Annotated in this window: 103 protein-coding genes and 1 tRNA gene; 68 read left to right on the forward strand and 36 right to left on the reverse strand. The window is 49.0% G+C overall.

Annotated features, from left to right (window positions below):
• Positions 1 to 8: 8 nt before the first annotated feature.
• Positions 9 to 860: an IPTL-CTERM sorting domain-containing protein gene (locus RIG61_02165; GenBank protein MEQ9617959.1), complete on the forward strand. Its 852-nt coding sequence runs from the start codon at positions 9 to 11 to the stop codon at positions 858 to 860.
• A gap of 75 nt (positions 861 to 935) precedes the next feature.
• Here RIG61_02165 and RIG61_02170 read toward each other — a convergent pair whose 3' ends face one another.
• Together RIG61_02170 and RIG61_02175 are read right to left on the reverse strand one after the other, a co-directional pair.
• On the reverse strand, positions 936 to 1,505 hold the full coding sequence (locus RIG61_02170; protein ID MEQ9617960.1) for an HAD-IIIA family hydrolase: 570 nt from the start codon (positions 1,503 to 1,505) through the stop codon (positions 936 to 938).
• Positions 1,506 to 1,692: 187 nt separating this feature from the next.
• A complete protein-coding gene (locus RIG61_02175; protein MEQ9617961.1) occupies positions 1,693 to 1,908 on the reverse strand; it encodes a hypothetical protein in 216 nt (71 codons plus the stop codon).
• 295 nt (positions 1,909 to 2,203) lie between these two features.
• On the opposite strand from RIG61_02175, the gene RIG61_02180 reads away from it, so the two are divergent.
• The 3 genes from RIG61_02180 to RIG61_02190 all read left to right on the forward strand — a co-directional run bounded on the left by RIG61_02180 (position 2,204) and on the right by RIG61_02190 (position 6,027).
• Positions 2,204 to 3,301 (forward strand): site-2 protease family protein, encoded by a 1,098-nt coding sequence (locus tag RIG61_02180; GenBank protein MEQ9617962.1) that lies wholly within the window; start codon positions 2,204 to 2,206, stop codon positions 3,299 to 3,301.
• 97 nt (positions 3,302 to 3,398) lie between these two features.
• Positions 3,399 to 5,645, forward strand: a complete 2,247-nt coding sequence (locus RIG61_02185) for a heavy metal translocating P-type ATPase (GenBank protein ID MEQ9617963.1) — start codon at positions 3,399 to 3,401, stop codon at positions 5,643 to 5,645.
• A gap of 16 nt (positions 5,646 to 5,661) precedes the next feature.
• Positions 5,662 to 6,027 carry a cupredoxin domain-containing protein gene (locus RIG61_02190; GenBank protein ID MEQ9617964.1) on the forward strand — a complete coding sequence of 122 codons (366 nt, stop codon included), beginning with the start codon at positions 5,662 to 5,664 and terminating at the stop codon, positions 6,025 to 6,027.
• A 171-nt stretch (positions 6,028 to 6,198) separates the two neighbouring features.
• On the opposite strand, the gene RIG61_02195 is transcribed toward RIG61_02190, so the two are convergent.
• Positions 6,199 to 6,405 (reverse strand): cold-shock protein, encoded by a 207-nt coding sequence (locus tag RIG61_02195; protein MEQ9617965.1) that lies wholly within the window; start codon positions 6,403 to 6,405, stop codon positions 6,199 to 6,201.
• Between the two features lie 178 nt (positions 6,406 to 6,583).
• Between RIG61_02195 and tpx the strand changes: the two genes are divergently transcribed.
• The 12 genes from tpx to gldC all read left to right on the forward strand — a co-directional run bounded on the left by tpx (position 6,584) and on the right by gldC (position 17,594).
• Positions 6,584 to 7,102 (forward strand): thiol peroxidase, encoded by a 519-nt coding sequence (tpx, locus tag RIG61_02200; protein MEQ9617966.1) that lies wholly within the window; start codon positions 6,584 to 6,586, stop codon positions 7,100 to 7,102.
• A 165-nt stretch (positions 7,103 to 7,267) separates the two neighbouring features.
• A complete protein-coding gene (locus RIG61_02205; GenBank protein MEQ9617967.1) occupies positions 7,268 to 7,825 on the forward strand; it encodes an iron-sulfur cluster assembly protein in 558 nt (185 codons plus the stop codon).
• A gap of 47 nt (positions 7,826 to 7,872) precedes the next feature.
• Positions 7,873 to 8,616 (forward strand): dethiobiotin synthase, encoded by a 744-nt coding sequence (gene bioD, locus RIG61_02210; GenBank protein ID MEQ9617968.1) that lies wholly within the window; start codon positions 7,873 to 7,875, stop codon positions 8,614 to 8,616.
• A gap of 191 nt (positions 8,617 to 8,807) precedes the next feature.
• Positions 8,808 to 9,377, forward strand: a complete 570-nt coding sequence (locus RIG61_02215; protein MEQ9617969.1) for a cytochrome c3 family protein — start codon at positions 8,808 to 8,810, stop codon at positions 9,375 to 9,377.
• Between the two features lie 12 nt (positions 9,378 to 9,389).
• Entirely contained in the window at positions 9,390 to 12,323 is a 2,934-nt protein-coding gene (locus tag RIG61_02220; GenBank protein MEQ9617970.1) for a molybdopterin-dependent oxidoreductase, read from the forward strand.
• The gene (gene nrfD / locus RIG61_02225) at positions 12,323 to 13,660 is read left to right on the forward strand and encodes an NrfD/PsrC family molybdoenzyme membrane anchor subunit (GenBank protein ID MEQ9617971.1); all 1,338 of its coding nucleotides are present in this window, start codon (positions 12,323 to 12,325) and stop codon (positions 13,658 to 13,660) included. Before RIG61_02220 ends, nrfD begins: the two co-directional genes overlap by 1 nt.
• The gene (locus RIG61_02230) at positions 13,653 to 14,162 is read left to right on the forward strand and encodes a DUF3341 domain-containing protein (protein ID MEQ9617972.1); all 510 of its coding nucleotides are present in this window, start codon (positions 13,653 to 13,655) and stop codon (positions 14,160 to 14,162) included. Before nrfD ends, RIG61_02230 begins: the two co-directional genes overlap by 8 nt.
• Before the next feature lie 34 nt (positions 14,163 to 14,196).
• Entirely contained in the window at positions 14,197 to 14,784 is a 588-nt protein-coding gene (locus RIG61_02235; protein MEQ9617973.1) for a cytochrome c, read from the forward strand.
• Entirely contained in the window at positions 14,768 to 16,042 is a 1,275-nt protein-coding gene (locus RIG61_02240; protein ID MEQ9617974.1) for a hypothetical protein, read from the forward strand. The genes RIG61_02235 and RIG61_02240 overlap by 17 nt, the downstream gene beginning before the upstream one ends.
• A 20-nt stretch (positions 16,043 to 16,062) precedes the next feature.
• Positions 16,063 to 16,206, forward strand: coding sequence for a hypothetical protein (locus RIG61_02245; protein ID MEQ9617975.1), 144 nt, complete (start codon positions 16,063 to 16,065; stop codon positions 16,204 to 16,206).
• A 165-nt stretch (positions 16,207 to 16,371) separates the two neighbouring features.
• Positions 16,372 to 17,226 carry an enoyl-CoA hydratase-related protein gene (locus RIG61_02250; GenBank protein MEQ9617976.1) on the forward strand — a complete coding sequence of 285 codons (855 nt, stop codon included), beginning with the start codon at positions 16,372 to 16,374 and terminating at the stop codon, positions 17,224 to 17,226.
• A 23-nt stretch (positions 17,227 to 17,249) separates the two neighbouring features.
• Positions 17,250 to 17,594 (forward strand): gliding motility protein GldC, encoded by a 345-nt coding sequence (gldC, locus tag RIG61_02255; protein MEQ9617977.1) that lies wholly within the window; start codon positions 17,250 to 17,252, stop codon positions 17,592 to 17,594.
• Between the two features lie 11 nt (positions 17,595 to 17,605).
• Here gldC and RIG61_02260 read toward each other — a convergent pair whose 3' ends face one another.
• Positions 17,606 to 18,535, reverse strand: coding sequence for a TIGR03560 family F420-dependent LLM class oxidoreductase (locus RIG61_02260; protein ID MEQ9617978.1), 930 nt, complete (start codon positions 18,533 to 18,535; stop codon positions 17,606 to 17,608).
• A gap of 388 nt (positions 18,536 to 18,923) precedes the next feature.
• Between RIG61_02260 and RIG61_02265 the strand changes: the two genes are divergently transcribed.
• Entirely contained in the window at positions 18,924 to 19,409 is a 486-nt protein-coding gene (locus RIG61_02265; protein MEQ9617979.1) for a peptidylprolyl isomerase, read from the forward strand.
• A 29-nt stretch (positions 19,410 to 19,438) separates the two neighbouring features.
• Here RIG61_02265 and RIG61_02270 read toward each other — a convergent pair whose 3' ends face one another.
• The 7 genes from RIG61_02270 to crcB all read right to left on the reverse strand — a co-directional run bounded on the left by RIG61_02270 (position 19,439) and on the right by crcB (position 24,001).
• Positions 19,439 to 20,035 carry a ribonuclease HII gene (locus RIG61_02270; protein MEQ9617980.1) on the reverse strand — a complete coding sequence of 199 codons (597 nt, stop codon included), beginning with the start codon at positions 20,033 to 20,035 and terminating at the stop codon, positions 19,439 to 19,441.
• A gap of 80 nt (positions 20,036 to 20,115) precedes the next feature.
• Complete coding sequence (gene dapA, locus RIG61_02275) at positions 20,116 to 20,994, reverse strand: 4-hydroxy-tetrahydrodipicolinate synthase (protein MEQ9617981.1); 879 nt, start codon at positions 20,992 to 20,994, stop codon at positions 20,116 to 20,118.
• 113 nt (positions 20,995 to 21,107) lie between these two features.
• On the reverse strand, positions 21,108 to 21,653 hold the full coding sequence (locus RIG61_02280; protein MEQ9617982.1) for a PH domain-containing protein: 546 nt from the start codon (positions 21,651 to 21,653) through the stop codon (positions 21,108 to 21,110).
• A 2-nt stretch (positions 21,654 to 21,655) separates the two neighbouring features.
• Positions 21,656 to 22,678: an aspartate-semialdehyde dehydrogenase gene (locus tag RIG61_02285; GenBank protein ID MEQ9617983.1), complete on the reverse strand. Its 1,023-nt coding sequence runs from the start codon at positions 22,676 to 22,678 to the stop codon at positions 21,656 to 21,658.
• A gap of 35 nt (positions 22,679 to 22,713) precedes the next feature.
• A complete protein-coding gene (locus RIG61_02290) occupies positions 22,714 to 23,157 on the reverse strand; it encodes an RpiB/LacA/LacB family sugar-phosphate isomerase (protein MEQ9617984.1) in 444 nt (147 codons plus the stop codon).
• A gap of 118 nt (positions 23,158 to 23,275) precedes the next feature.
• A complete protein-coding gene (locus RIG61_02295; protein ID MEQ9617985.1) occupies positions 23,276 to 23,605 on the reverse strand; it encodes a DUF190 domain-containing protein in 330 nt (109 codons plus the stop codon).
• A 9-nt stretch (positions 23,606 to 23,614) separates the two neighbouring features.
• Complete coding sequence (crcB, locus tag RIG61_02300; GenBank protein MEQ9617986.1) at positions 23,615 to 24,001, reverse strand: fluoride efflux transporter CrcB; 387 nt, start codon at positions 23,999 to 24,001, stop codon at positions 23,615 to 23,617.
• Between the two features lie 122 nt (positions 24,002 to 24,123).
• Here crcB and RIG61_02305 point away from each other — a divergent pair, with 122 nt between their 5' ends.
• The 4 genes from RIG61_02305 (at position 24,124) to RIG61_02320 (ending at position 26,732) form a co-directional block, all read left to right on the forward strand.
• Positions 24,124 to 24,927: a methyltransferase domain-containing protein gene (locus tag RIG61_02305; GenBank protein MEQ9617987.1), complete on the forward strand. Its 804-nt coding sequence runs from the start codon at positions 24,124 to 24,126 to the stop codon at positions 24,925 to 24,927.
• Positions 24,928 to 25,011: 84 nt separating this feature from the next.
• On the forward strand, positions 25,012 to 25,680 hold the full coding sequence (locus tag RIG61_02310; GenBank protein ID MEQ9617988.1) for a hypothetical protein: 669 nt from the start codon (positions 25,012 to 25,014) through the stop codon (positions 25,678 to 25,680).
• Positions 25,681 to 25,750: 70 nt separating this feature from the next.
• On the forward strand, positions 25,751 to 26,152 hold the full coding sequence (locus tag RIG61_02315; protein ID MEQ9617989.1) for a hypothetical protein: 402 nt from the start codon (positions 25,751 to 25,753) through the stop codon (positions 26,150 to 26,152).
• Entirely contained in the window at positions 26,142 to 26,732 is a 591-nt protein-coding gene (locus RIG61_02320; GenBank protein ID MEQ9617990.1) for a GNAT family protein, read from the forward strand. Before RIG61_02315 ends, RIG61_02320 begins: the two co-directional genes overlap by 11 nt.
• A gap of 487 nt (positions 26,733 to 27,219) precedes the next feature.
• Here the strand turns inward: RIG61_02320 and RIG61_02325 are convergent, their stop codons facing one another.
• Positions 27,220 to 27,987 (reverse strand): SDR family oxidoreductase, encoded by a 768-nt coding sequence (locus RIG61_02325; GenBank protein MEQ9617991.1) that lies wholly within the window; start codon positions 27,985 to 27,987, stop codon positions 27,220 to 27,222.
• A 220-nt stretch (positions 27,988 to 28,207) separates the two neighbouring features.
• Between RIG61_02325 and RIG61_02330 the strand changes: the two genes are divergently transcribed.
• The gene (locus RIG61_02330; protein MEQ9617992.1) at positions 28,208 to 33,733 is read left to right on the forward strand and encodes an MG2 domain-containing protein; all 5,526 of its coding nucleotides are present in this window, start codon (positions 28,208 to 28,210) and stop codon (positions 33,731 to 33,733) included.
• 33 nt (positions 33,734 to 33,766) lie between these two features.
• The gene (gene pbpC / locus RIG61_02335) at positions 33,767 to 36,160 is read left to right on the forward strand and encodes a penicillin-binding protein 1C (protein MEQ9617993.1); all 2,394 of its coding nucleotides are present in this window, start codon (positions 33,767 to 33,769) and stop codon (positions 36,158 to 36,160) included.
• Between the two features lie 42 nt (positions 36,161 to 36,202).
• Here the strand turns inward: pbpC and RIG61_02340 are convergent, their stop codons facing one another.
• On the reverse strand, positions 36,203 to 37,570 hold the full coding sequence (locus RIG61_02340) for a cytochrome P450 (protein MEQ9617994.1): 1,368 nt from the start codon (positions 37,568 to 37,570) through the stop codon (positions 36,203 to 36,205).
• Positions 37,571 to 37,773: 203 nt separating this feature from the next.
• On the opposite strand from RIG61_02340, the gene RIG61_02345 reads away from it, so the two are divergent.
• From RIG61_02345 to RIG61_02360, 4 genes are all read left to right on the forward strand, one after another.
• A complete protein-coding gene (locus tag RIG61_02345; GenBank protein MEQ9617995.1) occupies positions 37,774 to 38,232 on the forward strand; it encodes a CoA-binding protein in 459 nt (152 codons plus the stop codon).
• A 97-nt stretch (positions 38,233 to 38,329) separates the two neighbouring features.
• Positions 38,330 to 39,625: an O-acetylhomoserine aminocarboxypropyltransferase/cysteine synthase gene (locus RIG61_02350; GenBank protein ID MEQ9617996.1), complete on the forward strand. Its 1,296-nt coding sequence runs from the start codon at positions 38,330 to 38,332 to the stop codon at positions 39,623 to 39,625.
• Positions 39,622 to 40,788 (forward strand): homoserine O-acetyltransferase, encoded by a 1,167-nt coding sequence (locus tag RIG61_02355; protein ID MEQ9617997.1) that lies wholly within the window; start codon positions 39,622 to 39,624, stop codon positions 40,786 to 40,788. Before RIG61_02350 ends, RIG61_02355 begins: the two co-directional genes overlap by 4 nt.
• Before the next feature lie 52 nt (positions 40,789 to 40,840).
• Entirely contained in the window at positions 40,841 to 41,731 is an 891-nt protein-coding gene (locus tag RIG61_02360; protein ID MEQ9617998.1) for a patatin-like phospholipase family protein, read from the forward strand.
• On the opposite strand, the gene RIG61_02365 is transcribed toward RIG61_02360, so the two are convergent.
• Together RIG61_02365 and trxB are read right to left on the reverse strand one after the other, a co-directional pair.
• Positions 41,728 to 43,176, reverse strand: coding sequence for a glycosyltransferase 87 family protein (locus RIG61_02365; protein ID MEQ9617999.1), 1,449 nt, complete (start codon positions 43,174 to 43,176; stop codon positions 41,728 to 41,730). The two genes, RIG61_02360 and RIG61_02365, sit on opposite strands and share 4 nt — an antisense overlap.
• A 126-nt stretch (positions 43,177 to 43,302) precedes the next feature.
• Positions 43,303 to 44,256 carry a thioredoxin-disulfide reductase gene (gene trxB, locus RIG61_02370; GenBank protein MEQ9618000.1) on the reverse strand — a complete coding sequence of 318 codons (954 nt, stop codon included), beginning with the start codon at positions 44,254 to 44,256 and terminating at the stop codon, positions 43,303 to 43,305.
• Between the two features lie 223 nt (positions 44,257 to 44,479).
• On the opposite strand from trxB, the gene RIG61_02375 reads away from it, so the two are divergent.
• The 6 genes from RIG61_02375 (at position 44,480) to rodA (ending at position 51,069) form a co-directional block, all read left to right on the forward strand.
• Positions 44,480 to 45,586, forward strand: coding sequence for an aminomethyltransferase family protein (locus tag RIG61_02375; GenBank protein MEQ9618001.1), 1,107 nt, complete (start codon positions 44,480 to 44,482; stop codon positions 45,584 to 45,586).
• A gap of 169 nt (positions 45,587 to 45,755) precedes the next feature.
• Positions 45,756 to 46,805, forward strand: coding sequence for a rod shape-determining protein (locus RIG61_02380; protein ID MEQ9618002.1), 1,050 nt, complete (start codon positions 45,756 to 45,758; stop codon positions 46,803 to 46,805).
• Between the two features lie 52 nt (positions 46,806 to 46,857).
• Positions 46,858 to 47,685: a rod shape-determining protein MreC gene (mreC, locus tag RIG61_02385; GenBank protein ID MEQ9618003.1), complete on the forward strand. Its 828-nt coding sequence runs from the start codon at positions 46,858 to 46,860 to the stop codon at positions 47,683 to 47,685.
• Positions 47,678 to 48,169, forward strand: a complete 492-nt coding sequence (gene mreD, locus RIG61_02390) for a rod shape-determining protein MreD (GenBank protein ID MEQ9618004.1) — start codon at positions 47,678 to 47,680, stop codon at positions 48,167 to 48,169. The genes mreC and mreD overlap by 8 nt, the downstream gene beginning before the upstream one ends.
• Positions 48,150 to 49,958: a penicillin-binding protein 2 gene (gene mrdA, locus RIG61_02395; protein MEQ9618005.1), complete on the forward strand. Its 1,809-nt coding sequence runs from the start codon at positions 48,150 to 48,152 to the stop codon at positions 49,956 to 49,958. The genes mreD and mrdA overlap by 20 nt, the downstream gene beginning before the upstream one ends.
• Positions 49,945 to 51,069, forward strand: coding sequence for a rod shape-determining protein RodA (rodA, locus tag RIG61_02400; GenBank protein ID MEQ9618006.1), 1,125 nt, complete (start codon positions 49,945 to 49,947; stop codon positions 51,067 to 51,069). Before mrdA ends, rodA begins: the two co-directional genes overlap by 14 nt.
• A gap of 7 nt (positions 51,070 to 51,076) precedes the next feature.
• Here rodA and RIG61_02405 read toward each other — a convergent pair whose 3' ends face one another.
• On the reverse strand, positions 51,077 to 52,039 hold the full coding sequence (locus tag RIG61_02405; GenBank protein MEQ9618007.1) for a P1 family peptidase: 963 nt from the start codon (positions 52,037 to 52,039) through the stop codon (positions 51,077 to 51,079).
• A 284-nt stretch (positions 52,040 to 52,323) separates the two neighbouring features.
• On the opposite strand from RIG61_02405, the gene RIG61_02410 reads away from it, so the two are divergent.
• From RIG61_02410 to cyoE, 7 genes are read left to right on the forward strand one after another with little or no spacing between them, the layout of a single operon-like run.
• A complete protein-coding gene (locus RIG61_02410; GenBank protein ID MEQ9618008.1) occupies positions 52,324 to 53,127 on the forward strand; it encodes an SCO family protein in 804 nt (267 codons plus the stop codon).
• Between the two features lie 34 nt (positions 53,128 to 53,161).
• Positions 53,162 to 54,100 (forward strand): cytochrome c oxidase subunit II, encoded by a 939-nt coding sequence (gene coxB / locus RIG61_02415; protein MEQ9618009.1) that lies wholly within the window; start codon positions 53,162 to 53,164, stop codon positions 54,098 to 54,100.
• Positions 54,101 to 54,130: 30 nt separating this feature from the next.
• A complete protein-coding gene (gene ctaD / locus RIG61_02420; protein ID MEQ9618010.1) occupies positions 54,131 to 55,744 on the forward strand; it encodes a cytochrome c oxidase subunit I in 1,614 nt (537 codons plus the stop codon).
• 3 nt (positions 55,745 to 55,747) lie between these two features.
• Positions 55,748 to 56,353: a cytochrome c oxidase subunit 3 family protein gene (locus RIG61_02425; GenBank protein ID MEQ9618011.1), complete on the forward strand. Its 606-nt coding sequence runs from the start codon at positions 55,748 to 55,750 to the stop codon at positions 56,351 to 56,353.
• 18 nt (positions 56,354 to 56,371) lie between these two features.
• Positions 56,372 to 56,677, forward strand: coding sequence for a cytochrome C oxidase subunit IV family protein (locus tag RIG61_02430; GenBank protein ID MEQ9618012.1), 306 nt, complete (start codon positions 56,372 to 56,374; stop codon positions 56,675 to 56,677).
• A gap of 17 nt (positions 56,678 to 56,694) precedes the next feature.
• Entirely contained in the window at positions 56,695 to 57,555 is an 861-nt protein-coding gene (locus tag RIG61_02435; GenBank protein ID MEQ9618013.1) for a COX15/CtaA family protein, read from the forward strand.
• 23 nt (positions 57,556 to 57,578) lie between these two features.
• The gene (gene cyoE / locus RIG61_02440) at positions 57,579 to 58,493 is read left to right on the forward strand and encodes a heme o synthase (GenBank protein ID MEQ9618014.1); all 915 of its coding nucleotides are present in this window, start codon (positions 57,579 to 57,581) and stop codon (positions 58,491 to 58,493) included.
• Between the two features lie 73 nt (positions 58,494 to 58,566).
• On the opposite strand, the gene RIG61_02445 is transcribed toward cyoE, so the two are convergent.
• On the reverse strand, positions 58,567 to 60,372 hold the full coding sequence (locus tag RIG61_02445; protein ID MEQ9618015.1) for a M3 family oligoendopeptidase: 1,806 nt from the start codon (positions 60,370 to 60,372) through the stop codon (positions 58,567 to 58,569).
• Positions 60,373 to 60,538: 166 nt separating this feature from the next.
• On the opposite strand from RIG61_02445, the gene RIG61_02450 reads away from it, so the two are divergent.
• Both RIG61_02450 and nrtS read left to right on the forward strand, forming a co-directional pair.
• Positions 60,539 to 61,492, forward strand: coding sequence for a DUF3179 domain-containing protein (locus RIG61_02450; GenBank protein ID MEQ9618016.1), 954 nt, complete (start codon positions 60,539 to 60,541; stop codon positions 61,490 to 61,492).
• Between the two features lie 100 nt (positions 61,493 to 61,592).
• On the forward strand, positions 61,593 to 61,829 hold the full coding sequence (gene nrtS / locus RIG61_02455) for a nitrate/nitrite transporter NrtS (protein MEQ9618017.1): 237 nt from the start codon (positions 61,593 to 61,595) through the stop codon (positions 61,827 to 61,829).
• A 59-nt stretch (positions 61,830 to 61,888) separates the two neighbouring features.
• Here the strand turns inward: nrtS and RIG61_02460 are convergent, their stop codons facing one another.
• Together RIG61_02460 and RIG61_02465 are read right to left on the reverse strand one after the other, a co-directional pair.
• Positions 61,889 to 62,758, reverse strand: coding sequence for a DUF547 domain-containing protein (locus tag RIG61_02460; GenBank protein ID MEQ9618018.1), 870 nt, complete (start codon positions 62,756 to 62,758; stop codon positions 61,889 to 61,891).
• Positions 62,759 to 62,920: 162 nt separating this feature from the next.
• On the reverse strand, positions 62,921 to 63,724 hold the full coding sequence (locus RIG61_02465; protein MEQ9618019.1) for an aldo/keto reductase: 804 nt from the start codon (positions 63,722 to 63,724) through the stop codon (positions 62,921 to 62,923).
• 200 nt (positions 63,725 to 63,924) lie between these two features.
• Here RIG61_02465 and RIG61_02470 point away from each other — a divergent pair, with 200 nt between their 5' ends.
• Positions 63,925 to 64,905 (forward strand): DUF4892 domain-containing protein, encoded by a 981-nt coding sequence (locus RIG61_02470; GenBank protein MEQ9618020.1) that lies wholly within the window; start codon positions 63,925 to 63,927, stop codon positions 64,903 to 64,905.
• A 598-nt stretch (positions 64,906 to 65,503) separates the two neighbouring features.
• Positions 65,504 to 66,328 (forward strand): alpha/beta hydrolase, encoded by an 825-nt coding sequence (locus RIG61_02475; protein MEQ9618021.1) that lies wholly within the window; start codon positions 65,504 to 65,506, stop codon positions 66,326 to 66,328.
• Between the two features lie 128 nt (positions 66,329 to 66,456).
• On the opposite strand, the gene RIG61_02480 is transcribed toward RIG61_02475, so the two are convergent.
• The gene (locus tag RIG61_02480) at positions 66,457 to 68,775 is read right to left on the reverse strand and encodes an alpha/beta hydrolase (GenBank protein ID MEQ9618022.1); all 2,319 of its coding nucleotides are present in this window, start codon (positions 68,773 to 68,775) and stop codon (positions 66,457 to 66,459) included.
• Between the two features lie 380 nt (positions 68,776 to 69,155).
• Here RIG61_02480 and RIG61_02485 point away from each other — a divergent pair, with 380 nt between their 5' ends.
• The 4 genes from RIG61_02485 (at position 69,156) to RIG61_02500 (ending at position 71,464) form a co-directional block, all read left to right on the forward strand.
• A complete protein-coding gene (locus tag RIG61_02485) occupies positions 69,156 to 69,887 on the forward strand; it encodes a methyltransferase domain-containing protein (protein MEQ9618023.1) in 732 nt (243 codons plus the stop codon).
• A gap of 231 nt (positions 69,888 to 70,118) precedes the next feature.
• Complete coding sequence (locus RIG61_02490) at positions 70,119 to 70,823, forward strand: FkbM family methyltransferase (GenBank protein ID MEQ9618024.1); 705 nt, start codon at positions 70,119 to 70,121, stop codon at positions 70,821 to 70,823.
• A gap of 157 nt (positions 70,824 to 70,980) precedes the next feature.
• Entirely contained in the window at positions 70,981 to 71,127 is a 147-nt protein-coding gene (locus tag RIG61_02495; GenBank protein MEQ9618025.1) for a hypothetical protein, read from the forward strand.
• A 259-nt stretch (positions 71,128 to 71,386) separates the two neighbouring features.
• Positions 71,387 to 71,464 (forward strand) — tRNA-Pro (locus RIG61_02500).
• A gap of 169 nt (positions 71,465 to 71,633) precedes the next feature.
• Here RIG61_02500 and RIG61_02505 read toward each other — a convergent pair.
• The gene (locus RIG61_02505; GenBank protein MEQ9618026.1) at positions 71,634 to 73,187 is read right to left on the reverse strand and encodes a PAS domain-containing protein; all 1,554 of its coding nucleotides are present in this window, start codon (positions 73,185 to 73,187) and stop codon (positions 71,634 to 71,636) included.
• 447 nt (positions 73,188 to 73,634) lie between these two features.
• On the opposite strand from RIG61_02505, the gene RIG61_02510 reads away from it, so the two are divergent.
• The 6 genes from RIG61_02510 (at position 73,635) to RIG61_02535 (ending at position 79,918) form a co-directional block, all read left to right on the forward strand.
• Positions 73,635 to 74,147, forward strand: coding sequence for a cupin domain-containing protein (locus RIG61_02510; protein MEQ9618027.1), 513 nt, complete (start codon positions 73,635 to 73,637; stop codon positions 74,145 to 74,147).
• Between the two features lie 387 nt (positions 74,148 to 74,534).
• On the forward strand, positions 74,535 to 75,161 hold the full coding sequence (locus tag RIG61_02515) for a tetratricopeptide repeat protein (protein MEQ9618028.1): 627 nt from the start codon (positions 74,535 to 74,537) through the stop codon (positions 75,159 to 75,161).
• A 29-nt stretch (positions 75,162 to 75,190) separates the two neighbouring features.
• Positions 75,191 to 75,427, forward strand: a complete 237-nt coding sequence (locus RIG61_02520; protein MEQ9618029.1) for a DUF2188 domain-containing protein — start codon at positions 75,191 to 75,193, stop codon at positions 75,425 to 75,427.
• A gap of 654 nt (positions 75,428 to 76,081) precedes the next feature.
• The gene (locus RIG61_02525; GenBank protein MEQ9618030.1) at positions 76,082 to 76,573 is read left to right on the forward strand and encodes a ferritin-like domain-containing protein; all 492 of its coding nucleotides are present in this window, start codon (positions 76,082 to 76,084) and stop codon (positions 76,571 to 76,573) included.
• A gap of 3 nt (positions 76,574 to 76,576) precedes the next feature.
• Positions 76,577 to 77,623 (forward strand): glycosyltransferase family 4 protein, encoded by a 1,047-nt coding sequence (locus tag RIG61_02530; protein ID MEQ9618031.1) that lies wholly within the window; start codon positions 76,577 to 76,579, stop codon positions 77,621 to 77,623.
• 156 nt (positions 77,624 to 77,779) lie between these two features.
• Positions 77,780 to 79,918, forward strand: coding sequence for an amylo-alpha-1,6-glucosidase (locus RIG61_02535; GenBank protein ID MEQ9618032.1), 2,139 nt, complete (start codon positions 77,780 to 77,782; stop codon positions 79,916 to 79,918).
• A gap of 190 nt (positions 79,919 to 80,108) precedes the next feature.
• On the opposite strand, the gene RIG61_02540 is transcribed toward RIG61_02535, so the two are convergent.
• Both RIG61_02540 and RIG61_02545 read right to left on the reverse strand, forming a co-directional pair.
• The gene (locus RIG61_02540) at positions 80,109 to 80,369 is read right to left on the reverse strand and encodes a hypothetical protein (GenBank protein MEQ9618033.1); all 261 of its coding nucleotides are present in this window, start codon (positions 80,367 to 80,369) and stop codon (positions 80,109 to 80,111) included.
• A gap of 226 nt (positions 80,370 to 80,595) precedes the next feature.
• Positions 80,596 to 81,750, reverse strand: coding sequence for a sigma-70 family RNA polymerase sigma factor (locus RIG61_02545; protein ID MEQ9618034.1), 1,155 nt, complete (start codon positions 81,748 to 81,750; stop codon positions 80,596 to 80,598).
• A 560-nt stretch (positions 81,751 to 82,310) separates the two neighbouring features.
• Here RIG61_02545 and recG point away from each other — a divergent pair.
• Both recG and RIG61_02555 read left to right on the forward strand, forming a co-directional pair.
• The gene (recG, locus tag RIG61_02550) at positions 82,311 to 84,842 is read left to right on the forward strand and encodes an ATP-dependent DNA helicase RecG (protein ID MEQ9618035.1); all 2,532 of its coding nucleotides are present in this window, start codon (positions 82,311 to 82,313) and stop codon (positions 84,840 to 84,842) included.
• A 139-nt stretch (positions 84,843 to 84,981) separates the two neighbouring features.
• Entirely contained in the window at positions 84,982 to 85,698 is a 717-nt protein-coding gene (locus RIG61_02555) for a glycosyltransferase family 2 protein (GenBank protein ID MEQ9618036.1), read from the forward strand.
• Positions 85,699 to 85,711: 13 nt separating this feature from the next.
• On the opposite strand, the gene odhB is transcribed toward RIG61_02555, so the two are convergent.
• The 5 genes from odhB to RIG61_02580 all read right to left on the reverse strand — a co-directional run bounded on the left by odhB (position 85,712) and on the right by RIG61_02580 (position 94,091).
• Positions 85,712 to 87,016 carry a 2-oxoglutarate dehydrogenase complex dihydrolipoyllysine-residue succinyltransferase gene (gene odhB / locus RIG61_02560; GenBank protein MEQ9618037.1) on the reverse strand — a complete coding sequence of 435 codons (1,305 nt, stop codon included), beginning with the start codon at positions 87,014 to 87,016 and terminating at the stop codon, positions 85,712 to 85,714.
• A 17-nt stretch (positions 87,017 to 87,033) separates the two neighbouring features.
• Positions 87,034 to 89,847: a 2-oxoglutarate dehydrogenase E1 component gene (locus RIG61_02565; GenBank protein MEQ9618038.1), complete on the reverse strand. Its 2,814-nt coding sequence runs from the start codon at positions 89,845 to 89,847 to the stop codon at positions 87,034 to 87,036.
• Positions 89,848 to 90,133: 286 nt separating this feature from the next.
• Positions 90,134 to 91,012, reverse strand: coding sequence for a thiamine pyrophosphate-dependent enzyme (locus RIG61_02570; GenBank protein MEQ9618039.1), 879 nt, complete (start codon positions 91,010 to 91,012; stop codon positions 90,134 to 90,136).
• The gene (locus tag RIG61_02575; GenBank protein MEQ9618040.1) at positions 91,009 to 92,814 is read right to left on the reverse strand and encodes a 2-oxoacid:acceptor oxidoreductase subunit alpha; all 1,806 of its coding nucleotides are present in this window, start codon (positions 92,812 to 92,814) and stop codon (positions 91,009 to 91,011) included. Before RIG61_02575 ends, RIG61_02570 begins: the two co-directional genes overlap by 4 nt.
• Positions 92,811 to 94,091: a Coenzyme F420 hydrogenase/dehydrogenase, beta subunit C-terminal domain gene (locus RIG61_02580; GenBank protein ID MEQ9618041.1), complete on the reverse strand. Its 1,281-nt coding sequence runs from the start codon at positions 94,089 to 94,091 to the stop codon at positions 92,811 to 92,813. Before RIG61_02580 ends, RIG61_02575 begins: the two co-directional genes overlap by 4 nt.
• Before the next feature lie 411 nt (positions 94,092 to 94,502).
• Between RIG61_02580 and RIG61_02585 the strand changes: the two genes are divergently transcribed.
• The 5 genes from RIG61_02585 (at position 94,503) to RIG61_02605 (ending at position 98,896) form a co-directional block, all read left to right on the forward strand.
• Positions 94,503 to 95,429 carry an ATP-binding cassette domain-containing protein gene (locus RIG61_02585; GenBank protein MEQ9618042.1) on the forward strand — a complete coding sequence of 309 codons (927 nt, stop codon included), beginning with the start codon at positions 94,503 to 94,505 and terminating at the stop codon, positions 95,427 to 95,429.
• A gap of 6 nt (positions 95,430 to 95,435) precedes the next feature.
• On the forward strand, positions 95,436 to 96,182 hold the full coding sequence (locus tag RIG61_02590; GenBank protein MEQ9618043.1) for an ABC transporter permease subunit: 747 nt from the start codon (positions 95,436 to 95,438) through the stop codon (positions 96,180 to 96,182).
• Positions 96,179 to 97,540, forward strand: a complete 1,362-nt coding sequence (locus RIG61_02595) for a GldG family protein (GenBank protein MEQ9618044.1) — start codon at positions 96,179 to 96,181, stop codon at positions 97,538 to 97,540. Before RIG61_02590 ends, RIG61_02595 begins: the two co-directional genes overlap by 4 nt.
• Before the next feature lie 71 nt (positions 97,541 to 97,611).
• Positions 97,612 to 98,547, forward strand: a complete 936-nt coding sequence (locus RIG61_02600; protein ID MEQ9618045.1) for a DUF4340 domain-containing protein — start codon at positions 97,612 to 97,614, stop codon at positions 98,545 to 98,547.
• A gap of 124 nt (positions 98,548 to 98,671) precedes the next feature.
• Positions 98,672 to 98,896 (forward strand): hypothetical protein, encoded by a 225-nt coding sequence (locus RIG61_02605; GenBank protein MEQ9618046.1) that lies wholly within the window; start codon positions 98,672 to 98,674, stop codon positions 98,894 to 98,896.
• Between the two features lie 65 nt (positions 98,897 to 98,961).
• On the opposite strand, the gene aspS is transcribed toward RIG61_02605, so the two are convergent.
• The gene (gene aspS / locus RIG61_02610) at positions 98,962 to 100,764 is read right to left on the reverse strand and encodes an aspartate--tRNA ligase (GenBank protein ID MEQ9618047.1); all 1,803 of its coding nucleotides are present in this window, start codon (positions 100,762 to 100,764) and stop codon (positions 98,962 to 98,964) included.
• 174 nt (positions 100,765 to 100,938) lie between these two features.
• Here aspS and RIG61_02615 point away from each other — a divergent pair, with 174 nt between their 5' ends.
• Together RIG61_02615 and era are read left to right on the forward strand one after the other, a co-directional pair.
• Complete coding sequence (locus RIG61_02615) at positions 100,939 to 102,426, forward strand: glycosyltransferase family 39 protein (GenBank protein MEQ9618048.1); 1,488 nt, start codon at positions 100,939 to 100,941, stop codon at positions 102,424 to 102,426.
• Positions 102,427 to 102,472: 46 nt separating this feature from the next.
• Positions 102,473 to 103,369, forward strand: coding sequence for a GTPase Era (gene era / locus RIG61_02620; protein MEQ9618049.1), 897 nt, complete (start codon positions 102,473 to 102,475; stop codon positions 103,367 to 103,369).
• A 111-nt stretch (positions 103,370 to 103,480) separates the two neighbouring features.
• On the opposite strand, the gene RIG61_02625 is transcribed toward era, so the two are convergent.
• Entirely contained in the window at positions 103,481 to 104,272 is a 792-nt protein-coding gene (locus RIG61_02625) for an enoyl-CoA hydratase-related protein (protein ID MEQ9618050.1), read from the reverse strand.
• Positions 104,273 to 104,424: 152 nt separating this feature from the next.
• On the opposite strand from RIG61_02625, the gene RIG61_02630 reads away from it, so the two are divergent.
• A complete protein-coding gene (locus RIG61_02630; protein MEQ9618051.1) occupies positions 104,425 to 104,928 on the forward strand; it encodes a hypothetical protein in 504 nt (167 codons plus the stop codon).
• 22 nt (positions 104,929 to 104,950) lie between these two features.
• Positions 104,951 to 105,436, forward strand: a complete 486-nt coding sequence (locus tag RIG61_02635; protein ID MEQ9618052.1) for a hypothetical protein — start codon at positions 104,951 to 104,953, stop codon at positions 105,434 to 105,436.
• Between the two features lie 103 nt (positions 105,437 to 105,539).
• On the opposite strand, the gene hisIE is transcribed toward RIG61_02635, so the two are convergent.
• The gene (hisIE, locus tag RIG61_02640; protein MEQ9618053.1) at positions 105,540 to 106,211 is read right to left on the reverse strand and encodes a bifunctional phosphoribosyl-AMP cyclohydrolase/phosphoribosyl-ATP diphosphatase HisIE; all 672 of its coding nucleotides are present in this window, start codon (positions 106,209 to 106,211) and stop codon (positions 105,540 to 105,542) included.
• 136 nt (positions 106,212 to 106,347) lie between these two features.
• Here hisIE and rpoZ point away from each other — a divergent pair, with 136 nt between their 5' ends.
• The 3 genes from rpoZ (at position 106,348) to RIG61_02655 (ending at position 110,259) form a co-directional block, all read left to right on the forward strand.
• Positions 106,348 to 106,557: a DNA-directed RNA polymerase subunit omega gene (rpoZ, locus tag RIG61_02645; protein MEQ9618054.1), complete on the forward strand. Its 210-nt coding sequence runs from the start codon at positions 106,348 to 106,350 to the stop codon at positions 106,555 to 106,557.
• A gap of 288 nt (positions 106,558 to 106,845) precedes the next feature.
• The gene (locus RIG61_02650) at positions 106,846 to 108,807 is read left to right on the forward strand and encodes a hydantoinase/oxoprolinase family protein (GenBank protein MEQ9618055.1); all 1,962 of its coding nucleotides are present in this window, start codon (positions 106,846 to 106,848) and stop codon (positions 108,805 to 108,807) included.
• A gap of 138 nt (positions 108,808 to 108,945) precedes the next feature.
• Positions 108,946 to 110,259 (forward strand): FAD-dependent oxidoreductase, encoded by a 1,314-nt coding sequence (locus RIG61_02655; protein ID MEQ9618056.1) that lies wholly within the window; start codon positions 108,946 to 108,948, stop codon positions 110,257 to 110,259.
• A gap of 62 nt (positions 110,260 to 110,321) precedes the next feature.
• Here RIG61_02655 and RIG61_02660 read toward each other — a convergent pair whose 3' ends face one another.
• From RIG61_02660 to RIG61_02680, 5 genes are all read right to left on the reverse strand, one after another.
• Complete coding sequence (locus RIG61_02660; protein ID MEQ9618057.1) at positions 110,322 to 111,056, reverse strand: CmcI family methyltransferase; 735 nt, start codon at positions 111,054 to 111,056, stop codon at positions 110,322 to 110,324.
• An 88-nt stretch (positions 111,057 to 111,144) separates the two neighbouring features.
• Positions 111,145 to 112,263, reverse strand: coding sequence for a glycosyltransferase family 4 protein (locus RIG61_02665; protein MEQ9618058.1), 1,119 nt, complete (start codon positions 112,261 to 112,263; stop codon positions 111,145 to 111,147).
• Positions 112,248 to 113,399 carry a glycosyltransferase family 2 protein gene (locus tag RIG61_02670; protein ID MEQ9618059.1) on the reverse strand — a complete coding sequence of 384 codons (1,152 nt, stop codon included), beginning with the start codon at positions 113,397 to 113,399 and terminating at the stop codon, positions 112,248 to 112,250. The genes RIG61_02665 and RIG61_02670 overlap by 16 nt, the downstream gene beginning before the upstream one ends.
• Positions 113,400 to 113,553: 154 nt before the next feature.
• Positions 113,554 to 114,444, reverse strand: a complete 891-nt coding sequence (locus tag RIG61_02675; protein ID MEQ9618060.1) for a hypothetical protein — start codon at positions 114,442 to 114,444, stop codon at positions 113,554 to 113,556.
• A 159-nt stretch (positions 114,445 to 114,603) separates the two neighbouring features.
• The coding region (locus tag RIG61_02680; GenBank protein ID MEQ9618061.1) for a hypothetical protein at positions 114,604 to 114,933 on the reverse strand (330 nt) is incomplete at its 5' end.

Consider the following 114,933-nt stretch of genomic DNA (forward strand, 5'->3'; position numbering starts at 1 on the left):
GCACTGATATGGTTAAACTCTCTGATAAAATTTATATTCAATTCCAAAAAGTGATGTTATTGTTGTTGCTATTTTCTGTGACAGTTGTGCCTCTAGCTCAAGGCCAGACAATTTTTGGTTCAGACCTTGATACTGATAATCTCCTCGACATCAGCACGTTATCAGGGGCTGGTGCTATTGTAGGCAGCTTTGGGTTTGAAATCGTAGAAGGACTCGCTTGTGATATTGATACAATTACCCTGTATGGTGTTGATTTCGCAACGGATCAGCTTATAACGATCAACACGGATACAGGAGCGGGTACGGCAGTCGGTGCCATAGGCTTTACCAACGTATTCGGTTTGGCATTCGATCCTGATAGAAACATTCTTTATGGTTCGGAAATTGTCAATGACCAGCTATTAATAATCAACACGGATACAGGGGCGGGCATTATTGTCGGAGCAATAGGGTTTGGAAATGTACGCGCGCTTGCGTTTGATAGCATCACTAATACCCTTTATGGTGTAGATTTGTCCACAGATCAACTCATTACGATCAACACGAATACAGGAGCGGGTACGGCAGTCGGTGCCATAGGTTTCGATGAGGTAGCCGGATTGACTTTTGATGCCGAAACAAACACCCTGTACGGTTCTGATAATGACACAGACCAATTAATAAGCATCAACACCGATACCGGCGAAGGTACCGTAATAGGTGAGATAGGATTTGAAGTCGTCAATGCACTAGCCTCCTGCAATCCTCGAATTATTAGTACTAATATCCCATCCCTTTCCGAGTGGGGCCTTGCAGTCATGACGGTTGTATTGGGGATAATAGGTATACTGGCTTTACGAGGAAGAAAGACAATAGCTTGATCAGAACCCGAACTTAGCGGAAACAGTGCGAATTTAATACATAAAGAGGCGCGGTGTAATTGTCAATACGAACAGCTATTTCTCAGGAGAATTCTGTTCACTTATTATTCGGTCTGTGGCTCCTGTAAGATCTCTTTCGACGAAATCCGCGTGCAGCGAGCGCTCGTCGGAGCCGGTCAGTACCTGAACGGTCCTGAGGCCCGCGTTTTTACCCGCCGCCATATCGACATCGGAATCACCTACCATCCAGGAAAGAGACGTATTTATCTCATAGGAACCGCGGATGAGGTCGATCATGCCGGTTTTGGGTTTTCTGCAGTCGCATACAACATTGTAAGGGTATAGCGTCCCGCGGGGATTGTGCGGGCAGTACTCGTATTTCGTTATGTAAACGCCGTTATACTTCAGTATTAAATCGAGACAGTGATGAAGCTCCTCGACATCATTTTCCGTTAGATGCCCTTTTGCTATTCTCCCCTGGTTGGTTACGACGAAGAGATGAAAGTTATTATTCGACAATTCCCTGAGCGCTGTAATGTAGTCTTCGGGGATATAGAAGTCCTCCACCCTGTAGATATATTTCTCTCCCCCGTGAGGGAGCAGTATGGTTTTGTCTCTGTCCAGAAATACGGCTTTAGAACTCATTCGCGCACCTGTTTGGATTCGGAAAGTTAAACTCTAACCCAAAAGGAGGGTCAGGCCAACACCTGCGCCTGAGATAAGGAAGCTTCTAATCCTGTATTTGGCGTATGAATAATACGGCTTTATTCAGAGTGGTTTTGATCGGGGTTGTCCGGTTTGTTCGTGTTCCGTGCAATGTGCCGGGAAGTTTTTATTTATTCCCCGTTTTGAAGTATTTGTCTCTGGCCTCTTTGGGAAGATGCCTTTTCAAATATTCCACGACGGCTTCTCTCACAATCTGGGCGGGCCTCATATGAAGGTGCCACTGTGAATCGTTTAGCATGTCCACGAATTCCTGGGAAGCCTTGACGTATATTGCTTTCTCCAGCGTTTCTTTCTTCTTCTTTTCTTTCTTCTTGGTAACCATATTTTAAATATATAACATAGTTCAGATATAAAATGAATAGGCATTTTATAAATCGGGTAAACAGCTGTAAAAACTGCCCTGTCTGATCCGTCTGCGGGATACTGTTTTAGTCGTTTACGGGTGCTACAGGTCTTGAAGGCTTGCAATAAAATATTATTATCTTTATATAGGGGGCGGCGTGATGTAAGCCGCGCGGATTGGCGGTTTCAGCCTCGGTATATAAAGAGGCCGTCAGTAATACGGAGACATGAATTCTATCTGGTAGTTGGAAGAAAACAGGCGGGGGAGCGGTTTGATGAAGTGGTCCTGGAAGCTGGGAGAGTTCGCGGGCATAGGCGTTTACATGCACGCGACTTTTATTCTCATTATAGCCTGGGTAGTGCTTATACACTGGAGGCAGGGGCACGGCCTGTCTACTATAATTTCGGCTATTATTTTTGTTCTGGCTATTTTTCTGTGCGTCGTGCTACATGAGTTCGGACATGCCCTTACGGCGAAAAGATACGGAATAAAGACCCGCGATATAACTCTTCTTCCCATAGGCGGGGTCGCCCGCCTCGAGCGCATGCCTGATGACCCGATGCAGGAATTCTGGGTCGCGCTTGCGGGGCCCGCCGTAACCCTGGTTATCGCAGCCCTTTTATATCTCTGGCTTCAGTTGACGAGCGGATTAGTGCCTCTGGACGAGCTTACCGTAACCGAGGGTTCTTTCGCCGAGCGTCTTATGCTGGTTAACATATTCCTTCTTGTATTTAACTTGATTCCGGCTTTTCCCATGGACGGGGGACGGGTGCTGAGAGCGCTTCTCGCGCTTCGCGGGGATTACGTCAGAGCCACTCAGACGGCAGCTGTAATAGGGCAGGGTATAGCTCTTATATTCGGATTTATAGGTCTTTTCACAAACCCGTTCCTGATATTCATCGCGCTTTTCGTGTGGATAGGCGCCGCTCAGGAGGCGAGCATGATAAAGATCAGGTCGGCGCTGGGCGGGATCCCGGTATCGAGAGCGATGCTGACCGATTACAAAACCGTCTCTCCCGGAGACACTCTCAAGCGTCTGGCGGATCTGACAATGGCGGGTTCACAGCAGGACTTCCCCGTTGTCGAGGGCGGCAGGGTGACAGGGATAGTTTCGCACGGAGACCTCATCAAAGGGTTGTCGGAAAAGGGGCATACCGCGACCGCGGGCGAGATAATGCGCCGTGAGTTCCAGGTTGTCGATCCTTCCGAGATGCTTGAGATGGCGTTTGGGCGTCTTCAGGCAGGCGATCTGTTTACTATGCCTGTGGTCCGTAACGGGATGCTGGTCGGTCTCCTGACAATGGACAACGTGGGTGAATTTATGAGGATACAAGGGGCCGTATCGGGCTCCGGGACGCGCGGAAAATCCTGATTCCGCGCTTAAATTTAAATTGCTGATTGTTTTTAACAGCATACTGGTATTATTTATATATAATCCGATATTTTTAATCGGACGGACGGTATAGAAAATGGCAAAAGCTACGGAAAGCACTAAACCCAAATCACAGAAAACACAGCGTCTTCACGTGAGCGACATGAGCTGCGCGGGATGTGTTGAGACCGTGGAAAAAACACTCAAGTCGGTTTCAGGGGTTAATGACGCCCGGGTGAATTTCGCCGAGCGCACCGCGACCGTGACAGGAGATGTATCGCCTGATACCCTAGTCGACGCCGTAGGCAACGCGGGCTATACGGCTTCGGTTATGGATGGCGATATTGCGGAATCGGAAAAGGAGAACATGGAGCTCGGGCATTACAAAGCACTTCTCAAAAAAACGGTGGTATCCGGTGTTATCGGATTAATTATATTCCTGGTAAGCATGCTTAATTTGCTCCCTCCCCTGGAGGCTCTCTCGGGGCAGGTGTCCTGGGGGGTCGTGTCGATTCTGACTTTATTCGTTCTTACCTACGGCGGCGGGCGGTTTTTCACCGGAGCGTGGAAATCCTTTAAAAATCATAACGCGAATATGGATACGCTGATCGCGATCGGTACCGGAGTCGCATGGGTCTATTCGACCTTTATCGTAATCTTCCCCTACTCGGTGTCGGAAATAGCGAGGCATATGTATTTCGAGACCGCGGCGATAATCATCGCTTTTATCAATCTGGGCTCGGCTCTCGAGATGAGGGCGCGCGGCAAAACCTCCCAGGCGATAAAACGTCTGATAGGGTTACAGCCCAAGACCGCGCGCGTGGTGCGGGGAGGAAGCGAAGTCGATATTCCTATCGAAGAGGTTGAGTTCGGCGATATAGTCCGGGTGCGCCCCGGGGAAAAGATTCCGGTGGACGGCGAGCTGACGGAAGGCTCGTCCCATGTGGATGAATCGATGCTCACGGGCGAGCCTATGCCGGTTGAGAAAAAGACCGGAGATGAGGTTGCAGGCGGAACGATAAATAAATCGGGAAGCTTTTTGTTCAGGGCCACGCGTATTGGCAAGGACACGGCTCTCGCGCAGATAATCGACATGGTCAGAAAGGCCCAGAATACCAAGCCCGCCATCGGGCGCCTCGCCGACAGGGTCTCGGGGATATTCGTGCCGACCGTGCTTATCACTGCGGTTGTCACAATGCTGATATGGTTTAATTTCGGTCCCGCCCCCAGGATTACGTACATGCTCGTTACGACCATGGCTGTTCTTATTATCGCCTGCCCCTGCGCGCTCGGTCTCGCAACCCCCATCTCCGTTATGGTTGGTGTCGGAAAAGCCGCCGAATACGGGGTGTTGATACGAAGGGGCGACGCGCTTCAGCAGGCGGGTCAGCTGACTACGATTGTACTAGACAAGACCGGGACCATAACCGAGGGAAAGCCGGAGTTAACCGCGCTTGACGCGGAGGGCATTACAGAAGAAGAGCTGCTGGGGATTTCGGCCGGTGTCGAGGCCAATTCCGAGCATCCACTCGCGGAGGCTGTGGTGGAAGCCGCCAGAAAGAGGGGCATAGAGCTCAAGACTGTCGAGTCTTTCGGCGCGGTATCCGGACACGGAGTCAGGGCCGTTTACGGCGGGAGCGAAGTGCTTATGGGTAACCGAAAGTTCATGCTCGACAACAAAATCGATATAGAAACGGCAGTGTCGAAGTCAGAAGAGCTGTCCGAATCGGGACAGACGGTGATTTTCGTGGCCCTGGGGGGCAGCCTGGCGGGGGTTCTGGGTATATCAGACCCTGTAAAAGCCGATTCCAGGGAGGCGATAAAGAGGCTTCAAGCCGACGGGATAAGGGTAATCATGCTTACCGGGGACAACAGGGTTACCGCCGGGGCCGTGGCGAAGCAGGTAGGCGTGGATGATTTCATAGCCGAGGTCCTGCCGGAAGATAAGGCCCAAGAAGTCTCGAAGTTACAGCGGAAGGGAGAGAAGGTAGGAATGGTCGGCGACGGAATAAACGACGCGCCCGCTCTGGCCGGGGCGGATGTAGGATTCGCTATCGGCACGGGGACCGACGTAGCTATAGAGAGCGCAGACATAACCCTTATGAGGGGCTCCCTCCACGGGGTCGCGGACGCCGTGGGAATATCGAAAGCAACTTTGAGAAATATAAAGGAAAATCTAATCGGAGCGTTCGGATATAATACCCTCGCGATTCCTGTCGCGGCCGGAATTTTGTTTCCATTCATCGGAATACTTTTGAATCCGGTAATAGCGGGGGCCGCGATGGCGCTTTCATCGGTTACGGTCGTCACGAACGCGAACCGCCTCAGGTGGTTCAAGCCGTAAAGCTGCGAGTGTCGAGATGAGCATTCTAATCAACATACTGGGATTAGCCCTGACCGCGTTCATCGTATGGTGGTTCTGGATTTATAAAAGCGGTGCCGCCGCTCACGCGGAAGGGGATGCAGTAAGCATTGTGGTTGATTCGGGAGTGTACGAGCCTTCTGTGATACACGCGCCCGCCGGAGAGCCGCTCACCCTGCGCTTTATACGTAAAGACAGCAGTCCATGCGCTGAAAAGGTCATTTTCAACGACCTTGATATAAGCGCCGACCTCCCTGTCGGAGAGCCCTATGATCTCAGCTTCACGCCTGAGAAGCCCGGCGAATACGAATTCACCTGCCAGATGGCAATGTACCGCGGAAAGTTGATTGTCGAGCCGGAATGAGCGCTGAAACCCCGTACCGCTTCTGCTTTACTCACGGACTCGAGCGAACCCCTCTCCAAACGGACACAGAGCCGTCAATTTTTGAAACAAGAAGTCCTTTTGTGTAAAAATTACCTTCAATTAAGTAAAAGTTACCGTCGGGAACTTCTTGGAATAGAAGCCCGAAAGGGTCTACTCGGAGACCTTGGTAACCTTGCTGGCCTGCAGGCCCTTGGGACCTTCAACTACCTCGAATTCGACTTCGTCTCCCTCGACTAGGGTTTTAAAGCCGCCGCCTTCGATAGCGCTGTAATGCACGAATACATCGTTCCCGCTATCCTGCTCGATAAAACCGAATCCCTTGGATTCATTAAACCATTTAACCTTACCTTTCAAAATCAATTCCTCCGAACAATAATTTGAAAGCAAGAGTACATACTTTATAAAATTTAGTCAATAGAATTAGAAATATGGTCGGGGAATTATGGGGATTTGACATCAAAACTTATTCTATATAGCCTGTAACAAAACATTCATTGAATCGAAAATATTAACAATTCGAGGAGGTATTATCCGTATGTCCGAAGAAAGACCGAACGTGGTTAAAATGAAAGGCAACCCGGTGACCCTCGTGGGTCACGAGGTAAAGATAGGCGAAAAAGCTCCTGATTTTACGGCACTCGAAGCATTGGGCTCGCCCGTCGGGCTGGGTGATTTAAAAGACAAAGTGAAGGTGTTCAACGTTGTGGTATCCGTCGACACGCCGGTGTGCGACGTTCAAACCAAGAGATTTAATCAGGAGGCTGCGAATCTCGGAGAGGGCGTGGAGATTCTGACTATCAGCATGGATCTGCCTTTCGCGCTCAAGAGGTACTGCGCTGCAGAGGGGATTGATAAAGTAAGAGCACTCTCCGATTATCAGAACGCGTCGTTCGGAGAGGCTTACGGAGCGCTGATAAAGGAAAACAGGCTTCTTGCGAGGGCGATATTCGTCGTTGATAAGGATGATAACGTAAAGCACGTTGAATATGTCGGAGAGATAACTGAAGAGCCCGATTACGAATCCGCTCTATCCGCGGTAAGAGAGTCTTTGTAGATTAAAAATATCGAGCTTTGAGAAGGGAATTCTGAGTTCTCGGGATTCCTTTCCCTGTTTTCACGGGGAAATTCACTCTATTATCCCTCACGCTTCCTTTAAAAATCACTTCCGCAAATGTATTCTTATATTTTATGAAGTAAATTCACTCCGGGAGGTTTTGCTATGGGGCTTGGAAAAATGCTTACGGGTCTTTTTAAGAAGGACGGCGACAATTACGATGAAAAAAACAAAATAGAAGATAATTCCTCTGTGAGGATGAATAAAACCGAGTTCGCGGATTCCCCGGTCAGCGGTCAATCCGCTACCGGGACCGGCGGGCATGGTGAGGATCAGGGTCAGGGAGAGAATAAAATCACGGAAGGGGTTTCGGAGCCTGAGTCCGCCGCCGGTAAAGCTTCGGAAAACGACGGAGCGGGCGCAGAGCTTACCGAAGAAAAAATTCTTTCGGTTCTGAGCGAGGTATATGACCCTGAAATCCCGATAGACATCGTAAACCTCGGCCTGATTTACGGGATTGAGATCGAAGGCGGTAACGTACGTATAAATATGACGATGACCGCGCCCGGATGTCCGGCCTCGACTCAGATAGCGGGGGAATCCAAGATTCTGGTGGAGGAAATTCCGGGTGTCGAGTTCTGCGAGATTGAGATTGTCTGGGACCCGCCCTGGGACCCGAGCAAGATGAGCGAGGAGGCCCAGCAGAGTCTCGGAATGTTCTGATTTTATTTCGTTCCCGATTTTTGCTCTCCGGAGAATTCTCAAGCCTAATGAAAGAGTCCCTTCCCCACGGCATTTTTATAACAGGTACGGACACCGGGGTCGGAAAAACCGTCATAACCGCGGCTCTAGCCTGGACGCTCAAACGGGCGGGCAGGGATGTCGCCGCACTAAAACCCGTTCAGACGGGTACGGAGCAGTCAGGCCCGACGGACATAGATTTTGTGCAGAATGTCCTCGGGACGAAATACGGCATTGACGACGTCTGTCCGTACCGCTTCCCAAAACCGCTGGCCCCTCTGGTGGCGTCTGAAATCGCGGGCGAGAAAATAGATACCCGGAAAATCAGGAAAGCCTGCGACAGGCTTGAATCCGTTCATGACATCGTGCTGGTCGAAGGGGCGGGAGGACTCCTTGTTCCGATACTGGAGGATTACCTTATGTCCGATCTCGCCTCTGATCTGGATTTGCCCCTGCTCATAGTAGTGCGTCCGGGGCTTGGGACCCTGAACCATACGCTTCTGACCGTGGAGTCGGCCAGGGCAAGGGGTCTCGAAGTGCTGGGGATTGTGATAAATAATTTTCCGCAGGACCCCGGTATCGCGGAACGCACTAACCCCGGACTGATCACGGCAATGTCCGGCGTACCTCTTCTGGGCGTTTATCCCTCCGACCCGGCCCTTTCGGTCGAGAAGAACAATCCGGGGAATATCAGGGAAACCGCGCCTTCCGCCCTCGCGCCGCTTTTCGGGGGCACTTTTAACAAGACCGAATTTCTTTCCGGGCTGAGTTGAATCCGAAGCTCATGCCTCGAAGCCTCCGAATTCAGTCGGGAACATCGTTTATTTGTTTATTTCAGTCATTTTTAAAAAGTATGGTTGCATGAACTTGACAGATTTCCTCGGTATGATATACATACTAGGCGTTTTTGAGAACTAACTCTTAAATTTCCAAATGGACACACTCCAGAGCTAAGGTAGATAGGATGAGAAAACGGATAAAATTGCTTTCAGTACCGGTTCTTGCTCTAGTTTTTTTTGCCGGCTTTTATTTTTTCGATAACGCTGAAAGCAGCAATAAGGGTCCCGCCCAGCCTGTAAGATTCAGCCACAAAATCCATGCCACCGATGACCAGATTCCATGTCAGTATTGTCACAGCTTTGTGGATGTGTCCCCTAATCCGGGAATACCCTCGGTTAAAAAATGCATGGGCTGCCATCAGCATATTGCGGGACGCGATGTGGAGTACGATTTCGACGGCACAACGATAAATATCATGCAGGAGATAGCCAAGGTGAGGCAGTATTGGGCGAAAAAAGAGCCCATTCCCTGGATAAAGGTTAATTCGATGCCCCAGTATGTGCATTTTACGCACAAAAGACATATTCAGCGCGGTTTCGAATGCGCTCAGTGCCATGGGGACGTTGCGAATATGAATCAGGTTCACAAGGTCGAGAGGCTCAACATGGGTTTTTGCATCACGTGCCATACTGAAAACGCGAAGGATCACGAAGAGCTTACGCACCTTAAAGATTGTCTGACTTGCCATTATTAATTGGAGGAGGAGATGTCTCAAGATAAGAAGGGTGGTTTAAAGAGAAGGGATTTCCTGAAAATTATAGGTGTCGCGGGAGGCACGGCTGCCGTAACAGGAGCCTGTTCCGACCCTGTCGAGCAAATAATCCCTTACGTTATTCCGCCTGAAGGTATCATTCCGGGAATTCCCAACTTCTACGCAAGCACATGCAGAGAATGTCCCGCAGGGTGCGGAATCATAGTCAAAAACCGGGAAGGCAGGGCGATCAAAATCGAGGGAAACCCCGAGAACCCGATAAACGCCGGGGCCACATGCGCGCGCGGGCAGTCGACGCTTCAGGGTCTGTACAACCCGGACCGTATAAGATCGCCGCTCCATAAAAACGACTCTGGCAGACTTCAGCCCGCGGGTTGGGAAAATGCGCAGAAACTGCTCGTTGAAAAAATCGAGGAGATAAGAAAAAGGGGCGACGGAGACAAAATCGTCTTTCTGTCCAACCACGTTTCAGGCACGCTGGGAGAGCTGATAGGAGACTGGATTGAAGGGGTGGGAGGAAAGCACCTTTCCTATGAAACCTTCGCGCACGAGCCTTTAAAAGAGGCTAACCGTATAGTTTTCGGAATAGATAAAATACCGACATACAATATAGACAAAACCGAATACCTGCTTTCCTTCGGAGCGGACTTTCTCGAGACCTGGATTTCTCCCGTTTCTTACACCGGCCAGTTCAGCAAAATGCACGGCGTCAAGGATAAATCCGTGGGGAAATTCGTACATATAGAGCCGAGGGCCTCGCTCACAGGCGCGAACGCAGACGAATGGGTCGCCGTAAAGCCGGGCACTGAGGCTATTCTGGCGCTGGGTATCGCGAACGTTATAGTGAATGAGGGTTTATCCAGGGGAGGCGGCGGTCTTGCCTCGGCCCTGGGGAGATACACCCCGGAAGAAGTGTCCGCGATGACCGATGTTCCCGCGGATACGATAAAACGGATAGCCAGGGAATTCTCGTCCATGCAGCCCAGTCTGGCTATAGGCGGAGGGGCTGCCACGACTTCCACAAACGCGACTGAAACCCTGGTCGCAATAAATATCCTCAATTCTGTCGCCGGTAACGTGGGAGAAACAATCGATTTCGGAAACACCCTTACTCTGTCCGATGTTAGCTCCTTTGAAGACATATCCTCGCTTGTCGATTCCATGAATAACGATGAGATTGAGCTTCTTTTTATATATAATGTAAATCCTGTTTTCACCCTTCCGAAGGCCATGGGTTTTAAAGACGCGCTCAAGAAGGTCCCCTTGGTAGTGAGCTTTTCGAGCTTTATGGATGAGACGACCGAGCTCGCTCAGCTGGTGCTTCCCGATAATACGACACTGGAGTCATGGGGAGATTACGTGCCCAGCCAAAGTGTCCACGGGTTGATACAGCCGATAATGACACCCATTTACAATACGAAGGGGACGGGCGACGTGCTCCTTTCCGTAGCGGGTGAGCTTGAAGGCATGAAGGATAAATTCAAACAGGCGACATATTACGATTATTTAAGGGATTCATGGAAAAAGGTCTGGGGTTCTGTTCCGGGCGGAGGGGATTTCGAGTCCTTCTGGAAAAGCGCCCTGGAAAAGGGCGGCATCTATAAAGATGTAAATCCCGCCGCGGTGTCACAGTCCGGAAATCTGTCCGGTGTCAGATTCTCTGAGCCCGAGTTCAAAGGCGACGGTGAGTATTACCTTATGGCTTATCCTTCTTACAGGTATTACGACGGAAGGGGGGCGAACAAACCCTGGCTTCAGGAGCTTCCCGATGCTCTCACTACCGGAGTCTGGGATTCGTGGGTTGAATTACATCCCGATACGGCCAAGAAACTCGGCGTAAAGCTGGGGGATTTCGTAAAGATAGAGTCTCCCGAGGGAGCGATCGAAACCCAGGTCTATGTTTATGAGGGAATAAGGCCCGATACCCTTGCGGTGATGATCGGACAGGGGCACACGAGTTACGGAAGATACGCTAAAGACAGAGGGGTTAACCCCATCGACCTGCTCCCTGTTGCGACCGACAGATTGTCCGGCGGATTTGCCTGGTTTTCGACAAGGGTAAGCGCGTCTGCGACCGGCAGACACGCTCAATTCGTTCAGACGCAGTACACGACGACGCAGCATGACAGAATGGTCGCGCAGGAGGTCACGCTCAGTGAGCTTGAGCACGGCATACATCACGAAGAGCATCCTGAAGGGGATTTTTATCCCCCCAGGAAATACAGCAGATACCGCTGGGGCATGGCAATCGACCTACAGAAATGCGTAGGCTGCGGAGCCTGCGTTACCGCATGCTACGCTGAGAACAACGTACCGTTCGTCGGTAAGGACCTTGTCGCCAAGAGGCGCGACATGGCATGGATCAGGATTGAAAGGTACTTTGAAAAATCGGACAACAGGGCGGGGTTCGAGACAAGATTCCTGCCCATGCTCTGCCAGCAGTGCGGAAACGCCCCGTGCGAGCCGGTCTGCCCTGTGTACGCGACCTACCACAATCCCGAGGGCCTGAACGGTATGGTTTACAACAGGTGCGTAGGGACGAGGTACTGCTCGAATAACTGCACGTATAAAGTAAGGAAGTTCAACTGGTTCTCATATAAATTGCCGGAGCCCCTTAACTGGCAGCTTAACCCCGATGTGACTGTTAGAGACAAGGGTGTAATGGAAAAATGCACGTTCTGTGTTCAGAGGATAAATTATGCGAAGGATCAGGCCAAGGACAAGGGCCGGGATGTGCTCGACGCGGAGATAAAAACCGCATGCGAGCAGGCCTGTCCGGCGGAGGCGATAGTGTTTGGAAATCTATTGGAGCCGGAAACCAGGGCTTCTAAGCTCTCGCATGACGACAGGGGCTATAAAGTGCTCGAGCCGATTAATACGCAGCCGGCGATTACGTATCTAAAAAAAGTAAAGTGGGATAAGTCATAATGAGTGAGCAAACGTCATTAACCTACGCAAAGGTTAACGAAGATATAATACGCATGCTGGATAAGCCTACCGTAAAGTGGCTGGCCCTGTTCCTGCCCACGCTGGGGCTGGTCGGGTTCGGACTATTCTGTTTTCTCTATCAGGTATATACGGGTCTTGGAGTCGCGGGCTACAGGCACCCGGTGTTTTGGGGCGTTTACATCACCGACTTTGTTTTCTGGGTAGGTATTGCGCACTCGGGCACATTGATTTCTGCAATACTTTTTCTTTTCAGGGCTAATTTCAGGTTGTCCATATATAGAATTGCCGAAGCTATGACCGTTTTTGCGGTACTGACAGCGGGACTGTTCCCGATTATTCACCTTGGAAGACCCTGGTTTTTCTACTGGCTCTTCCCCTATCCGAATCAGAGGGAGCTGTGGGTGAACTTCAAGTCGCCTCTCCTCTGGGACGTCTTCGCCGTGAGCACCTACCTTACGGTGAGCTCTGTGTTCTTCTTCGTGGGTATGATCCCCGATATAGCGGCCATAAGGGACAGGGTTAAGGAGGTCCCCCGCAAGATAGCATACTCGATACTTTCTCTGGGCTGGAAGGGGTCCAACTGGGAATGGCTTCACTATACAAGGGCCTATCTTTTCTTCGCTGCATTCGCTACGCCTCTTGTGCTTTCGGTGCACAGCGTCGTTTCCTGGGACTTCGCAATGTCCAATCTACCCGGATGGCATACCACTATTTTCGCCCCCTATTTCGTGGCCGGGGCCATATTTTCGGGTCTCGCAATGGTTATTACGCTCACCGTGCCGATAAGAAAGATATTCAGGCTCGAGCAGTACATAACTCTCGATAACTACGACGGAATGGCCAAGCTTATTATTCTGACTTCCCTCATAGTGGGCTACGCCTACGGCGTCGAGTTCTTCATGGCCTGGTACAGCGGAAGCCCTTACGAGTGGGGACAGTTTTACTACAGGGCTACCGGCGAATACGCTTTATTTTACTGGATAATGGTTGTATGCAACGTGATTGTGCCGATTCCTCTCTGGTTCAAGAGTGTGCGAAGGAATATCAAGATTCTCTTCATTATGTCCATTTTTATCAACATCGGTATGTGGTTCGAAAGGTTTAATATCATCGTTATTTCTCTTTCCCGCGGTTTCGACCCCGCGGCATGGGGTATTTACAAACCCTCATGGGTGGAGCTGGGTATAACGGTAGGAAGCTTTGCCTGGTTTTTTATGTTCTTCCTTATTTTTATTAAAACTCTTCCCGCGGTTTCGATCGCCGAGATAAAGGAAATTTTGCCGGTGCCAAGGAAGGAGGCAAAAGATAATGGATAATCAGGGAGTACTCGGGATATTTTCATACCTTGACGTTACGGTCAATGCCGTAAAGAAGCTAAAAAACGAAGGCTTCAAGAACCTGCGGGTTTTCTCACCCATGCCTAATCATGAAATCGAGCATGTCATGGACGAGCCTGAGAGCATAGTCCGTTTCTTCACCCTTTTCGGCGCGATGCTGGGCGCGGCGTGCGGCGTGGGTTTTACAGTGCTTACCTCCACCGACTGGCCGATTTCCGTGAGCGCGAAGCCCATAGTTTCCATCCCGCCGTACATAGTAATTATCTTCGAGCTCACTATTCTTATCGGAGCCCTTTCCACGCTGCTGGGTCTTCTGATAAACTCGCGCCTCAGACGGAATACGCCGAAGAGTATGTATGACCCGAGATTCTCGGAGGATAAGTTCGGAGTTATGGTTACATGCGCCAAGGATAAAGTGAAAAAGGTTGAGGAGATTTTCAATTCCGAGGGGGCTGAAGAAATCAAGGTAGACGGTGTCTGAGCACCCACGCAGTCTCTCAGGAGGTAAAACAGGATTGTTCGTTAAGAATATGAAATATTATCTGCTGGTAGTTTTGATGTTCACCTTCTTCGGTGTGTCCGAGGCGGGCGCGTTTCCATGGAACTTCGATATGTGGATACAGCCTTCGATAGTCCCATATGAAGAGCCCGTTATCTACCCGAAGCTCTCCGTATCCACTACGGGTTTTAGAATAGAACCCCTGCCCAGAGAAGACTTTGAGCTGATTACCCGAAATCCCGTTCCCGCGACACCGGAATCGGTTGAAAACGGGCAGGAAGCTTACAATACATACTGCATTGTCTGTCACGGACCGGAGGGGAAGGGAGACGGACCTGTAATCAAAAGGGGATTTTATCCGTTGAACCTGGCATCCCCCGGAGTCATAGGAAGAACGGACGGATACATATACGCATATATAAGATACGGCGGAAAGGTAATGATGCCGAGCTACCGGGAGAGCATAACGGCGGAAGAAGCATGGGACGTAGTCAACTATGTGAGGAAGCTTCAGGGAAACCCTGACCCCAAACCCGAACCGGACCAGGCCGAAGAGAAGGACACAGCAGAGGAGAGCGTTCAGGAAGATGGATCAACAAATTAGAGAAGAAATACTTGCCAAAAGATCCCGTATACCGGTTTTGGGTATATATATTTTTCTTGCGATAGCCGTTATAGGCTTCGGTACTTTCGTGCTCAAAATCCTGGGCTCTGACCCCGCGGGCGCGTGGCAGGCGTTTTTGATTAATTTTCTCTTCTGGACCGGAATAGCTCAAGCCGGAATAGTGTTTTCATGCATACTCCGGATAACCAACGCGAGGTGGGCCAGGCCGCTGCTGCGCGTAAGCGAAGGGCTCGGCTCTTTTATCCCCATATCCTTTATTCTTCTTTTAGTGGTATTCGCGGGAAGGGATTATATTCTGCCCTACGCGACGGAGCACTACCATCATCCCAAAGACGTATGGCTCAACATGCAGTTCGTGTTCGGGCGCAACGTTATCGGCTTCATTATTCTCATTATAGTCAGCATGTTCTATCTTTATTACTCCCTCAGGCAGGACCTCGGAGGCGTCGGCGACAGGTTAACCGGTCTTGCCGGATGGATATCCTCGGGGTGGACTGGCGAGGAAGAGAGAAAGGATATCTGGCTCAAAATCGGCAAATTCGCGCCGGCGGTTATTTTACTGTACGCTGTGGTATTCAGCTTTTTCGCCTGGGATTTTATGATGTCGCTCGATCCCCACTGGTTCAGCACCCTGTTCGGACCCTACTATTTCATGGCCAGCTTTGTAGCGGCCATAGGAACAACTATTATTCTTTCTATTATGCTGAGAAGAAGACTGGGTCTCGAAGAATACCTCGACGATAACAAATACCACGACATGGGAAAACTCCTGCAGGGTTTTTCGTTGTTCTGGGTGTACCTGTTTTTCTCACAGCTGCTTCCGATATGGTACGCGAACATGCCGGAAGAGACGGTTTTCGTCATAAAGAGGGTAAAGGACGAGCCGTTCAGGTCTCTTTCCTGGGCGGTTCTCACCTGCTGTTTTATATTCCCGTTCGTCTCGCTGATACCGAGGACGAACAAGATAATAAAACCGATAGTCGTGTTCATAGCTTCCGTGTCGCTCACGGGGTTTCTGCTTGAAAAGTACGTGCTCGTAGCCCCTTCCTATTCGAACACGATTGACATCGGTATAGTGCAGATACTCATTACGCTCGGATTCCTCGGCGCCTTTATAATGACATTCTTAATGTTTATGAGAGAGTTTCCTTCGATACCCGTGGGTGACCCCTTCTTCGGGGGGAAAGCCGAGGTTCATCATACGACCGGGGATCCTTTCTATGAAGAGCAAGATTAAACCAGGACGGGAGGACGTTAATGGACGAAAGACATCTTGATATGATCATACAGGGAGCGGTTATCGGGCTATGCCTAGGGGTGGCGGGGTTTATCGCCTTGATCGCCACAGTCGCTCTTTTCGGCCCTCACATAGCCCCTCTTATGAACAAGCTCCCCTGGTAATAATTTTTGCATAAATTTTATGCCCCGTACAGGCTTATTAGTTCACTCCCGCTAATTTTATCTTGACGTTAATATTTCCTTCCGGTTCCGGAACCTTTATTTGACATGTCCTCGATTGCAATGTGAAAATTGTGTTGGTCTATAATAATACGAGGAGGAAGCATCATGGCAAAAAAACAAACGGCAAATGTGAAAAAAACTGCGGGCGGGACCGGAACGGGAAGAAAGAAGCCCGGCCTTGAGCTCAAGAACATTCTCTACGAGAAAAAGAGAAAGGTCGCCTATGTAACGATTAACCGCCCGGAGGTACGGAACGCCCTTAACACACAAACGAGGGAAGAGCTCGCTATGGCTATTGAGGACGCCTGGCTCGACGATAAAATAGGGGTCATTGTTCTCACCGGAGCGGGGGGCAAGGCTTTTTCGGCGGGAGGGGACCTGTCTTGGATAGGCGATCCCAAGAAGAAGGTGGACGCGAAGTTCATGCTCGTCCATTACAGGCTTGCTACGGCCATGCGGTGCTGCGGGAAGCCCATTATAGCGAGGGTGGACGGATATTGCGTGGGGGGCGGAAACGAGCTCAATATGCTCTGCGACCTGACAATCGCCTCAGACACCTCCGTATTCGCCCAGGCGGGGCCTCTGGTCGGAAGCGCCCCCATATGGTACGGCCTGCAGCAGCTTCAGCATTCCGTGGGGGATAAAAAAGCGAGGGAGATTGTCTATCTCTGCGACCGTTACACCGCTCAGGAAGCGATGGATATGGGCTGGGTAAACAAGGTCGTGCCCAGGGAGGACCTCGATAGGGAAGTCGGCGCCTGGTGTCAGAGCCTCCTTCAGAAGAGCCGCCAGTCGCTGAGGATTGCCAAGTTTCAGATAAACTTCGCCTCCGACATGGCTCATCCGCAGATCACGCACGGCCTCGAGCTCGCAAGGTTCTTCATGAAGGCTCCCGAGATGGTCGAAGGGGCCAGGGCGTTCATGGAAAAACGCAAGCCCGACTTCTGGGGAGTCGACTAAATAATAGTTATCCGGAGTGTTAAATGTCTAAAGATGCCGAGATCAAATTTCTTATTAAGCTCGATGAAAACGACGTGCCTGACGAAATATACTGGAGCGCGACAGAGGCGGATTTCGAGGGTTTTATGCCCTGCGATTCCCTTATGATTTCGATGTGGGACAGGGGCGAGAAAAACACGATGAGCATCGATCTCTGGACGAACGAGATGGAAGTGGGAGAGATGAACGCGCATTTCTATTTCACCCTGATGAAGATGGCGGATACCTACAAGAGGGCGACGAACAACCAGGAGCTCTCCGATATGATAAGCAGGTTTGCGAACGAGTTCGCGAGTAAAGTGGACGAGTTCGCGAAAAAGGAAGGATGACCTCCCTTTTTTTAAAAAGCGGACATTACCTCTTTCGCGAAGAATGTCAGGGTATCGTGGTTCATGATGTCCGAGAAGAAGATAGTGTATTTTGTAATGCCCTTTTCCTCGTTCTCTTTTATTTTTTTTATGCATTGGTCCGGCGTTCCGACAATGCCTATTTTCTCAATATCCCCGAAGAACCCGTAGCGTCTCTGGGCTTTTGGGAGTTTTTCGCTCAGCTCGGCCTCGTCCCCGGCCAGCACGCATACGGTCTGCTGGGATATTTTAATCTCGTCGGGATTCCTTCCGGCGGCTTCACAGTGGCTCTTCAGCACTTTAAGCTTTCTATCGTAAGCTCCCGCGTGGTTTGCCGGGCAGTTCCACTCGTCGGCGAGCTCCGCCACCACGCGGAGCAGGAGTTTTTCCCCGGCGCCCCCTATTGTAATTGGAGGGTGGGGTTTCTGCGCTGGCTTCGGGTTACAGTACGCGTCTTCTATCCGGTAGTGGACGCCCTCGAAAGAGGGCTTCTCGTCGGTCCACATAGCCCTTATAATTTTTACGGACTCGGCGAGCTGCTCAATTCTTGCTGCGTCATCGGGGAACTCGTAGCCGTATGCCCTGTACTCGGGTTCGAACCATCCCGCGCCGATTGCGAACTCCAGCCTCCCGCCCGAGATAACGTCGAGCGTGGAGGCCATTTTTGCCAGAAGCGCGGGCGGCCTGAATGAATTACACAGCACCATCGTGCCCAGTCTTGTGTTTGACGTAACCGTGGAAAGGGCTGACATCAACGTCCATGCCTCGTATATATCGAGCTCGATACCGCCCATGCCGAGTATGTGGTCGTAGAACCATATCGAGTCGTACCCGAGCTCGTCACAGAGCCCGGCGGTTTCGAGTATCTGTGAGAATTCGATCTTTTGCTGACGCATCATCACGCCGAATTCAATCCTGCTCATTTGGCTCACCTTCGTCCGTCTCTTTAATCAGAGGAATCACTTTAACAGAGGACCCGGCATGATTCAAATCCGGTTTGTATGGATCGCGAATTCGTTTGACACCCGATATGTAATGCTTTAACTTTAGGGGCCGAGAACAAGATCGAGGAGGAGCAAAATTATGGGAGCCAGATTAAAATCCGATTCTTTGTCCAAGGGAGCAGAGGTTCTGAGTTACGCGACAAGAATTTTCCTTATTACGTTTTTAATTCCGGCGATTATGGTCGCTATCGGCTGCAAACAAAACGAGACCGCAAACGTCCAGTCGGACGGCGCGGACACTAAACAGGAGCAATCAAAAGGCGAAAGCAACAAAAATAATACAAGCGAAGCAGAAGGAGGCAACCCTATGGTTATAATGTCGACATCCAAAGGGGATATAAAAATCGAGCTTTATAAGGATAAGGCCCCGATTACGGTCGAGAATTTCCTCGGTTATGTCAATGACGGGTTTTACGACGGGACTGTATTTCACCGTGTCATACCGAATTTCATGATACAGGGCGGAGGTTTTACGCCGGATTTAGATCAGAAATCCACTAAAGCGCCGATTAAAAACGAGGCGGAAAACGGGCTTAAAAACGAACGGGGAACGCTTGCCATGGCGCGTACTCAGGTCGTGGACAGCGCCACTTCGCAGTTTTTTATAAATCTTGCGGACAACAGCTTTCTGGATAACGGTGTAAGGGATTACGGATACGCCGTATTCGCCAGGGTCGTGGACGGGATGGATGTAGTGGACGAGATTGCCGCTGTGGAAACGGGCAATAAGGGAATGATGGGAGATGTCCCTCAGGAAGATGTTGTCATTGAATCCGTAAAAGTAGCGGAGTGATCAAAGCGCCCGGAGCTTTTAGCGGATAGTCAGAGTACGCCCCTGAAGGTTTTCCTGTGGATAGGGCAGGGGCCGTATTTTCTTATAGCCTCAAAGTGTTCCCTTGTCGGATAGCCTTTGTGGCTCCTGAAGTTATATTCGGGGTAAAGATTATCGTACTCCTCCATAATCGAGTCTCTCGTGACCTTGGCCAGTATGGACGCGGCCGCTATGGAGGAGCACCTTGAATCGCCCTTTATTATCGTCTCCTGCGGTATAAGAAGCGAAATCCTCTGGTTCCCGTCTATGAGCAGGAAGTCGGGTTTCGTTACGAGATTATTAACCGCGATTTCCATTGCTATAAGGGAGGCTCTCAGGATATTAATCTCGTCGATTTTCTCAGGCTCCACTATCCCTACGGCTACAGACACAGCCGTTTTGGTAATTTTCTCCAGAACGGCTTTTCTTCTCGGGTGAGATAGTTTTTTGGAATCGTCTATCCCTTCAATCGAGCAGCCCTCGGGCAAAATAACGGCGGCCGCTACAACAGGCCCCGCAAGAGGTCCCCTGCCTGCCTCATCCACTCCTGCAGGTATTTTTCTCTTAGCCCATAATTCTTTTTCTATCAACAGGTCCGGGGGACTCATATCAGCCGATTTATCTAAGTCGCGTTTACGCTGCCTAAAAAACTCAATGCACTATGTCTATTTTAATATACCGCTCAACTCTAGCCTAGCAGGCCGTAATTCTCAACGGCACTCCTGAGCATCTCATAGTTCTCCTCGGACATCCTGCATAGCGGATACCTGTATTCGTAAGCGATTTTATCCATCATGCTAAGCGCGGCCTTAACCGGAATCGGATTGGTTTCCAGAAAGAGCGCCTCGTTCAGGGGAAGAAGTTTGTAGTGAAATTCTTTTGCCTTTTCGAATTCACCTTTTACGAAATGATTGTAGAGGTCGGCGACTTCACGGGGAGCGATGTTTGCTGTTACGGTGATAAAGCCTCTCGCGCCGATTGCGAGCAGGGGAAAGTTTATCGCGTCTTCGCCCGAGAGCAGGAGAAAGTCCGGTCCGCATAGATGAAGGATTTTGCTTGCCTGAGGGAGTGAGCCCGAGGCCTCTTTGACTCCTATTATATTCCTGCACTCGCCTGCCAGTCTCGCTATGGTCTCCGGGCTCATGTTTACCCCCGAGCGTCCGGGGATATTGTAGAGGATTATCGGAATACTCAGCTGTGAGGCGATTTGCTTGAAATGGAGATATAGCCCCTCCTGTGTGGGTTTGTTGTAGTACGGCACTACAAGAAGTGCGGCATCGGCTCCTATCTCTTCGGCAAACCTCGTGAGTCTGATGGCCTCTTTGGTGCTGTTAGAGCCGGTTCCCGCTATCACGGGCACCCTCTTGTTTACGGTCCTGACCGTGAGATCTATGACGTACTCGTGCTCTTCGTGGGACAGGGTAGGGGATTCTCCGGTCGTGCCGCACGGCACTATGCCGTGCGTTCCGTTCTCGATTTGAAACTCGATAAGTTCCTTGAGCGCGTCCTCGTCGATTTTTCCATTTTTAAACGGGGTAACTATTGCAACGAGAGAGCCGTGAATCATTCAAAACCTCCTGAGCTTAATGCATTCTCATTATATTTGAGATGCGGCTTAAATCAAGGAGCATATCCTGTGATTTTAACCGGCGGGGATTATCTGCGCCGGTGAGAGCAGTTTTAATCCGTTTTAAGCCTGGATCCGCACTCCGAGCAGAAATGCCCGGTTTTAAGCGTCCGGCTTCCGCACTTGGGACAGAATATGAAATCCCTGTCAGCCGGTTCCCTGTGGGAACTCTTGGCGTTTTCAATCGCGTCCCGGAGTGATTTCTCCAGTGTCGCGCAGTGTGGGGAAGCCTGCTTAGGAAACTCTATGACGTCCTCGTTCCCGGGCGAGCTAATCGTTATTTTCGGGTCCGTACTGTCAAGCTCGGAATAAATCTGCGTAATGGTATCAAGGGGGATGTCTCTGAACCGCTTAAACCCGGAGGAGTTTCTGGCGATTATAATTCTGTTGTTCGTGAGTATGAACCAGGAGTTAAAGAAAGTGTTGCTTTCGAGAAATGTGGGGGCCTTGTATATGGCTCTGAAGTCAAGCAGAGTAAATAGGATTCTCTCCCCGTTATTTAAATATTTCTCAAGACCCTTCTCTATACTCTGAGGCAGCTCCGTATAGTTCCTGGTCCCGAAAATACCGATGAAGTTCTTTAGCGCATTGACGATCATTTTTATATATAGTCTCTGATTAGAAGCTCCGCAATCTGCACAGCGTTGAGTGCGGCGCCTTTTCTAAGCTGATCCCCTACGACCCAGAAACTAAGTCCCGACGGCACGGTGTAGTCTTCCCTTATCCTTCCGACGAGACACTCATCCTTGCCCGCGGCGTCAATCGGCATCGGATATTTCATGTTCTGCGGCTCGTCAATGACCCTAACTCCGGGAAAGTTGTTGAGGGCCTCTCTCGCGTCTTTTACGGTTATTTTATTTTCGGTCTCAATATTGACCGCGACTGAATGCGCCCTGAAAACCGGAACCCTTACGGTTGTCGCCGTCAAAGTTATCGACTCGTCCTCGAGTATCTTCCTTGTCTCGTGGTGGAGCTTCATCTCCTCTTTTGTGTATCCGTTTTCGAGAAAACTGTCAATGTGCGGGAGAAGGTTAAACGCTATCTGATGGGGAAAGGTGCTTGCGCGCATTTCTTCCGAATTAGCCCACGCGAGGGTCTGGCTCCTTAGCTCCTCGATTGCCTGGGCGCCCGCCCCCGAGACAGCCTGATAGCTCGATGCCACTACCCTTTTTATTTTCCCCAGATCATGAAGGGGCTTAAGGGCCATGACCGTCACAGCCGTCGTACAGTTGGGATTCGCTATTATGCCCCGTTTTTTATAACCTGCCGCCGCGTGCGGGTTTATCTCGGGGATTACCAGTGGTACGTCTTCTTCAAGCCTGAACGCGGAGCTGTTATCGATCACGACCGCCCCGGAGTCAACGGCGGCCGGTGCGAATTCCCTGCTTCTCGCCCCTCCCGCAGAGAGGAGGGCTATATCGATCCCCGAAAACGAATTCTCGTCGAGCTTCCTGATTTCAAGCTTACTGCCGTTGTATTCGACTTCTTTCCCGGCAGACCGCTCGGATGCAAGCAGCCTTAGCTCCTTTACGGGAAAATTCCTTTCCCTCAGTATCTGCATCATCTCCTGTCCGACTGCTCCGGTCGCGCCAGCTATGGCAATGTTATAACCGTCACTTCTCATTCTCTTTCTCCAATTTGTTCTAAAGGGTCAAGGTATTATTTGAAGTATTTCTCTTCAATCCTGCTGACTTTATCGATGTTGGGCTTTTCTTCCTCTTCGGGCTCGGAGCCGAACCACGCGTCCAGTATTTCTTTTGCCACGATCTGGGAAGTCGCCCTTAGACTCATCGCAAGAACGTTGGCGTCGTTCCATTTCCTGGCCCCTTCGGCTGTTTTCGCGTCGGCGCACAGGGCCGCTCTTATCCCCGGCACCTTATTGGCCGCCATGCTTACCCCTGTACCTGTCCAGCAAAATAGTATTCCTTGTTCACACGCCCCTTCCTTTACCCTTTCCGAGACCTCCTCGGCCACATCCGTCCACTGAAGACCCTCGCCCTTGAGGGGTCCGTGAAGCTCCACTTCGACTCCCCTCTCTCTGAGCTCTTCTATTACGAAGTCCGTAAGGTGTGTTCTTTCATCGCTTCCTACAGCAATCTTCATTTAAGTTATCCTTAACCCTGTATACAACAAGTAGTTTAAATAAGTTATATATAGGCATCAAGCCGGGATTTGCAGCGCCGGTGAATATAGCCTTTATTTAAACGGTTTTGGGTCTTGATTACTTTCTGTATTTTATTATTTTGACCTTCTCCATCGTAACAAAGCCGTCATCTATGCTCTCATCCAGGAAAGGCAGTATTTTTTTCAGGTTGCTCTCCGTGTCAATTATCTCGATGATAACCGGCATGTCTTCGGAGAGGCGGAGGATCTTGGCCGTATGAATTTCACTGTCGGCTCCGTATCCCATAATCCCCCTTGTGACTGTTACACCCGCAAGGTGCAGCTCCCTAGCTTTGCGCACAATCTGCTCGTATAGCGCAAGCCCCTTGTAACGGTCGGTTTCCCCTATAAAGATTCTAAGAAGCATTCCTTCGTCAGTATTGTTCATTTTTATCTCCTATCTCAAGACGCTGAACAGGTAGCGGGCCGCGATAAAGCCGGCGAATACCAGTCCCAGTCCCAGAATGTTGCTCGCGGCTATGTTGAGAAGCGCGTATTTTAACTCGCCTTCCCTGAATAGATTGTAGGTTTCGAGACCGTAGGTGGAGAATGTCGTGAATGCGCCCAGGATTCCGACGAATATAAACGCCCTCATGTTCGGTGAGGATGTCAGGAACTCAAACGCCTGCCAGAGAAAGCCGATCGCGAAACAGCCCGCGAGGTTAACGACGAGCGTGCCACAGGGCAGAAGTCCGCCCATATATTTATAAGAGGCTCCCGACACTGAATAGCGGAGCAGCGCTCCCGCCGCTCCGCCCAGGGCTATAAATAGAAATTTGTACATTTATTCTCCGGCTAATAATTATTCTTCTGTTATATATACAGCCCAAGACGGGCAAGAATGATAACATATTATTTTTTATTTGTATTTCGTGGAAGTTGCCGGGTAATTGAAGTATTTTTATTTTGAAAATTCTATCGGTAAATATAAATACCATGTCCTGGGATCCTGAAATTTATCACAAGTTTCAAGAAGAGAGATTCGCTCCTTTCGAAGACCTCATGAAGTTGATCGAGGTTAAAGAGGGGCTTAAGGTAGTCGATTTGGGGTGCGGCACGGGCGAGCTCACGCTCAGGCTCGCGCAAATGCTCCCCGGGAGCGATATCGTGGGTATCGATTCCTCCCCGGAGATGCTTGCGGTGGCAAAAACTAGGGAGAGAAGCGGGGTCCGCTTTGAGCCTGGTTCAATTGAGGCTATCACAGGCAAGTGGGATCTCGTCTTTTCAAACGCGGCGATACAGTGGGTGGATAACCATTCCCGGCTAATTCCGAAACTCTTTTCGATGTTAAATCCGGGCGGCCAGATAGCAGTGCAGCTTCCCTCGAACCATCGTCATCCGACCCAGTCGCTTATACGTGAAATCGCGCGGGAAGAACCGTTTCGTGAGGCGCTCGGCGGCTGGACAAGAGAGTCGCCGGTGCTCTCGATAACCCGCTACGCGGAGCTTCTCCACAAAAGCGGCGGCACCGACATAAACGTTTTCGAGAAGGTATTCGCCCATGTTCTGCCCGATGCCGAAGCCGTAGCGGACTGGCTTTCAGGCACGGCGCTCCTGCCCTACTTCGACCGTTTGCCCGGGCGGCTTCACAGGCCTTTTCTGGATACGTACATTACAAGGCTCGGGGAATTGTATCCTTCTGACCCGGTGTTCTATCCGTTCAAGCGTATTTTTCTGTCGGCTGCAAGGGGCTGCAAAAAAAGATCATAGCGGGTAAATTGTTCGAGGCGGTCTTTAGCATTATACGGGATTAAACATTTGCCTTGCTGTTTCCCAGAGAGGTGAGGAGAGACAATGAGTGTGAAAAGAGTTCCGGTTACAGATTCCATACGCTACGGCTGGGATACGATGAGGGCCAACCTCGGCTTTTTTATCGTATTGTTAATAGTAATTTTTACGGTGAACGCGTTTTTCAGCGTCTTTTCGGGGTTGTTCGAAAACCGCCTCCCGATTTTCTCTCTTGTATTCAGCCTGGGTTCCCTCTTCGCCAGTCTGGTGATAAATCTAGTCGTAATTAAAATCGCATTGAAATTTTGCGATAATGACAGGAGAGGCATTTCAGAGGTTATATCGTTCGACGCTTCGTTATTCTTTAAATTCGCGGCCGGTTATTTCCTGTACGTATTGATTGTTGCAGTCGGGTTTCTGTTATTAATTGTTCCGGGAATTATATGGATAATTAAGTATCAGTATGTCGTTTATCTGATTGTCGATAAGGGACTGGGCCCCGTAGAGTCACTTAAGAGGAGCTCGGAAATCACCCAGGGCATCAAGTGGGAGCTGTTCGGCTTTTTGTTGCTACTGGGCCTGATTAACATCGCGGGCGCGCTGGTTTTCGTAATAGGGTTATTCGCCACCGTACCGACTACCATAGTCGCGATGGCATGGATGTACAGAAAATTATCGGCCCCTGAGGGCGAATTCGGTATAAACCCGTTTCAGTCCCCTGGAAGCGCAGGCTGAAAACATTTTTTTATGAAGGTGGTCTTTTAAATTGTCTGCATATTATAAACACTCGCAAATAGGATATTTAATGTTAATCGTGATAGGGCTCGGGATTTTTATAGTTGCCAACTTTTTATACATACACGGTCTAAACCCGTTTTTTCTCGTGGTTTTAATTCTACTAGTCGTTGGTTTTTTACTGTTTGCCGTTTTACAGGTTGAGGTGGACCGAAAGAATATATCTATCCGGTTCGGCGTCGGTCTCATTCGAAAGCAGTTTCCGATTGAGGAAATTGAGTCGTATGAAGTTGTACGCAACCCCTGGTACTACGGATGGGGGATCAGGAAGACCCCTCACGGCTGGCTCTATAACGTATCGGGCTTGAGCGCGGTCGAGATTCGGATGAAGGACGGCAGGAATTACAGGATCGGCACCAACGATCCCGGGGGTTTGAGCAGGGCTTTAAAGCAGGTCGTTCATGGCGGTTAGGTCCGGGGTGAATATAGATATGAGCGGTCAGTTTATACTGAGGGTCGAAAATTATCTTGAGCTCGAGCTGTTAAACCCGAGCCACGCGGATGAACTCTTCGAATTGATAGAGGACAATAGGGAATATCTTCGTAAGTGGCTCCCGTGGCTCGACAGCAACAAGTACCTTCAGAACACGATCGATTTCATAAAGCACAGCGATATACAGTTTAAACAGAATACGGGCCTGCAGCTCGTTATCCGGCACACGGGCAAGCTCGCGGGTGTAATCGGGCTTCACAAAGTAGACTGGCTGAATCATTCTACATCTATAGGATACTGGCTTGCCGAGTCGTATCAGGGGAAGGGTATAATGACGAAATCCTGCAGGTCGTTAATTGACTATGCCTTCGGAAATCTGGGACTAAACCGTGTCGAGATCAGGTGCGCTGTGGAAAATTCAAGGAGCAGGGCGATTCCGGAGAATCTTGGATTCAGGAAAGAAGGCGTTATCAGAGATGCCGAGTGGCTCTATGACCATTACGTCGATCACCTGGTGTACGGCATGCTGAGTGGGGAATGGAACGGTAGAGCACGCTGAATGCGCCTCCGGGAAATAAGGATCATTATTTGGGGCAAAAAAAACCCTCCTAAATCCCGTAGGGAAGTTAAGAGGGTTTAAGAGAAGCAAAAGGCAAGATGTAGTTAAGCTATGATAACAACGCTACCAGTAGTCCCGCGAACAATGTTGAATATAGTGCCAAATCAGTGAAACCGTATGTCTTGTTCATGTACCCGCCCCCTGCAATTATGTTAGTCTATGTTTCCGTACTCTATCAAGACTTAATTTCTTCCAATATAAAAGGTTTAATTGATATTACGTTATAATACTAAAGTATTAATACTAAAGCATGAAATCCGATTCAAATACCGAGCTAGGGGGATAAAAACTATGAATGGCTTTTTAGATACGAAAAGGTGATCGGCCGTCTTTCCCGGTAATCGGGTTCGGGCAGGTGTCCAAATACTCTCTTTACTCGGCTCCTGATTGGGCTTCCATATTTGAAGACTTTGATTTTAGTTCCAGATTATTTCGCGCTCAGCCCCCCGTCTACGGAAAGCATCGCGCCCGTGATGAATTTAACCCTGTCGTCGCAGAGGTATAAAACGGCGTTTGCTATTTCCTCCGGCTGGGCAAGGCGGCCGATGGGGTGAACCGATATATAGCGTTTTTCGCCCGCCTCCCTGTCCTCCCATTCTTCGAATAGCTTATCTACCATAGGCGTATATATGGTTCCGGGGCAAATGGCGTTTACGCGGATTCCCCTGTCGGCGTACTCGAGCGCCATGCTCCGGGTGAGCTGATTTACCGCGCCCTTTGAGGCGCTGTAGGCCGCGAAACCCGCAGGCGACGCTTTCAGTCCCAGTATGGATGAGTTGTTTACAATACAGCCGGAACCCTCTTCAATCATACGGGGTATCGTGTATTTGGACATGAAATAAACGCCTTTTACGTTAACGTCGAATGTCTCGTCCCAGAGCTCGTTTGTGGTTTCGTGAGTGTTGGCTCTGTAACACACGCCCGCGTTATTAAATAATATATCGATCCGCCCGAATTTATTTACCGTCTTATCGACGGCGCTCTTACAGTCTGCTTCCACCGAGACGTCGCTTACGAGATAGTCTATATACAGTCCGTCGCCGCTCATTTCCCGGACCGCATCATCGAGTGTCTTTTCGGTGCGTCCGGTGATAACCACGTTCGCTCCCTCCTCTGCGAAGAGAAGCGCCGTGGCTTTTCCTATTCCCGTTCCGCCCCCGGTTATTAGCGCGACTTTATTTTTCAGTTTTTTCATAAGAGCGTTTAAAAAATTATTTGTCCTAATATTATGTAGCGGATATATCTTTAATCAATATAAAGGGGTTTGAGTTTTCAGAAGCGCTTTTTGATTTATGTCTTGCCCCGGTTAAACATTATTTAGTTTTCTCAACTATATTTTATAATCTAATATCGGCTTCATGCGTACATGAGACCGCGGTTCGTAATTTATTCAGGCCAAAAGACAGGAGCGAGAAATGGGCGATACATCCGATAAAAACAGAATGCGGGATATAAAAGATCCGAGAAACGCGGCTATTGTTCTACTTGTTGCGATTGCCCTCGTAATGGGATTCATGCTGGTAAAAAACAATTTTACCGGACCCGAATCTGAAAAACCCGCGCAAGCGCCTGAGGGCCGGGGGGTAAGGGTGGTCGAGGTCAAGCTCGACAAGGAGGACAACAGGTTTGTCGATTTCGTATTTAATAAGCCTGTTGGCGAGAATGAGAGCGGCGAGATTCTGGGCCGCGATCCCGGCACTATCAGCCCTCCCGTAAACGGCTCGTGGCTCTGGAAAAGCCCTAATGTTTTGAGATTTGAGGCGTCTTACGGATTCAACATGGCTACGGATTATACGATCTCTCTCATTGCCGGGAATTTCTTGAAGCGCGGGGAGAGGCTGGGGGGCAAAACCGAGTTCGAGATAAGGACGGATAAGTTCAAGCTGGTTCAGTCTACGGTTGAGGAAGAGCCCGTACCGGACAGGAAAAATACCGTAACACTTAACGGCAAACTGGATTTTAACTATCCGGTTGATCCGAAAGTTCTGGCGAGAAAGATAAAGCTTATCGAGCCCGGGGGTGACGAAGACGACGGGGAAAAGGAGATTCCGGTCAAGCTCATAACCGACTACTGGAATTCGTCCGTCAGGTGGAAGAGCGTCCCTGTCGAGAAAACGGCGGGTGAAAGGGAGCTCGAATTGATTATCGTCGGGGATCTCACTCCCGCAGAGGGTAATGTCGGGCTGGGAGAGGACTACATTCAAAAAATACCACTCGGCTCCAAAGACAAGCTTGCCGTAAGGAGCGTCACTCCGAAGGCGGAATATCCCAAATCTTCAATCGTTATCGGATTCTCCTCAGCGGTAAAGCCTGAAATTGCCGCTGACTACATATCGATAGAGCCCGAAGTTAAACATACGGTAAAGAGAGTTCAGAACAATCTGGCGCTGACCGGGGAATTCGTTCCGGGCAAAAAATACCGTCTTTCAATTTCCGGAGGGCTTCCGGCCTACGACGACGCGGTGCTCAGGCATGAATACAAAAAGGAGATTCAATTTTCAGACCTGAAACCCGGGATAGAATTCGAAAGCCCGGGCATGTTTCTCGATTCAAAGGGGTCTCACGCCGTGAAGCTCGACTCCATAAACGTTGAAAAAGTCGATATAACGGTGGACCGGGTGTATCTGAACAACCTCTTTTTTCTGTTTCAATCCTACGGTTATTCGGTCTGGAGGGACGAGTATTATCAGGGAGCCGTCGGGGATTATTTCGGCGACCGTATCGTTGATGAAAAGGGCTTTAAAATCGAGAAGAAGCTAAACCGGCAGGTTTCTACCGTGCTGAACCTTAAAAAGTACGTCCCGGAAAATGAACCCGGGCTGTATCAGGTGGGGATAGTGCCCGAGGGTAAATATGATGGGATTCAGAAATGGGTGCTTATCACCGATATAGGGATAGTGGCCAAAGAGGGCAAAGACGAGTTTTTAGTCTGGGCGACTTCTTTCTCGAGCCTCGATCCGGTGCCTGGAGCCGAGGTTTCGGTAATCAGTGTGCAAAACCAGGTCGTGGCTAAGGGGCTGACCGACGGGAAAGGCATATTCCGCGCGACAGGTATGGGGGAGAAGCTCAAGGAGAGTAAACCCTACATGGTCACGGTTGAGAAGGCCGGGGATTTCAGTTTCCTCCTTCTTGAAAATATGAAAATAGACACCTCCGGGCTCGACGTGGGCGGGGCGGTTCCCTCGGCCGGGGGATATACGGCCTACGTTTACGGGGAAAGGGATATCTACCGTCCCGGAGAAACTGTCGAGGGCATAGCGGTGGTGAGGGAGGCGAATTTAAATACGCCCCGGCCCATGCCTATTATACTCAAGCAGAAAGACGCGAAAGGCCGCCTTGTAAAGACCGTAAAAGAGACAACCGATGAAGATGGAATTCTTTCTTTCGAGCTGCCTCTCCCCGATTTCGCTCCTACGGGGAATAACACGCTTGAGGTAATCGCGGGGGACGAGTTGATAGGTCAGTACCTCTTTCAGGTCGAGGAGTTTATACCCGACCGAATCAAAGTAAGGATAGAGACCGCAGAGGATAATATCCCGCTCGAAGGGGAGCTCGATTACGAGGTAAGAAGCGCGTATCTCTTCGGACCTCCCGCTTCGGGCCTCGCGGTCGAGACCCGGATAGATCTGGTGGAGAATCCGTTTCTGCCCGAGGATTATAAGGGTTTTGTCTTTACGAATCCCGACAGGAAGTTCGATTCCAGGGAGATATTCAAAGAAGAAGGCGCGCTGAGTGAGGACGGTGTCAGGAATTTCTCCATCAAGCTGCCCGGGGGTCTCAGGCCCCCTTCATCCCTTCAGGCGCAGATCACGGCGCGTGTTCAGGAGACGGGCGGACGCGGAGTAAGCGCAATCAGGAAAGTAAACGTTGATCCTTATCCCTACTATCTGGGCCTTAAGCGGAAAGCGCCTGACCGGTACGCGGAGCCGGGTAAGGAGGTTGAGTTCGAATACGTGGCGCTGGCCCGGAAGGATGACCGGACAGAAGAGGTAAAAACGGGCGAGTTAAAGGCCGAGCTTTACAAAGACGTATGGAATACTGCGCTCAGGAAAACCTCTTCCGGAAACTATAAATACGAATCGAAGCGTGATTCCGTTCTGATAAATTCAATGCTGATAGACAGCGGGGCGCCTGAGGGTAGTTTCGTTTTCACGCCCCCCGAGTTCGGGAGCTACCGCGTCGTCCTCTCCGACCCCCGCGGCGGGTCGTCGACGCAGGTGCAGTTCTACGCGAGCGGATGGGGATTTTCCCCCTGGGCCGTGGAGAATCCCGCAAGGATTGAGCTTGACCTCGAGAAAAAAGAATACATGCCCGGCGAGACCGCTAATGTTCAGGTACGGGCACCTTTCTCCGGGAAACTAATGATCACGGTAGAGCGGGATGATATTTACTACACGGAGATTCATAACCTCGACGGAAATACCGCTACGGTATCTGTTCCGGTAAGCGACAAATACCGCCCGAACGCCTACATCACCGCTACTCTCGTGAGGTCGGTTAAAGACCTTGAGCCGGGCTCCGCGGGGAGGGCATTCGGCGCAGTGCCGATAAACGTTGACCGCAGCGAAAACAAAATCGGTATCGAGATAACCGCCCCCGAGGTAATAAGACCGCTCACACAGCTTGAGGTCGGCGTCAAAACCGAACCGGGCGCAGTGGTTACTGTAGCGGCTGTCGACGAAGGAATATTACAGCTTATAGATCAAAAGACAGCTGACCCCTTTATATACTTTTACAGAAAACTTGCGCTCGGAGTCAGTTCTTACGATACGTACTCGCTCCTTCTGCCCGACGTCTCTCTCGGGCTTTCGCCTCCGGGCGGGGGGTTCGCCGCCCGGAAGGAAATGCAGTTCCTTAGCACGCAGGGCATCAGGAGGGTGAAGCCCGTAGCCTTCTGGTCCGGCATTATCGAGGCGGACGAGGAGGGGAATGCGGCGGTTTCATTCGATATCCCTCAGTTCCAGGGCGCGTTGCGCGTAATGGCTGTGGCCGTGAACGGGAAACGGTTCGGCTCAACGGAGGAGTTTACGAGGGTGAAGTCCCCTATTGTTCTCCTTCCGACCGTTCCCAGATTTTTCTCGCTTAAGGAGAGTGTCGTCATTCCTGTCTCCGTGAGGAACGACACCGGGCGGGACGGCGTCATAACGGTGAGCTTATCTCTCGACGGTCCCGCGTCCGTAAGAGAGGCGGGGGGCGGCTCGGGCGATGAGGAACGGCAAAACAAAAAAGAGGCGGGCAGGGATGTCGATATACCGGCGGGCGGGGAGAAAACGGTTTATTTCACTATTGATACTGCGGACGATTCGGGCGCCCTCAGGCTCGGTGTAAGAGCGTCCGGAAACGGCGAGTCCACGGCCTCCGATATCGAGGCGCCGGTGCTCCCCGACCTTCCTCAAAGAAGGGAAGAGAAAATCGGGAGGGTAAGCGGTCTCGAGACCGAATTGAGCATAGAAGGCGAGGATTCATACCGCCGGGGCACCATTAGGCGCGAGCTTTACATAAGCAGGATTCTGCTCATACAATTCTCCGGCAAGCTCGAATATCTGCTTCAGTACCCTTACGGCTGTCTCGAGCAAATTACGTCCCGGGTATTCCCACTCCTGTATCTATCGGAGATAGCGAGCGAAATCGAGCCCGAGCTTTTTGAAAAGTCGGACCCGGCAGCCATGGTCCAGGAAGGCATAAGACGTATCGGGACAATGCAGCTGAACGGGGGCGGGTTCTCTCTGTGGCCGGGCGGGGCGACTGCGGAGCCCTGGGCGAGTATTTACACTGCGCACTTTCTCGTCGAGGCCCGGAAGGCCGGATACCTCGTTCAGGACTCACTCTATTCGGGGGCTATAGGGTATGTGAAGAACGTAGCCAAAGCGAAGGGTGAATACAGCACGGGCGAGCTTGAGCGCGCCGTTTACGCGCTTTATGTCCTGAGCCGCGACGGACAGCCCGATAAGAGCACGATGGATTTTATCAGAGAGCGCCACAGGGACGAGCTCACCGTGGAATCGAGGGCGCTTCTCGGCGGGGCATACGCCGCATCAGGGGACGCGTCCGCGCTCGAGGAGCTGCTCGAGGGATTAAACGATGTTGAAGAGGTTCAAAGAGAGACCGGGGGCAACTTTAATTCGACCATCAGGAACAGGGCGATACTCCTCCTCGCCATACTGGACGTGGATCCGGATGACCCGAGGGTGCCGGAGCTCGTCGAGCGCCTCTCCAGGGACGCGGAGCTCAATCCCTGGTGGACCACTCAGGAGAGCTCCTTCGCTCTCCTCGCCATAGGCCGGTTCGTCAGCCGGCAGATCGACTCCCCCCCGTATAAAGGCTCCGTTTATGCGGGTGACAGAGAGGTCGCCTCCTTCAGCAGTGACGAAACACTGACCCTGACTAATATCGAGGGGGATGAACCCGTAACCATAAAGATGGACGAGGGATTTCAGGACGGAAGCGCCTTTTATTCCCTGACAACGAAAGGTATACCGACAAGGAAAGGGTTCAAGCCGCTTGAGCAGGGCCTCATCGTAGAAAGGGAGTTTCTCACCCGCGGCGGCGCTCCGGTCAGTCCCGGAAGCATCGAGCAGGGGGACCTCATCGTGGTGAGGACAAAGGTGAAGAGCGATGCGGGACGGCTTCAAAATGTGGTGATAGAGAATCTTTTGCCTTCGGGGTTCGAGGTCGAGAACCCGAGGCTCAAAACTACGGAGACGTTGAAATGGGCCACAGGAAAGGGCATCAAGCCCGAATATCTCGACATCAGGGACGACCGCATTCTTATATTCACGAACCTGCCCGACGCGAAGTGGTATAACTATTACGCGTTGCTGCGTGCGGTGAATCCCGGAACCTTTACGGTGCTCCCAGTTCAGGCGGAAGCGATGTATTCGCCCAATATCAGGTTTACGGGAAAGCTTGAGGAGCCGTTTGTGGTCAAGCTCAGGGAATAACCGTCTTATGCCTCGTATCGGAATGGAAGAATTATGAAAATTGCGGGATACGCATCAATAATTGCTTCATCGCGTAAGAGTCTGGCGGCGGCCCTGCTGACGGGCCTACTCTTAATTTTATCAAGCGCATTCCTCCTGTTTTTATTACTGGATTATTTGTTTCCGTTTCCAGTCGAATCTCTTCGAAGGGAATCTGCTGCCGTAATTACGGACAGAGAAGGAAAGCCTCTCCGTTTTTTTCTGCCCGCGGACAATCACTGGAGATTTCACGTCGAGCTCAATGACATTTCCCCAAGACTCGCCCGGGCGGTGATAGCTTCCGAGGACAGGTGGTTCTACCGCCACCCGGGCGTTAACCCGCTTTCATTTCTGAGGGCCGCGTACACGAATCTAAAGTCGGGAAAGGTGGTATCGGGCGCTTCGACTATCCCGATGCAGATTGCCCGCATGGCCGAGCCCAAACCCAGGACCTTCTTTTCAAAAGCGGTGGAAGCCTTCCGCGCCCTCCAGTTAAAACGTTGCTTCGAGGACGAGGAGCTTCTTGAGATTTACCTCAATATAGCTCCCTACGGGGGCAATATTGAGGGCGTAGGCGCAGCCTCCTATTTTTACTTCGGAAAGGGCCCGCGCGCCCTCTCGCCCCACGAAATCGCCCTTCTTACGGTGCTCCCCCGCTCCCCCGTCGCGTATGATCCGACGCGGAATTCCGAGGTTTCGCTGAGAGAGAGGAACAGGGTCTTGAGGCGGCTCGCGCTCATAGGAGTGTTTACAAAGGAGGATGCGGCCAGGGGCATGAAAGAGCCCGTTCCGTACAAGAGGCGGCCCCAGCCGTTTCGAGCCCCGCACTTCGCGGAATACGTCTATTACGGAGTATCGAAAGGGAATAGCTTGAAAACCACTCTCGACAGCTCTATACAGAAAATGGCCGAAGAAGTGGCGAGAAGGCATACAGGCAGGTTAAGGAACGGGGGTATCGATAACCTGGCCATAGTCGTGATCGAGAACGAGAACAGGGATGTAAGGGCTATGGCGGGATCGAGCAATTACTTCGAAAAGGAACATTCGGGGCAGGTAAACCTGGCTCTCTCGAGGCGCTCTCCGGGCTCTGCGTTAAAGCCCTTTCTCTACGCCATGGCGCTCGATAAGGGAATAGTAATTCCCGACTCCTACGTGCTCGATATACCGACCGACTTTTCGGGGTACATAGCCGAGAATTATGACGATAGATACAGGGGACGCGTCACGATGACGCATGCCCTTATACTCTCACTCAACGCCCCCGCGGTGAGGATTCTCTCAAGGGTAGGGCTGAAGGATTTTCACGGTCTCCTTTTAAATGGCGGGCTTTCAACGCTCGACAGGCCGTCGGAAAAATACGGTCTGCCGCTCGTACTGGGGGCGGGAGAGGTAACTCTTCTCGACCTTGCGAACCTCTACGCCACGCTGTCCCAGGCAGGGGTTTATCGCCCTTTTAAAGTGTCGCAGGAGGACGGAAGAGACTATCCGGAAACAAGATTATTTTCCCCCGAGGCTTCCTACCTGATTACGGAAATACTCACCGAGCTGAGACGCCCCGACATGCCTTCAAACACCTGGGCGCTCACCGAAGACGTGCCGGAAGTGGCCTGGAAGACAGGCACGTCCTACGGTCACAGGGACGCGTGGTCAATAGGGTATTCGAGCCGTTATACCGTAGGTGTGTGGGTGGGTAACCCGGACGGGAGGGGGCAGAAGGGCATCTCCGGCTCCGAGCACGCGGCTCCTATTCTGTTCGACATGTTCCGTTCCCTAGAGGGCGACGGAGCGTCCATTGAAATGCCGGACGGGCTTAAACTCGGCTCGGCGGAGGTTTGCAGGGAGAGCCACTTGCTGCCGACCCCTTACTGCGGCGAGACCGACAGCGTTACCTACATTAAAGGGGTATCCGCTATCAGGATGGATGATTATTCCCGCAGAATTTTCGTTGATTCCGAGACGGGAGAACTCCTTCTCGGGGACTGCATCGGCTCCCGCCCTCACGGGACGCGGGTCATAACGACCTATCCGCCGGAGCTCGTCGCATGGTGGATGGCCGAGGGAAAGCCGGTTGAAACGATGCCCCCGCTAAGCCCCTATTGCAACGACGTGCCTTCGGAGCGCGCGCCGAAGATCGTTTCTCCCGACAAGACCACACCTTACCGGGTGCTCAGGGGAATGCCCGCGGAGCATCAGAGGGTCGAGCTCGCCGCCCGGGTGAGCGAGGAGGTCGATACCCTCTACTGGTATCAGGATGGGAAGCTCGCGGCTTCGTCAGGACCTTACAAGAAAGTATTTATTCCTCTTGAGAAGGGAATACACAACCTGGTCGTCGTGGACTCTTCCGGGCGCTCGGACAGCATAACCTACAGGGTGGAAAGCCAAAATAACCACCGGGTGGTTGAAAAATAAAAATACCGGAAGCTATGCGTTTGAAGATAAATAATTCACGGTTTATCTTCTTTCCATAATCATCTTTATACCGTATTTGGGACGTATCGTGATAAGGGGGTCGGGTTCGATACGCTGGTTGGGGACGAGGCGCATTCTCCATCCGGACGCTATAGTGGCGAGCAGTATCGCGCCCTCCATCCATGCGAATGGCTCTCCGATACAGCGCCTCGGCCCTCCGCCGAAGGGAAAGTAGGCGAACTTCGGGAGACCGGACTCGAACCCGGAATTCCACCTGTCGGGATCGTAATTCAGCGGGTTGGTATACAAGCGGGGGTCGCGGTGCACGACGAACTGGCTCATGAAAATATCCGCGCCCGCCGGGATTACGTATCCGTCAACCTCATAATCATTAATGGCGCGCCTTGCGACGGCCCATGCCGGGGGATACAGCCTCATCGCTTCCTTAAAAACCTTGTGAGTGTATGAAAGTTTCCCCAGGTCCTCCACGGAAGCTAAACGGTCTCCCAAAACAGCGCCTGTCTCCCCGTGCAGTTTTCGCTCGACTTCGGGGTGCTGGGAGATAAGGTAGAAAGTCCAGGTAAGGGAGTTGGCCATTGTCTCCTGGCCTGCCAGGAAGAGCGTTATCGCTTCGTCCCTCACCTGACGGTCGCTCATTCCTTCCCCGTCCCCTTCCTCGTCCTGAGCTTCGAGAAGCATGGTCAGGAGGTCTTCTTTCTCTCCCGGGTTTTTGCGCCGCTCTTCAATCAGCCCGAATATGATACTGTCCAGACGCTCAATAGCCTCGCGGCACCTGTTGTTGCCGGGCAGGGGCAGGCTGTCCAGAATTTCGGAGAAAGGAAAAACGAACCTCGGAAACAGGGTTACGATATCGGTCAGTGATTTTACAATCTCATCGGATTCGGATTCGACTTCGGCGTCAAACAGTGTTTTGCTCACGATTGCGAGCGTGAGGCGGGTCATTTCCCGGTGAATATCGAGAGCCTCACCCGTCCGCCAGTTTTCGCCTGTCAGACTGGCGTACTCTGCCATTACGTCGCCGTAGTTCTTTATTCTCCTGTGATGGAATATGGGCTGAATAATCCTTCTTTGCCTCAAATGAGACTCGCCTTCGTTTGTCAGGAGCCCTTCGCCCAGAACCACCTTGGCCCTTTCAAGGGCCCTGCTCTTGGTAAAGTTACGGTTATTAGTCACGAGTACGTCTTTTATATGCTCGGGATTGCTGAGCAGGTACACCTTGCGTGAGCCCGTCTTGTAGTAAACTATATCGCCGTACTCTGCCGCGATTCTTGTAAGAAAACCGAGAGGGTCTCTGAAATAACTCACAAGGGAACCCGCAAACGGCAGCCCCTGGGGACCGGGAGGCAGGAACGGCCTTTTAAATTTGTAACCCCTGTATGCCGCTTCCATATATAATTCTAGAATATGGAATCGGTGTTAAGGTGTCAATCATTTCGTTCTATTATAGTCGAGATAGGTTTCGGTCCCGCATTAGCGGACGGTTCCGGAATAATTCTTGTCCGGGACGTCTTTCCAACCACTCCGGCGCGGGGACAGGCGGTTTGTAAGCGAGGGTAAAATTAGTGTAGTTTATCTATTGACAGGAGCGGGTTATGGAAGACATAAACACTCTAAGAAGAATATTGAGAGAAAACGATACTATCGCAGTAGTAGGCCTTTCCAATAATTGGCACAGACCCAGTTACTTCGCCGCTAAATATCTCCAGGAGCACGGCTACAGAATCATTCCTGTCAATCCGGGGCAGAAGGAAATACTGGGGGAAAAATGCTACCCGAGTCTCCTCGAAATACCGGAGCCCGTGGATGTGGTGGATATATTCAGGCGTCCTCGGGATGTCCCGCCTATCGTGGAGCAGGCGATCGAGATAGGGGCAAAGGTCGTCTGGATGCAGCTCGGCGTGATTAACGGGGAGGCCGCCGGGAAAGCGAGGGAAGCGGGGCTCGAGGTCGTTATGAACAGGTGCATGAAGATAGAGCACGGGCGTCTTTTCGGCGGGATACATTTTATAGGTGTGAACAGGGGGTTCGTGTCTTCCAGAAGACCGAAGTAGCTTCCACGCTGGTAAGGCGGAATTTATGATAGGAGCGCGAATATATATAATCCGTTTTTCATTCACCGTATGAATATTGAGTCCCGGAGGAAGATAAATGCCTGACAGAAAATTTGGTTTTGAAACATTATGCATTCACGCCGGGCAGCTGCCCGACTCGGCTACAGGCTCCCGTGCGGCGCCGATTTACCAGACCAGCGCCTATGTATTCGACAGCGCGGATCACGCGGCGAGCCTCTTTAATCTCCAGACCTTCGGCAATATCTATACGCGTATAATGAACCCCACGAACGCCGCATTCGAAGAGAGGATGGCCGCGCTCGAGGGCGGAAGGGCTGCGGTGGCGGTCTCGTCCGGAATGGCCGCCCAGATGGTGGCGATACTGAATATTCTTAAATCCGGGGACGAGCTCGTGTCTTCGAGCACGCTTTACGGCGGCACATACTCGCAGTTCGACGTTAATTTCAGGGACCTCGGCATCAACGTCACGTTCGTCAATCCCGATCAGCCCGAGAATTTTAAAAACGCGATCACTGACAGGACAAAGGCGCTCTTCGCCGAGACTATCAGCAACCCGCTCGGTAACGTGCTCGACATCGAGGCGGTATCTAAAATAGCCCGCGAAGCGGGAATACCCCTTATCGTCGACAATACCTTCGCCACGCCGTACCTGTGCAGGCCGTTTGAGTTCGGGGCCGATATTATCGTGCACTCTGCCACGAAGTTCATATGCGGTCACGGCACGTCGATCGGCGGAGTGTTGATAGAATCGGGCAAGTTCCCGTGGGATAACGGCAAGTTCCCCGGAATGACGGAGCCGTCCAAGGGTTACCACGGCGTGAGGTTCTACGAAACGTTCGGGGATTTCGGCTATACGATGAAGGCCCGATGCGAGATTTTAAGAACGTTCGGCCCTGCCCTGAGCCCTTTTAACTCGTTTTTATTCCTGCAGGGCCTCGAGACACTGAACCTCAGAATGGAAAGGCACTGCTCGAATGCGCTTTCTGTAGCCGAGTTCCTGAAAGACCATCCCGCAGTCAACTGGGTCAATTATCCGGGCCTTCCTGACAGCCCGTATTACGAACTGTCGAAGAAGTATCTTCCCGGGGGTGCGGGCTCTATCTTCACCTTCGGGATAAAAGGCGGCAAGGAGGCGGGCATCAGGTTCATTGAAAGCCTCGATCTGCTGAGCCACCTTGCCAACGTAGGCGACGCGAAAACCCTTATCATACACCCGGCCTCGACCACTCACCGGCAGTTAAACGAAGAGGAGCAGGAGCTTGCAGGGGTAAACCCGGAGATGATACGCATTTCGGTGGGCATCGAAACGCTTGAAGACATTCTCTGGGATATAGAAAACGCTTTAGAGGAGTCACAGAAGGTAAAGGCATGAGCCAGAAGGAATTCGGGGAATCCCCGGTCGTCATAATTGAGGAGGGTTCCGTAGGGCTTGTAGAGACCGAATATTTCACATTCGCGTACCCTCCGAACAAATTCGTTATGGACAACGGTACGAAGCTCGGCCCTATTACGGTCGCTTTTGAGACCTACGGAGAGCTGAATGAATCACGGGACAATGTAATTATCATCGAGCACGCCCTCACCGCGAGCGCCCATGCCGCCGGAAAACACAAGCCGGACGATAAATATCCGGGCTGGTGGGACGTGATGATCGGCCCCGGGAGGGCATTTGATACGGATAAATACTTCGTCTTATGCTCTAATATACTGGGGAGCTGTTACGGGACGACAGGCCCCTCGTCGATAAATCCCGAGTCCGGCAAGCCTTACGGAATGTCGTTTCCCGTCGTGACCGTAAGAGACATGGTCAATGTTCAGAAGGCGCTTGTGGACCGGCTGGAAATAAAAGGCATTACATCCGTCGTCGGCGGCTCCATGGGCGGGATGCAGGCGGTCGAATGGGCTCTTCAATATCCTGATATCGTGGACTCGATTATTCTCGTGGCGTCAGGGGCCGTTTCCAACCCCCAGTCTATCGCAATTCACAAGGTCGGTATCCGCGCCATTCTGGACGATCCCCAGTGGAGGGGCGGTGATTATTACGGCGCCGGGCCTCCCGCCAAGGGACTCGCGATTGCCAGGATGATAGGTCATATAACCTATCTCAGCCACGGGTGGCTGTGGGAGAAGTTCGGAAGGAATCACCCTGACCCCGGCTCGATGAAGCAAAAGCTCGGCAGCAAATTCGATATAGAGAACTATCTGGAGTATCAGGGCAAGAAGTTCGTCGAGCGGTTTGACGCGAACAGCTATATATACATCATGAGGGCCATCGATATTTACGACGCCGCGGAGGGCTGCGGCAGCCTTGAGGAATCGTTCGAGAGAATTAGGTGCGATAAGGTTCTGGTAACTTCATTCACATCGGACTGGCTCTTTCCGTCATATCAGTCTATAGAAATAGTGGATGCCTTGAAGGCGAACGACATAGAGGTCGAGTACCACGAAATAGAGTCCCCCTACGGTCACGATTCTTTTCTCCTGGAGCATAAAATGCTGACCCGATACATAAAAGAATTCCTGCGCGCTTTATAGCGAAATGAATTTTCTCAAGCCGGGTCGGGACGGATAGATAATTACGCATAATATGAAAAAGAAGATCGGGATTGCGCTTGGAGGGGGAGGGGCAAAGGGGTTCGCGCACATAGGCGTGCTGAGTGCGTTGACCTCAGCCGGTATCAATTTTGATCTGGTGGCGGGGACCAGCATAGGAGCGCTCGTAGGTGCTGCCTACGCGTCCGGCAGCCTCGATAGTCTTGAGAAGATTTCAAAGAAATTGGGCGTAACCGATATCCCCTTCCTTCTCGGTCCCACGTGGCCGTCGAAGGGTCTATTCAGCGGGAATTATATAGAGCGGCTTCTGAATGAGGTCATCCGCGTCGAGAATATAGAAGAGCTGGGAAAGCCTTTCGCCGCCGTCTGTGTGGATTTAAACAGGGCCGAAATCGTTACGTTTACAGAGGGCAGCCTCGTGAGAGCTGTTCGCGCTAGTATGTCGATACCGGGGCTGTTTACCCCTGTTATCCTGGGAGACAAGCTTCTCGTGGACGGCGGAGTGCTCGAGCCCGTGCCCGTAAAGGCGTTGCATGAGCTGGGCGCGGAGCTCGTAGTAGCGGTCGATCTGTTAAGCAACCTGTCTTCATCGGGCGTCCCCGGCGGGAAAGCAGGAGCTTCATTCGCGGATTATATCCGCTCTGTCGCGGAGAAGTTTTATATGGAGGATATGTTTTCCGCGCACGGCGGCGAAAGCAAAACCGGACTGTCGCTCATTGAGATTGTGCAGAAGAGCTCTGTTGCCGCTCAAAGGCGCCTGACCGAATATAACTTCAGGGAAAACCCTCCCGACCTGATAATCGACCCCCCGCTTTCGCACGTAAAGGTATTCGATTTTCATCGTGGCGAGTCTATTATGAAAACCGGCCGGGAGACTGCCGAAAAAGCCGTACCCGCCTTATTGGAGTTAATTGGCGATGGTTAAGCTCGCTCGATGTATTTTTCCCCGTATTTCCATTCTATAAATATCAAAATCCAGACGGGAACAAACTCGAACCAGACCACGACATTGTCGAATATGCCGGTGTAACCCCTCGGCTCCAGATAGTATCTTAGATAGTAGAGGGGGAGCAGAAGCGTCGGGAGCAGCAGTGACAGCCTCGGTCTCAGAGTCAAAAAAGGAACTAGCCACGTGTAGTACCAGGGAAATTGAGCGGGGCTTACCAAGAATACGAATGCTACTATAAACAGGCTCTTCTCAAAGAGGTCTCTGCCGAGGGATTTCTTAAGCGTTACAACGCTTACCCACAGTATTATGAGAAAGGCCATAATCGCCCTTGCCAGTGCGTATTTGTGAAACGCGGCGTAGCCGAGGATTCCCAGAGCATGCTCCGATATGAATACGAGAGCCCTGAATGCGGAATCGTTATTCTGCCACCTCCGGCCGTACGCGATAAAGCCCGAGCTTTCATCAAGGCCGGAAATATAAACCGGAATCAGCAAAAAAATTATCAGGGTGATAAATAAGAGAGCCGCCGGTATTAATTTCCGCGGATTAAAAATGAGGGGCTTGAAAATAACCGGCAGAAGGAACGCGGGCCACAGCTTTACTCCTATCCCTAACGCAATGCTCACGGCAGAGCTTAAGTATCTGTTTCTCCCGGCCAGCATTATCGCGCCCAGCACAAATGGAAAGACGAGGACATCCAGATGACCCGAGTTGAATATCTCCTTTACGAGAAGCGGGTTCCACCAATAGATTATCAGCATGGCGGACGGAAGTCCGATAATCCGCAGTGAATAGAAGAGCAGGCCCAGAGTAGCCAGATCGGATATCAATAAAATCAGTCTCCACGCCGTAAGGCTCCATGGTTTTATCAGGGATGAGGCCGCGAAGAACCCTTGTGCGACAGGCGGGTATATGGAGCGTAAGTAGGGATGATTGACTCGGTTGATTATTTCACCCGATTCGCTCTTTAGACCGGTGAGTTCGGAAGGAATCCGGGGGTTTTCTATCACCTGCTCCGGGGAATATTGATAAGGGTTGAGCCCGTGCGAGGCCACCGAGCCGTCCCACAGGTATCTGTAGAAATCATCTTCCAGCATCGGGGTCGAGACGAGCATCAAAAACCTCAGCGCCAGTCCGACCAGCACGATCCAGATTAACTGTTTCCCCGTGAGCTCTGTTCTGGGCACGATGTAAACTGTAATCAGATACAAAAGGCCCGAGAGAATGAGAACTGAGACGAGAGCGAGTACGGGCTTTTCCGGAGCGGGAATATCGTACTTAAACTCCTTTGATATATAGGCCAGTAGTGCGAAAAGTAGTATGAGGAGAATCCCCGGGAGTCCGATTGTCTTTACGGTATTTGTATTAGAAGAATGGGTGGAGGTTGGAGCTGTCTCCCCGGCTGTAGAGAATTTCTTCATTTCACCGCTAGAGGGTATGCCTCCTTATGATGAATGTCTTTACTCGGGAGGGCCGGGTCTGAATGCGTTCTTCCGGCCTATGCCGACAGAGTGGCCGCAGTCCTGGACGGTAAGGGGAAACACCTCTTACCCGTGTTGCTCTTCGAGAAACCTCTCCGCGTCGATCGCCGCCATACAGCCTGAGCCCGCGGCCGTGATAGCCTGACGGTATTTATTGTCCTGGACGTCCCCCGCGGCAAACACGCCCGGTATGCTCGTTTCCGTCGAGCCGTTTTTGGTGATCAAATAGCCGAGCTCATCCATTTCAAGCGTTCCTTTAAAGATTTCGGTGTTAGGATTGTGTCCGATCGCGATGAAGACGCCCTGAGCTTCTCTTTCTGATGTCTCACCCGTTTTATTGTTTTTTAGAGCGACCCCGCTTACCCCTTTTTCCGTATCGCCGAGTATCTCCAGAACCTCGGTATCCCATATAAAATCAATTTTGGAATTCTTGAATGCCCTTTCCTGTAGTATTTTTGAGGCTCTCAACTCGTCTCTCCGGTGGACTATATTCACCTTTGACGCAAACTTTGTGAGAAATATTGCTTCCTCGGCGGCGCTGTCCCCGCCTCCGACGACGATAAGCTCTTTATCCTTAAAAAAGAATCCGTCGCATGTGGCGCAGGTTGAAACTCCGTGTCCGAGGAGATACTTCTCCGATTCCAGACCCAGCATTTTAGCCGAAGCTCCGGACGCTATAATAAAGCTGTCGGCTTCGATAGTCGTATCGCCTACAACGACTTTGAAAGGCCTTTCTGAAAAGTCGACCGAGGTTATGGTTCTCATCACGAATTTCGCGCCGAACCTCTGCGCCTGTTTTCTCATCGCGTCAATCAGTTCGGGACCGAGGACTCCGTCGGGGAACCCCGGAAAGTTTTCCACGTCCGTTGTCAGGGTAAGCTGTCCTCCGGCTTCCATGCCCTCGAATACAACAGGCTCGAGGTTAGCCCTGGCCGTATACAGAGCGGCGGTCAGCCCCGCAGGGCCCGATCCCATAATTACTACACTCTGCCTTCCTTTTAATTCGGAAATATCCGTCATCTTCACTCCTCTTCACATTACATCTTAAACAATTTCCGCTTTATACTACATTTCGTCTGCGGATTTTCAAGTGGCACACCCTCATCAAAAAGGGGTGATTCCCCGTTAGATAAAGAAAAACAGCGCCGGGATTCAAACAGCGCTTCGATTTATATGAATATTACTTGGGCAGAATCGCGCCCTATGGTTATACTTATGTGCTAGACAGGTAATCGTAAACGTTATGAATAAACTGCACCTCCATCAGTTGCACGAGTCCCTCGGCGCAAGCTTCACCGAACAGGGTGGATGGCTTATACCGGGGAGCTACGCCAACAAATTAGGCGAGTACGAAGCCGTTAGAAAAAATGCGGGGATTACGGATCTCTCGCACAGGGGTAAATTGCGGCTTAGCGGGAAAGAGCATTTGAAGTTCCTTCAGGGCATGCTCACCAATGACGTGGTCAAGCTGCCTGTGGGAAGCGGCATGTACGCTACAATACTCACTGTGAAGGGAAGGGTGCTCTCCGATATGAATGTTTACCGCGGTGAGGATTATGTTTTTCTCGATATGGAGCCGGGACTTAATGAAAAGGTAGGGGATCTGTTGAAAAAATTCAGGTTGTCATATAAGGCCGACATAGAGGATATGACAAAGAGTCTCGGCCTGCTTTCCGTTCACGGGCCCAGAGCGCGGGGCTTGGTTCAGGAGCTTCTCGGAGGCGGAGTAGCGGAAATGTCCGAACGCTCCCATTTCAAAGCGGACGTAGAGGGGATGGAGGTTACGGCGGTAAGGATTAACAGAACCGGGGAAGAAGGCTATGATCTCTACGCCGGCAGTGAGAGCCTGGGCAATCTGTGGGAGCTGCTCTCGGGCAGGGGGGCGGACTCGGGACTCGAGCCCGTCGGCTCCGATGCTCTTGAAATACTCAGGATAGAAGCCGGGATTCCGGTTTACGACAGGGATATGGACGAAAGCACCATTCCTATAGAGGCCGGGCTCTGGCATGCGCTCGACTTCGAGAAGGGCTGTTACGTAGGGCAGGAGGTCGTGGCTCGTATTAAATGGAGAGGCCATGTTAACCGTCATCTTACGGGATTTATTATAGACGGGGACGAATTGCCTCTGAGGGATGACGAAATTTATAACGGCGATAAAAAGGTCGGGCGTGTGACGAGCAGCGTGTTTTCCCCCGTCTTGGGCCGTCCGGTAGCCCTCGGATACATAAGAAGGGAATTCAGGGAGCCGGGCACCAGGGTCTCGATTCATTCTGCCGGAGCGCAAACTCTCAATGCCGGGGTATCGGAGCTCCCCTTTTACAAGGGATCGTCCGGAGAGAAAAAACTTTAAATCGGCTAAAATAAGCTCTTATATTCCTTGATTTTCTTCCGCTCTCTATTATAGTATCAGCTTACGCTTTTTTGTGTTAATATTAAGCTAAGGTTCCGGGTTGGGATTTCTATATAACTCATTAATAACATTTTATTAATTTCTGACTTATAATTTGGGTAGGAGGGTATTGGAAATGATATTCGATACGATTTTAGGATGGTTTTCAAATGATCTCGCTGTCGATCTGGGGACCGCGAACACATTGGTATATGTAAGGGGGAAGGGAATAGTGGCTAACGAGCCCTCTGTAGTCGCGGTACAGGAGGACATGAGAGCGACAAAAAAAATACTCGCTGTGGGTAAAGAAGCGAAGGATATGGTCGGAAGGACGCCCGGTTCGATTAAGGCGATAAGACCTCTCAAGGACGGCGTTATAGCCGATTTCGATGTAGCCCAGAAAATGCTTGAATACTTTATCCGCAAGACCCACAACAACAGAAAAAGTTTTGTAAGGCCGCGTATTATCGTTTCCGTGCCTATAGGTATAACGGAGGTGGAGAAGAGGGCCGTCAGAGAATCGGCCGAGGCCGCGGGGGCGAGGGAAGTCTATTTGATCGAGGAAACGATGTCCGCAGCCATAGGGGCCGGAATGCCCGTCACGGAGCCTACCGGAAACATGGTCGTCGACATAGGGGGTGGAACCACGAGTGTGGCGGTAATTTCGCTTGCCGGTATCGTCGTGAGCAAATCCATCAAAATCGGCGGGGACAAGCTCGACGAAGCTATACTTCAATACGTGAAAAGAAGTTACAACATGCTTATCGGTGAAAGAACGGCGGAAGACGTCAAGAAAAAACTCGGAAAGGTATTGGGCAACGGCGATATAGGTTCAATGAATGTAAAGGGCAGGGACCTGCGCGCCGGAATACCGCGTACTATTGAAATAACATCCGAAGAGGTAAGGGAAGCGCTTACGGAGCCCGTGAGCTTTATTATAGAGGGTATAAAACAGACCCTGGAAAGAACCCCTCCCGAGCTCGCAGCCGACATAGTCGACAGCGGTATCGTGCTTACAGGCGGGGGAGCGCTTCTGGGGAATCTGGATCAGCTGATCAAGGAAGAAACGGGGCTTCCGGTCTCGAGGGCCGATGACCCTCTGACGTGCGTAGTTTACGGTTCGGGAAAAGTGCTGGACGAGCTCGACCTCCTGAGAGAGGTGAGCATCGGATACTCGTAAGAACCCTGCCAATGTCGGTGATTTATTGACTATAAGCTGTTATGATATGTAAATGTTCTTCTTCAAGCGTCGCACATTTATAATAATTCTTATTCTCTTTTTTATTGCCATTCAGCTTTTCTCTCTCGATTTGAGAGAAAGAGAAAGTAATAATCCCGTATCCAGATTCGTTCTTACTTTAACCTACTACCCCCAGAAATTTATTTCCGGTCTGACGAATAAGACAGTCGGCGTCTGGAAAAATTATATCGGTCTGATAAAAATCAGAGAAGAAAACATGAGGCTCAGGGAAGAGCTAAACAGGATTCGCCGTGAGAAATTCGAGCTCGCCGAAGCAGAGGTTCAGAACACGAGGTTGAAAAAACTTCTGGAGTTTAAAGAGGACATATCCTATCCCGTTGTCTCTGCCAACGTCATAGGCGCGAGTCCCTCGATACTGCGTTCTCAGGTTGTCATTGTGGGCAAGGGAACAATGGACGGTGTGTACGAAGGGATGCCCGTGGCGTCTTCTGACGGTATAGTCGGAAGGATACTGCTCGCAGGCGATAAAAGCTCCGAGGTGCTTCTGATTACGGACCCGGTAAGCGCGGTTGACGCCTACATTCACCGGACGCGCGCGAGGGGAATAGTAAAAGGGGCCGGGAACGGATGTCAGATGGAATATATAGAGAAAAAATCCGATGTGAGCACGGGGGACAAGGTTATATCTTCCGGTAAAGACGGATTCTTCCCGAAGGGAGTTATAATCGGCACCGTTACCGCGGTCGATACTAAAGGCAGCTTTATCACTGCCTCGGTTTCTCCCCATGTCGATTTAAACTCACTGGAGGAGGTTGTTATCATCCTCAAATCGGTAAACAATGTGGTACTGAATGAATAGAACAGTCACAATATTCTCGTTAGTAATAATTTCAATCCTGTTTATAACAATTCAAACGACCCTTCTGTCCCCTAGAACTGCGGGGTATCTGTTCCCGGATTTGAATCTGATCTTGATAGTTTTCCTTGCGGTGTACTCCGAGACCAGAGGAAGTTTTTTGCTCGCTGCCGGAAACGGTTACATGATGGATGTCCTTTCGGGCAATCTGCCCGGGACGTTCACCATCTCCCGCTTGAGCGCATATCTTCTTGTCAGGTCCAGCTCTAATCATGTTTATTTGAAAAAAATGATTGTTCAGGGACTGGTTATATTCGTCGCGACAATTTTTACGTGGACTTTTATATTGTCTGTAATTAAAATAAAGGGTGAGGGAGGATTTCATATTTCATTTAATGAGATAATGACCCAGGGGCTCATCAATACCGTTGTAGGGGTTCCACTCTTTTGGGCTGCGAGAAGGGTTCATGCAAGATTTCAGAAGTAGGCTTGTAGTATCGACAATAATACTCGGCATTGCATTCCTCGTGCTTGCTTCAAGACTATGGTTCCTTCAGGTCCTGAAGGGAGACGAGTTCGAGTTATTTTCGCTGGAAAATAGAATACGGGTAGAGAGAATTCCCGCTCCAAGGGGAAGGGTGCTTGACAGGTACGGGAGGGAACTTGTAGTAAACAGGCCCTCTTTTGACATATATGTCCTCCCCAAAGATGTAGATGACGTGGTCAGCCTGAGTAAAAACCTGTCCATGATCCTGGAGCTGGATAATAAAGATATTGCGGAAAAAGTTTCGCAGGCGTCCCGAAAAAACCGTTTTAAGACCATCCTTATAGCTCAAGACATTAACCGCGACCAGCTTGCTTTTATTGAGGCGAGAAGGAGCTCGCTTCCCGGGCTTATTATCGAGGTGAATAATTTAAGACAGTACCCGCACGGTACGCTCGGAGCCTCTTTCCTCGGCTATATAGGCAAAGTAAATGAAAACGACCTTGAGGACAATCCAAAACTAAGCAACAACGCGCTGGTGGGTAAAACGGGGATCGAGAAGAGCTGGGAGTCCTCGCTCCACGGGGAGGACGGATTCGTACAAAAGGTAACGGACGCGCTCGGACGCGAAGTGGATTCGAGTCCCTTTCAGAAGGATCTCAAGAGTAAGAACAGCGTTCCCGGCAAAGATATCTTTCTGGCAATAGACATAGATCTTCAAAAGGCGGCGGAAGAGGCGCTCGGCGAAGAATCCGGGGCAATCGTAGCCGTAAACGTTAAAAACGGCCAGGTGCTTGCCCTTGCGAGCAAGCCTTCTTTTGATCCCGCCGACTTTATAAAAGGCATTGATTCCAAAACGTGGACGAAGCTAATGAACGACAAGACCTTCCCGCTGGTCAACCGCGCGACTCAGGGCCTGTACGCGCCGGGCTCGGTCTTTAAAATGGTTGCGAGCGCGGCCGCAATGAAAGAGGGGATTGTCAACCCCGATAATCGCTTTCACTGCCCCGGATATTACAGGCTGGGGACGCATACCTTCAGGTGCTGGAAGAGGGGAGGGCACGGATGGATGAATATGAGAAATGCTATTGTCCAGTCCTGTGACGTATATTTTTACAAAATCGCCGAGAGGCTCGGGATAGACACTTTCGCGAAATATATGAATAATTTCGGTTTCGGTTCCGTTACCGGAATCGGAATAGAGGAGAGGGCGGGTGTGGCGCCGAGCAGGGAATGGAAATTAAAGAGGTTCAAGAAGCCATGGTACAAGGGTGAGACAATTGTCTCTGCGATCGGACAGGGATATGTGAGCACTACCCCTTTACAAATAGCCGTGATGACGGCGGCGATTGCAAACGGCGGAACCCTTCTCAAGCCAAATCTGGTTTTGAAGGAAGTGACTTTCAGCGGTGATGTAAACGAGATAAAACCGGAACGCGTGGCGCGTGTTCCCGTAGAGGACGAAATTATCTCGATAATCAGAGATGCGATGACGGGAGTGGTGAACGACCCGCGCGGCACCGGACGCCGGGCGCGTCTCGAGAACGTCACGGTTGCCGGAAAGACCGGAACCGCCCAGGTTGTTTCGCTTGATGCGCAAACCGGCAATAAGTCCCACATGGACCACGCATGGTTTACGTCCTTTGCGCCCGCCGAGGCCCCTGAGATTGCGGTGACGGTGCTGGTAGAACACGGGGGCAAGGGCGGGGCTGTTGCGGCGCCGCTGGCCAAAAAAATAATGGAAATCTATTTCAAGCTGAAGGAAGAGAGAAAAGCAAATGATAATGTTTGACAGGAGGCTCTTCTACAGCTTCGGCTGGTCTCTATTCTTGATGATACTGGCGTTTTCCGCTTTGTCTCTGCTGAATCTTTACAGCGCGTCCTATCAAACGGGCCTGGTCTTTTTCAAGAAGCAGATATTATGGGTTGGGCTCGGAGTTCTATGCATGCTTGTAGTTTCTTTCATAAACTACAAGCTTTTAAAGCAGTACTCTCTTTATCTGTATGTTCTTTCTATACTTCTTCTGCTCTTCGTTCTCTATTTCGGAAGGGAGGTTTCGGGCTCCAAAAGCTGGATCAGCATCGGGTCCTTTGCCACTATTCAACCCTCGGAGCTTGTAAAAATTCCCGTAATTCTGGCGCTGGCAAGATTTTACGACAATGACTATCAGGGATACTCCTACGGATTGCTCGATCTCATAAAACCGGCTTTGCTTGTCGCGTTTCCTCTGGTTCTCGTGATGCTTCAGCCTGATCTCGGGACCGCTCTCACCATCATATTGATTTCGGGAAGCATGATATTGTTTATCGGTGTGAGGAAGAGGTCTCTGGCCCTTTTACTCGCTCTGGTCCTGGGGTTTTCATATCCCGCGTGGCATTTCTTTCTCAAGCCTTATCAGAAAGAAAGGATTAAAACATTTGTTGACCCTTCAAGAGACCCGCTCGACTCCGGATATAACGCGATACAGTCCCGGATAGCCGTGGGTTCGGGCGGATTTACGGGCAAGGGTTTTATGGCGGGCTCACAGACGCAGTTGAGGTTTATCCCGGCCCAGCAAACGGATTTCGCCTTCTCCGTTCTCGCCGAGGAGTGGGGGTTTCTGGGCGGTGTTGCCGCGCTCCTGCTTTACTTCATGATTATTCTCTGGATTCTCGATACCGCGAGTCGATCGAAAGATAAATTTTCCGTCCTCGTATGTTTCGGGATCGCCGCGATGTTCTTCTGGCACATCGTTGTAAATGTCGGAATGGTTATCGGCCTTCTGCCGATAACCGGCGTACCCCTTTTGCTTTTGAGCTACGGAGGTTCTTCGACACTTACCGCGATGATAGGGGTGGGGATAGTGCTTGGAATAAGGATGAGGAAATTCCCCGTGCCCGCCACCGCTGTGGAGCTGAGGTGATTTCCTCCTATTCGAGATCGCTCAGTCCCGGTATGCCGCCCAGGCTCGTGGAGCGTTCTACAGCCCTCAATATGGCCTTTTCCGCAAGCTCCGAGGCGATGATGCCGACAAGATTCGCTTCCTCCTCCATCCCTCCGCACGATGCGGCGATTACTACATCTCCGTCCGCGACAGTATGAACGGGGGAAATAACCCTCGCAAGCCCCGTCTGAGCGATGCTGGCTATCCTGTAAAGCTCGGATTTGGAGAATTTAGCGTTTGTCGCGACGACGGCCAGGGTAGTATTTTGAGATTCCTCCGGTCTGAACTTTACTCCGTTTTTGAAGAGGTTTACGGTTCCCGCGAATTTTCCGCTATCGGGGGACTCCCTTACCCCCGCGATGATTTTCCCGCTCTCAGGAGAAACTATGTCTCCGAACGCGTTTACGACGGCCAGGACTCCGACAATCGTACCGTTGTCTAATTTGTAACTGGCAGTACCTATTCCGCCTTTGGTCGCGTGATTTAACCCCAGTAGCTTTCCGATAGTAGCCCCCGTTCCGGCTCCGACGCTGCCTTCTTTCACACCGTCCGCGGCAGCGTTCACGCATGCCTCGTAGCCCATCTCGGCATCGGGCCTTATCTTTCCGTCTCCGATTCCGAGGTCGAATATCACTGCTGTCGGGACCGACGGCACGACCATTCCGTATCCCACACCGAGACCTGTGCCCGATTCTTCGAGGTATCTCATTACCCCGCTTGAAGCGTCAAGGCCGTAAGCACTCCCTCCCGTAAGCAGGATTGCGTGAATTTTGCCGAATGTATTATGTGAGAGCAGAGAGTCGATCTGTCTCGTGCTCGTTCCTCCTCCCCTCAAATCTATTGCGCCCGTCACCGGTTTCTCGAACAGGATAACCGTGCATCCCGTGACGGCCTCAAAATCAGAAGCGTGTCCTACCCTGATACCTTCAATATCCGTAATCGAACTCATTACAGTTATTCTAAAATCAAATTCGATAATTCCAAATTTAAGCGCTTCGCGGGGTGCTTTAATCAACTTGACAGGAAACTATAATCAGCTAAAATCTACCTCGTTTTGAGGTTATAAGGGTCGAGCTTTTACAGTTAGGATAACCCTGCATAGTTTCATTAAAATATCCAATATTCACCCCATAATATGAGGAACATAGCAAATATTATCAGAGTAACGAATAAGCGGTTCCGTGTGATTATTTAGGCCGCGGTATTCAAGGTGAAAAGGTCCGGCTTATAGATATGTCCAAAGTGAAAATTATATTAAGTATTCTGATGCCCCTTCTGTTTTTTTCCATCAACTCCGCCCACGCCATAACGGACTCGAGGGATATAAAGGAAATAGGGATTGATGAAAAACTCGGGGACATTCTCCCGGATAATATAATTCTCAGTGATGAGAATAATTCGAAGGCGGAATTCGGTCAATTGTTAGCGAAAGACAAACCTACGGTTTTAAGTCTTGTTTACTATAGCTGTCCCAGACTCTGCAATTTTGCTTCAGACGGGCTTCTCCAGGTTATTAACGAAATGAACTCGCTCTCTCTGGGAGAGGATTTTAAAGTCCTGACAGTGAGTTTCGATCCTGAGGACAGCACCGACATAGCTAAATCCAAAGCTGTAAAATACCGGTCAAGCACGCAACGCGGGGAAGCATCGGAGGAAAACTGGGAATTCCTCACAGGGGATGCGGAAAATATAAAAAAACTTACCGAATCCGTCGGATTCAGATATAAGAAGGACGGAGAGGAATTCGCCCACGCTTCCGCGCTAATAATTCTCACACCCGAGGGGAAGATTTCCAGATACCTCCACGGCATTCAGCATGAGCCCAGTGATTTCAGACTTTCACTGATCGAGGCATCCGAAGGGCGGGTAGGCTCTTCCAGGGTAATTAACAAGGTTCTGCTTTTTTGCTACGGGTTTGATCCGATCGGAAAAAGATACGCGCTTAAAGCGTTAAATATAGTTAAAGCTGCGGGGGTAGTTACGTTATTCACTCTGTGCGGAGTGCTTGCCTATTTTTGGAGAAAGGAGAGGAAGTAACCTGAATAGGAGAATGGAGGTTTAAAACAGACACATGACTTGGATTCCCGAGGTAGCATCAAATCTGGCCACCAAAGTAGACGGGGTACTGTGGGTTATCACCCTTATGTCTCTGGTTTTCTTTGTGCTGATAACCGTGCTTTTGGTTTATTTCGCGATTAAATACAGACGGAGAAGAGAAGACGAGGAGACGCCTTATATTACCGGAAACGAGCCTCTGGAAATAATATGGACGGTTATTCCCTCGATCCTGCTGATACTCCTGTTTATATACGGCTTTGTCGTTTTCAAGGATATGAAAACACCTCCGGAAGATGCTCTCGAAGTGTCGGTTCTCGGAAAACAGTGGCTCTGGACTTTTGAATACTATAACGGCAAGAAAACGCTTAACGAGCTTTACGTGCAGCAAAACAGGCCTGTGAGGATGGTCATGAGGGCTGATGACGTTCTGCACAGCTTCTTCGTGCCCGCTTTCCGCGTGAAGCAGGACTTGGTTCCGGGAAGATACACCCAGTTATGGTTTACTCCTACTAAAATCGGCACTTTTGATATATTTTGCGCGGAGTACTGCGGTACCGGACACTCCGCTATGCTCGGGAAGGTAATAGTTCTCAGCCCCGAGGCCTACGGCATTTGGGAAAAGGGAATAGAGGTTGACGACGGAGGGGCAGTCGCTGGTCTGCCGCCCGCCGAGCTCGGAGAAAAAATTTATAAGGAGAAGGGATGCAACGCCTGTCACAGCATTGACGGGACCACCCTTGTCGGGCCTACGTTTAAGGGGATTTGGGGCAGGGAGGAAGAGATGCAGGACGGCTCTACGGTAACGGTTGACGAGAACTACATAAGAGAGTCGATTCTGGAGCCTCAAACGCAGGTTGTTAAGGGGTATCAGCCTGTTATGCCCTCTTTCAAGGGGATTTTAAGCGATGATGACATTACCGCGCTAATTGCGTACATGAAGACATTGAATTAAAGTTTTTATTTTCCAAGGAGGCGTATTTTCATGGCAAATCATTCGATTGCCCACAATGTATATGTTCCGTATTTAGAGAAGAAGGGAATATTATCCTGGCTCCTCAGCACTGACCATAAACGAATAGGGATTATGTACCTTGTATCCATCTCGTTTTTCTTTCTGGTTGCCGGTGTGATTGCGCTCCTGATGAGATTGGAACTGCTGACTCCGGCCGCGGATTTCGTACAGCCTCATACCTACAACGTGCTTTTCACCCTTCACGGCTCGCTTATGGTCTTCTTCTTCGTTGTGCCCGGGCTCGCGGCGAGCTTCGGGAACTTCCTGATACCTCTCATGATCGGGGCGCCGGACGTCGCGTTCCCCAAGCTGAACCTGGGCAGTTACTGGATATACCTGCTCGGCACGCTGATAGTGCTTCTGGCGCTTATGAAACCGGCTGATACGGGCTGGACATATTACACCCCCTACAGCGCTACGACCGATACGGATGTTGTATTAATAACTTTGGGTGTTTTCGTGCTCGGATTCTCTTCGATACTCACCGGGCTGAATTTTATTGTGACTATTCACAAGATGAGGGCCCCGGGCATGACCTGGCACCGGCTGCCGCTTTTCATATGGGCCTCGTACGCAACGGCTGTGCTTCAGCTCCTGGCGACCCCGGTTGTCGGTATTACGCTCCTTTTGCTGATAGCGGAAAGGACCTTGGGGGTAGGATTCTTTGACCCCGCCAAGGGCGGCGATCCCATTCTGTTCCAAAACTTCTTCTGGTTCTACTCTCACCCGGCGGTGTATATAATGATAATTCCCGCTATGGGCGTCATTTCGGAGATAATTCCCGTTTTCGCCAGAAAGCCGATTTTCGGCTACAAGGCCATTGCGTATTCGAGTCTCGGTATCGCGTTTATCAGCTTCCTCGTTTGGGCGCACCACATGTTCACAAGCGGTATTTCCTCTCTCGCGGCGACGATCTTTTCATTCCTTACATTCCTGGTTGCGATACCTACGGCGATAAAGGTGTTTAACTGGACCGCGACTCTGTACAAGGGCTCAATCCATTTACATTCGTCCATGCTCTATGCACTGGGTTTTATTTTCCTTTTCACCATAGGGGGCCTGACCGGACTGTTCCTCGGCGCGCTCGCTGCCGATATCCACCTTCACGACACATACTTTGTCGTTGCGCATATGCACTATGTCATGATAGGCGGAACGGTGATGGGATTTTTCGGCGCGCTTCATTTCTGGTATCCGAAATGGTTCGGGAAAATGTTCAATGAAATGGTGGCTAAAATCGCGTGGTTTCTCGTATTCGTCGGGTTCAACGTTACGTTCTTCCCTCAGTTCTTCCTCGGAGTTCAGGGAATGCCAAGGAGGTACGCGACCTATCCGGCGGAGTTCGAGTCCCTGATGTCGCTGTCAACCTACGGCTCCTGGATTTTGGGCCTGGGAGTGCTTATTATGACAGTCAATCTGATCGCGGGTCTCTTTAACGGAGAGAAGGCCCCGCAGAACCCCTATAATTCGCTCTCTCTCGAGTGGCAGGTGCCTTCGCCGCCGCCCCATGAAAACTTTGATGAAATACCCCATGTAACCGACTGGACTTACGGTTACGGAAAAAAGAAGGAACCGGAGGCTTAAAAAATGGAACGCCCCAGCGTTGAACATTCACACGTACATCATATGGACCCGGCAGTAGAGTACAGCTCTTCCAAGTTCGGCATGTGGCTCTTCCTGGGGACGGAAATATTGCTCTTCGGCGGACTATTCGCCGCTTACGCCATATTCCGCGCGAAGTATCCGGAGATGTTTTTCGAGCAGCACAAGGAGCTCAACAGGGAAATGGGAGCCGTCAATACCTGCATACTTATTTTCAGCAGTTTGACGATGGCTATGGGCGTGACAGCTATAAAACGGGGCAAGCAAAAGTTGACTGCCATTCTGCTGCTTGTCACGATTATTTGCGGGCTCGGGTTCGGCGTTGTGAAATATTTTGAGTACGGAGCCAAGTTTGCCCACCACATTTACCCTGACACGAGTATATTTTTCTCTCTGTACTTTATGATGACCGGCCTTCACATGCTGCACGTTTTTATAGGGCTGGTGATTCTTGCGGTAATGCTTGTGCTTACGCTGAAGGGGAAGTTCACATCGAAGTACAATACCCCGATAGAGGTCGGGGGGCTTTACTGGCACCTGGTGGATTTAATCTGGATATATCTTTTCCCGTTATTATATTTAATCGGCTGACCGGAGGTTAATAAAAAAATGGCGACAGATACTCATACTGAAGAACATATAACAGGCAACAGGACATACATTATCGTATGGATAGTTCTCATGATCCTTACGGCGATTACCGTCTATGTGTCGTACATACACTTCGGGATCTTCAATATCGTGGTTGCCATGGGGGTTGCGTCTATAAAGGCTTCCATAGTGGCTCTTTATTTCATGCATTTAAAATTCGAAGATTCCATTACATGGGTATTTGCGCTCTTTCCTCTGAGCCTGCTCGGTCTTTTAATAGGAATGACAATTCTCGATACGTTTACCAGGGTTGTGGTCCCGTAGTCTATAAGAAATAATCAATGATCGGTAAAATCTCTCTCATTCTCCTGTTTCTGCTTTTAGTATGGGGAAATCTGGTTGCGGGTCTTAAAGCGGGACTCGCATGTCCGGATTGGCCTCTGTGTCACGGGTCGGTTCTTCCCCCCCTAAGATGGGATATCTATATGGAATTCATGCACCGTGTCATAGGGGGCGTAGCGTCGATCTTCCTGATTATTCTCTCCTATCAAAGGGTCAGGAGCTACCGGGGCGGCGCCAGAGCGGTTCCAATTCTTGTCGTGCTGCTCCTTCTGATCCAGATAGTCCTCGGGGGCGTTGTCGTCCTCATGGAGCTGCCCGTCGATCTCACCACCTATCATTTCGCCAACGCCATTGTGATATTCTCGCTGGTCCTGTACCTGGTATTTTTCGACGGAATTGAGAATAAGCCGGGGTTCAGTATTGAGGGTTACAAGGGGCTTTTTTTTCTTTTGGGTGTTTTGGTGTTTATTCAGGCCGTTATGGGGGCCTATGTGAGGCATTCCGACTCAGGGCTGGCCTGTCCCGATTTCCCGACGTGTCTCGGTTACTGGATACCTCCCGAACTCTCCGGAATTATCCTCAATCATTTTGCGCACAGAATGATAGCCTATCTTATAACCTTAATCGTTATAGTGCTGCTTGTTTCGTCTTATATGTCTCGGGGCCTGAGGAGTTACAGGAGAGTGCTGTTTATTGCGCTTGGCCTTATAATCGTTCAGATACTTCTTGGTGTCGCGGTGGTTTATACCAGGCTTAACTTCGCGGCCGCGGCGCTTCACCTGCTGGTGGCGCTTTTAATACTATCTCTTGTGCTTTATACTTGGTTCCTGGGAATGACGGGAAGCTTTAAAAAAGTTTGAATTCGGGAATAAGTTATCTGACTATGAATACGATTGAACATGTAGACAGAGCGCCGTCCAGGATAGTTGTTTCAACGATCCTCCTTTCGAAACCGGGCATTATTCTGAGCGTCGCGTTTACGGGATTTGCCGGAATGGTTCTGGCGGCGGGGACGGTACCGGCTTTAGGCCTGACTCTCCTGGCGGTGGTATCTCTTCTTCTGAGCGCTGCCGGCTCCGCCATTCTGAATAATGTGCTCGACAAACAGATCGACGTCCTTATGAGCAGGCTCAGCAAACGCGTGGACGCCCTCGAAGTGGTAGGAGAAAGGACAGCTGTAATAATATCCCTAATTTTCATAGCTATATCCCTTTTTATCTCTTTTTATTATCTGAATGTGGTGAATGCCGCCTTTATAATAGCGGCGATACTGAGTTATACCCTTCTCTATACGCTTTACCTGAAAAGAAGCTCTCCCTACGGGACTATACTCGGCGGTCTTCCGGGCGCGCTACCCGTCCTCATAGGGTACTCGGCTGTAAGACCTTCTATCGGCATTGATGGAATAATCCTGTTCGTCTTCATGATGCTCTGGCAGCCCCCTCATTTCTGGGCGCTTGCCCAGAAGTACAAGCTGGATTATAAAAAGGCCGGTGTGCCCGTGATGCCGGTCGCGATGGGAGCAAAATATACGAATATAATGATACTCCTGTATTCGGTATCCCTCTTTCCCCTCTCCCTTTCGCTCTGGTTCCTGGGCTATGTCTCGGCGTATTACGCGATCTTTGCGGTTATTTCCGGCCTGTATTTCGAGTATATCATTATCCGGAGCGCCGTCACGAATTCGGGTTACGGTAAGGCGTTTGGCGCCTCTATACTGTATATGCTTGTCATAATGGCGTCTTTGATACTGGATTTATCCTTCAATCCGGTTCATGCTTCCATTGCCGGTATGTAATTCTGCGGTAATTTTTTCAAGGTCTGAGCGTCACATTTTCCGTCAAACGTTTTTTACCCCGGCGTCCCGCCCGTCAAATCAATGCTTTTAGTCTCTCCAGGGGTTCTTTGAGCGTGTGGATCGACTCGGCCCAGAACTCGGGCGATTCAAGATCGCGGCCTATGCTCCTTTTTGCTACATTCTCCGCCGTATCGGAGCCTGTAAGGCGTAGAAACTCCTCGTACTTCGGTAAAAATTCCTTCCCTTCTCTTTTAAACATGGAGAATAACCCACGGCTCAGCAGGTAGCCGAAGGTGTACGGGAAATTATAAAACGTAATCCCGGTAATGTAGAAATGAAGCTTGGACGCCCAGAAGTAGGGGTCTTCACCCCCTTCCTCGAGCACATCGCCGAATATTCGTCTCTGGGTTTCCGTCATCAGCCCCTTTAGTCTGCTTACGCTCACCTCTCCCTTCTGTCTCTCCTCGTAAAACGCTTTCTCGAACTCGAACCGTACCGGTATGTCCATCAAATATATAGCCCCGTGATTGATTTCCATATCCAGCATGAGGGCTTTCTCGGCGTCCGTTACCGATTGGTCCTCCATGATTCCTTCGGCGAGTATCATTTCTCCGAAAGTGGAGGCCGATTCGGCCAGTGTCATAGGATAGAAATGAGCGTAAGGGCGGATGTCTCTCATTACGTAGCTGTGAAATGCGTGGCCCGCCTCGTGGGCGAGGGTCAGAACGTCCCCGATTGTCTCATTAAAGGTCATGAAAATTCTTGACTCCTTTGTCAGAAGCGAGCCCGTACAGAAGCCCCCCGGACGCTTGCCCTCACGCGGCTCCCAGTCTATCCAGTTTTTTGAATATGCCTTCTCTATAAAGTTTCCGAGTTCAGGGTATGAGGCGGAGAATGAATTCCCGACAAGGTTCTTCGCTTCATCCCATGATAGTGTCTTTTCAGCGGGCAGTTCGAGCGGGGCGCCAAGATCGAACCAGGCGATGTTATCACGTTTCATTGTCTTTGCCTTGAGCCTGAGTATGCTGCGCGGCACTTCCAGCTCCGAGTATATTGCTTCGAACATAGCGTCCAGCGTCTTCTTGCTCACGGAGGACTGGAACAGGGCTACTTCGAGAAAGTGGTCGATGCCCCTGTATCTGTTCAGAGTAAGCCTCGTGCCTGATATGGCGTTTAACGCAGCCGCGGCAGTGTCCTCAATGCCTCTCCAGGCCCTGTTGCCCCCCTCGAAAGCTGCTTTTCTCACTCGCCTGTCCGGTTTTTCCATCAGCGACCGCCTCTGAGAAATGGGCAGGGTCCGGGTCGTCCCGTCCGGGTATTCCATCTCGAACCTGAGCTTGCTGGAAACCGTATCGTAGAGTCTCCCCCATGCGTTTATACCGTCAACACCGAGGTCAGCCGCCAGAATTTCGTTCTCGGAGTCCATTCTTTTTTGCGATTCCTCGCGCAGCCTCCTCAGGTAATAACCGCCGCTTGCCAGGCTCTCTCTTCCGGCGAACGAGTTAAACGCGGTCTCCGAAGCGTCTTTCACCGATCTCTGGAGTTCCACTTTGAGCTTCGATAACTCCGCCCCGAGCATGGACATTTCGGCCTCTTCCCTCAAATAATCCTCGTTGTTGCCGTCAGCCGCGGAAAGGCAACCTATGTAGGAGCTGAGGTGGGAGTAGCGCGTAACTATATCCTCGTTTTTCAGGAAAACCTCTTCCCATCCGCTCTCGTTCTCCTCATTTAACGGGGTAAGCGAAGCCGCTCTTTCTCTGATCGATTTAATGTCCTGTTTAAGCCGTTCCTTAAACTCTTTCATCCCGGGTCCGTTGAACTCGGGGAAGTAACTCGTCAGGTCCCAGTTCATTTTATCTGTCGAATTATTCTCGGTCATTTTTCCTCCGGTTAATTTAATAGATTCGTGCCGGCCTTGAAATTTTTCTATGAAATATATCATAACACTCCGGCATATGTCTGAGCCCGGCAATATCAGGATGTCGAGATGTTGATATTCGTTATCAGGGAGAAACTTTTTATTCGTTTTATCATCATAATATTTTATGAGAACACTACTTGCGACACTTATAATTTTCTTGACGGCAATCACTTTACTGGCCGAGGGCGGGCTCGCCGCGAATCAGTATAACGGTTTCGACGTATCGAACAGCTTGATACCGAAGGATGAGATATTTTCGGGCGGGCCTCCGAGGGACGGAATTCCCGCGATTCTCAATCCGAAGTTCGAGTCCGCCGAAAAGGCTTCCGGGTGGCTCAATGACTCCGACCTTGTCGCGGGAATTGATGACGGCAGTGTTCAAAAGACTTATCCTCTCAGGATACTGGTATGGCACGAGGCCGTAAACGACACTGTGGGCGGTAGGCCCGTTTTAGTATCCTACTGTCCTCTATGCGGATCAACCCTCATTTTCAGCAGGGAGATAGACGGAAGAACGCTTTCTTTCGGCATTTCCGGCCTTCTTTATCAGTCGGACGTTCTGTTCTACGATCATCAGACCGAAAGCCTCTGGTCGCAGCTCGAGATGAAGGCTGTCAGCGGCAAAATGGCCGGCACGGAATTTGACATTTTACCCTCGACCCTGGCGACCTGGGGGGAATGGAAAGAGAAGCATCCCGGAACCCTGGTTCTTTCGAGGGATACCGGTTTCTCAAGAGACTACGGTAATCAGCCGTATTCGGGGTATGAAAGATCGGCGTCCGTTATGTTCCCCATCAAACACAAGAGCGACAGGTTTCATCCCAAGGAGAAGGTCCTCGTCGTTTTATCGGGCGGCGACGTGAAGGCATATCCCTTCTCCGAGCTTGAAAAAACGGCTACGCCCCTTAAAGACGAGCTCGGCGGGCGGAATATAGTAATAAAGTATGAAGACGGAAAGTACGTAGGGGCGTACGATGAAGCTGACAGGCCCGTTAAGTCCTTCGTTACTTACTGGTTCGCCTGGTACACCTTCAGGCCCGACACGCCTGTTTTCTCTTCGGCTGAGGACGCCGGCTGAGTCTATTTTCCGGTACGAACCCGCCTGCATAAATAGTAATTCTGAATTAAATTGACGATAATAAACAGTGATTTATCAGACTGGCATGCAAGGGAATGATATGAACAGAGACCTCGGAATCTTTATGGAAAATTTTTTCAGAAGGGAGACGGTGCTAAGGGCGATAAGAGTGGCTCTGGTAGTCGCCCCGGTTTTGATATTAATAAACCATTACGACGAAATTATGGTGTTCAGTTTTACGCCCAGATTTTATTTTCAGTGCTTTATGACTTTTTTTGTCCCTTATATGGTATCGGCGTACTCGTCGGCAAAAACCCTGTCTTCTCACGAAGTATAGTTTTAAGGCCGGATATACTACTATTTTTAATTCCTGTGGTGCTTCTTCCGGAATAGCCGTTACTTGTCATCTGTCTCTTGTTCATTCAGATGCCAGTCGTAATCGAGATGTCCGATCTTAAATTTATTTTTCCTGACGTACTCTTTGGAATCTTCGGACTGTAGATAAACGAGCGCGAAATTCAGTACTGCGTTCTCCTCTTCATCCCTTCCCTCGAATTCGTAACCGTCGCCGTAGTTTTGAATAAAATCCTCTCCGAACCAGTGAAATATTTTGGAGTATTTCACTTTTCTCTTTTTCGGGTCTATATAAAAACCCTTCTCAGGGTTATTTACAAAATTTATAGACGCGTCGGTCAGCTGCTCGTCAAGCCTGTCGGCTGTGTATGCCTCGCTCCTCAAGTCGGGACATCCTATCGAAGCGCAGTTGATCGCGGTGTGAATTCTGGGCTCGTTAAATTCCTTCCTCAGTATCTCATGCTCGATATCTCCAAGGGTCAGCTCCCGCCCGACCGCCCTGAACTCAAGCTTGTCCCATACCCCCTTTATTTGCAGTATGCTGTTTGAGGGAACGAAGAGTCCTATGAAGCTGAAGCTTCTCGTTATGGGATAGTGATCGATAATGGCCTTGATGGTGAACGCGTTGTAGGCGTTTATCCAGTACGCGAGCTTTTCCTTGTGGCTCCACTCCTCGTATTCGCTTTGCTTTACATCCCCAAGCGATTGTAAAAATAATTCGAACTCGTTCCTGGAAGCCAGAAAACCGCCGTAATCGACCTTCGCGTCTTTCACGTATTTATTCAAGAGGGCGTTGTAGGACGAATACGAGTGGTCGAATGCGCCCTGAGCGCGGTTTTCAGATGCCTGTGAGCTGTGTGAATAATCAATCGGGGTCGTCAGGAGCGATATCAACACCAGTATCGGAACCATTAGCTTTTCCGCTCTTAAAGTAGCGATTCTCATTGCTCACCGGGGCCGGCTGTGCCTGACATAACCAACCGCCTTAGTGTTTATATTATAAATTATGCAATTTTTGATGAAGATTATATATAAAAGATTCATGGCTTTATAGTTATGTGTGGAGCTTAAGGATTATGAAAATGCCTTATCCAGGCGGAGAATCTGCTCCTCCGACAAACGCCAGCCCGAGGCTCCGCAGTTCTCTTCGGTTCTATGAACGCTGTCCGACTTGGGAATAGCCGCCACGCTCTCCCGGGACGTGCACCAGTTAAGGGCGACTTGAGCGGCTGTCCTGCCCGTTTCTTCCGATATCTCCTCCAGGACTTTCATCCTGTTTGAATTTAAGAAGCGGGGTTTTCCGGCCAGGCTCCCGTCGTCGAGCGGCGTGTAGGCCAGAATCGTTATCCCGTTCCTTTCGCAATAGGGCAGGAGGTCTTTCTCTATCCCCCTGCTGTTTAGATTGTACAGGACCTGATTCGAGACTATAGGGTGATTATTCAGATAGGACTGGGCCTCTTCCATCTCGTCTACATCGAAGTTGCTTACGCCTATAAATCTGATAAGCCCCCTGTCCGCAAGCTTTCCCATCGCCTCCATAGTTCCGCCTATGGGAAAGGACGAGTTCGGCCAGTGCACCTGATAGAGGTCTATATAGTCGGTGCCCAGTTTGTAGAGGCTTTCCTCGCACGAGCGGAGCACGTCGTCATATCCTAGGTGCCTGCCCGAGACCTTCGTTGCGATGAAGACCTCGTCCCTGATTCCCCTTACCGCTTCGCCTACCGTATCCTCCGTGTAGTAACCCTCCGCCGTGTCGATCAAGAAAGCCCCGAGCTCGATGCCTTTTTTAAGAGGCTCGACCCCGCCCCTGTATCTCCAGGTGCCAAGTCCTATCTCGGGGATCATCACCCCTGTCCTCCCGAGCTCCTTTAATTCCATAAATCTCAACTCCTGTTTCTCTTGTCTTTAAAATTAAGATACCTAATTTCCCCTTCGAAAATAATCAGCGCATTTCTGCCCGGTGTCTCGGCAGAACGTTCCGGGAGGAAAGAATTCGGCCTATCGGTGTTAAAATCCCCTTCGTATTTCTTATATTAGGGGTTATTATAGAAATCAATGATATTTATCCGGAGGATGAAATGAACAAGATATTCCATCCAGTATTTGCTCAAATTTTTATATGCTTTCTCCTTATTCCATTTGCGGGCGCATCGGCGGGGGACGTGGAAGGAAGTAAAGACCATCCTGTTGTGTCTAGATATCAGGGCTCGGAAATCAAGGATTACGATTTCCGCGAATTCGATGAATACACGCTTCTCCTGGGCAAGGTTGTCCGCGCTCCGGGCGAACCCGATAACCGCAAGGCAGAAGGGAGTGAAAAGCTGGAGGGAAAAGTAACTAAAATATCCTATTATCTCCCGGAGGACAGGTCCACCCTGGAGGTCTTCAAAAACTATGAGGACGCGCTCGGAGAGGCCGGGTTTGAAATCCTCTATACTTGCGGCAATAAAGAATGCGGCGGGAGGGATTTCAATCACGAAGTGGTCGAGTACAACTCGATGTTCGGGGACAACTATTACGATCAGAGGTACCTCGCGGCAAGGCTCGCCCGCCCGGAAGGGGACGTGTATGTTTCGCTCTATACGGTGAAAAATACCACAGGGGGCGGAAAGGACAGGAACCATATCTATACACAGGTGGACGTTATAGAGGTCGCCCCGATGCAGGAAGACATGGTCACGGTTGACGCGGGCGCTATGGCGGAGGAAATTTTCAAGACCGGCAGCGTATCCATATACGGAATCTATTTTGATTTCGACAAGGCCGACATAAAGCCCGAGTCAGAAGCCACGATCGCTGAAATAGCCACGCTTCTCAAAAACAATCCCGGCCTCAATATTTTCATAGTGGGGCATACGGATAATAAGGGAAGCCTCGACTATAACACCGACCTCTCTCAGCGCAGGGCGGATGCGGTGGCCGCTGTCCTCGCCCTGGAGCACGGGATCGAGGCCTCAAGGGTCACGCCAAAAGGTCTCGGATTTCTGGCCCCTGTCGCTTCCAACAAAACCGAAGAGGGTCGGGCGAAAAACCGAAGAGTAGAGCTTGTGGAGAGGTAAGTTCTTCGAATTACTGCATTGCTACATTGGTTAAATCATTTTCATGAGGGGGGATCAATATAAGAGTAGAATCTATCCTGCGACCAATTGACCTTCTCCCGGAGAACTTAACTGGCTTCCGGGAACCTGATTTGAATTCACTCCTTTAATAAATCTCCAATTTAAACTCCGATAATGTTCATATATGTGCAGTCCTGGCTGTAGTATATCTTGCGTCTAATAAATATCGTAATTTTAGAAGTACGTCTCGAACTGCTAAGTCCCTGTGATGTATGCAAAATTCAAATTCCGGAATATTGGCATATAAGTTGCAAATATTCTAATTAGAATTTAAAGAGGAGGAGAGTATCCGATTAATAAGAAAAATGAAATGAATGAAGATGATTGGTCGGTAGTCAAATTTTTTGTCATTCTCCCAATACTGCTTTTGGCCCTCAGTATATTTGCCGCTAATATGGATATATAAAAGTGGGACCGGGCTTCAGCGGTTCGGGACAAAATAAATAGTCGGATTTGTGAAGCGCGGGTTAGACGCGAGTATTATTTTTAAACGAAGTCTTTGGATTTAAGATGACTTTTCAAAAGGGAGAGAACTCGCATGGATGAACGTCAGCAAAAAACCGTACTTATTGACGATCATAAAATCGCTTATCGCGAACAGGGTGAAGGTAATCCGCTTATTTTGATACACGGTATCCCTACCTCAAGTCTCTTGTGGCGCAAGGTCATGCCGGCGTTATCAAACAATTACCGTGTCATAGCGCCCGATATGCTCAATTACGGGAAATCCGATAAACCGTCCGATGCCAACGTATCCATAGAGGCTCAAAGCCGGTATATTCTGAAATTTATGGATCAGCTGAATATTGACAGGGCCGATATAGCGGCGCACGATATCGGCGGAGGGGTCGCTCAGATCATGGCTGTCAATTATCCCCGAAGGGTGAATAAGCTGGTCCTCATGGATTCCGTATGCTTTGATTCCTGGCCGATACCGGAATTCGAGCCCCTTCAGGAGGAGGGCGCGGAGGATAAGATGAGCCTTGACGAGTTCCTGAAAATGATGAGAGGCTTCATGCCCCGGGGAGTTTATAACGAAGAGGTGATGACGGAAGATGTAATTAATATGTATCTCGAGCCCTGGTCAACTGAAGAAGGTAAAAAATCGTTATTCAGGAATTTTCGCCGCCTGAACCCGGAATACACTCAGGCTATCGCGGGAGAGCTGAAGCATTTGCCTCATGAGACGCTTATTTTGTGGGCGGAGGAAGACGAGTTTCAAAAACCCGAGTATGCTGAGAAGCTGAAAGATACCATCCCCGATGCCGAGCTGATTTTTATAAAGGAGGCCGGGCATTGGCTGTTGGAAGAAAAGCCCGAAGAAATCTATAAGCATATAATAGATTTTCTTGGCCGGGCTTAGTATTCAATCAAATTTCAGTTTTCGAGCTTTGTATATGTCCTATTTACTAAGCTTGACTATAGGTGAGAAGCACGCCGGCTAAAGATCCTACCGAAAGCCAACTATTAACCCCATAACCTTATCGTTTATTACTGGCTGCCCGGTATGCTCCACTGTTTCAAACTGCTCCACATAGAATCTGATATACTCTCCGGATAAAAGCCCAGGCATTTTTTGTATAACGATGGGGTATCAAAAAGAGAATATGTATTCTTGGCGCACGTCAGGCCATAAAAACCGTCGGGCTTTTGGTTATAAAGCGCTGTCCCGATTAATTTGCGGTTCTTGTTTGTGCTTGCGTTATATCCGCTGGTAATGGCTGAGAGGCTTGCGTTGAAGTAATCGAGCTGTGTTGTGCTGTTCGGGTTATTATAGCGCTGGCATTGGGATAAATAATAATCGAGCGGATTTTTCCCGTTCGGCGGGGCGGCAAGAAACTGGTTCAGGATGTTTACAGGCAGACTGCTCATGCTGCACCCGACCGGTGTTTCGCTTAGCATCGGGTCAATGCCATTCGGGAAATTAGTATTATAGACATTCAAGTGTTCCCATAGAGTAGTTGTGGCTGCCGCGGGCGTGACGAATAAAACGGGTATATCCTTCCCAAAACCTCCGAAATAGGCTTCAACCGCATTGTTTGAGGTGTGTTGTTGATATGTGCTGACAGACAACGGCTCATACGGGGCCGAGGGATTCAATCCGTAATCGTATAAGGCAACTAATGCGATAATATTATTGTATTGGGTGCTGATCGGAGCAAGCTGCTGGAGTTTCGGATCAAAAATTGCGATATATTTACCTTCGGCCGATAGTTGCTTGGCAAGCTCTCCGATGAATACCGTTGTTGCGTTCTCCGACAGGGTCGGGCTTTCCAGATCAAATGCAACGCCGTCCGCGTTCGGATCATTGTTGATGGTGTCTGCGATATCGTCGGCCAGCTTGATTAATGTACCCATACTCGCGTTATTAATTTCATCTGCGCTTCCGTTTATCATTGGCAACACAATTCTATTCTCACCGTCTTTAGATTGGTTCTTATAAATGTTTGTAACCGTTGCTCCCGGTAAACAGGTACCAAGCTCGGGGAGACTCAGCACAGACTCTTTAATTAGAGGCAGGGATAAGTAATTAAGCACAGAATTGCCCGGGTCAGAGGGGCAAGCTGTGTCGGCGGTCATCAAGCTGCCGTTAGGCAGATTATTTATGCTGGCGAAATCCGCCAGGATATAGAAATTCTGCCCGCTTGCATCATAGCTTGTTTCCAGCGTCTGCAGTAGTGTTGAGGTGCAGGAGCCTCCGCTGTCGCAGGTGATATCCTGCGCGACGTCATCGACAATAACACCGTTGCCGGTCGGTATTGAATTCGTCACATTCGCGCCTACAAATGAGATTACGTCCTCCGCGCTCACATCGAGGGTCCCGGCGTCATGCTCCCCGCCTTCGGTGATAGATACTTCGTGCGGCACGCCCGCGCTGTTCAGAGCATTGTCCATATCGAGCGTCTGCTGCCAGGGCACGGTGCAATCGGCAGTCCCGCTTGCGAGAAACATGGGAGGGTCCGTAAAATCCACATGTGTCGCGGGGCTCGCTTCGGAGAGGTCCGTCTGGTCGCATCCGCTTAACGGGTCGAAAGGATCATCGGGAAGCGGACAGTCGAGTAAGAACCATACAGGAATTGGGTTAAGCTCAATGCCGCAGCCTGCCGTGGTGAGCGCTTCGATTCCTTGCGCTACTATTGTGTTCAGCTCGTATGGGCCGTAAAACAATACGGCTCCCGCCACATCGCTTGAGACTCCGGGATTAACCGGCCCTTCAAGCCCGGCCATCCCGCTCGATGATGCAATCATCGCTGCAAGGTGCGCCCCCGCCGACTCCCCGGCGACAATTATCAGATTGGGGTCTATTCCCAGCCCGTCGGCATTTAATTTTAGCCACCTTATCGCCGATTTAACTTCATGAATTATTCCCGGCCACGGTTCGGCGTCCGCACCCGCAAGCCTGTATCCAACCGACACAAGGTGAAAGCCCGCCCCCTCTGCTATATCAAAAGCTATCTGAGGTATGTCTTCTTTCTCTCCCGTTACCCACCCCCCGCCGTGAAACCACACCAGCGCGGGTCTGGGAGAAGAACCCCCATCTGTAGATACACGTGACGCGCTTTGGGATGCGGGCTCCTCAATTCTATAGAAATCGAGCATCTGCCGCTCCGTCCCGCCGGCAACGTATGAAAATGTCTCGGGCGCGCTCGCGAGCATCCCGCCCGCCTCCACGATACTCCCGCTCGTAGTATCATCGCTCGAATTCTCGCTGTCACAGCCTGTCGTGCCCGCCGCCATACATAAACCTAATACCAGCATAATAAATAAAGCGGTATCTCTGGTCATCCATCTCGTTGTTCTGTCCTTCATCCGGTTCTCCCTGCGCAGTTATTATAAAGACGATAAACCCATTATACTGCAAGCTCTGGAAATAGGTAAACAGGCGAGATGGGAGCTTCCCGGCAAAATAACGTACTCACGCGGTGCGGAATAAGAAGCCGCGCTTCGACGAATCGCCGATAATTGCGGTATTAAAGTAAGCGGAGAGGATGCGGATGAGTACTACAGTAATCATGCTTCGCATTTAAACGCGTCTTGACATAAAGGGGAGCAGCACAAATCCATAATATCGGAATCCTGCTTCTCCTGTGCCAGTATCTCAAAAAGTCTCCTATACGGGATAAAATTCGATATAGTATTTAACATAGAGATTAAATCTTGTTGCGCATATACTTAGAGAGGACAATATTATGACGAGTACTAAATCTAAACTGGGAGAAGTTGGGCAGGGAATAAAAGCGGACAACGCAAGGTGGTCGTTTAGCGGAAAAACTGCGCAGAATTTTAGTGATCATGTGAGAAAGTCCGTTCCACTTTATGAAATAGGTCATGATCTTGTATGTAAGCTCAGCGACTTTTTCGTGAGGGACGATTCAGTCTGTTATGAGCTCGGCGTATCTGTTGGTGATCTAATAGCAAAATTAGCTCGGCATAACCATAAAAATAAAGCAAAATGGGTCGGCGTCGATTGTGAAAAAAATATGATAAGGGAGGCAGGCAAAAACACCTCCGGGCTCGAAAATGTAATGCTGGACTGCGCAGACATCAATTTATATGAATTCGAAAAATCCGATTTTATCGTATCGTATTATACAATTCAATTTGTACCCCCAAAATTAAGACAAGACCTGCTGAATAAAATATATGAGAGTCTCAATTGGGGAGGAGCGTTCGTCTGGTTTGAAAAGATTCGCGGTAGTGATGCGAGATTTCAGGATATTATGACTACGCTTTACAACGATTACAAACTTGAAAATAATTTCAGCACCGAAGAAATAATATCTAAAACCAGAAGTTTGAAAGGTGTGTTAGAGCCATTTTCGACTCAGGGAAATATCGACCTGCTGAAGAGAGCGGGATTTGTCGATATTCAGACCGTAATGACTTATATGTGCTTCCAGGGGTTTCTCGCGATAAAATAATCCGGTTTTTATATCTCTCTAACTATGCCGCTTGACATTTTAACCAATATTAAACGATCAGCTGCAGTATCAATCCTTGGGATTAGTAAATTAGTAAGAGAAAACCGTTTAATCAATGAAATACTTCAGATTACAGGCACTCGTTCGTTGTTAATCGGTTTAAGAGAAAGACTGATAGATAACATTAATGATATCTACTATGAGACCGATATCTATCAGACTCGCGTCAAAATGATCGACGGGACTGATGGAAACTTTTATTACAGAATAGCTATGAATGGGGATATAAGCGAACCCCCTGTCGTTAGGATGATTAATTCTTTATTAAACGAGTTTGATTCGCCTACCTTTGTTGATATTGGAGCACATATTGGTTACTACACAATATATGTGGGCAATCTGGTGGGCGGTCGTGGCTCGGTAGTTGCGATCGAACCTAACAAAAGATATTTCGCCACTTTAAAAAAGAATATCGAAATTAACGGTATTGAGGGAAGAACAAAAGCTTATAATATGGCGCTTTCCGACAAAATAGGAAAAGCAAACATGGGAGGTGAGGGGGGTAGATATTTCACTCAATCGGACACAGGTAACGTAGAAGTCATATCATTTGATGAATTATGCGAAAACGAGAACATCAAACCCGATATAGTTAAAATCGATGTATATGGCGCGGAGGTCAATGTTCTTTTAGGTATGACCAAAACACTCAGCCGCTATGTAAAACACATGTTTCTTGAGACCCACCGAACCGATTTAATGCACGGGTTCGATATTTATGACGTACTTAAAATCCTGAAAGACTACAACCTGGAAGTTTTCGAAATAACCGACTTTCGTGAAGAGCATGGCGGGAAATTAGTTCCCGTGAGTAATGATACTTTCAGAGATTTTAAAGAGTATTATGACCGAATGTTGTATATCAGGCGCGCATGAAAATCCTATAATCGGCTCACTCACCTTTGAATTAAAAAACATAGGGCGGCTCCATATGAGAAATTCGTCTGACTCTGTAAGTTTCTTAAACCTAGCTTTAGAAAAGGGGGAGCAATACAAGAGAGAATGGTTTATACTTTATAAAGAGGTATGAATAATGTCTGCAAAAAAAGCTTTTCTCACATACCTGGGCAATAGAAAATGGAGAAAGGTTAGAAGTTCAAAGGCTCCTGCGGGAAGAAAATACCTGAAATATGTCGGGAAAAGGAAATGGAAAAAAGTTAGCGCTGCTGTTGGAAAATAGCGGTTTTATCTGCTGTCAACGATAAATTTGTCTTTCTTTGATATAAGCTTAATACTTTCTTGTGAATACAGACGTGCGTTGTATTCCACTCGCATATAACCTCTCTGACGAACTTACGCTCATTATCTATATCTGAAGGGGATGCAATCATAATTTTTATTAAAGTTGCCTGGATTGCCATAATACCTCCTTCCGCATACAAAGCCTCAAGCTGATACACCTTGCATCGGTATAAAAATATAGTAGATTTAATACTCTTCGGGGTGTAGCTCAGATTGGCTAGAGCGTTGCGTTCGGGACGCAGAGGCCGCCGGTTCAAGTCCGGCCACCCCGACCACTTATATCTTTATGCCGTATTCAAACCGAAGGAGAACTACTATATTCTGTAAGGAACTCTATTTTCAGTTCGAACATTTGCTCCGGCCAAGTATTGTAATCGGAAGTTTTTAACTCTTTCGGATTTTCGAGTTATGAATTAAATCTTAATCAGTTATTTGAGTTGAGATTCATAATTTAAACAGTAATTTGAATTTAGTGCCCTTTTTGGTTTTTACAGTTTGAATCGACCCGCCTATCTGCTTAGTAAATATTTCTACAAGATCTAAACCTATACTCGCCGTCTGTTTATTATCTTTTTTATCTATGATACCTATTCCGTTATCATATATTGTGATGTATGCGTACTCTTCGTCTTTTTTCTTCATTGTCAGCTTGATTATTTCCTTGTCTTGTTTCGGGAAAGCATGGCGAAAAGCGTTAGTTAATAGTTCAGTTATGATTAAACCTAAGTATTGGGCTTTTTCGGCGCTAACTTCTAATTTGTCCAGATTAAATATAATATCTATTCTATTATCTTCACCTACAAAACTTTCTGATAGGTTAAGTCCTAAATTCTTGATGTAATCGGAGAGATTAACCTTTTCCTGATTTTCCTGTTGATATAAATTTCGATGTAATTGAGCTATGCTAAATATGCGGTCTTGGCTGTTTTTTAAAATATCCAATGCCGATTCATCGGATATCTCATGCATTTCGTGCTCTATTAAATCGGAAACCATTTGGAGACTGTTTTTAACTCGATGGTGAATTTCCCTAATATAAGATTTATTATCTTCAGCTGAGTCTTTTAATACTTTTTCAGATTTCTTTCGGTCGGAAATATCTGCAGAAATTCCAAATATGCCAATTACTTCGCCATCTTTATCGTATAACGGTCCCTTCGTGGTAGTGAAAGAGTGTTTTTTGCCGTTGATTTTTAAAATCTTTTCTGTTTCTGTTGTTCGGTTAGTATCCATCACTTGCTCATCAGCTTTTTTAATCTCTTTACACTCTTTTTTGGTAAAGTGTTCTTCACACGTAGTGTTCAAAATCTGACTTACTCTTTTCTCTAAAAGTGCGGCTCCAGCTTTGTTGATAAAAACATACTCACCCTTTAAATTCTTTACATAAACTGCTTCTTCCATTCCCTCGATAATATTGTTTGTAAAGTTATTATTTCCATGCCGGCTCGATTGAATATTACTTTTGTCTAAACTATTAATTGGTATGGGTATTTCTTCGGAAGAAGAGACTGTTTCTTTTCTCTTTTGTGCTGTTATATCAATGTGTGAGATAGCGACGCTGCCTTTGCCTGATTTTATGGCATTAGCCTTCATAATAAACCAGCGTTCATGTCTGGGACTATGACAGGCATACTCCAGTTCAAATTTGTCTTTATTGCCTTCTATAATCGATTTAATTCCCCTATGAGCTGTCAATGCGTAATCTTTTTCATCGCCTATAACTTTTTTGCATATTTCCAGATAATTTTTATTCAAATAGTTATAGCTTGCGGGCTGGCCGTTCAGTAATGAGAAATTTTCCCACGCCTTATTGACGAATATAATATTTCCCTTATTGTCTAATACCGCTATATTGACCTGAACAGAATCGAGAATATCGAAATAAATGCTATGGTTTAATTCAGGTGTATAACTGGGATTTGTTATACCGGCGGTTATTTTTTCGTCCTTTTTCGGGAACTTAAGTAAGGCTGCGTTGCTGGTATCATTGCTGTTCATAACTATCCCCTCCCCTTTAGAAGATAATTACTATTATGCAGACGATATATAGAATTAATGTTTGATGTTACGATAATAATAAATCGATATTTGTCAAGACGAAGCAAGTACGAAGCCTATAAAGAATGATCAGTTCATGTTCTGTTAATCATTGCAAATACCACATAAACACTTAGTCCTGATCCTGATCCTTATCAAAACTCACCCTCAGTGTGCTGCTCCCCTTGTGTCAAGCTCTGTTTAAGTTGAAAATCTGGAAATACAGTAACACACACTATGAGGCTTTGAGAAACTTAATCATGCGTTTTGAAGTATAAAGGCTTTCTAATTAAAGGCAGAAATTTGGGATTAAGTATCTTGTTGACAGTAGGATGTTATTTGCGATAATATTGCGTTAGTGCATAAAGTGGTTTAAGGAGTAGCCGGGAGATCAAAGGAGGGAGTCGTATGAAATTCTTATCCAGTAGAGTAGCGTTACTACTTATACTTTGCGTAAGCCTAATTAGCTGGTCTGCTGTACAAGCGGAGCAGGAGAAGGAAATGAAACCTGACTCTAGTCAGCCAGCGATGATCATGACTTTACCATCAGACATCACTTGGACCGATGTTCCACCAGCATTACCGCCGGGCGCAAAGATCGCTGTGTTAGAAGGAGACCCACACAATCCTGGACCATACACACTTCGCCTCAAAATGCCTGCAAATTATAAGATTCCAGCGCATTGGCACACAATGGTTGAGCGTGTATCCGTTATCTCAGGCACTATGAATGCGGGAATGGGAGACAAGCTTGATATTGCGCAAGGAAAGGCGTTTCCTGCCGGAAGTTTCGTTTTCATACCCGCAAAAATGAACCATTTTGCCTGGGCTGATGAGGAAACAATCATTCAGATTAACGGGGATGGTCCATTTGATATAAATTACATTAATCCCGCGGACGACCCAAGAAATACGAAATAGAATAGAAACATACGTCGAAGATTGAATCGCCTAACTCGGTCTTGCTACGCCCCCGGAGTATGAAATGATACTAACTTAACACCGGATCCGGCAAGTCAATCAACAGGCCTAGGTAGCGCTTGTTGTCTTCACTATAGTCTTTAGCCGTACTAAGTCTACTGCTCCCCTCATTAACCTCCAATATATTTTGTATAAATTTGTACAGCCTTAACTGTTCAAAGTATGCATCTGCTCTCTTGCTTCAACCAATCATATCTTCGTACCTGTCTGAAATTATTGCAAATCTATATTTCACAACCAATTGGTACAAATATTGCGCAATGCCATTACGTGTAGTTATTACAGTGAGTAATTGTTTTGAGAGAGATTAAGGGGGTATTAACTGAAATGAGAATTTTATTTAAGACTTTTTTCATAATTCTGTCTCTAGGCCTTGCGGGCTGTATGACCGGCACCTACAGCATGGAAGAGTTACATAAGAATCAGTTCCGAATAGAGGCGAAGGTTGATAAATTAGCGGAGGAGATTGAGGCGTCCGAAGCTCGTGATGACCGGGTACAAGAGCGGATAGCCGGTATCGAGGAGTTGCTTGAACAACATGAGGAGCTGCTTTCCGTACATGGCGGCCCTAAAATCGTAAGTCGCGAGAACGGAGCGCTTTGGGGGTCGCTCAAGAATAGTGATCATCTGAAAGCGCAGGAAAAAAAACAAAGCGCAAAACAGCAGTTTGCTAAAATAGATTCGATTCACTCTCCTGACGAATTGTACTCCGCTGCGGAAAGTTTCTTCGACAGAGGTAATTATAAGTACGCGATCCTGACGTATCAGGAATTCATAAATAAGCACCCGGGCGACTCCCGGGTTCCGAGAGCCAATTTAAAACAGGGTTATGCCCTGATTAAGATCGGCAGGAGGAAAGAGGCGCAATATTTTCTTGAAACGATAGTCGTCAAATTCCCGAAGTCCTCGGAAGCGCAGATAGCAAGTAATAAGCTAACCGAATTAAGGAGATAAGATTCAAGAAATGGTAGTAGGGGGTTTTTATGTCCACACGGAACACTTATCACGTGCTGCTCGATCACTCATCAGGCAAATGGAGGATCGTTCTGGCAAAGTCCCGAAATGCACCTGCAGCTTTGGTTGTCAAAGAAGAGGCTATTCAGAAAGCGCGAGAGCTGGCGGAAACTAACATGCCGAGCCTGGTCATAGTGCATAACACTGATGGGACGGTTCAAACAAAATATATATACGAAGATGATCCGTTTAGTTATGATGGCTGATGCTTTTACGGATAACGAGTTCAATATAGATAAGGAAAAAATTGAAACGAGTGAGGTAACGTTCGGCAGGTAGGACTGGAAATCATAAAAAGTGTGGGAGTCTGCCGCAATTATAAAAAGTTGCGGGAATAAGCAAGAGAAAATAAGGATCGAGTAATGATCGATAAATTACGCGTGTGTCCGAATTGCGAAATGCCGGAAGCTATGTGGAGCGAGCATTAAGCTATGTGGAGCGAGCATTACTATCGGGAGCAAAAGACTTACTGCTGTAAGGAGTGTGCGGAATCTGGCTTCTGTAATTGTTTTGCAGGGGGCGTGGAAGGAGTCGATGAACACTCCTTATTCAGTTGTCCCAAAAATTCCGGGAGCCGGAAAGAATCTGCCGAGCAAGTCTTAAGAAATCTGTTTATAAAGCTTGAATGCCCGCCTCCGCCTGATGCGGATGACAGCAGCGATTAGAAGTAAGTTATTTGTGTTCACCAATTAACATTTCAACTGCATGTATATCAACATGTATTTTTATCGGCAAATATATTGTTTAAAAGATCGTGTGATTTGAATAAATTATGAAACCCCGTTCACTTTAAACTTCTGGCACTAATATTGCTAAAGTAACAAGTAACTATAACTCAAAAGGAGAGTACGACCATGGAAATGGAAACATTAAAAGATTTATTTATAGATCAGTTAGAGGATATATATTACGCGGAAAATCAGATTGTCGATGCGCTGCCCAAAATGATAGAAGCGGCTTCATCATCGGAGCTCAAAGAGGCCTTTGAGAAACACCTGGATGAGACCAAAGGGCAAATTGAGCGTTTAGAAAAGGTATTCGACATTCTCGATTTGGAGCCTGAGAAGAAAAAGTGTGAAGCCATAGAGGGAATAATCGATGAAGGAGAGGAATTGATAGAGATGAAGGATGAAATAGATCCCGATGTATTGGATGCCGGCCTCATCGCGTCCGCCCAGAGAGTTGAGCATTATGAGATTGCGGTATACGGGACGATAAGAAGGTTCGCCAAGAGAATCGGTGAAGAAGAAGCCGCGGATCTGCTCACTCAGAATCTGGATCAGGAATACGACGCGGATCAGAAGTTAACCAGAATTGCCGAAGACACGGTTAATAAAGAGGCAGCGGAATAAGAAATGAAAATAGCTCAGGTTGCGCCTTTGGCTGAAAGCGTGCCGCCTAGACTTTACGGCGGCACGGAGAGAGTCGTTTCATATTTGACAGAAGAACTTATCAAACAGGGCCATGAGGTTACTTTATTCGCCAGCGGCGACTCCGTAACCAGCGCAAGGCTGGTGAGTCCCGTAGATGAGTGTATCAGACTAAGTAAAACCTACCTTAACTCTATTCCGCATGAATATATAATGAACGAGATGATATCGAGAGAGTCGGGTAATTTCGATATCATTCACTTTCATACCGATTATATTCATTTTCCGGTGTCGAGGCGTGAAAAATATGCTCATCTTACGACCCTTCACGGCAGGCTGGACCTTCCCGAGCTAAAAAATATATATAGCGAATTTAATGAGATTCCCGTAGTTTCCATATCTTATGATCAACGAAGCTATTTGCCTCAAGCTAATTGGATAGGTAATGCGTATCATGGTCTACCGACCAAACTATACAATCTCAACGGAGATGAAGGTAAATATCTGGCATTTCTGGGAAGAATTTCACCTGAGAAAAGACCGGACAGGGCAATCAGAATTGCCCGATTAACCGGCATCCCGCTAAAAATAGCGGCCAAAGTGGATAGTGTGGATACAGATTACTATGAAAGTGTAATTGAGCCCATGCTGGACAACCCCCTCGTGGAATTTATCGGGGAGATCGGCGAGGACGAGAAGAATGATTTTTTAGGGAATGCGCTGGCGCTGCTGTTTCCTATTGACTGGCCCGAGCCATTCGGCCTCGCAATGATTGAATCAATGGCCTGCGGGACACCGGTTATTGCCTTTAATTGCGGGTCAGTTCCCGAGGTAGTAGATGACGGTAAAACCGGGTTTATTGTGAATAATATGCGAGAAGCGGTGGAAGCTGTGTATAAAATACAATCGCTCTCAAGGAGTAAAATCAGAGAAACTTTTGAATCCCGCTTTTCAGCCGCTAAAATGGCCGGAGACTATTCACTCTTGTATAAAAAAATATTGAAGAACTCCATGATTCAGGAAGTAGCGTAAAAACTAAATTCCGTCGAGATTAATCCATCACCGTATCCATATTCATAATATGTTGACTTTAAAATCTTAAAGTCTTAAATTTAAGACAGAACCTTATTTTTTCTTCTCTACTCAAAATATAATGTTGATTGGGGGTCAGAACCAATTAATCAGGAAATATATGCTGCTAATGCCTCTCCCTTGCATAATCAAACGCGTACCCTGAAACATGGAGACACTTTTGCCGTTTTTAACTTATGGGGCGACGTATCCAATTACGATCGGAGTTATCAAGGTATCTACCATCAGGGGACAAGATATTTATCGCATCTCGAACTCCAGGTCGAGGACAAAATTCCTCAATTATTAAATTCCACTATAACCTATAACAACGAAAAGTTATTGGTTGATATTACCAACCAGAAATATAAAAAAAATCAAACAGTTATTGAATCCAACAGTTTATATATCTCACGGTCAAAATTCATCTGGAAAGGGGTGTGTCGTGAGCTCATACGCATTACAAATTTCGGATTACATGCCGTTGAATTCAATATGTCGATCAGATTTGAGGCGGACTTCTCCGACATTTTTGAAGTCCGGGGTGCGAGAAGGGACTCCAGAGGCAGGCAGCGCCCGGTAATTAAAAATTCGGATTCTATTTCGTTCGTTTATGAAGGGCTTGACAATAAAACCCGTGCAACCAACATAAAATTATCTCCCGAGCCTAATCACATTCATGACTCAATTGCATTTTACAACTGGAAGCTGGAGCCGGGCCATTCCGAAAATTTATATATAGCTATTTCCTGTAACGGATTATCTAATAATAAAATCGATGATTTGATGTCCGCCCATAGTAATGCCTGGACGGAAACTACTAAAGACCTAGAGTTGTATGAACAGTCGAGGTGTCATTTAACAACTTCCAATGAGCAATTTAACAACCTGCTTAACCGATCTTTTGCGGATCTCCACATTATGTTGACCCCAACAGAGTCCGGTATATACCCATACGCCGGTGTCCCGTGGTATGCGACAGTTTTTGGCAGAGACGGTATTATCACAGCTCTGCAGACTTTGTGGATCAAGCCTGATATAGCAAAGGGCGTACTATCCAAATTAGCTGATACCCAGGCTACCGAGATTGATAGCAAGAAGGATTCACAGCCGGGAAAGATATTACATGAAATGAGAGACGGTGAGATGGCGCAGCTGGGTGAAATCCCTTTCAAGGAATATTACGGTTCCATAGATTCAACCCCTCTCTTTATAATATTGGCGGGTTCTTATTTCGAGCAGACGGGTGATATAGATTTTATCAGAACAATATGGCCGAATATTCAGAACGCGCTTGACTGGATAAATGAATATGGCGATATAGATCGAGACGGTTTTGTGGAATATATGTCAAGCTCGGAGAACGGTCTCAGAAATCAGGGTTGGAAAGACTCCCATGATTCGATTTTTAATGAACACGGCAAGTTGGCGGAAGGTCCGATCGCGCTTAGTGAAGTACAGGGATATGTCTACGATGCCAGGATTAAAGCCGGTAAAATTGCAGAAGCGCTGGGTCATTCAACTTTATCGAAATCTTTAATGCATGAAGCTGAACAACTTAAAATTAAATTCAATAATGTTTTTTGGCAGGATGAGTCCGCAACCTATGCATTGGCGTTGGATGGGAATAAATCACCATGCCGGGTCGTCTCTTCAAATCCGGGTCACTGTCTGTTCACTGAAATCGCCGATAATAATAAGGCTTCGCGGCTGGTTGAAGCGTTAATGAAAGAAGATATGTTTACAAAATGGGGCATAAGAACTCTATCGTCCAATGAAGTACGCTATAACCCGATGTCGTATCATAATGGGTCTATATGGCCGCACGACAACTCCATTATTGCTGGCGGATTCGCAAAATATGGATATAAGGATTACGTTATAGATATATTGACTGCGTTCTTTAGAGCCTCTGCCTTCATGGAGCTCCATAGGCTGCCTGAGCTTTACTGTGGATTTAACAAGAAAATAGAAGAAGGTCCGACTTTGTACCCTGTCGCGTGCTCACCTCAGGCCTGGGCGATTGGCTCGATATTTTTGTTATTGCAGGCCTGCTTGGGTATATCGATTGACGGGGTGAGAAAAGAGCTTAAGTTCTCCAAGCCTGTTTTACCGTCGTTTCTGGATCGGCTTAAGATTCAAAATTTGTCGGTTGGTGACGGTTTTGTTGATTTGGAAATCAGAAAATACTCTACTGACGTGGGAATAAATATTTTGAAAAAACCCGGATCGGTTACCATACTGGTAAATAAGTAATTGCCGCCTGACATAAAGCTAACATTTAATTAATCTATCTAACTTCCCCGTGATTGTTATAAATTTCATAAAACTCTTGGTGTTAGCTTTCGGAATTCCTTTTCAGTTATATAGAGTTTGGAATGAAACTCTTGGATAAAAAAAGGGGAGCGGCTGCTCCCCTCTATAGTTTTAAAACTATAGTGATTTCTTACGGAGTAGGTGCTTCTTCGTCTTCATCTACACCTTCGCCGCCCGGCATTACAGCTGAATCCTCAGCTTCGCCCGTGTCAGCATCCGCTGCATCTTCGTCTCCGGCGGCTTCATCGTCCATATCTCCGCCCGGCATCTCTCCTGCATCTCCTTCCTCATGAGTCTCCGCGATTGCGGACTGGCTGCCGATAAAAGTGCTTCCACCGAATGAAAGCCCCATTACCAACATAAGCGCAAACAAAATAGAAAATACTCTCATGTCTTCAAACCCTCCTGAATATTATTTACCGTCCGGTTTACCCGGTCGGCATGTATTTATAGTGCAATTATTGTACCATTAAGCGTGTTCGGAAATAATTCAATCATATCAATAGGATACGATAAGTATGTGCCGGCAGTAGGTAAAAATTTGTTAAAATTGCGTAATAACACACATTGACGGTTGTGTATTATCACACAATTGCAGGGTTAAAGTAATAAAATTTCTATCTGCGGAAATTTCTCAGGGACTCTTTCATCTTAGAGACGGAAAGCTTCCTCAAGGCCTTTTTCTCAATCTGCCTTATTCTTTCTCTCGTAAGCTTGAATTTCTTCCCTATATCGTCGAGTGTTACGGTATCGCTTCTGTCTATGCCGAATCTCATTCTCAGGACTTCTTCTTCCTTTGCGGATAGCAGGGACAGGGAATTTCGAACGCTTTGCTTTAATTCATGATCTACGACTATGTAATCCGGTGAAATGGAGTCCTCGTTCTCGATGAAATCATAGAGCGTCCTTTTTTCACCGTCTACCGGTGAATCCAGGCTTACGGAGTCGCCGGTGATTTTTAATATTCGTTTAACATATTTAATTGAAACACCCGAGTGCTCGGAAATCTGTTCCGGGGTGGGGTTTTTGCCCGACTCCTTTAATATGACGGACCTGCTTCTGTAAACCCTGTTTGTCACTTCGAGCAAATATACAGGCACTCTGACGGCCCCTCTGTGGACCAGAATCGCCCTGGTTATTGATTGATATATCCACCACGACGCATAGGTCGAAAATCTGTAGCCCTTTGTGTGATCGTATCTTTCAATCGCCCTCATCAGTCCGATGTTGCCCTCCTGGATGAGATCCAGAAACGGGAGGCCATGATTAACATATCGTTTGGCAATGCTTATTACCAGACGGAGGTTGGCGCTTGCAAATCTCTGTTTTAACTTCTTTGCTCTTATCGAATAAGCTCTGAGTGAAGCGTTTAGCCTGTCTTCATTTTTCTTTTGATACGGGTTCCCATTCTTCCGGCTATTTCCGTTTTTTGAATTTGCGTGGAAAGAATCAAGCAAGTCCCTGATTTGCTCCATTTTGTACTCGCATTTCTTGATTTTCGCCGGGATCTCAACCTCTTCCCTCCGGGTCAGTAACTGCTCTTTAGAAATATCTCTGAAGTAATCGTTGAGTATCCGGAACTGTTCATCCGGTATTTTATCATGTCTCGGTTTACGCGAAATCTCCGGTCCCTCATTCGTTAAGTCGGATATATTTTCTTCAAAATCGAAGTCCGTATCGTTTCCTGACTCCTGCGGATCGGCGTTCTCATCGAATTTTTCTGAAAAATTTTTAGCCCCAATCTCCATCGTATCCAGTTCGCTATATTTCATTTTCCCGCTCCTCGCTAATTTTGTATACCGGCAAGTAAGCTTTTAAATAAGAGATTACCGGCGACATGGTGATTTCAGCTCATGGATTCTTGCTCCCGCTTTTCTATAGGATTCTGAATGTGCAATATGTGTGCCATTTGGTTTGCAATTCCTTTTTGTATGTGATAACCGCCTCTTATATTAATTTAACTCTTCGATATATATTAAATACGGCCGCAGGTGTGTAAAAATACACTGTTGGTAGTGTATACATTTCACCCAGGTGGGAGGGCTTTTCGACGATATTCATTAATATGTCCGTTCTCTCGGAGAAGCGTGACGGAATCAAATGAGTCGCCGAGTGCTTCTCTCGGTGTGCGCTTTCAGTGGGGCCGCCTGACTGTACTAAATACGCCAAAATATCCCTGAGCCGGGGAAGAATTGCATTTCATTCTAGTCACGGGTGGATTGGAGTTTCAAACGTGTGCTAATCCGCGTTGACTGAATGAAATTCTTGCCGCCGGTTAAATCCTCAACCTTTAACTTGAATTTCATACCTAAGTCCCTGTAAAATCTTGTTAATGTCAAAAGGGCTGATTCAAATACTGGATGCGCTCGAAAAGCCGCTCAGATTCGCGTCAAAGAAAGACTTCTCGAACATCGATAAGGTGAAATCTTTAGACGAGCTCGTAAACGATCTGGCATTGAAGGCTCTATCGCTCCCTCTCTCCAAACACCAGTTGAGCGTCGTCAAATCTTTGATGGGATATTTCTCCGACTATAACAGCCTCGCAGTGGATGATAAAAAAAAGCTGATTGAGAAGGCGCTGGATATAGTGGAGGAGCTGAAAAGGGATAGTGGAATTGAAACCGGGAATTCGGGCAAGAGCGGGGATTCAGCTCGATATGAGCCGCCCGGGAAGAGTGCCGCAGCATCTCCGCCGATTACCGGACAGGTCCCGACCTCAAAGAGCGGGGACCTGGCAAATACACCCATTCAGTACGTCAGGGGAGTGGGTCCCAGAATAGCCTCGTTGCTGGAGAGGAAAGGAGTCAACGGCATCGAGGACGCGCTGTTTTACTTTCCGCGCAGATACGAGGACAGAAGGACGATAAAAAGTATATCCGGGCTCGCGCCGGGCGGACGTGAGACCGTGATGGGCAAAATTATGCTTGCGGGGAAGATAAGAACCAAGAGGAGCAAACTGTATCAGGTGGTAATCTCCGACGGCACGGGGACGATAACTCTAGTATGGTTCCAGTTTAATGAAAAATATCTCAGAACGGCTTATAGGAAAGGGTCGTCCGTGATATTGACCGGTGAGGTAAGCGTAGGGTACCGTGATGTGCTGCAGATAGTTCACCCTAGGCCCGAGGATATAGAGGTAATCGAGGAGGGGGAAGAAATAGACGAAGACAACGTGCATTTCAACCGCATCGTTCCCGTTTATCCCCTGACCGAGGGGATAAAGCAGAGGCGCATGAGGAGGATAATGAAATCGGTTGTCGACGGCTACAGCTTATCGATCCCTTCGGTGGTCCCGGAAAAATTAAAAAGAAAAAGGAGCGTTATCGATTTAAATGAGGCGGTGTCGAGGGTTCATTTCCCATGGAATGAGGATAAAGTAATAGACCTTGCGGACACACCCTCCGTTTACGAATCTTCCCCCCACAAGACGGTCTCTTACTATGAATTCCTGTTGATGGAGCTCGGTCTTGCGCTTAAGAAGCGGGACGTTTCTCAATCGCCCGGAATTTCATTTACCCCTACCGGCGAGTTGAGCGGGAAGCTCCTATCGAAGCTCTCATTCGATCTGACCCGCGCGCAGAGACGGGTGCTGTCCGAGATTGAGTCCGATATGAGGTCGGGGAGACCTATGAACAGGCTCCTTCAGGGGGATGTGGGGAGCGGAAAAACCATTGTCGCGCTCCTCTCGATACTCAAGGCCGTGGAGAGCGGATACCAGGCGGTCCTCATGGCACCGACTGAGATTCTCGCGGAGCAGCACCTGAATTCGGTGCTTGAGTATGTAAAGGGCATGGGTCTCGGGATGGTATTCCTGAAGAGCGGTCTGGCGAGGAGGGAGAAAAACGCCTACTATAAAGCTATCGCTTCAGGCGAAGCCCGGATCGCCATAGGAACTCACGCCCTTCTTCAGGAAAAGGTTGACTTCAGCAATCTGGGGCTCGTCGTAATAGACGAGCAGCACAGGTTCGGGGTTATGCAGAGGGCGGAGCTCATGAGCAAGGGAACTAACCCGGATGTCCTCGTAATGACCGCTACGCCTATCCCCCGCACGCTCGCCCTTACCGTGTACGGAGACCTTGACGTTTCAGTGCTCGACGAGCTTCCTCCCGGCAGAAAGAAGATAAGTACAAAGGTGTTCTTTGACCGGAAAGGTTCCCGCGAACGGGCCTATGAAATCGTAAGGAAGGAGATTGAAAAGGGCAGGCAGGCATACGTTGTCTACCCGATGATCGAAGAATCCGAAAGTCCTGACTTTAAGGATCTCAAGTACGCGACTCAAATGGCTGAAGAGCTTCAGAACGATGTATTCCCGGAACGCAGGGTCGGGCTTCTGCACGGAAAAATGAAGGCTGAGGAAAAAGATGCGGTTATGAAGAGATTCGTGTCCCGCCATATCGACATACTCGTTTCTACAACCGTGATAGAGGTCGGCGTCGATGTTCCGAACGCGACCGTCATGGTAATCGAGAACGCGGAGAGGTTCGGGCTTACTCAGCTTCATCAGTTGAGGGGGCGTATAGGGAGGGGAGGGCACGATTCTTCCTGTATCCTTATTTCGAGTTTCAGGAGGTCTGATGAAGCGGAGAAGAGGCTCTCAATTATGGAGAATACCACGGACGGTTTTGAGATTGCCGAGGCCGATCTCGCGATCAGGGGGCCGGGGGATTTTCTCGGGACCAAACAATCGGGACTTCCGGAATTCAGATTCGCCGACCTGATACGCGACGGAAAGATATTGAGAGAGGCAAGGGAGGACGCGTTTGAAATTGTGAAAGAAGACCCGGAGCTGAAAAGATATCCCGACCTTCTGGACGAGGTCAGGAAGAGGTTCGGAAGCGTATTCGATATTGCGGGCATTTCTTAGAACCGCCCGATTGCGGTCCCCGCTCAAAACACTTCGATTCCAGCTAAATCCGTAACGGGCCTGCAACTAATTCGGCACGAGTCAATCTAATATTTATATTGTCGCTTCATGTGAAATAATCTCTGCCGGACAGTGCGATATGAAACTCAGTGTGATAATTCCAGCGTTGAATGAAGAGGATTTCCTCCCTGACACTATCCGTATGCTGAGAGAAAATTCTGTAAGCCAAATCGGTAAAGAGATAATCGTTTCCGACTCGGGCTCGGATGACGGCACTCCCGAATTGGCCCTTCGGCTGGGCGCGAGGCTTGTCGAATCTAAGGACCGGGCTCGGGGTAGGGCTGTGGCGCTGAACAGGGGGGCGGGCGCCGCCACCGGAGATGTTTTTCTGTTCCTTGACGCCGATACAACGCCTCCTTACGGCTATGATGCTTGTATAGAGAGGGTTTTAAGCGATCCTGAAACGGTCGGAGGGGCATTCGAGTTCTCGCTAGACGGCGCGGAATTCGGACTTCGCGTCGTAGAGTTTCTCAACCGGATCAGATACAGATTAAGACAGCGGTATTACGGTGATCAGGGGATTTTTGTCCGCGCCGATGTATTCAGAAGGGTCGGAGGCTGTCCCGAAAGGCCCATCCTTGAAGCGGCGTATTTATGCAAGGCGCTCCGGAAGGAAGGGAAACTCAAACTTGTCGGACTCGGGATGAATACCTCCCCCCGCCGCTTCATCGAAGGGGGAATTTACCGGGTACTGGCAAAAGATATAAAAATATGGTTCCTGGACTTAATCGGATTTTCCGTGGACAATTTCGCCGACGACTACTGGAAAGAAAACCGGGTCAGGGCAAAGAAGTAGCGTCCTGATGCGCCTATCCCTCAAGCAGTAATGATTCCGGGTCCTCTATCAGCTCTTTTAGCTTCACAAGGAACTGCACGGCTTCGCGTCCGTCCACAATCCTGTGGTCATAGCTGAGCGCAACGTACATCATGGGGCGTATTTCCAGATCGCCGTTCATTACGACGGGACGTTCTTCGATCTTGTGAAGACCGAGAATACCCACCTGCGGCGGGTTCAGGATAGGCGTGCTCATTAACGAGCCGAAAACCCCCCCGTTCGTAATCGTAAAGGTCCCGCCCATAATCTCCTCAAGCGTGAGAGCGTTGTCTTCCGCTCTCTGGGCGTAGTCCTTGATCGTTTTCTCTATCTCAGCGAACGACATACTGTCCGCGTTTCTCAAAACGGGGACGACAAGCCCTTCGGTGGCTCCGATCGCTACCCCTATGTCGTAGTAGTATTTAACAATCATATCGTCGCCGTCAAGCTCGGCGTTTATCCGCGGGAACTGCTTCAGGGCTCCGATCGAGGCTTTGACGAAGAATGAGTTAAGCCCGAGTCCTACGCCGTATTTTTCCTTGAAGCCTTCCTTCCTGCGCTTCCTGAGCTCCATGACAGCGCTCATGTCAATTTCGTTGAAGGTGGTCAGCATGGCGGTCGACTGAGTGGCTTCCAGCATCCTCCGTGCAATGGTTCTGCGGCGCCTCGACATCTTGGTCCGCTCTTCCCTCGAATCCCTGGATATGTGAATGGTCGGAGCTTCCTCGGTCTTCACGACAGCGGGCGATTTACTCCGGGCGGGCTCGGCTTCAGGGGCTTTGGGCTCGGCGGTGTCCCGGGACTGTTTTTCCATATACAGCTGAACGTCCTCTTTGGTGATTCGGTCGCTTGGGCCCGTGCCTTCTACCTTGCTCAGATCAATCTTGTGTTCTTCGGCGATACGCCTTGCGACAGGCGTTACTTTTTCCTCCGGCGGCTCCGGCTCCGCCTCGGGTTTTTCTTTCACTTCTTCAGTCTCTTTTGCTTGTTTAGCTTCCTCGGTTTTCTCCGGTTTCTCCGCTTCTTCGGGGCTTTTCCCGGGCGCGGCTTTCTCCCCCGCTTCGCCTTCTTCGATCTCGCCAAGCACATCGCCGACTTCTACATCCTCACCGTCGCCCTTTGTTATGCTTGAAAGAGTCCCCTGTTTCTCGGCGGCTACTTCAAAATTCGCCTTTTCCGTCTCAAGCTCGACCAGGGCCTCTCCGATTTTGACCGGATCGCCCTCCGACTTGAACCATTTCACGACGGTTGCTTCGACAACTGATTCACCCAATTCGGGTACTGTTATTTTCGTAGACATATTGTCTCTCCGCTATATTAAACGTTTTTTACCCATGTGATGCCCAGCTCGTCAATGTTGGGCAGTGTTTTCCCTACCATAAATACCTGCTGTACAAGCGCTTCCTGGTTTATTTTGTGCATGGAAGCGGTCCCCTCCGCGGGACTTGAATTCCTGCGCCTGCCCATATAGTGCAGCGAAACCCTTCCCTTGATCAGTTTCCTTAAAAACGGATACACGAACATCCACGCGCCCATGTTTTCCGGTTCTTCCTGAAGCCATACGAATTCCTTGAGCTTGGTGTATCTCTTGAGAATATTATCGAGCATCTTGAAAGGAAACGGATAGATCTGCTCGAGCCTTACTATTGCGATATCTTTTTCGTGCTGTTTTATATGCTCGCTCGAAATGAGGTCAATATAAACTTTACCGCTGCAGAGTATGAGCCGTTTGACGTTTTTAGTGTCCTTTCCATCCCTGTCGTCGTCTATAACCGGCTGCCAGGTTTCCTCGGATAAATTCCTTAATGAGGAGAATACCAGGGGGTTTCGTAAAAGGCTCTTCGGGGTGAGCACGACCAGGGGCAGAGGGTCAACCTCGAGCAGGGCTGCCTGTCTTCTGAGCAAATGGAAGTATTGCGCCGAAGTCGTGCAGTTTGCTATACGCATATTGATTTCCGCGGCCGAGTCCAGGAATCTTCCCAGGCGGGCCGATGAGTGATCGGGTCCCTGTCCTTCATACGCGTGGGGCAGAAGCAGAACAAGCGAGGGGGTCTGTCCCCACTTGGCCCTTGCGGAAACCATATATTCGTCAATTATGGTCTGCGCTCCGTTTATGAAGTCTCCGTACTGCGCTTCCCAAATTACAAGCCGGTTGGGCTCCTGAATGTTGTAGCCGTATTCAAAACCGATGCACGCGTTCTCGGTCAGCGGGCTGTTGTATATTTCGAATGCGGCTTTTGCCTGGGGTATGCTCTGAAGCGGAGTATAGACTTTCCCGTTCTCCGCGTCGTGCAGGACAGCGTGTCTGTGGCTGAATGTTCCGCGCTCCGTGTCCTGCCCGGTAAGTCGTATGGCTATTCCGTCCGCCAGTATGGAGGCGAATGCGAGATCCTCCGCCGTAGCCCAGTCTATTGTCTTGTCGTCCGGATTGTCTAACATCTCTTTCCGGCGCTCCCTTCCTCGTTTCAATTTTGAATTAATCGTAAAATCCTCGGGAAGTGTTATAAGCGCTTCGTTCAACTCTCTAAGGGTTTCAGCAGGTACGGAGGTTACGGCTTTCTGCGCCGCGCCCGCGGGAGGCGGGACTACCTGGGCTTCCTCTGGTATGTCTTCGGGACTGAGCGATTCGAATTCACCGTGCAGCTCCTCGTTGTACTTATCGACCAGTTTTTCGGCCTGGTCCCTGTCTATTATGCCGCGTTCTGTCAGGGTATCGGCCCACAGCTCCCTCACGGTGGGATGGCTGTCTATTATCTCGTACATTCCGGGCTGTGTGAACGCGGGCTCGTCGGCTTCATTGTGACCGTGCCGTCTATAGCCCACAAGATCAATTAGAAAATCTTTATGAAAATGTCTTAGATACGCGAAGGCGAAACGGGCGGCCTCTACGCACGCTTCCGGATCGTCCGCGTTGACGTGAATAATAGGTATCTCAAATCCCTTCGCCAGATCGCTCGCGTAAAGTGTGCTCCTGCTGTCCTCTGGCAGCGCCGTATATCCCAGCTGATTGTTGGTAATAATGTGAATTGTGCCTCCGGTACGGTAGCCGGGGAGTCCGCAGAGGTTGAGTGTCTCCGCCACTATGCCCTGTCCCGGGAACGCTGCGTCTCCGTGAACCAGAATAGGCAGCGACCTGGACGGATCGAATTCCGGCTTTCCGCTTTTATCGACCGATGTTCCGGCCGCCCTCGTCATACCTTCTACTACCGGGTTTACGGATTCCAGATGACTGGGGTTTGGCGCAAGTGTGATAAGCATATCTATGGCTCTTCCGTTTTTAACGGCGTGCCGCGCGCCTTCGTGATATTTCACGTCGCCCGTCCACCCCATGTAGTCCCTGAAGTCTCTTTCGACCCTCGGATCCTTGAATTTGATCAAAGTTCCTCTGTAGCTCTTGCTCATCACATGGTGCATTACGTTTAGGCGCCCTCTATGCGCCATTCCGATTAGTATATGATGAATGCCCGACTCTGCCGAGAGGCCTACTATTTCATTCAGCATGGGCGTGAGCATGTCGACGCCCTCGATCGAAAAACGAAACTTGCCGGGGAATATTCTGTGCAGGAAACGCTCTAATACCTCTACCTGAGTAAGACTTTCAAGAAGAAGCTTTTCGTTTATCGGATCGTTCGGAGGCCGGAATTGACCCGATTCGGCCGCATCCCTCAGCCACTTTCTCTCCTCGAGCGAGTTTATATGGTAGTAATCGTATCCGACCTTGGATGAATAGACGGAGCGGAGAATTTCGATGGCTTCGTATGCGTTTGAAGCCTTTTCGCCATACTCTCTACCGATGAGGCATGACGGCAGCCTGAGCAAGTCGTCTTCTGTAAGGCCGTGAGTTTCCAGTTCGAGCGAAGGGTCGCCGGGCGGCTCGCTTCCCAGAGGGTCCAGCCTGGCGTTCAGGTGGCCGAATGCGCGTATGGCCTGGGCGAGATTGGCAGCGCCGACAATTTTATCTATATCCTGAGGAGCCGCTTCCTCGAGACCTTCCTCATTTATTTCGGGTCTTATTTTGTCAAAAATCTTTCTTGCGGTTGAGTCAACGGAATCGGGATCCTTGAGATAACGCTCATAAAGCTCAAGCACATAACCTGAATTAGGTCCATGAAAAATGTGAGTAATATCCATATCTTATATGTCCTATTGAATCAAGATGTTAATTTTCCGGACGGATTAATTCTAATACATAATTTGCCATAATATATTAGCATAAGAATATATACGCTGCAATCAAAGAGGCCTTGATTATTGGATAAAATTTAGGTTTTCGGGTTGTACGAAATGGCGGGGGAAAGCATATATGAAAGCCCCGTTAAGAGCCGGGCCAGTCAATTAAATATATAACGGCGTTTTCCCGTTGTACCGGAAGACACGCTCCGGCGTGATCGCCGGGCAGGAATTCTAGCGCGCTATTTCAGCCGAGGTATGACTTGATGAATTTTTCGTAATGCTTCCCGTGGCCGTTTTTACCGATTTTTTGCTGCGCCGGAGGAAGCTCGTCCCGGTTCACAATGAGAGATTCGAGTGAAGCGTGCTCGCCTTTATAAATTCGTCCGATTGGAATTCTGCCTTCCTCTCTTAATTCCAGCACTCTGCCGAAGGCAAGCGTCCTGTTGGAGGGGTCGAAACCTTCGTCCTCGTCGAGGTTGTATACCCTGGCGCGCCAATCACGGTGTGTATCGTAGTATGTCACGCATGGCGAGAGGACCTCAAGGAACGCGAATCCCTTTCCGGAGCCGGTATGCTCAAGCGCCGCGTCCATTAGTTTTTCCAGCTGCTCCGGATTGCCGCTGAAGCCCCGGGCGAGAAATGTAGTCGAGGGCAGGCTCAGCCCTAGCATTATTGCATCCATACCCTCTTCGGCGTTGTCACGGTATCCGGTCGGGCTCGTCGGAGACGCCTGCCCTTTGGTTAATCCGTAATTGCTGTTATTCATCACTATGTATGTAATACTGGGGTTGCTCTTGAAGGTATGGACCAGGTGTCCGGCCCCTATAGCGTAGCCATCCCCGTCACCTCCGGCTGCCACAACGGTGAGGTCCGGGTTGGCCAGCTTTGCCCCGATGGCGGCGGGCAGCACCCTGCCGTGAAGTGCGTGATAGCCGTAGCACTCAATATTGTTTTGAATGGTTCCCGAGCACCCGATTCCCGCAAGAAGCATTAGATTGTGAGGGGCTACCCCCATATTTTGCAGAGATTTTTCAAGAACCCCTTTTACCGCGAAATCCCCGCATCCCGCGCACCATATGGGTCTTGAAGGGGTGAATGTCTTTGTATGCGGCTGAGTTGTCATTGAGCTTTCGCCTCCCTCTTTTGATTATCCATGAATCGGCTCTCCTCTTCAAACACTCTTTTGACCAGTTCGCCCGGTCTGAAAGGAATGCCGTCGTATCTCAGAATATTCAGCAGCTTCCCTGAGTCCGCCCCCTGGTGTATTAGCAGATGAGCCAGCTGCGCCTGGGCGTTTAGCTCGACCACATAGACGCGGCTGCACTTGTCTATAAACTCGAGAATGTCTTCGAGGACGGGCCATATTGTCCTCGGCTGCAAATATTGCGCTTTAAGGCCGTCATTGTCCAGTATTTCTATGGCCTCGAGTATTACACCGAATAACATGCCCGTGCCGATGAAGCCTATCTCACCGTCCGGATCGCCGAAATGCCGCGCCCTCGGAAGCTCATTCCTGGCAAGCTCGATTTTATCCATGCGCTTGTTCATCATCCTGATGCGGTTCTCGGGGTCGGTCGAGACAAGCCCCCATTCGTCGTGCTCGTTTCCGGTCACAAGAGACATGCCTCCCGGCGTTCCGGGTGCGGCAAAGGGAGAGATATTATCCTCCGTCAACTCGTAGCGTTTGTAAGCGTCTAATTTCTCCAGGTCCTCTTTCTCAAGCCTCTTTCCGGTCTCGACTGCCAAACCGTCCAGGTCGAACGGCTTGACGGTCGCGATATTTTGCGAGATTGCCTGATCCATAGCTATGTAAACAGGGCATTGATACTTGTCGGCGAGGTTGGTGGCCTGAGCGGCAAGGTAAAAGCAGTCCTCCGGATGACCCGGCGTGAGGACGATGCGCGGAAAATCTCCGTGCCCTCCGAAAACCATAAGGTTCAGGTCGCTTTGTTCAGGCTTGGTCGGCATGCCCGTGCTCGGTCCCGAGCGCTGGCAGTCCACAATTACCATCGGTACTTCGGCTGAGCCTGAGTGCCCGATCCCCTCCTGCATCAGGGAAAAACCCGGCCCGGAAGTAGCGACCATCGTCCTGGTACCAGTGAGAGAAGCCCCGATGGCCATATTTATCGCCGCCAGTTCGTCTTCGGTCTGCCTCGCCACCCCGCCGCAGCGCGGGAGCCATTTCTGCAGGGTTTCGAGTACTTCGGAGGAAGGAGTGATGGGATATCCGGTAAAAAATCTGCCCCCAGCGGCCATAAATCCGAATGCAACCGATTCGTTCCCGATAATCAAAAGACGCTCCTCCGGCGTGGCATGCTCAATTCTGTAAAGTCCTTCGCCCTCATGGATTCCCATCTCATCGGCGAGATGCAGTCCCAGGCCGAGCGCCTCAAGGTTATATTCCAGAATAACCTGTCCCATTCTCTGAAAGCGTTTGGTGAACGTTTCGCGTATGGACTCGTCCTCCAGCCCGAGTAGGCGTCCTACTACTCCGAAAGCGATGCTGTTTTTATAAAGTTCACGGCGCATGGTGCGCATGGCGATTCTGTTGAACGGGGCCGCGTATAAACGAATCCCTTCCGGGAGTAAATCCGGAGGAACGGGGCCGCCCGAGTCGTCGTAAACGACGATGCTTTTCGAGTCCAGCTGCCAGGCGTTTTTTTCAACTGCCTCCTGGTCGAGTGCGAGCAGCAGGGTTATATTGCTGCCTATACAGTATTTCTCCCCCGTAAAAGCCCTCATAGTCGCGGCGGCGTGGCCCCCCCTGATCCGCGATAATACGTCCCTTTCGGTGTAAACATTGAGCCCGCTGTGTCTAAACAGCTCGGCAAGCATGGTTATTACGGTAAGAGAGCCGTCTCCGCCCTGACCGGCTACTATAACGCTCACATCTTCGAGTACGGGTTGATTGTTGTTGGAGCTCATTTAGCTTTTTTCCCTCCGTTGACGGGGTTGTAATCCTTGTAGAAGGTTTTCGGGTTGGTGTTTCCCATCTCAATTCTTTCCTGCAGAGTGGGCATCAAAGCCGGCAGGGGCTTGTTTCGCTTAATATCCGAGAGCTTTATCAGCAGTGACTTCGCCCGCGGTTCATCCTCAAGGGGTCTTGATTCGAAAAGGCCGTCGTCAACCGCGGCCTGGAAAAATTTGTGGCCGGCCTCAGTGCGAACGGCTACAAATGTCCATCCGTCAAGACCTATACCGCCCACTCCGATGTCCGAATGCTCCGCCGCGTAATCGAGACAGTACAGACACGCCGGGCGGGCGAATTTGTGAAAATCCTTTAATTTCATTATTATCTCGCGTCCGTCACGCAGGGTTATTATTACCTTTCCCTTCACATTCACGTTTACAATATCCTTGGGCTCCACGTTTAACTCTTCGGCAATATACGAGATGTGCTCATGGGTAAAGCTTTCCGAGCAGAAGAGACCTATTACGAGAGCTATATTCTTCTGGTACCATTTGGCTACTTCAAGGCGTATGCTGCTGTACTGCTGCTGGCGCACTCCGTCTACCTGGCAGGGCACGCCGACTACGGCTATCGGGCGTATGTCCTTCCGCATAGCTTCCGTAAGCGCCACCGTATTGGGAGAGTACGTATACCTGGAGCCGCTGCACGCGAGTATGTCTTCGGCTGTCGTGGCGAGCTTTTGGATTCCTACCTGGGGGTTTTCCGGAAGCACGTCGCCGAGCACAGCGCCGTTGATCGACCCCTGTTTAAGAGCGTGCACGAGTAGCGCGCTCGTCACCCCTCCGTCCTGACCCCTCTCGAGAAACTCCTGGTCCCTGGCGCGCGCGAGAACTGCGTAGTTGTATGGGCCGAACCCCTCGTCCAGGACCGGTTTTTTGAAACCCAGAAGGGTATGCAGGTCTTTGTCCAGAGGACGAAGCACGGGGCAGACGTCCGCGCACAGTTCGCAGAACACGCAGGCGTCGTTTCTCGTATCTACAGGCTGCTCGTCCTTGTAATCGAAGACATCGGTAGGGCATATAGTGACACACGCGGCACAGCCGACGCACTTTCCGGTATCAACTATCTCGCGCATTAGAAAGTCCACGGCCTTAAATCCGCCGCGATTTATCTCGGACCGCCACGCATAAGCCCATTCATAGGGATCAACGCCCTCCTCGAGCATCTCGTGATACTTTCGCTGAACAGCCCGGATCAACTGCTCGTCCCTACTGATCTCTTCGTTGCTCATAATCTACACTTCCTCCCGGATTAATTAAGCTCAGGTGTAAGGTAACTCCTTCAAATAATTCAATTTTGCTGGTGAAAATACAGGTTCTTTTTTCTGTCCGGCAAGTCTGCTCAAAGCGGGCATTATTTTACATGCACGAAAAATATTAATGTAAAGTGTCCTCTTATGTTTTTCGTTCTAGTATTAATATTATATCAGTTTATTAGCATAGTAAACAGATTAAGTCAATGTTAACCAACCTTTCCGTTTATCGTGGAAGAGCGGGCGGTTTTTCCCGTATGCAGCAAATAGTTTGGATTAGAATAACCGGACGGTTATTCTATCTACTCGGCACCGGCGATATCCCGGTATCGTGGTTAAACGATAGGATTTGGATTATATTTAATTAATTAAGGTATTGGGTATTCCGAAATGGTATATGTGCATAATCTCACTAAGCGGTACGGAAGCCTCGTGGCTGTGGAGAATCTCTCCTTTCAGCTTGAAAAGGGTGACGTCCTGGGTTTTCTGGGACCGAACGGGGCGGGAAAAACGACGACCATGCGTATGATTACGGGCTATATGCCCCCTACGAGAGGGACGGTTCACGTCGAGGGAATCGACATTATGGACGATCCCCTTCGCGCTAAGAAAATGATAGGCTATCTGCCGGAAAATCCGCCTTTATACAATGATATGACCGTAGCTGAGTACCTGGATTTTGCAGCCGATATAAAACAGGTTGATTCGGGTGAAAAAAGAAGCAACATTTTTAACGCGATGGAAAGGTGCGGTCTGACCGAGGTAAGAAAGCGGATAATAGGGCATCTGTCCAAAGGTTACAGACAGAGGGTGGGGATAGCTCAGGCGCTTATTAACAATCCCTCCGTGCTCATTCTCGACGAGCCTACGATAGGCCTCGATCCGAAGCAGATAATAGAAATAAGGGATCTGATAAAAAGTCTTTCCGGAGAACGCACGGTTATATTGAGCACCCACATACTGCCCGAGGTTACGATGATTTGCAGTAAGGTGATAATAATAAACGAGGGGAAAATTGTCTTAGAGGAGTCCCTCCAGAAACTCTCGGAGGATATCGGTAACAAACAGAAGCTGTTCCTCAGGGTCAGGCAGGACTCAAGCGGCGTACGTGAAAAAATTATTGCTTTAAAGGACGTGTCGGATATAAAGCCGGGTCCAGCAGGAGAATATATAATAGAGCCCGTAGACGGGGCTGACATTAGAGAAGAAGTCTCAAGGCTCGTTGTTAAAAACGAATGGGGGCTTCTTGAGCTCAGGCCGATCGCTCACACGCTGGAGGAGATTTTCCTCAGGGTTATTTCTTCCGCGGTTAATTAGATAAAGATGATTTATCCTATATTAAAAAGGGAATTGAGATCATACTTCGCTTCGCCCCTCGCGTACATAATCCTGGTGGTCTTCCAGGTTATTTCGGCGAGGTTCTTTTTCCTCTACCTGCAGGGTTTCCTGCAGTTTCAACTGGATCCGAGCTACCAGATGCAGCTCGGGGAGCTCAATCTGAACAATCTGGTTATTCTGCCCTACTTCGGTACTATCAGCATCGTTCTCCTCCTTATAGTTCCCCTCATAACCATGAGATTGATTGCGGATGAAAAAAAGAACTACACGGCGGAGCTTCTGTTTACGTCCCCGATTACAATCCGTACCATAGTTCTGGGAAAGTTCCTGGCTGCGCTCATTCTGCTTCTTATAATGCTCCTCCTGTCCTCGATTAACATCTTCGTGCTGATGGTTCACGGAAACCCCGATTTCGGTGCTGTTATCTCAGGCTATATCGGACTGTTCTTACTCGGCGCCTCTTTTCTTTCGGTCGGAATTTTTGCCTCCTCCCTCACTGAAAATCAATTGATAGCGGCGGTAATCAGCTTCGGGGTTTTACTTCTCTTATGGCTCGTCGGGGCCCTGTCCGACGCAGAAAGCTCCCTGCTCGGCTATATTTCCGTAATAAATCACTACGAGGATTTCGGCAAGGGGATAATCAAGCTAAACGATATCGTATATTATCTCTCGCTTATATTCCTCGGCGTCTTTTTAACCTATACATCTCTTGAATCGGAGAGGTGGAGATGAAGAAGCGCAGGCTAATCTACGGCACGAATATGCTTGTGTCGGTAATCAGTATTTGCGGAATACTGATCATTCTCAACTATATTGTTCTGAAGACCGATATCAGGGTCGATCTTACGGAGGGAAAACTCTACACCGCTTCTGAAAATACCGTGAGTGTGATCGAAAATCTCAATGACGATGTGGAGGTTCTGGCGTTCTTCAAGGACGTCGGGATGGAAAGGAGCCAGTTTCAGGATCTCATAAAGGAATACTCCAGAAAATCCGGCAGGATTAAAGTCAGTTTCGTGAACCCTGATAAAGAACCGGGTATCGCGAAAAAGTACGACATAAAGGAATACGGAACGGTTGTGCTTGTGAGCGGGAAAAAAACTATTAAAGTAAGAATGGCTGATCACATTTCAGGCGGGATTCTCAAGAATTCGGAAGAGGAGATCACGAACGCTCTCTTCAAGTTAAATAGGAATGTCAGCAAGACCGTTTATTTCCTCTCCGGGCACGGAGAAAGAGACGTCAAGGACGAAATCGAGCCTGAAGGGGTGGGAGTACTGAGAGCGGCGCTTGAAGACGAGGGTTATAACGTCAGGGAATTCATGCTGCTTAGGGAAGATCGTCTGCCCGAAGCCAGTTCCGTGCTTATCGTAGCCGCGCCCAAAAAGTCTTTTTCGCTTAAAGAGATTAACATGATAAAGGATTATCTTGACCGGGGCGGGAAGGCGATTTTTATGATAGAGCCGAGGTCGGGCGCTGAAATCGCTTCTGTATTAAAGGGGTACGGGTTTGAAATCGGCGATGACATTATCATCGATCCTAGCTCGAAGCTCGAAGGCGGAGGCGATATAGCCCCTATTGTTGCGGAATACGCGCATCATGATATCACCGAAGGCTTCAGGTTCGCCACGATTTTCCCCTATTCACGCAGCGTGAATGTAATAAATGAGAATGGTATGAGCTCTACGGTGCTTGCGGAGACGGGCGAGTACAGCTGGTCCGAGACCGATTTCGAGCTTTTCGACGAGGGAGTTGCGCAGCAGGAAGAAGACGACAAGGCGGGGCCTCTCGGGGTCGCCGCGGTAATCGAGAGCGAGCGTGACTCGAGGATAGGCGTTTTCGGAAGCGTGGATTTCGTATCGAATATTTTTATCGATTTTTCGGGAAACAGAGACCTTTTTCTCAATACGGTAAATTGGATCGCTGGGGACGAGAATCTCATCTCTATCAGGCCCAGGACCTTGAGGCAGGGGAAATTAACGATAACCAAGAAGCAGACAAATATAATATTCTTCTTCACGGTTATAATGATACCGGCTGTTATCTTCTTATCCGGGATAGCGATTTGGTGGAAGAGAAAAAGGCTGTGACAGGCTTGAAATCCGATATAATCGATAAGCGGGTTAAAACTTGAATAAATAACGATTCGACCCCTATAAAGTTGAACAACTATTTAAGCAGATTTAAAGGCACAATTATCGCGTTTGTCGTTTTCATTCTACTGCTCGGATCATTGTTCCTTCTTGAAACTGAAAAACCCGCCGATATAGAAGCAGAAAAGGTTTTTCCCGGGTTGAAGCCCGAAGAGATTGATTCCATTCAAATCGTTTACCCCGAATCCGAAATTCTGCTTCAGAGGGAAGAAAACGGCTGGTCGCTTGCGACCGGCTCCGGCAGATACAAAGCCGACAGCGGGGTTGTGCAGAATCTCATCGAGGACGTCACCGGTATGGAGGTTGAAAAAAACCTGTCCGGCGACAATATAGATCTGGGGGAGTACGGGTTCGTGAACTCTGAAGCCGAGTTTACCGTAACAACGCCGGATTCTGATTATCCGGTCATCATAGGGAACGGAAGCCCGGTCGGTACCGGGACTTACCTCTACGACCTGGGCGACGGCAGGATACTGATTGTCAAAGACCATTACCTCTGGGCGTTTTTGGATAAAGAGCCTTTTGATTTCAGGGAGAAGAAACTCGTCGATCTTCCTCACGGAAAGGTAAACCGCGCTCAAATCAAGGTCGGCGATTTTTCGATTGAGCTGAGGAAAGAAAAAGACAGGTGGGTAGCCGCGGACATCCCCGAACCGGGAGCGGTGGATCAAAAAAAGATATATGATCTTATAACTACATATTCTGAGCTGGAGGCGGGTGGTTTTGAAAATGACAATCCTGAAGGGCTCGATGCCTACGGTCTCGACGCCCCTACAGCCGAGATCGGTTTATACACTGACGGACAGGCGTCTGTCATATCATTCGGAAAAAGGAAGGACGAGGATGATTATTATATAAAGGTTTCGTCCGATAACTCTATTTACTCGGTCTCCAAGGATTATTTTAAAAAGCTGCCCAGAAACATCGATCAGATAAGAGACTAATCGGATATGCGCGTTGTTTGCGGCGGATTCCCGCTGGTGTGATTTTTTAGTTACATTTCGTTACGTATAGAAATTTTCAGGAATTGCATCACAATTAGGATATCGAACCCTGGAGGAGGCTCAAATGTTTATCCGGATGAAATCAAAAGAAGGCGACGTATGCTGGGTTAACCTGAAACAGGTATTGGTAATCAGGCTGGGCAGACCGACCGAGGGGTGGGTGTGGGGTTTTTCGTACAGGAACGACACTCTCTGGTCGGAAACTTTCAAGACCAAAGAAGAAGCGGACAGCTGGCTTGACGAGACAATGAATAAATGCAAGATTCCGCAGGCTTCCGAGGATGATTGAGATCAAGTTATCCGGGATACATATTCCGGGGCTGAGAGCCCGGCAAGTATTTTAGGATCGAGCCGTCACTTTTCCTTATCTTTATCTTTTATATCCAGTTTTATACCGAGTTCGAGCAGCTGACTTAAGTCAACGGTCGAAGGGGCCTCGGTAAGAGGGCAGACTCCCTTCTGTGTTTTGGGGAAGGCTATTACGTCCCGAATGGACTGCGCTCCCGTAATAATCATGACTATCCTGTCGAGTCCGAGCGCGATCCCTCCGTGCGGGGGCGCGCCGAATTCAAGCGCTTCTAGGAGGAACCCGAATTTCTCCCCGGCCTCTTCGGCATCGATACCGATTGCGCGGAAGATCTTTTCCTGTATGTCTTTCCGGTAGATTCTGATGCTCCCCCCTCCGATCTCGACGCCGTTCAATACTACGTCGTATGCCCTCGACCTCACCTTCCCGTGCTCCGTATCCAGGAGATCGGCGTCCTCCTCTTTGGGAGAAGTGAAGGGGTGGTGCATGGCCACGTAGCGCTTCTCGTTGTGATCGTAATCGAGAAGCGGAAAGTCCTCTACCCATAGAAAATCGAATCTGCCGTGATCTATCAACCCGAGTTTTTCCCCGAGGTGAAGTCTCAGGTGGGAAAGCACCATGTTTACGATATGAGGTGTGTCGGCCCCGAAAAACACGATATCCCCGTCTTCGAGTCCGAGCGTCTTTCCGAGTTCTTCCTTCTCCTTCTCGCTGAAGAATTTAATTATCGGGGACTGCCATTCGCTTCCGGAGACCCTGATCCATGCAAGCCCCTTGGCGCCGAGGGATTTCGCCGTCTCCCCGAGGTCGTCTATCTCCTTCCGTGAAAGCTCGGCCGCCTTCCCCTTGAGGTTGAGTGCTTTAATTATCCCGCCCTTCTTTATAGCGCCGCTGAATACCTGGAAATCCGAGTCCCTGAAAACTTCCGTTATATCCTCGAGCTCAAGACCGAATCTGGTATCGGGCTTGTCGGTCCCGTATCTGAGCATCGCTTCCTCGTGGCTCATCCTTCTAAAAGGGGTCTCGATGTCGACTCCCTTTGTTTCCCTGAATACGGCTGTGAGGATTCCCTCGACTACTTCCCTTATGTCCTTTTCCCTGACAAACGACATCTCGAGATCGACCTGAGTGAATTCGGGCTGGCGGTCGGCTCTCAGGTCCTCGTCTCGGAAACAGCGGACTATTTGATAGTAACGGTCGAGGCCCGAGACCATCAGCGTCTGTTTAAGGAGCTGCGGAGACTGGGGAAGCGCGTAGAATTCACCTGGGTTAAGCCTGCTCGGGACGAGGAAATCCCTTGCCCCTTCCGGCGTTGAGCGTGTGAGATATGGTGTTTCCACCTCTATGAAACCCTGTAAATTGAGATAATTCCTCGTTGCGGAGACCACCTTGTGCCTTGTTACCATATTCTCCTTCATGAGGGGCCGCCTCAGGTCGAGATACCTGTGTTTCATTCTCAGGAGCTCATCGACGTTGATATCGTTTTCTATCAAAAACGGCAGCACCTTCGAGTTGTTAAGGATTCTCAGCTCACCGGCTATTACTTCGACCTCTCCTGTCGCGAGTCCCGGATTTTTTGTTTCAGGAGAACGGCTCGTCACCGTACCCTTTACAGCGAGCACCCATTCGTCGCGCAGCATCTCCGCTTTTTCATGAACTTCCCTGCTTGTCTGAGGATTGAAAACGACCTGAACGAGGCCTTCCCGGTCTCTTAAATCGACGAATATGACCCCGCCGTGGTCGCGGTTCGACTGCACCCATCCCATAAGCACTACCTCGCGGTCAAGATCGTCTATGCGGAGGTTCCCGCAATAGTCCGTCCTTTCCCAGTCTCCGAAATTCTCAAGCATCCGTGATACTCCTTTTCAAACTCATTATCCGTGGCAAGACCAAAAATCTTAACCTTTGTTTACGATTTGACAAGATGATTCCGGGATTATCTGTTAAGAACAGTTCATATGATATAGAATGATAAATCTAAACGGAGACGTTTAACAGGCGTTTCATAGAAATGATAGCTTGAAATGAGCATGAAAAATTACGTGGAAAAAGAGTCGGTCCTGTGTGCGTTAAAAAATAATTACATGCTATTGCTGATTTTTCTCGCGGGTCTTACTCTGAGGATTTATGACCTGGGCACCGAGAGCATATGGTTTGACGAAGCAATTTCCATTATGGTCTCCAAGCTCGGGATTATAGAGCAGATAAAGTGGAATATTGCTGTAAACGAAAGTAACCCGCCTTTCTACTATTTACTTCTCCATTATTGGATTCCTTATTTCGGAGATTCCGAATTTATTTCAAGACTGCCCTCGGCCATTCTCGGTTCGGTTTCCATACTCGCCATTTATGCTGTCGGCAAGCTCCTCTTCAACAAAAAAGCAGGACTTATTGCGGCGTTAATCCTGGCTACCTCTGTGTTCCATATTAAGTACTCCCAGGAGGCGAGAGGTTACACCTTGATGGTTTTCCTCTCGCTCGTTTCCCTATACTCTCTTCTGAAGCTAACGAGCGGCAGGCGGCGTGTATACAGCGTTGCGTACATCGTCTCAAGCGTTTTCCTGATGTACACACATTACTACGGTTCCCTGATTATTATTGCGCAGAACGTTTTTTGCTTCACTCTTTTTTTGAAAAATAAGAAAGCCGGGGAGCTTAGTTTATGGAGATGGGTAAAACTGCAGGCGGTCCTCGGCTTATTATTCCTGCCCGGTTTTCTTCTTTGGGCGAAAGTTACCTTCTCTATTCAAAAGGGATTCTGGGTGCCAGAGCCTCAGCCGGGCTGGATTCTGGGATTCTTCACTATATACTCCGGTTCCCTGTATCTGTTGATTCTTTTCACCGTATTTTCATTCCTTTCGGTCATCGGCTTCGGAAAAATCAATCGCGCGTGGAAAGTGAAGGAGTTTTTTCGACCGCTAAACGATTATCCCAATAATCTTGGAATAACGTCCGGGAACCTCATCTATTTACTTTTACTGTGGTTATTGATACCTGTTATGGTTCCCTATATAATTTCACTCGCTTCTTCCCCGGTCCTGATATTCCGCTACACTATTTGTGCATCCCTTGCCTTTTATCTTCTGGCTTCAAAGGGAATCAGCAATACGGACAATAAGTGGCTTATTGTTTTTATCTCTGCGGTCATTGTGGTTCTTTCGATGGTGAGTATCGAAAAATATTACTCCGGGGTGGATAAGCATCAGTGGAGAGAAGTCATGAGCGATATTGAAACAAACGCCGGCTACGGTGACGTGATCGTGGTCTATCCGCACTATGAGAAGCAGCCCGCTTATTATTATTCGAAGAGAAAGGATTTGAAAATAATTCCGATGAAGGACAAATTTCCCTCTTTTAATCGTTTGGGGGATAGAAACATATGGTTTGTTGTTCATGCCCATCCTGTAAACAGGAGGCTGCTCAAATCCGGACTAAGGGGGCGGTATGATTTCGTGTCGGAGAAGTACTACAACAGACTGGACTTATTTCGGCTGAAGGAAAAAAGAAAGTGATAATTTAGAATTTATATTAATGCTTTGAATTTTGCGACCTGAGAACATGAACAAAGAAGATAAATTCCGCTCCGGTTTTATAGCGGTTATAGGCAGGCCGAACGTCGGCAAGTCAACGCTTATTAACGTCGTGGTGGGTGAGAAAATCGCAGCTGTCTCCGAAAAGCCGAATACTACACGGAACAGGATCTTGGGAATAAAGAATATGCCCGATGCCCAGCTTGTATTTCTCGACACGCCCGGAATACACAAAGCGCGGGGCAAGCTCGGTAAGGCGATGGTGCATACCGCGATGTCCGCCGTACAGGAGGCGGACGTGATTTTAACGATGGTCGAGGTCAAGGAGCCTTTCGGCAGGGGGGATAGCTTTATAATCGAGAGCCTGCCGAAGCCCTCCATCCTGGTTATAAACAAGATCGATACGGTGAAAAAAGGCGAGATACTGAGGATAATTGACGAATCCGGCAAATTTGAGGGCAAGTTCCTGGAAGTAATCCCTATATCCGCGGTCAATGCCGACGGGATTGACGACCTCCTCAAAACGATAGTGAAATATCTGCCGGAGGGTCCGAAATACTTCCCGGAGGATATGATCACCGACCAGCCGGAGAGATTCCTCGCTGCCGAGCTCATCAGGGAAAAAATATTCAGGTTGACTCACGAGGAGATTCCCTACAAGACCGCCGTAGCGATTGAGGAATTCAAAGACGTCCCGGAGAAAAAACTCGTAAGAATTTCGGCGCTCGTGTACGTGGAGAGAAAAAATCACAAGGGGATTATTATCGGTAAAAAGGGAGAGATGTTAAAGGAGATAGGCACTCAAGCTCGCGCCGATATTGAAAGAATACTCGGCTCCAGGGTGTTTCTTGAAATATGGGTCAAGGTAAGCGAGAAGTGGACCGAGAGGGAAAATCTCATAAGGGATTTCGGGTACGGCAGCTGAATTCGGACAGGAACTTCGACCGGTTCATTGGTTCTAAATGCGGATTGCCGGGCCGTTGAATTAAGATAGATCTGAAGCTCGTTTAATTGGTTTATTTTCCTGCCTAGCTATCTATTTCCCCTTAAAAACGGGCTTCCTCTTCTCGGCGAAAGCCCTCTGACCCTCTTTATAATCCTCGCTGTTCTGTACGTCAAGCGTCAGCTGTTTGATAAGCTCATCGTCATCCTCGCTCACAACGAGGCTTTTTTCCCATACCCCCGCCATTGCTTTAAGCGCCTTTAGCGAGAGAGGGGCATTCTCGGTAATTTCCTCCGCCATATCGCGTGTGAATTTTTCGAGTTTATCCGAATGTACCACGAAGTTGACCAGTCCCATGTCCGCCGCCCTCTCGGAGGATACGGGTTTTCCGGTGAGAAAAAGCTCTTTGGTATATCCGGGCCCTATCAGGTTCAGAAAGCGCCTTACGCCCGAATAGGAATAGACAACCCCGAGCTTCGCGGGAGGCATTCCCAAAAGACAATTATCGGCTGCTATCCTGATGTCGCATGTCGCTGCAATCTCGAGACCCGCGCCGAACGCGTGGCCGTTTATCATGGCGATAACCGGGTAGGGGAAGTTCTCGATTGATTCCACCGCCACCGGAAGGGGGTTATTCCCTTCGTGGTTCCTTATCATATCGTCTTCGCGGATAGCGTTTATGTCGTATCCCGATGAAAATGCCTTATCTCCAGCCCCCCGTATTATTACGCATCTGACGCTCCCCTCTTCCTTTAATCTTTTCAATTCCGAATCCAGCCCCAAAAGCATTTCCGGAGTGACCAGGTTTCTCTTCTCGGGACGGTTTATGGTGAGTGTGCAGACGCGCCCGTTTTCATCTACGATAAGTTCCTTCGGTACCGGCATTAGAACCTCAGAATAAATCAAATGAATTTAACAGACAAGTATCTTCGCGGCGCTCTCTTTGTCAAATACGGAGCTGAGTGAGGCCGTTTAACTAGAGCTATTTGAAAAAGTTGGTTATTATTTATCCTTTATAAAGTCAGGAGAGTGATAATATGCCTTTATTTGAATATGAATGCGACCATTGTATAGAGAGGTATAACAGGGATATAGACGCCCTTGTTGCGAAGCTGAATAAAACAAACGCTTCTAAAATAATGAAGAATAATACCGGTTTTACTCATATTGAAGTAACCGATGACGAGAAGGGTAAATTGCTGTTTTCGCTCGGAGAGAAGAGCGATAGCAGAAGCGCCAGAAGATTTCGTTACAAGCTGGATAAGAACAGAGTGCTTTCCCTCGAGCTTAAGAATTTCAGATTCAGCTCTCTGGTTTACGATAAAGATGATGAAAAGGATATCTCTTGTCCCCTGTGCGGCGGTAATAAAGTGCAGAGGGTTTTTTCAACTTTCAAGGCGATTTTCGAGGACAAGAGCAAGAGAGCGCCCGGCCCCGGAGACGAGCTTAAATGGCACCTGGAGTACAAACAGCAGAAAGACGAGGAAATGAGGAACGACTGGGTCGGACAGGATCATCTAAATCAATATTTCAACAGATAATTCAGCCTACGGGGGTAAATAAATGCCGCTTTATGAGTACGAGTGCACACAATGCAGGAAAAACGTTGAGGATTCCTTAAGAGAGATTGAAAATAAAGTCACCAAGAAGAAGGTCTCAGGCCTGGTGAAAAAATATGACAATATAAACCATATCGGCGTGCTCGATCTGGAGAATGAAAAAGTTCTGGCCGAGCACGGAAAGCGTGACAGGGACTGTGTGGACCTCGATTTCTTTTTGAACGAGGGAGCTCTGCTGGTCTTGTTCAATCTACAGAAGAATTTCCGTTTCTCCGAGCTTATTTACGATGAAGAGGATGAGAAAGATCTGAAATGCCCGTTCTGCAGAACCAGGAAAGTCGAAAAAGTTGTGTCGAGCTTCGCGTTCACGAGTGATCTTTCAACCGATATGCCCAAGCCCGACCTGTCAAACCTGCCGCCGTCGGTAAGGAACAGGACATTCATCGGCGACTATATAGAGGAAAAAGACAGGCCGAAGAAAAACAGGTAACGGATGCCGGACGATCTCGTCCCGCTACGGCTAACTCAAAGTCTTACGGTTTTTACAAGGTTCGATATCGGGGTTTAATTTCCGTATCCGGGAGATTGCAACTTTATTCTGTACCACTACCCCGGTATGTTTCACGGGGTTTTCCGAACCTTTTCCCCAGTTCGTTGTAGATGTCCCCGGGGGTGATTCCAAAATATGAAAGAGCGATCAGGGAATGGAACCAGAGGTCCGCTGTCTCGTATATGATCTCTCCCCTGTCCCCGTTCTTGGCCCCGATAATAGCTTCAGCCGCCTCCTCCCCGACCTTTTTCAATATTTTATCGAGCCCCTTCTCGAATAGTCCGCTTACGTAAGAGTCCTCGCGCGCGTTTTTTCTCCTGTCCTCTATAACGTTGTAAACCTCTTCCAGGGTCTTTCCCGTACTCTCTCCACTGAATGAGGGAGCGCTGGTGTCAGCCCCCTGCTGCGATGTATAGAAGCACGTTCTCTGCCCGGTGTGACACGCTACACCGGTTTGTTCGACCAGCACCAGAACGGTGTCGAGGTCACAGTCGAAAAATATGTCTTTCACGTCCTGAACATTGCCCGATTCCTCCCCCTTCATCCAAAGCTCCTGTCTCGACCTGCTCCAGAAATGGGTTTTTCCCGTATCGAGTGTTTTCTCAAGAGATTCCCTGTTCGCGTAAGCGAGCATCAGCACCTGTCCGTTTTTTATGTCCTGCACGATAACCGGAACGAGCCCTTTGTCATCGTATTTAATTTCGTCTAAATCCATTTGAGTTCCTCCGATTTGTTTATATTAACCCAATAATCAATGAATTCCGAGAGGAGTTATCCCTCCGGCTTTACTTCCGCGCCGATATTACTTATATTTATAATTCGTAAAATTTCTGATCAGGGGGGACGCTCGGATGGCAAGAGTAACCATAGAGGATTGTTTGGAGAAGGTAGTGAACAGATTCGCGCTTTCAGTGGCGGCGATGAAGCGGGCAAGGCTGCTCGTTAAGGGTGCCGCGCCGCTTTCGGAAGAAACGGATAATAAAGAAGTTGTCACGGCGCTCAGGGAAATCGCCGAAGAAAAAGTAAAGGTGATATACCCCGTAGGCCAGGACGAATACTGAGTATCCTTTTCCCGGTCAATCGAGATTCATTTTATTAAACTGTACCCTCCTGCTGTGTTTTGGTTTGCGATATTCCCCCCGGCTTTTCTAATTAAGCTACGCTGTCAATCGTGAGCCGTGGCCGTTTCCCGGTACGCGGGGCAATTTCAATCCAGCCTGCTCCCTTCAATATCCGCTCTCCCGTCAGTAAGCTTGTCGGCTGATTTATGCAGTATATGTTTTCAATCGCTTCCCGAAAGGATATATTTCACGTAACAACTTAACAATATTGCGGAGAACACGCTTCGGATGATTCAGGTTGGTATCGATACGGGCGGGACATTTACTGATTTTGTATTCTTTGACGGAATTAGGCTTTTCACCCATAAAATATCCTCCACTCCCGACGACCCTTCCAGAGCAATAATGGAAGGTTTAAACGAGGCCCTGGGAGCGGTATTAAAAGACGTGGAAATAGTTCACGGCACCACTGTCGCAACCAATGCCCTCCTGGAGCGTAAAGGAGCGCGCATAGCCCTCGTAACGACCGAGGGATTCGAAGATCTAATAGAGATAGGGAGACAAAACCGGGGGGAACTCTACAATATATTCTGGGAAGCCCCCGGACCGCTCGTTGAAAGGGTGTTAAGGCTGGGTATAAGCGAGCGGACAACCTTTGAGGGGAATATAGCCAAGCGTATAAAACTCGGTGACCTTAAAAAACTGCTTGCGAAGTTAAAAAGGCTGAATCCCGAAGGGGTGGCAATATCGTTTCTTCATTCTTATATGAATTCCGAGAATGAGAACCGTGTGGCCGACTATCTGAAAAAGTCCGGACTGCCGCTTTCCGTTTCTTCCCGGATACTGCCGGAGTTCCGGGAGTACGAAAGGACTTCGACCATCGTGGCCAATGCCTATCTTCTGCCTAAAGTGAAGGCGTACATGAGCTCCCTGACCGAGAGTATCTCTGCCCGGGGAGGCTCGAGTGATAAAATCACGATCATGCAGTCGAGCGGAGGAATTATCTCGCCCGGACAGGCCGGCGAGGAGCCCGTTCGTATTCTCACTTCCGGTCCTGCGGGGGGGGTAGTGGGAGGATTTAAAGTAGCTCAAATGACCGGTTATGAGAAAGTCATGACCTATGACATGGGCGGGACATCGACCGATGTCGCGCTCTGTGACGGCAGTCCGAAATTCACAACCGAGACGAATATAGACGGGATACCGATCAAGGTTCCGATGATTGATGTCCATACTATAGGAGCCGGAGGAGGCTCTGTCGCTTATGCGGACACGGGAGGGGCTCTGAAAGTCGGTCCGCGGAGCGCGGGGGCGGACCCCGGACCCGCCTGTTACGGGAAGGGCAGGGAGCCCGCCGTAACAGATGCCAATGTGCTTCTGGGCAGGATAGACCCGGAATGGTTTCTCGGCGGAAGAATGAAGATTTATCCAGGAAAGTCGGAAGCAGCGCTCAGAGCGGTGGCGAAAAAACTAAAATATTCCGTTAAGGGGCTCGCCGAAGGGGTAATAAAGGTCGCCAATGCCAACATGGCGAGGGCGCTCCGTGTTATTTCGATCGGCAGGGGGTATGACCCGAGAGAGTTCGCTTTGCTTTCGTTCGGCGGGGCGGGCGGGCTTCACGCCTGCGAGCTTGCGAGCGATATGGGAATGAAGACGGTAATATTCCCCGTGGACCCGGGGGTTCTCTCCGCGCTCGGAATGCTTGTGGCGGATTCTTTCAAGGATTACGGGCTTACGCTGTTTTTAGGTGAAAACGGCAGCCGGATAAATGAGCTTGAGGAGAATTTCAGGGTTTTGGAGGCCAGATCCGGAGAAGATTTCCCGGGCTCCGCGGTAAAGTTCGAGCGGTACGTTGATGTGCGGTACAAGAGACAGGCTCACGAGGTTACGGTCCCTTACGGTAAAAATTTTGTAAGGTCGTTTCACCGTACGCATAAAAAGATGTACGGATATATGAAGCCCGAGAGCGAAGTTGAAGTCGTAACCTTACGATTGAGAGCCATAGCACAAAAGAAGAAGCTCAAGCTGCCTCTGCTTAAAAATAAAAAGAAAGAGATCAGGCCCGTTAGGAAGAAAGTTCTTTTCGAAGGAAGAGAAATTAAGGTCGATACTTACAGAAGAGAGGATTTTTACCCGGGCTATAAATTCTCGGGACCCTCACTTGTACTCGAGAGTACTTCCACGCTCTTTATTACCCCGGATTATAATTGTGAAATCGACACGTGGGGTAATATAATAGCCCGAAGCTGATTCAGGTGGGGGGAGGTTGCAGGGGGCGTATATTTTTATGACCTCGGCGTGGAAGCAGAAGCACAGCTAGTGTTTATTGAATTTTGGCTTTAATATGTGACTATAAAAGCTGAAAAAACAAGGAGAGTCCGGAGTAAAGTGAGAAAATCCGATAATTTAATCCTGGGAGGCGGCGTAACCGGCCTTGCCGCGGGTTGGGTATCGGGTCTCCCCGTGTTCGAGGCTGCCGAGGTCCCGGGCGGTATCTGCTCGTCGTATTACCTCCCGCCCGGAAGCAAAAAACCCCTCTTCAGGGCCCCTGAGGACGGAGAGGCGTACAGGTTCGAAATCGGGGGAGGACACTGGATTTTCGGAGGCGACCCGGCTGTTCTCAGCTTTATAGAATCTCTGGTCCCATCTAAATCCTACAAGAGGAAGTCCTCGGTTTTCTTCAGCAAACAGGGCCTCTACGTTCCTTACCCCATACAGAATAATCTCGGCTATCTGGGAAAGGACGTTGCCGCAAAGGCGATTAGTGAAATAATAAACGCCCCTGACGGCACGCCGAAGACAATGGGGGACTGGCTCGAAAAGAGTTTCGGGAAAACCCTGATGGAGCTGTTTTTCGCCCCGTTTCACGAGCTCTATACGGCCGGGTTGTGGACCAGGATTGCCCCTCAGGACGCTTATAAATCCCCGGTCAATCTCTCAATCGCCCTTAAGGGCGCAATCGACAAGGCGCCTCCGGCGGTCGGATACAACGTGACCTACGTTTACCCCAGGGAAGGACTCAACACGCTGGCTCAGAGGATGGCGGATAAATGCGATCTCCGCTACGGCAAGCGGGTTACACGCATTAATATTAAGAAGAAGGAGGTTTTATTTTCAGACGGCTCGGGCGCGAAGTATCAGAATTTGATCTCCACTCTGCCGCTTAATAAGGCAATCGGGATGGCGGGCCTCCGGGTGGATGAGGAGCCGGCTGACTATACCTCGGTCCTGGTTCTGAACATCGGCGCGACCAGGGGCGAAAAATGCCCGGACGATCACTGGCTCTATATTCCCGACAGCGAATCCCGGTTTCACAGGGTGGGTTTTTACAGCAACGTGGACGTGTCCTTCATGCCTGAGTCCTCGCGTAAAGATAAGGACAGGGTGAGCATCTATGTGGAAAAGGCGTATCAAAACGGCAAAAAGCCCAATGAAAAGGAAATAAAGAAATACTCCGGCTCCGTCGTAAAAGAGCTTAAATCATGGGGGTTCATCTCGAAAGCCGAAACCGTCGACCCCACGTGGATTGATGTGGCCTACACATGGTCGATGCCCGGCTCCGGGTGGAAGGAGCAGGCGATAGGCGAGCTTCAGAATCACGGCGTATATCAGATAGGCCGCTACGGGCGCTGGGTCTTTCAGGGGATCGCCGAGTCCCTTAAAGACGGCTTCTTCATCGGCGGTGCGCTGGGGCCTTCTTAAAAGGGTTCTATAAAATATCTTTTGTCGAAAATTGGCGTGTCTATAATAATTCAACGCTGCATTTATCTTCTTGAAATGTACTTCATTGCGCTTTTCAGACTTCCCCCTTCCTTTAAATAAACTAAAGCTTTTCTATATTTTTCCAGGATAAAATTGTTCTTGATCTCGATGTTGCCTTCCTTTAGCTTCTTGCAAACAGCTAGACCGTAGCCTTCGGGAGTTTCGATTTCCAATATTTCGTAATTACTTCTAAATAACACACTCTTCAAAGTATCGAGGATAATCCTCGGTCCCCACCATCCGCATTTGTTCGGAAAGATATCATGAAAAATTATCAGCCCTCCTTTTCTTACCTTGCCATTATAAATGTTATAGTCGTTCAGAGTTCCTTTATAGGTGTGATCTCCGTCTATAAACAGGAGATCGATATTCTTGATTTGAGATAACAATTTGGGGGCCACGTCAGTTGAAAATCCTTTGATGAAATTGACTCTATGCATAAGCCCCGCTTTTTCAACATTTGTCTTCGCCAACTCCAGTGGGTTTTCAATATCAATTGGCAGATTGGGGTTGTTGATGTGGGGAAGAAAGTTGTCTATGGCGTACATATTGCCTTGGGTTTGTTTATTGTCTTCGATTGCTTGGGCAATACAAATGGCCGAGTATCCGATAAATGAACCTATCTCCACAGCAACCTTGGGTTTTACGTTTCTGGCCAGAGCGTATAGTACTTCTCCTACCTCGGGATAAATTGATATCGGGTGTGCAAAAGCCGAATTCGACAGCTCATCTAGCACTCTGTTAATCTTGGTTAATATAACTGATTCCTCTTTTGTATTTGCTCGCAGTATGGCTACTCAACAAAAATTCGTTAATCGGGTTATTTCAATTATCGACCGTATTGTAGAATACCGCTTCATATTCCTCGCTCGTTTTGCTAATATCATAATTTTGTTTCACAAATCTTACAGCGGGATCGGTGTTATGTTCATGCTCAAGCAGCTTGATAGAGTTTTTTACAAAAGCGTTTATTTCTTCTTTTTCCGAAGTTACGGGTATGAGTGTGCAGTAGTTCTCAACGTATTCCTTTATTGCTCCGACGTCCGATGCAATTACCCGGACGCCCGCCGATACCGCTTCTAAAATTGTAAGCGGTGCGCCTTCGTAGAGAGAAGGGACAAGCAGCAGATCCGTTGAGGCCAGAACGTTTTCAATATCGTGTCTGTGAGTGAAATTAAATACTTTGCGGGAGAGGTCGTGCTTTTTAATGAATTTCTTTACCCGGTTTCCCAGGTGTCCCGACCCTATCATATAAAAAGCGCATGAATCGTATTGTAGGGAAATCTGTCTTGCAATTTCTAAAAACATGACCGGTCTCTTTTGCTCGGAAAGCCTGCCGATAAATCCTATCAGCTTGCGGCCTTTATCCAGCCCGATTTCTTCTCTGAAGCCGTTATTGTTACTCCGGCTTTTCATATACCTTTTCGTGTCTATGCCGTTTCTGATGACGGAAAGCTTGTCCGCGTCCACTCGATAATTGGCCGGCAGATATTCCCGCAAGTTCTCAGATATCAGGATGCTGCGGTCTATAAAGGGATGGACGTACTTATTTGCGCTGATGTCGGGGTAGCCCCCTCTGAAGCAGTAGGGTTCAAGGACATGCAGCGAATCTACGACCTTTAAATCGGGCAGACTTTGTTTAATGCAGGGAAGATTTTCATAGACCCAGAGAGAATGCGTATTAAATATTATGTCCACTTTGTTTTCCTTGAGATAGTCTATAAAACGCTCCATACGGTCTTTCTTGTTTATGGTGTGCAGGTAAAACGGCTTGTTTATATTGATCTCAAAAATGTAGTCCCACGTCCCACTTGCTTCGGTGGCGATTATATGAACTTCGTTCCCTTTTTCTTTTAACCGATGCAGGATGTCGAAATTAATTTTTGTGACCCCGCTTACATCAAGGAAACACGTTGTATAGGCTATGCTCAGCTTCTTCGGCATTTGGCTCTTTTTGACAGGTAATGGTTGTTGATTTTATCAATAAGTTTCAGACGGGTATCGGGGGGCAATCTCTTGAATAATATCCTGAGTCCCTCTATTGCCGTACCTTTAATCAGGGATAAAAAAGCGGAAATGACATAAGTTACATTCTTGACCGCCAGTCGCGCCAGGGTTTCTGTCCATAACATGTAAGGCCTTTCGCCCGCGTTCTTTTTTAAATTCTCGATGTATTCAAGGTCTTCAAACTTCCCGAATCTCTTGTCGAAGAAGTCGATTACGGATTTAAGTGTGAGAATGGAATGAAAGTAATCCCCGGATACCAGTAGTTTGAGAGATAACAGCAATATAGATAGCTCCTTGTATAGAAGGCCCAATGCCCTTTTCGGGAACGGAACGTGTTTATTCATTAAATACAGCATGTTTCTGTTGGCGTAGTACGCCGTGTTGAATCCAATTTTGAAGAGCCACGGGACATGCCATATCCTCGAGCCCGGTACCGACGCCACTTTGTACCCCTTCTCTCCGAACCTGATATTCCAGTCAACATCGTCACAATAAATAAAATAGTTCTCGTCCCATATTCCCACATCAAGGATAGCCTCGGCCGATACGCACAACGAGCAGCTCGATATCGAGTCTACGATAAAAAATTCCTTTCCCCGGGCGTTATCCGGTATGGATTTTTTGTCATCATGGAATCTGCCTTTCGTGAGGTCTATGAAGTACCCCGCTTCAAGGAATTTGTCTTTGTCGGTCAGATCGTACATGGCCGATCCGGCTACGGCGATTTCTTCCGAAGACTCGAGCACGCGAACGAGTTCACTGAGCGCCCTGCTGTCCACTTCGACGTCGTTATCCAGGAGCCACAAGTACTTGTATACGCCTTTCCCGAGCGCGTACTTTATCCCGGTATTAAATCCGCCCGTCCCTCCGAGATTTTCCGGGTTGACGATAATGTGAACGCCGGGAAATGCTTCTTTGACGGCTTCTGCCGTGCCGTCGGTTGAAGCATTGTCCACGACAACGATATCGTAATTGTCATAATCCAGATTCTTTAATGTATTGAGCAGGTTGAGAACATCTTCCCTCTTCTCCCAGGTGACTATTATTATTCCTGCTTTCGGGTGTTGTGGCATGGTTGAGCGGTAAAGAAGATAGCACTACTGTTAGTATCTTTCAGATATTCAGCATACAGCTAACAAAGATTCGGTGTCAAGCGGGTTTACTTTTCATCGATCGAGGTTATGTACGGGTTGATTCGGCTGTTTTGTCAGATTTGGGAGCTTCCCGTCAATTTTCCCCGTAGAATAGCTTCTCCATATACTTAGAGCCGAGTTCGGGGGAAAGGACAGGGTTGTCGTTCAGTCTCCAATCGTTCGTATCGTAATTTACCAATTGCATGTATTCATGATATAGAGGTTTATAGAACTCTACATCTTCTGGAGTAAACCAATCTCTCCAGTTTCCGTATGCTTTGGATCTTTTTACTCTTCCAAATTTTTTCGGAATATCGGCCTCGTCATCAATTGAAAAACCGAGATATTCATTCAATTTCTCGATTTTGTTATCTATAAGGTCTTCATATTTAAAGATGAACCAATCTCTTTTAAGGATTTTAGAGATGAATCGATATCTGGTTATTTTATTAATCAAATTAAACATATCACTATTCATCTTTGTATGATAATTTTTCAACTCGTCTGTATTCAAGGTCATCCCATTTATTTTAATCCGGTCAAGTACAGAAAATGGAATGGAATTCGGATTCTCTTCTTTCATCTTGACTGCTTCTAAAGCATTTTTGAAACTTTCTTTTTGTGGATCGTGTCCCTTGAACCACTGGTAGAGGAAACTACTTATAATAACGTCTCTCGGGTCTCTTGTTATCCATATTTTTTTTTCGTAGTTATAATAATCTTCGATTGTTTCAGGGGTGGTATACCACTCGGAGGGGTCGAAGCCGAAAAGGCATTTTGTTACAATATTGCCGGGTTTCTCAATACTTTTATCTCGTACTTTTGGTTCAAATATGACTTGGGTGGATTCTCCGAGTGCGCTTGAAATCTTATAAGTAAGAATGGTTGTTCCAGTTTTTGGGATGCCGTAAATAAGTACCTTCATCTTCTTCATTAATATCTTTAAGTATGAGCCTCTGTAGTACGGTATGTCAAATTTTTTCATCTATGACATTTCATTATTTCTAAGACAGAAGATCTTATCAAGCAAGATGAATTTTAAATCAGGGTTTCTTTTGAACCATTTGAGGAAGTTCAATAAATATCGGAGCCCCTGTCCGGGAGGCGTCATGGGTACGAACGGAACGGTTTTCTTGTCTGTGGCTTATTTTGTCGATGACTTCACCAGCTTTAAATATTTACCGTAACCCCATCTGAGGGGCGCGGTAATCTTCCAGCTCATTGTGTTTCTCATACCTTGTAGTTCTTCTGTCGAGGCTATTAGTTCTTCTGTCAATGCATGCTCCTGAGCCTGCATAGCGGCCTTCAACTTGTCTATTTCCTGTTTGAAGCTCTTCTGCTCTTGATTGAGCTGTTTTTGATACTCAACCTTCAACGTAAGTCGTTGTGAGAGATTGAAAAAGAATCTTCTGATTGCTAGAGCTTCATCCGGTGGCGCTTTCAGGAATTTCTGAAAAACTGCCGGCTGCTCTTC

It is taken from the genome of Deltaproteobacteria bacterium (genome assembly GCA_040223695.1).
Taxonomy (GTDB): Bacteria; Desulfobacterota_D; UBA1144; order Nemesobacterales; family UBA2774; genus JAVKFU01.

Coding starts and splice junctions, on each gene's coding strand:
- RIG61_02165 (MEQ9617959.1), top strand. CDS start 9: ATGGTTAAACTCTCTGATAAAATTTATATTCAATTCCAAAAAGTGATG.
- RIG61_02170 (MEQ9617960.1), bottom strand. CDS start 1,505: ATGAGTTCTAAAGCCGTATTTCTGGACAGAGACAAAACCATACTGCTC.
- RIG61_02175 (MEQ9617961.1), bottom strand. CDS start 1,908: ATGGTTACCAAGAAGAAAGAAAAGAAGAAGAAAGAAACGCTGGAGAAA.
- RIG61_02180 (MEQ9617962.1), top strand. CDS start 2,204: ATGAAGTGGTCCTGGAAGCTGGGAGAGTTCGCGGGCATAGGCGTTTAC.
- RIG61_02185 (MEQ9617963.1), top strand. CDS start 3,399: ATGGCAAAAGCTACGGAAAGCACTAAACCCAAATCACAGAAAACACAG.
- RIG61_02190 (MEQ9617964.1), top strand. CDS start 5,662: ATGAGCATTCTAATCAACATACTGGGATTAGCCCTGACCGCGTTCATC.
- tpx (MEQ9617966.1), top strand. CDS start 6,584: ATGTCCGAAGAAAGACCGAACGTGGTTAAAATGAAAGGCAACCCGGTG.
- RIG61_02205 (MEQ9617967.1), top strand. CDS start 7,268: ATGGGGCTTGGAAAAATGCTTACGGGTCTTTTTAAGAAGGACGGCGAC.
- bioD (MEQ9617968.1), top strand. CDS start 7,873: ATGAAAGAGTCCCTTCCCCACGGCATTTTTATAACAGGTACGGACACC.
- RIG61_02215 (MEQ9617969.1), top strand. CDS start 8,808: ATGAGAAAACGGATAAAATTGCTTTCAGTACCGGTTCTTGCTCTAGTT.
- RIG61_02220 (MEQ9617970.1), top strand. CDS start 9,390: ATGTCTCAAGATAAGAAGGGTGGTTTAAAGAGAAGGGATTTCCTGAAA.
- nrfD (MEQ9617971.1), top strand. CDS start 12,323: ATGAGTGAGCAAACGTCATTAACCTACGCAAAGGTTAACGAAGATATA.
- RIG61_02230 (MEQ9617972.1), top strand. CDS start 13,653: ATGGATAATCAGGGAGTACTCGGGATATTTTCATACCTTGACGTTACG.
- RIG61_02240 (MEQ9617974.1), top strand. CDS start 14,768: ATGGATCAACAAATTAGAGAAGAAATACTTGCCAAAAGATCCCGTATA.
- RIG61_02245 (MEQ9617975.1), top strand. CDS start 16,063: ATGGACGAAAGACATCTTGATATGATCATACAGGGAGCGGTTATCGGG.
- RIG61_02250 (MEQ9617976.1), top strand. CDS start 16,372: ATGGCAAAAAAACAAACGGCAAATGTGAAAAAAACTGCGGGCGGGACC.
- gldC (MEQ9617977.1), top strand. CDS start 17,250: ATGTCTAAAGATGCCGAGATCAAATTTCTTATTAAGCTCGATGAAAAC.
- RIG61_02260 (MEQ9617978.1), bottom strand. CDS start 18,535: ATGAGCAGGATTGAATTCGGCGTGATGATGCGTCAGCAAAAGATCGAA.
- RIG61_02265 (MEQ9617979.1), top strand. CDS start 18,924: ATGGTTATAATGTCGACATCCAAAGGGGATATAAAAATCGAGCTTTAT.
- RIG61_02270 (MEQ9617980.1), bottom strand. CDS start 20,035: ATGAGTCCCCCGGACCTGTTGATAGAAAAAGAATTATGGGCTAAGAGA.
- dapA (MEQ9617981.1), bottom strand. CDS start 20,994: ATGATTCACGGCTCTCTCGTTGCAATAGTTACCCCGTTTAAAAATGGA.
- RIG61_02280 (MEQ9617982.1), bottom strand. CDS start 21,653: ATGATCGTCAATGCGCTAAAGAACTTCATCGGTATTTTCGGGACCAGG.
- RIG61_02285 (MEQ9617983.1), bottom strand. CDS start 22,678: ATGAGAAGTGACGGTTATAACATTGCCATAGCTGGCGCGACCGGAGCA.
- RIG61_02290 (MEQ9617984.1), bottom strand. CDS start 23,157: ATGAAGATTGCTGTAGGAAGCGATGAAAGAACACACCTTACGGACTTC.
- RIG61_02295 (MEQ9617985.1), bottom strand. CDS start 23,605: ATGAACAATACTGACGAAGGAATGCTTCTTAGAATCTTTATAGGGGAA.
- crcB (MEQ9617986.1), bottom strand. CDS start 24,001: ATGTACAAATTTCTATTTATAGCCCTGGGCGGAGCGGCGGGAGCGCTG.
- RIG61_02310 (MEQ9617988.1), top strand. CDS start 25,012: ATGAGTGTGAAAAGAGTTCCGGTTACAGATTCCATACGCTACGGCTGG.
- RIG61_02315 (MEQ9617989.1), top strand. CDS start 25,751: ATGTTAATCGTGATAGGGCTCGGGATTTTTATAGTTGCCAACTTTTTA.
- RIG61_02320 (MEQ9617990.1), top strand. CDS start 26,142: ATGGCGGTTAGGTCCGGGGTGAATATAGATATGAGCGGTCAGTTTATA.
- RIG61_02325 (MEQ9617991.1), bottom strand. CDS start 27,987: ATGAAAAAACTGAAAAATAAAGTCGCGCTAATAACCGGGGGCGGAACG.
- RIG61_02330 (MEQ9617992.1), top strand. CDS start 28,208: ATGGGCGATACATCCGATAAAAACAGAATGCGGGATATAAAAGATCCG.
- pbpC (MEQ9617993.1), top strand. CDS start 33,767: ATGAAAATTGCGGGATACGCATCAATAATTGCTTCATCGCGTAAGAGT.
- RIG61_02340 (MEQ9617994.1), bottom strand. CDS start 37,570: ATGGAAGCGGCATACAGGGGTTACAAATTTAAAAGGCCGTTCCTGCCT.
- RIG61_02345 (MEQ9617995.1), top strand. CDS start 37,774: ATGGAAGACATAAACACTCTAAGAAGAATATTGAGAGAAAACGATACT.
- RIG61_02350 (MEQ9617996.1), top strand. CDS start 38,330: ATGCCTGACAGAAAATTTGGTTTTGAAACATTATGCATTCACGCCGGG.
- RIG61_02355 (MEQ9617997.1), top strand. CDS start 39,622: ATGAGCCAGAAGGAATTCGGGGAATCCCCGGTCGTCATAATTGAGGAG.
- RIG61_02360 (MEQ9617998.1), top strand. CDS start 40,841: ATGAAAAAGAAGATCGGGATTGCGCTTGGAGGGGGAGGGGCAAAGGGG.
- RIG61_02365 (MEQ9617999.1), bottom strand. CDS start 43,176: ATGAAGAAATTCTCTACAGCCGGGGAGACAGCTCCAACCTCCACCCAT.
- trxB (MEQ9618000.1), bottom strand. CDS start 44,256: ATGACGGATATTTCCGAATTAAAAGGAAGGCAGAGTGTAGTAATTATG.
- RIG61_02375 (MEQ9618001.1), top strand. CDS start 44,480: ATGAATAAACTGCACCTCCATCAGTTGCACGAGTCCCTCGGCGCAAGC.
- mreC (MEQ9618003.1), top strand. CDS start 46,858: ATGTTCTTCTTCAAGCGTCGCACATTTATAATAATTCTTATTCTCTTT.
- mreD (MEQ9618004.1), top strand. CDS start 47,678: ATGAATAGAACAGTCACAATATTCTCGTTAGTAATAATTTCAATCCTG.
- mrdA (MEQ9618005.1), top strand. CDS start 48,150: ATGCAAGATTTCAGAAGTAGGCTTGTAGTATCGACAATAATACTCGGC.
- rodA (MEQ9618006.1), top strand. CDS start 49,945: ATGATAATGTTTGACAGGAGGCTCTTCTACAGCTTCGGCTGGTCTCTA.
- RIG61_02405 (MEQ9618007.1), bottom strand. CDS start 52,039: ATGAGTTCGATTACGGATATTGAAGGTATCAGGGTAGGACACGCTTCT.
- RIG61_02410 (MEQ9618008.1), top strand. CDS start 52,324: ATGTCCAAAGTGAAAATTATATTAAGTATTCTGATGCCCCTTCTGTTT.
- coxB (MEQ9618009.1), top strand. CDS start 53,162: ATGACTTGGATTCCCGAGGTAGCATCAAATCTGGCCACCAAAGTAGAC.
- ctaD (MEQ9618010.1), top strand. CDS start 54,131: ATGGCAAATCATTCGATTGCCCACAATGTATATGTTCCGTATTTAGAG.
- RIG61_02425 (MEQ9618011.1), top strand. CDS start 55,748: ATGGAACGCCCCAGCGTTGAACATTCACACGTACATCATATGGACCCG.
- RIG61_02430 (MEQ9618012.1), top strand. CDS start 56,372: ATGGCGACAGATACTCATACTGAAGAACATATAACAGGCAACAGGACA.
- RIG61_02435 (MEQ9618013.1), top strand. CDS start 56,695: ATGATCGGTAAAATCTCTCTCATTCTCCTGTTTCTGCTTTTAGTATGG.
- cyoE (MEQ9618014.1), top strand. CDS start 57,579: ATGAATACGATTGAACATGTAGACAGAGCGCCGTCCAGGATAGTTGTT.
- RIG61_02445 (MEQ9618015.1), bottom strand. CDS start 60,372: ATGACCGAGAATAATTCGACAGATAAAATGAACTGGGACCTGACGAGT.
- RIG61_02450 (MEQ9618016.1), top strand. CDS start 60,539: ATGAGAACACTACTTGCGACACTTATAATTTTCTTGACGGCAATCACT.
- nrtS (MEQ9618017.1), top strand. CDS start 61,593: ATGAACAGAGACCTCGGAATCTTTATGGAAAATTTTTTCAGAAGGGAG.
- RIG61_02460 (MEQ9618018.1), bottom strand. CDS start 62,758: ATGGTTCCGATACTGGTGTTGATATCGCTCCTGACGACCCCGATTGAT.
- RIG61_02465 (MEQ9618019.1), bottom strand. CDS start 63,724: ATGGAATTAAAGGAGCTCGGGAGGACAGGGGTGATGATCCCCGAGATA.
- RIG61_02470 (MEQ9618020.1), top strand. CDS start 63,925: ATGAACAAGATATTCCATCCAGTATTTGCTCAAATTTTTATATGCTTT.
- RIG61_02475 (MEQ9618021.1), top strand. CDS start 65,504: ATGGATGAACGTCAGCAAAAAACCGTACTTATTGACGATCATAAAATC.
- RIG61_02480 (MEQ9618022.1), bottom strand. CDS start 68,775: ATGAAGGACAGAACAACGAGATGGATGACCAGAGATACCGCTTTATTT.
- RIG61_02485 (MEQ9618023.1), top strand. CDS start 69,156: ATGACGAGTACTAAATCTAAACTGGGAGAAGTTGGGCAGGGAATAAAA.
- RIG61_02490 (MEQ9618024.1), top strand. CDS start 70,119: ATGATCGACGGGACTGATGGAAACTTTTATTACAGAATAGCTATGAAT.
- RIG61_02495 (MEQ9618025.1), top strand. CDS start 70,981: ATGTCTGCAAAAAAAGCTTTTCTCACATACCTGGGCAATAGAAAATGG.
- RIG61_02505 (MEQ9618026.1), bottom strand. CDS start 73,187: ATGAACAGCAATGATACCAGCAACGCAGCCTTACTTAAGTTCCCGAAA.
- RIG61_02510 (MEQ9618027.1), top strand. CDS start 73,635: ATGAAATTCTTATCCAGTAGAGTAGCGTTACTACTTATACTTTGCGTA.
- RIG61_02515 (MEQ9618028.1), top strand. CDS start 74,535: ATGAGAATTTTATTTAAGACTTTTTTCATAATTCTGTCTCTAGGCCTT.
- RIG61_02520 (MEQ9618029.1), top strand. CDS start 75,191: ATGTCCACACGGAACACTTATCACGTGCTGCTCGATCACTCATCAGGC.
- RIG61_02525 (MEQ9618030.1), top strand. CDS start 76,082: ATGGAAACATTAAAAGATTTATTTATAGATCAGTTAGAGGATATATAT.
- RIG61_02530 (MEQ9618031.1), top strand. CDS start 76,577: ATGAAAATAGCTCAGGTTGCGCCTTTGGCTGAAAGCGTGCCGCCTAGA.
- RIG61_02540 (MEQ9618033.1), bottom strand. CDS start 80,369: ATGAGAGTATTTTCTATTTTGTTTGCGCTTATGTTGGTAATGGGGCTT.
- RIG61_02545 (MEQ9618034.1), bottom strand. CDS start 81,750: ATGAAATATAGCGAACTGGATACGATGGAGATTGGGGCTAAAAATTTT.
- recG (MEQ9618035.1), top strand. CDS start 82,311: ATGTCAAAAGGGCTGATTCAAATACTGGATGCGCTCGAAAAGCCGCTC.
- RIG61_02555 (MEQ9618036.1), top strand. CDS start 84,982: ATGAAACTCAGTGTGATAATTCCAGCGTTGAATGAAGAGGATTTCCTC.
- odhB (MEQ9618037.1), bottom strand. CDS start 87,016: ATGTCTACGAAAATAACAGTACCCGAATTGGGTGAATCAGTTGTCGAA.
- RIG61_02565 (MEQ9618038.1), bottom strand. CDS start 89,847: ATGGATATTACTCACATTTTTCATGGACCTAATTCAGGTTATGTGCTT.
- RIG61_02570 (MEQ9618039.1), bottom strand. CDS start 91,012: ATGACAACTCAGCCGCATACAAAGACATTCACCCCTTCAAGACCCATA.
- RIG61_02575 (MEQ9618040.1), bottom strand. CDS start 92,814: ATGAGCTCCAACAACAATCAACCCGTACTCGAAGATGTGAGCGTTATA.
- RIG61_02580 (MEQ9618041.1), bottom strand. CDS start 94,091: ATGAGCAACGAAGAGATCAGTAGGGACGAGCAGTTGATCCGGGCTGTT.
- RIG61_02585 (MEQ9618042.1), top strand. CDS start 94,503: ATGGTATATGTGCATAATCTCACTAAGCGGTACGGAAGCCTCGTGGCT.
- RIG61_02590 (MEQ9618043.1), top strand. CDS start 95,436: ATGATTTATCCTATATTAAAAAGGGAATTGAGATCATACTTCGCTTCG.
- RIG61_02595 (MEQ9618044.1), top strand. CDS start 96,179: ATGAAGAAGCGCAGGCTAATCTACGGCACGAATATGCTTGTGTCGGTA.
- RIG61_02605 (MEQ9618046.1), top strand. CDS start 98,672: ATGTTTATCCGGATGAAATCAAAAGAAGGCGACGTATGCTGGGTTAAC.
- aspS (MEQ9618047.1), bottom strand. CDS start 100,764: ATGCTTGAGAATTTCGGAGACTGGGAAAGGACGGACTATTGCGGGAAC.
- RIG61_02615 (MEQ9618048.1), top strand. CDS start 100,939: ATGAGCATGAAAAATTACGTGGAAAAAGAGTCGGTCCTGTGTGCGTTA.
- era (MEQ9618049.1), top strand. CDS start 102,473: ATGAACAAAGAAGATAAATTCCGCTCCGGTTTTATAGCGGTTATAGGC.
- RIG61_02625 (MEQ9618050.1), bottom strand. CDS start 104,272: ATGCCGGTACCGAAGGAACTTATCGTAGATGAAAACGGGCGCGTCTGC.
- RIG61_02630 (MEQ9618051.1), top strand. CDS start 104,425: ATGCCTTTATTTGAATATGAATGCGACCATTGTATAGAGAGGTATAAC.
- RIG61_02635 (MEQ9618052.1), top strand. CDS start 104,951: ATGCCGCTTTATGAGTACGAGTGCACACAATGCAGGAAAAACGTTGAG.
- hisIE (MEQ9618053.1), bottom strand. CDS start 106,211: ATGGATTTAGACGAAATTAAATACGATGACAAAGGGCTCGTTCCGGTT.
- rpoZ (MEQ9618054.1), top strand. CDS start 106,348: ATGGCAAGAGTAACCATAGAGGATTGTTTGGAGAAGGTAGTGAACAGA.
- RIG61_02650 (MEQ9618055.1), top strand. CDS start 106,846: ATGATTCAGGTTGGTATCGATACGGGCGGGACATTTACTGATTTTGTA.
- RIG61_02665 (MEQ9618058.1), bottom strand. CDS start 112,263: ATGCCGAAGAAGCTGAGCATAGCCTATACAACGTGTTTCCTTGATGTA.
- RIG61_02670 (MEQ9618059.1), bottom strand. CDS start 113,399: ATGCCACAACACCCGAAAGCAGGAATAATAATAGTCACCTGGGAGAAG.
- RIG61_02675 (MEQ9618060.1), bottom strand. CDS start 114,444: ATGAAAAAATTTGACATACCGTACTACAGAGGCTCATACTTAAAGATA.